The sequence below is a fragment of the Humibacter soli genome, from assembly GCF_054779035.1.
Genome location: NZ_BAAGYX010000001.1, coordinates 910,236 through 1,024,685, shown reverse-complemented (window position 1 = coordinate 1,024,685; position 114,450 = coordinate 910,236). Strand labels below are relative to the sequence as shown.

Below are 114,450 nucleotides of genomic sequence, written 5' to 3'. Positions count from 1 at the left end.
GACCGAGATCAACCGGGGCGTGAACGACGTGTTCTTCCTCGTCTGCGACGGGCTCAAGGGCCTGCCTGACGCGGTCGGGAACGTCTGGCCGCTCACTACCGTCCAGACTTGCGTCATCCATCTGCTGCGCAACACGTTCCGGCTCGCTTCGAAGCGGGATTGGGACGAGCTCAAACGCGACGTGAAACCGATCTACACCGCTGTGAACGCGACCGCCGCCCGGGCCGCGCTGGACGAGCTGGCCGAGAAGTGGGGCACCCGTTACCGGGCAATGATCGGGCTCTGGGAGAACGCCTGGGCCGAGTTCATCCCGTTCCTGGACTACGACGTCGAGATCCGCAACGTGATCTGTTCCACGAACGCGATCGAGTCCCTCAACGCCCGCTATCGGCGAGCCGTGAAAGCACGCGGACACTTCCCGACCGAGCAGGCCGCCCTGAAGTGCCTCTACCTCGTCACCCGGTCCCTAGACCCCGCCGGACGAGGCAGGGCACGATGGACCATGCGGTGGAAGCCAGCCCTCAACGCGTTCGCCGTGACCTTCGCCGACCACTGGCCGGCAGCAGAAACCTACTAACCAAAAACGCCAGAAACACCGTTACCGAGATAGTCCCGCGCCTCAGATTCGCGGGACGCCAACTCGTCGACCGTTGGGCGCTGCAGGTGGGTGGCGCCTTCGTCGTGGACACGGACGGCTTCTCCGCCAGCTCAAGCCCGCACAGGAGCCGGTAGTCGGCGGCCGCACGGAAAAGCACTAGGGGTGCGTCGAAGGTGAGATTGGGGACGGTGTACGAGCTGTCGGGAGTCCAGCACGTTTGGATACGCCAGCGGGAGTTACGCGAACGGGCTCGCCTCATTCACATGGAGGCGTCGTTGTGGTGCTTGGCCACGGCGCCTCGAATCCTCGGAAAGTCCATGGTCCTACCTATGCGCGGCCGGCGCTCCACGTCGCGCGAGTATTTACGCCCATCTCTGCGTCAGGCGATGCGGCGGCTCGCGGCGGACGGCGAAACGCCGAGGTCATGAATCGTTGTGAGGGTTCCTCACTAGTTGGCTAGGCTGGGAGAGACGAACTTCCGTTGGAAGTTCAACGGCACTTCAGGAATTCGGGAGCCGAAGTGGCCCACATGCACCGACGACATCGCACGGCCTGGATCGCGCGTGCGTGGTATATCAACGCGCGGCGTGGCGGCACGCGTTCGAGCGTCAGAGGGGTGCGCATCTCGGCGGAGGGGCCGAGTCAGTCCCGTGAACGATCCGCCGCGTGGAAAGAAGTCGTCTACCGCGGATGCAGCACAGATGCCTCGACCAGGGGATACGACCAGACATCAACTCATGCGGGCCTCGGAATGATTTCCGGGGCCTGTCGTGCATCATCCGACGAGGACTCATGTCAGGTCGCATGACCACGCCCGGTCTCACAGCGCACAAGGTGCTCGCCATCGGTGCTCTCGCCTCAGCTCTGATCCTCGTGGTTAGTGTCCAGCTTGGCAGTCAGGTTCTGGACGCGAGCGCCGCACAAGCAGCGGCTGTCGCCCACCATAAGGCGAAACTGATCCGTCAGCATCGCCTGGCTGTGGATGAGGCAATTCTGCAGTCGCACACTGCGATTACTACAGGTCGCAACCGGAGCACCGTCAGTGCGTCAGCGTTGACCGAGCCGAACTTGCTCAACATCATGAAGGCCCGTATCGCGGATGCTGAGCAGGCTGTCAGCGATGCGCCGCACGCGAAGCACTTCCGTGCCGCCATAGATCGCCTCGCTATCACCCGCGACGCGCTCATCGAGCAGGTACGCCTGGTCGATGCATCCAGGACGGCGAAGGCTAAAGCAGTCAAGGCTGCCGAAAGCATCCCCCACGTCGACTGGACCGAGAACATCTGGGCCACCGGATACGGCACCGGGGACCAGAACCTCATCGACCAATGCAACGGCATCAACGGCGGAGTGAATATCACGCCCTGGTATCTCACACCCACCATCGCCCAGGATATGAACTGCGGAGGCCACGCGTTCCCAGACGACCCGGGCGCGATCGTGCGCGTCACCGGTCCGGCGGCAGCCGGACAAGCAGGGCTCTACCAAGTACTGGGAGTGGTGACCCACCTCAACGCCCACACCCAGACGATCGCCGACGTGCCGCACGGCTACGACCTGCTCTACCAAACCTGCATCACCGGCAGCACCGACATGGCACTAGTCGCCCTCAAACGCATCAACTGAACACCCGAACCAGGACACCGCGAACCTCGCAACCAGATCGACACCACATCAAACGCCGGGCACCGCACACCACCACCGAACAAGCCGACCCCACAGTCGGACACAACACCCGAAGACCATCACCACACTCCCCGACACCGCCCGCGGACGGATCCGTCAGCGCGCAGTGAGGCTGAGCGCCGAGGTGAAGTCAGTGAGCGCGTGCGCGTCGATGAACGGTCCGAGGCGGTCCACGAGGGCTCTAACCGACGAGGCCACCGCACCGGGGTTGAGGCTGGAAGGCAGAGTTTGCGCGAGCGTCGACGGAATGGGGCGTTCCGCGTTCTCCAGACTTCACGGCACAGAACTGTGGGAACACCACACCTTCCCGTGCGACAATGAGTTGGAGATAGAGATCCCGCGCTTCAGTGAGGCCGCGGATCGCCCTTCACATGTGGCCTCGCGCTGAGTGCTTCAGCGCGTCCGCCGCGCCCAAACCGCGCATGAACGTCCACCGTCGCATCTCGGTCTTATCGGAATCCCACCGGTCGCGGTCGAGATGCTCCCTTAGCCGCCCGGTTTTGTCCAACTGTACTGTCGCTTCGCGAGGCACACCTCGGCGGCCGCCCTCCGGCATGACGACCAGCGACAGCTGCCCTCCACCGCGGTAAACGGTGATGAGATGCGTCATGTCTGCGCCGAAAGGCTCACACACACGTGCCGCGACGGGACCGAAAGCGCTCACCGCGGCCTCAATCGAATCGAGGTGCCCCACTTCGCTCACGCCCATACCTGCGTCTACGTCGTAGTGCTCGTCGCCGGCACCGCGCCCCAAGGACCCGGACAACTCCAGCCACGTCACCCAGGACGTCGCCGTGACCCAGCTTTTCAACTCGGCCACCAGCGCCCACGGCCCAGGAACATCCGATTCCCCAGGTGCGATAGCCACCGCAGCAGTATGCGCCGCCGCGAACGCATCGCCCCCTCGCGGCCCGATAGCCGGTCGTTTATCGCGCCAGAATCTGCTTCGCCACCGTCGAACGGCTCGTGCATCCGCGGAAGTCAATTGGGGATCCTCTATTGCGCTGTCAGTGCCATCCAGAACGGAGCACGGTCTGGATCCTCGACACCCTCGGTGTTTCGTCTTACATTATTACCATGGGTTTCGAGGAGACGATCAACGGAGTTCCTGTCAGAGAGGAGCAGATTAAGGCCTGGGCTTCCGAAGCCGAGGCCGGTTATGACGTGGCAGAGCTCAAGAAGCGCGGCAGGGGTCGCCCCGGCCGCGGTGCAGAGCCATCTCAGGTCGTCGCTCTTCGGCTGACGGCGGAAGAGCTTGCCGAGATTGATGCGCGCGCTGCCCTGGAAGGCAAGACGCGTTCGGACATCATCCGTGAAGCCTTGGCGGCTTCCGCCGCGTGAAGGTTCATGACTCGGCTCTGAAGCACGGCGTTTGTGCCGAGGATGCCATCCAGGCGGCGACCTGGGCGGTATGGATCGAAGACCTCGAAGACGGCGATCCGTCCCGGCAGCTGCGCCCTGGATTCGACACGCATGGTCGGCTGCTCGAGACCGTGGTGCTCACTTTCGACAGTGGCAATGAGCTCGTGATCCACGCGATGAAGGCGAGACCACAAATGCTGGACCTGCTTCCATGTGATCCATCTGGGCATCTCTGACGAAGCTGCATCAATAGAGCTCTGACGTTTCGGCGGCGTTTGGTCCTGACAGTTGCCCTCAATGTTTGAGGGCATGAGCCGTGTTGACCCTGTTGATCCTCGTGTCCGTCTCGCGATCGTTGGGTGGCCGCCGGATGCTCCTCGCGGGTCGATCACGACGTTCTGCGCCGAGCATGGGATCTCCAGGGAGACGTTCTATGCAATCCGGAAACGGGCGGCGGAGGATGGGCCGGCGGCGGCGTTGGAGCCTCGGTCGAGACGGCCGCGCAGCAGCCCGTCGCGGATCACCGGCGTCGTCGTTCAACACGCCATCGCGGTGCGAGCTGCGCGTGAGCAGTCTGGCCTCGACCACGGCCCGATCAGCGTTCACGAGAAGATGCGCTCGCTCGGGATGGACCCGGTGCCCTCGACCGCGTCCCTGCTCGCGGATCTTCCGCGAGCAGGGCGTGGCAAAGATTGAGTCGAAGAAGAAACCGAGAGCGTCCTATCGTCGGTTCGTCTATCCCGCGCCGAACGCGTGCTGGCAGCTCGACGCCACCGAGTATGTGTTGACCGGCGGCCGCAAGTGCGTGATCTTCCAACTCATCGACGACCACTCGCGCCTCGCGATCGCCTCGCACGTGTCCTGGGGTGAGACCTCCGAGGGCGCGATCGCCGTCGTCAGCAAAGGCATCGCAGCCCATGGCGTCCCGCAACGGCTGCTGTCCGACAACGGGGCAGCGTTGAACCCGTCACGGCGCGGAGTGCTGGGACAGTTGGTCGCCTATCTGCCCTCGCTCGGCGTCGAGCCGATCACCGGGAAACCCCACAAGCCGACCACGCAAGGCAAGAACGAGCGCTTCCACCAGACCCTGTTCCGCTCCCTCGACAAGCAACCACTCGCCGAGACGCTTCAGCAGCTCCAGCGCCAGGTCGACGCGTTCGACATCATCTACAACACCGAACGGCCGCACCAAGGGTTGCCCGGTCGGCTCACTCCGGCGCTGGCGTGGGCGGCGACGCCGGTGGTCGAGCCACCAAGGCCGATCCCTCAGCCGGCCGCTCCGGTTGGGGACGACGGACTACGCATGACCCGGATCCGCAGCAACGGCTCCGTCTACGCCCGCGGCACCAAGTTCCAGATCAGCCGCACCCTCGCCGGAGCGATCGCCTACCGGGTCGAGGAAGACGATCGTCTGATGATCTTCGACGCCCAGGGCACCCTGCTGGCCGAATACCCCTGGCCCCCCAGGGCACCAAATACGTCGGCAGCGGCAAACCCCGAGGACCGAAAGGACCCCGCAAAAAGCCAGGACTGTCAGAGATGTCCTGATACATCAAACGTCAGCGATGTCCTGATGCAGAAACGTCAGAGATGTCCTGATACATCACACTGGACCTGCTTCCATGAACTCCTACCTTTGCCCACATTTTGCCCACACTTGGATGAAAACCAGGGTGATCACAGTCATCGAATGTGACTCAAAATCCGCGTAATTCCGCGGATTTTGCATACTCGCCGCACCCTTCCGGGAGGTCGACTAGAGCAGGGGACTCATAATCCCTGGGTCGCGGGTTCAAGTCCCGCCCGCCCTACACTCCTTGCTAAAAAACGAGGCCAACGTCATCCCGGCGTAGCGGTGTGCGCACCAGCGCACACACCCGCCCGACCCCGAAGTCGTCGCCACTTGATGCGGATTCGCCGCCTCGCATCCCGCACAAAGTGGCGACGACTTGGCGCTCGCGCACTAGTTTGAGCGCGTGGGCCGTAGGCCGAGGATGGCGGCGAACGGCTTCACGAGCGTGATCTCGCCGAACCGGTAGTCATCGCCGCGGGTGAGCCGTTCTGCGAGGTCGGGGCGGAGCCGCCACAGGTAGGCGCGCGCCCTTTCCGCATGCGGCGAATTAGAGACGATCGCGATCGATGTCGCGTTCTCGATCAGCGGGACCGCGTTCTCGACGTTCTGCCATGTGGACATGCTCGCCCGATCGAGAAGCACGGCCCCAGCGAACCCGAGCTCGTCTCTGGCATACCGTGCCATCACCTCGGCTTCGGGCTCGATTCCCGCGACAGCTCCGCCGCAGAAGACGAGCACGCTTTCACCATGGGACGCATCAATCGAACGGACGCCTGCTCGCACCCGATAGCGGTTTATGAAGTTGGCGCGGGATCCCTTGTTCCGGTATCCGAGGACGACGACGGCTTGCCTCTCATTCAGAACTGGGGTCGTGCCGAGGCGGCGCCAGCTCGCACGCCAGTGTGTGAACTCCCCGAAAGCGAGAACCGATGCGACAACGGCTCCAATGCACAGAGCGGCATATCGGACACGCATTCGCTCACAGTAGCCAAAGACACATGCTCCTCGTTGAGGCGTGCGACTGATGGGCTCAGTGTTGGCCTAGTGTCGGGTCAGAGGATGACATGTGGAATCGGTTCCTGAAGTGTGCGGCCGTGGCAGTAGCGGTGGGCACTTTGGCCGGGTGCATCTTCCACACGAACCCGGCAGGCGTCCCTTCGGGCGAGCGGACTGGCGCAGCTCAGCAGCAGTCCGCGTCCCAGCAGGCAACGATTCGCGGGAGCATCGTGCAATACGGCGGTCCGCTGGGAGCAAACGGATCACCGCCACCACCGAGACCTGTCGCGGCCGTCGCTGTCCTCTACAACCGCGCCGATGATGCGACGGCGCCGGAAGGCGAGGCCGTCGCTCGATTCCGCACCACGGCAAGCAGTAACGGCACCTTTTCGATTCCGGTCAGCGCGGGCGACTACGTCATCGACGCCGAATCACTCGACGGCTCGCCGCTCACAGATCCGAAGCCCATCACGGTCCGCGCCGGCCAGACGCGAACGATCACCCTCTCGGTCAGCGTTCCGTAGGCCGGGCTCGGCGTGCCGCGTCGATACCCGGTGAGGGATCCCCTTGCTCTCCTCATCCAGCAGGTAGGGGGCGCCGGGATCAACAACTTGGGTGCGTCGCTACCACTGGACGCCTTCGGCACCACAGAATGAGCATTACGCGCAACGGTCACGACCGAGTCAGGTCGGTCGACTCGAAGCTCACACGGGCTTCTGGCCATACAGGCGACGATGTGCGGGTGCCCTCATCGAAAGGAAACACAATGTTCAACGACAATGGGTCATTCTTGCTCGCGCTCTTGGAGTTCTTCCTGTTCGTCGCCTGGTTCATGTGTCTGTTCTGGGTGTTCGGCGACATCTTCCGCAGCAAGGATCTCGGCGGAGTTGCGAAGACGCTCTGGGTGCTGTTCGTCATCATCGTGCCGTGGCTCGGCATCTTCGTCTACCTGATCGCACGCGGCGGCGGAATGCAAAAGCGCCAGGTGGAACAGGCCACGGCGATGCAGGCGGCACAGGCGGATTACATCAGGTCCGTCGCCACCTCCTCCGATACGTCAGCCGCTGAGCAGATCGCATCGGCGAAGTCGCTGCTGGACTCGGGCACCATCACGCAGGCCGAGTTCGATACCTTGAAAGCGAAGGCGCTCGCCTGACGCCAACCCGTCGGCAGGGAACCGTCCGAGGAGATCACGCCCACGTGGGTCGTCCCGCCTTCGCGCCGCCGCCAACTGGTTGCCGGACGATTGCGGATCTCCCGGGGACCTCAAGGAACGATGGTGGCCGCGGAGGTAGTCCGGCCGTTTTGCTCAGTGGGTGGCGCCGGATTCCCACGCGGTGACCGACACACTGGTGCCATCGGTGATGCCCGTCTGAGTGTCGAGCGTCGAGCGGATCGCGCCCGCGTAGGGAGCGACAAGCATCGAGCTCGCGCTGTCGCCCTGCTCGCCTGCTACCCATGAGAGCGTTGCCTTGGCGGTCGTTCCGGGGCTGAGTGTCACCGCGTGCGGCCCTGGATCCTGGGCGAGGTACGAGCTGCCATGGGTAACGGGCACATTCAGTTCGCCACCTTCGGATGAGGCGAACGCGACGTCGGGATAGCCCTCGACGACGCACGAGGCGGCGGACTGGTTCACCAGCACCAGTGTGATCGCGCGGTGGCTCAGTGCGCCCTCCATGCCCGACGCGCTGATGGTGGTATCCGCATCAGTACACCAGTCAGCAGCCGGTGCAACCGGAGTGGGCGCCACTCGTGACGGTGGTTGCGGGCGCGGCGTCGGGCTCGGCGTAACGGGGTGATACACGGGCGAGAGTCCCTGCGCCACGCGATCTTGGCGCGTCGACGCCGGAAGGCCGCTGACGATGACGATGGATGCGGTGGCCGCGACAAGGAGCGCCGTGACGCTCATCCACACGGCCGCTTTACGGTCCATCGGCGTGCCGAACCGAGCCAGCACGAGTGCCGGCAGCCATCCCCAGACGAGTCCGACGATCGCGCTGCCCAGGAACTCCGGCAGATGCTCGCGGAACACCCATTGCAGGCCGAGGGGCTCCTGTTCGGCCTCGGCCAGCACGGCCGCGAGATCCCACACCGCGGCTGTAACCACACCCGCGATCGCACCCACGAACCAGGCGATGATCACTCTCACGAGCCGAGTTGCGGAGCCCCAGTTGCGCATCCTGGCGGACAGAGCGTACCCGCAGACGAGCAACGCCCCGAACAATACCGCTCCGAGAATGGGCAGCAAGGCTCCCCACGGCGCTCCGCGCTGCCAGATTCCCATTGGAAGGGTCGGAACCACGACCAGGCGCATCAGCGGAGCCAGGCGAGCCGACGACAGGGCGACCGAAGCACTGCCCAGACCCAGGACGATCCAGCAAACGGCCCCGACGAGCGCGCTCCCTATGATGACGAGGCTTCCCCTGCTGCGCACCGGCCCAGGCTAGTAGGACATCATCGTGCGTACGGACAGGGACTTGTCAACGGAACGTCTTCACCGAGTCTGAAAACAGCTCGACGAGTAGCGCGATGACCCGGTGGGAAGGCCAGCCGCCGCGCCCGCTCGCGCACCCCGCCACCCCGAAGTCGTCGCCACCTGATGTGGATTCACCGTCGTGCATCCCGCACGAAGTGGCGACGACTTCGTCGGTGGGGGGTGAGCGGCGACGACGTACGGGGACGGTGGGGTGGGTGGCGGGGTCAACCCCGCGCTCAGCGCCGCACGATGACGACGTGCACCTGGTCGCCGATCTCCTTGCCGAGGGACTTCCGCACCTTGGCACTGAGCGACACCATGTGGCCGCCGCGCCCGGTGACCATGGCGCCGACGTTCTCGAGCGTCACGTCATCCACCGTCGCATCGACCCGTACGCTCCTGCCCGTGCCGAAGACCTCGGCGGAGTCAGGGATCTCGACGCAGTTCCACATGTCGCCTTTGACGTCGACGCCGATCGGGGCGTCGAACTCGATGCGATCGGCGTCTGTACTCACGAGCGCGACACTACCAACCGGTCATCCTCGAGTGTCATGAGGCGAGTCTTCTTGTGGCGGGCGCCCCTGCGGCTTGGGCGCGTGCGTGCCCCTATGAATCTCGTAGACGCGCGCCAGCCCGGGCGAGTCGGGGTCGTCGACGATCGGCTGATCCGCCATGAAGAGCCGGATCAGGTGCGATAGCTCGCCGGGGTGGCTGAAGTTGATGGCGTGCGCCGCGCCCTCGATCTGCACGACGATGATGTGGTTGTCCGTCGCCGAGGCGATCTCCTGAACACGCGCCGGTCCGGGCATCAGGGGATCCCGGTCTCCGATGACGACGAGTGTCGGGATGTTGAGCTCCAGCAGCCGCTCGAGGGACGGATAGTGCGTGAGGGCACTGAACATCCTGACGGTACTGGGTACTCCGAAGCGCACATAGTCGGGCACGGCGACCCTTGCCATGCGTGCAGGCTCGCGACGGCCATCCCGAGACAGCTGCGCCATCGCGCGGCGCAGCGGCTGGTTGTACACGCCGCCCGCAGGAGAGACGAGAACCGCCCGATCGATCCGGTCGGCGTGGTGGTGTGCGAACTCGAGGATGACCGGGCATCCCATCGAGTTGCCGACCAGCGTCGCCTTCTCGATGCCGCGGTCGTCGAGGAATCGAGCTCCCGCGTGTGCGATGTCGGGGATGTCGAGCGCATTCGGCACCTTGCCGCTTCGACCGAATCCCGGAAGGTCGGGCACGAGGGTGTGGAACTCGTCCGAAAGCCGCTCGGCCGTCGGCAGCAGATAGCGGCCCGAAAGCCCGAAACCATGGATGTGCATCATGGCGGGAGCGTCAGAAGGGTTGGGCGATTCCCGGTAGAAGACGTCGACGCCGTCGACGGTGGTCCACCGCTCAGCGAGACTCGATGCCGGACGCCTAGGGGTCCGTCTATGCGGACCGGTGTTGCTCATATCGCCGATCTTCCTCGGTCCCGGCTTTCGGTGTCAACGCGGCGCAGAGCACCTCGAACACCCTCACGGATGCCGCTGTCCGAGCACGCAGAACTCGTTGCCTTCCGGGTCGGCCATGACCACCCAGGACTGCTCGCCCTGGCCGATGTCGACCCGCTGAGCACCGAGTTCGATGAGGCGCGCGACCTCGGCCTGTTGGTCATCCGGCCTGAAGTCGAGATGCAGTCTGCTCTTGGCCTTCTTGGGCTCGTCGATGCGCACGAACTCGATCGCGGGCAGCCGATCCGGCTCCGCGCGGATCTCGTATTCGTCATCGTCGGAGTAGACGACGACCCACCCGAGCGCCTCGGCCCACCAGCGTCCCAAAGCCACCGGATCGAGCGCGTGCACGATCACCTGTTCCCATTGCAAGGCCACGGACCGATCCTAGGGAACGGAACGCAGACTGAGAGCGTCTTCACGCTGCGTGGCGAGTGCTCGGACATCCACCGATCCGCTCATGTGGGGCCGCTGTCACGTTCCTGAATAGCGCACTCAGACGGACTGAACCTCTCACTTTGCGCGAGCACAATCGGGTCCGGTCATGATGGACCAGTCTGGTTTCGCCGGGCACATGAAGTGGAGGTCATGGATGCTGCACGCGCCGTCGACCCTTCGTGTGACCCTCCGTGCCGTCGAAGCACCGTTCGATCGCCTCGGACTGGGTGACGGATGACCGCAACCCGTAGCACCGCTGTCGTGCGTAGCGTCATCACCCAGGCGACCCGCATCCCGTTCACCGTCGTCTTCCTCGTCGTCGTGTTGCTGGGAACGCTCGTGCTCAGCCGGCCGGGCGGTCTGGCCTCGTCGGTGAGGAAGGCGGTGGGCACAGGACTCGATCCGCTGGCGTTCTGGGGGCACTGGTGGAGTCCGGTGACGGCGTCGCTCACCGCCGACGGATACATCTCGCTCGTGCTCACCCTCGTTCTCGGAGGAACCGTGCTCGCCATGAGCGAGCGGCGGATGGGGACCACTCGCACCGCCATCGCCTTCGTGGCGACGACCATCGCCGCCGATGTGCTGGGAGCCACGATTCAGGCCGTCGTCGGCATCGCCGGCGGACTCTGGCCGGACGGCGTGCAGGACACTATCGTCGTCGGACCGCTCACCGGGGTCGCGGGCGCGGTGATGGCTGCAAGCGCCTTCGCGACGGCGCGCACACGCAGACGGATGCGCGTGCTCACGACCCTGGTCGCCCTCATGTTCCTGCTCTACCGCGGCGAACCCGTCGACCTGTACCGCTCGCTGGCGGTCGTCGTCGGCTACCTTCTCGGACTCGCGTTGAAGCCCGGCCCCTATCGCCCGGAATGGCGTCGCAGCTCTCATCACGAGGTGCGGGTGCTGATGGCATCGGTGGTCGCGGCGGGCGCGATCGGGCCGATCATCGCCGTGCTCTCGCGGCACCCGCACGGCCTGCTCGCGCCCATCGCGATGCTGCTCGACAACGGCGCCGCCTCCGATCCGCGCGGACTTCAGTCCTGCAGCGTCTACGTCGTGAGCAGGGCGTGCGTGCAGGGGATCACTCTGGAGCGGATCGGCTCGGTCGGACCGATCGCGCTGAGCATCCTGCCCCTTCTGATCCTTCTGGTCGTCGCGTGGGGACTGCTGCGAGGGCGTCGCTTCGCCGTCGGGCTCGGCATCGCGATGAACGCCGGCCTGGCCATCTGCTCCGCGTACTATCTGGGGTTCCTTCCGCGGTCGGGCATCGTGGGGGTCGAGCCGGTGCCCCACCAGGACTCGTGGGGCGTGATCGCGACGCTCGTGGCTGCTGTCGCGGCCCCGGCGGCAACAGCGGTGCTGCTCTTCCTGACCCGGAACAGCTTCACGGTGAGACCACGCGGCCGAGCCGTCGCGCGCTATCTCGTGATCGTCGCCGTGACGGCGTTCGCACTCACCGCGCTCTACGTCGTTCTCGGCTGGTCGCTTCGCTACACGGCGTTCGACCGGCCGGTCGGTCTCGACGGGTTGATGTTCGATGCCGTCGAGCGGTTCATCCCCGTCGAGTTCCTGCATCGGGAGATTCCGGACTTTCTTCCCACGTCTCCGGTCGGCGGCGCGCTCTACCACGGCGTCGGCCCTGTCTTCTGGGCCGTGGTGATCGCAGCCGCCATTCCGCCTCTCGTGGCACGTCCTGCCTCGAGCGCGGCGGACGCCGAGCGGGCTCGCCGCATCTTGCGCACCTACGGCGGGGACCACCTGTCGTTCATGACGACCTGGTCCGAGACCTCGTACTGGTTCGGTTCCGACGGCACGACAGGGGTGGGATATCGCGTGGTCGGCGGCGTCGCCATCACCATCGGCGCGGCATTCGGCCGAACGGATGCCATCGCAGAGGCCATGACCGGATTCGCCAGGCACTGCGACGACCACGGCTGGACGCCGGCGTTCTACAGTGTCGACGCCAAGCAGTGGGATGACCACTTCGCCGCCGACGGCTGGGATCGGCTGGTCATCGCCGAGGAGGCGGTGATCACGCCTCAGTCGTGGTCGACTGCCGGCAAGAAGTGGCAGAACGTGCGGACCGCCGTGAATCGCGCGAGCCGCGACGGACTGAGTCTCGAGTGGACCAGCTACCCGAGGCTGCCACGCGAGTCTGGAGCGCAGATCGCGGACATCTCCGAGCAGTGGGTCGCCGACAAGGAACTGCCGGAGCTGGGTTTCACACTCGGAGGGCTCGACGAGCTCCGCGATCCCGAGCTGTCACTGATGCTCGCGCGCGCGGCGGACGGCTCCATCCAAGCAGTGACGAGTTGGATGCCCGGGTATCGCGACGGCCGCATCGAGGGGTGGACCCTCGACTTCATGCGACGCCGTGTCGACGGGCCGAATGGCGTCATGGAGTTCATGATCGCGGGTACGGCAGAGCGGCTGAAGGAAGACGGCGCCGCATACATGAGCCTGTCGGCCTCACCCCTCGCACGCAGCGGTGAGGGGTCATCGGAGAACCCCATCGACACCGTGTTGCGTCTGCTCGCGACATCCCTCGAGTCCCTCTACGGGTTCCGCTCCCTGCTGTCGTTCAAACGCAAGTTCGAGCCGGAGCTGCGTCCTTTGCTTCTCGCCTATCCCGACCCGGCAGCACTGCCGACGATCGGCCTCGCGCTGCTGCGGGCGTACCTCCCCGGCCTCACGGTGCGCGGTGCGTTGGCCATGCTGCGTCGCCAGTGAGCCTCACCGTGCTGGTCATCCGATCGACCTAGAATCGAACGGAAGTTCGAACGAGGGAGAGCCGTGGCCGAGGCCGTCGTGCGCGATCGAGGTACACGGCTCGTGCGGGGAGCCGCGGACGGCGTCAGCGTCATCGCGGTCGATGCCTCAGACATGGTCGGCACGGGGTATGAGATCGACGGGGCGGCGTGGCCCGCGCACGTAGCCGAGGCCGAGGCTTCGCACCCTCGGTGGGCATGGCGGAGCAGTCGAACCTGGTATCCGCGACTTCTCGAGGCGGGAATCCGGGTCGAGCGCTGCGTCGATCTCAGCCTGTGCGGCACGATCCTGCGGAACGCGTCCGTGACGAAGGGCTCGGACCTGCACGGCGCGACGCCTGCGTGGGCGCAGGAGCTGGGCCTCGGAGCGGTCGCGGATGACGGCGCACTCTTCCGCATCGAAGATCCTGCGCCCGCCCAGCCGGTCACCGACGAGCTGACGGAGTGGACGGCCCAGCATGACGCTGTCGCGGCCATCGCAGACCCGGCTGACGCGTCGCGCATGCGCCTGTTACTCGCCGCGGAGTCGGCGGGATCGCTGGTCGCGGCCGAGATGCGCCACAGCGGACTGCCGTGGCGGGCCGACGTACATGACCGGCTGCTCGTGGACGCCCTCGGCGCCCAGGACCGCCTCGGAGGACGGCCGGCGCGCATGGAGTCCCTCGTCGCGGAGATCAGAGAGCGACTGGACGCGCCGGGACTCAACCCGGACTCGCCCGGCGAGCTGATCAAGGCCCTGCAGCGGGCCGGCGTCAACGCGACGACGACCAGGGCGTGGGAGCTGAGGGAGGTGCGGCATCCCGCCATTCCTGTCGTGCTGGAGTACAAGAAGCTGGCGCGGCTCTACACGGCGAACGGATGGTCGTGGTTGGGGTCGTGGGTGCGCGACGGCCGCTTCCGCCCCGACTACGTTCCTGGCGGCGTCGTCACCGGTCGCTGGGCGACGGACGGCGGTGGCGCGTTGCAGCTGCCGAAGCAGATCCGAGCAGCGGTCGTGGCCGACCCGGGGTGGAAGCTCGTGGTCGCCGACGCGGCCCAGCTCGAGCCGCGCATTCTCGCAGGCATGTCGCACGACGAACGGATGGCGGCGGCCGGACGAGGCCGTGATCTTTACGACGGCCTCGTCGCATCGGGTGTCGTCGATTCCCGCGCGCACGCCAAGGTGGGCATGCTCGCGGCGATGTACGGCGGCACGACGGGCGACGGCGCTCGCGTGCTGCCGAGGTTGGCGAGAGCGTATCCTCGCGCGGTCGCCTTGGTTGCCGAGGCCGCGACCGCGGGGGAGCGCGGTGAGACCGTGAGCACCTTGCTCGGACGCACGTCACCCGAGCCCTCCGCCGACTGGTTCGCCGGCCAGGCGGCGGCATCCGAGCCTTCTGCGACTCCGGAGGTCGAACGTCGCGCGCGATCGAGGGCCAGGGACTGGGGCCGCTTCACCCGCAACTTCGTCGTGCAGGGTACGGCAGCGGAGTGGGCGCTGTGCTGGATGGCCGAGCTGCGCAATCGACTCGCGACGATGTCGAGCAACCGGCCAGGCCTTGCCGCGCCACCCTTCGACCTGAGTCCGCACCTGGTCTACTTTCTGCACGACGAGGTCGTCGTTCACGCGCCAGCAGAGCTCGCAGAGGATGCCGCCCAGGCCGTCCGCGAAGCCGCTGCGGCGGCTGGGCGTCTGCTGTTCGGGTCGTTCCCCGTCGAGTTCCCGCTCAGTGTCGCGATCGTCGACAGCTACGACCGTGCGAAATGAGGCACGCGTGACGCACGCAATAATCGCGGCACGCAGTCGGTTGCATGCTTCGAGCGCCGGGCTCCCCGACAACAGCGCTTCTCGATGCGAGGATGGACCCCATGACCGATACCACCGCCACTGCCGATCCCGCCCAGGTTCTCGAGCGGTTCCACCAGCGTCGTGAGCTCTCGGTCGTGCAACCGACCGGCAGTCTTGCGCTCGTCAACACGCAGTGGATCACCGATGCGGATCCGCAGCCGGTCTGGGCAGCTGCAGGCATGTGGTCCCCGCTGCCAGCTGGTGAATCGGGGCTGAAGGTCACCGCGTCCGCTGCGGACGGCGTCGTCGTCGACGGCGTCGTGGTCGACGGTGAGGCGATCGCCAGGGGCAAGGACTCCGAGACGCCCAGCACGATCGCCTTCAGCGACACGGTGACAGGCACCGTCATCGCGAACGACGCCGGCGAATACGCGCTTCGGGTGTGGGATGCCCGGTCTGAGGGCATCCAGGAGTTCGGGTCGATCGACGCATACGGCTACAACCCGGAGTGGGTCATCCAGGCGGCATTCACGCCCGTCGAGGGCCTTTCGGTGGGCATCGAGCACCTGAAGGACGGCGGGGTGACGCGCGAGACGCCGATTCCGGGCGAGATCACGTTCGCCAAGGACGGCGTCGACTACAACCTCGCAGCCTTCAAGTCAGGAAGGGCGCTTCAGCTGGTCTTCTCGGACTCCACGAGCGGCGACGAGACGTACTCCGTCGGCCGGTTCCTGTTCGTCGCGCCGAACGCCGACGGAACCATCACTCTCGACTTCAACCAGGCGGTGCTTCCGCCGTGCGCGTTCAGCTACGCCTTCAACTGCCCGATGCCGCCGAAGCAGAACCGCTTCGCGGTGCCGATCACGGCGGGGGAGAAGAACGTACTGAAGAAGGACGGCTCGCTGCTGCACGAGGTCTAGACTCGCGCGCTCCGAACCCGCGCGGCGGTTTCAGCCGAGCGGGTCGGCAGCGGACGCACGGCGCAGCAGCTCGTCTCGCTCGCGTTCGTTCTCGCTGAGGCCTGCGGCCTCCAGGAACGCGGTTCGTGCCTCCGAAAGTCGGCCGAGCCGCTCGAGCAGGTCGCCTCGCACCGCAGGCAGCAGCGCGTAACCCTTGAGCGCCTTCGCGGCTTCGAGAGGCTCGATGGCTTCGAGCCCGGCGTCCGGCCCGTAGGCCATGCCGATCGCTACGGCGCGATTCAGCTCGACGACAGGCGAGGGCATCCGGGTCGCGAGCGCGTCGTACAGGCCGGCGATCTGCTCCCAGTCGGTGTCATCGGCGGTGGCCGCTCTGGCGTGGCACGCCACGATGGCCGCCTGCAGCGCGTAGGGCCCGCGTGCGCCGCCCAGCGCGTCAGCGCGGCGCAGAGCCGCCAGTCCGTGCGCGATGAGCAGGCGGTCCCACCTCCTGCGATCCTGTGCGGCGAGCGGTATCGCGGAACCGTCCGCCCCGCGTCGCGCCGCGAACCGTGACGCGTGCAGCTCCATGAGCGCCACGAGCGCGTGAGTCTCGGCGTGCTCTGGCACCAGCTCGGCGAGCACACGGCCGAGCCGCATCGCGTCGTCTGCGAGCGTCGGGCGCATCCACTCAGCTCCCGCCGTCGCAGCGTAGCCCTCGTTGAACACGAGGTAGACGACCTCGAGCACCGACCCGAGCCTTTGATCGAACTCACTTCTGTCGGGCACTTCGAAGGGAACCTTTGCGGCGCTGAGGGTGCGCTTCGCCCTGGTGATGCGCTGTCCGATGGTCGCTGACGGCACCAGGTAGGCGCGGGCGATCTCCTCGACAGAGAGCCCGCACAGCACGCGAAGGGCGAGTGCGACTCTGGACTGGGCGGGGAGCACGGGGTGGCAGCAGACGAACACGAGGCGCAACAGGTCGTCGTCGATGCGGGTCTCGTCGGGCTCGGGAGGCTCGTCGTCTGCACCGTCGGCCGCAGCGATCATGGCGTATTTCTCGGCCGCACGTTCCTCGCGCCGCCACGCGTCGATGGCTCGGCGCTTTCCGACTGACGTGAGCCACGCCGCCGGGTTGCGCGGAATGCCCGAGCGCGGCCACGACCGCAGAGCCTCGACGAGGGCATCCTGAGCGAGATCCTCTGCTCGCCCTAGGTCGCCGACCATCCTGGCGAGAGTCGCGATGACCTTCGCGGCCTCTAGGCGCCACACGGTCTCGATCTCCTGTCGCACTGCCGTGATCGTTGCACGGCCACCGTCGCCTACCGAAGCCTCGACGTCGTCATCCGCATCGACCGTCATGCCGTGCGGCTTTCGCCCGTCTTCTCGCGCCACTCGACTTCCTGCTGCACGTAGGTGTTGTCGGGGTCGAAGTCTCCGAGTTCGAGCACGCGGCGCACTTCGATGCGTCCGGACCCGAGGGGCACCCGTCGTGCCCACTCGATGGCCTCGTCGCGCGAGGCGACCTGCAGAATCCAGAAGCCGGAGATCAGCTCCTTGGTCTCGGCGAACGGTCCGTCCGTGACGACCGGCGGCTCGTCGGAGTACTCCACGCGCGCCCCGGTCGAGCTGGCCTCGAGCCCTTCGCCTGCCAGCAGCACGCCGGCCTTGATGAGCTGCTCGTTGAACGCGCCCATCGCGTTCAGATCGGCCGTGTCGGCGGCCGCACCGCTCTCGCTCGCAGCGGATGCCTGCAGCAGCAGCATGTACTTCATGTCGTCTCTCCCACATCGTGCCCGTCATGCGGGCTGATGCCCACACCTTCACGTCGAACGGATGTCGCCGATTCCGACACCGACGCCCGTTCCCGGTCACGATAGCGCCGGCCGAACCATCCAGGAACGAGCACGACGAACCCGGAGAGCAGGTACAGGCATCCCTGCACCTCGAGCAACGGCAGCAGACCGGTGACGGGTTGAAGCAGCCCTGCAGCCAGCAGACCGACGCCCTGGCCGACGGCGTTGACGAGTCCGAACGCGGCGAACGCGCCCCCGCGGTCGGTGACGGTGGTCTGGATCATGCTGATGTAGCCGGTGGTGAGCAGCACGCCGGGAGCGCCGACCAGGATGAACAGAATGACGTACGGCCACAGTGCCGTCGTGATGAACGGAAGGTTCCAGACCAGAAGCGACACCACGCCGAACGAGAGTGCCCCGATGATGAGCAGCCGCTTAGGCCGAGCAGTCACCGCGAGAAAGCCGAGGGCTGCACCAGCGGCGATGGAGCCGACGGCCTGGATGCCTCGCAGCAGACCGACCGCCGCATCGGACCCGTTCAGGCTGTCGGTCACGAACAGAACGAAGAGCACGAGGAACAGCCCCTGCGCCGCGCCGGCGAGCGCGACCGAAGCGAACAGCGCGCTGAGTCTGCGTTCTCGCAGGGCCGCCAGAACACCTGTGCCCCCCGGCTCCTTCGCCGGATCGGGCGTCGAGCCGAGCACGGGGGCCGTTCGCGGCGCGGTCCAGAGCAATGCCGCGGCCACCAGGAAGCTCGCGATGTCGACCGCGACGACGAGGTCGAGTCTGCCGAACGCGAGAAGCGCACCACCGAGCGGTCCGCCGACCAACCGTCCGATGTTCTGCGCGAGGCCTACCAGCGCATTGGCGCTCACCAGCCGGTCGGGTTCGACGAGCTCCGGAAGCCAGGAGTCCTTGGCGGGCTCGAAGATCGCGGCGCACGAGGCCTGGAGCACGATCACGACGTACAGGATCGGGAGATCGGCCGTCGACCGCACGAAGAACAGCGGCGCGACGGCGAGCGCCTGCACGAGGCTGATGGCGATGAGCAGCCTGCGGCGGTCGAAGCGGGCGATGAGTCGCGCCGCGAGAGGAGCCAGCGCGACGGCGGGGAGCAGCTCGAGAACGAAGGCGAGCGACGTTCCGATCGCGGACCCGGTGAGGCGGTACACGACGAGCGGAAGGGCGACGAAGAGCATCCAGTCCCCGGTGTCGGAGACCAGGCCCGCAGCGAGCACTCGGGCGAAGACGGGGGAGCGCAGCGCCGTCGTCATGATGCCCTCCCGTGGGGTCGCGGCAGCGCGAGAAGCGAGACGTCCACCGGATCCGCGTCGGCAGGGGCATCCTCACGCGTCGCGGCGATGTACGGCCGTACGATGGCGTCGATCGCCTCGACGATGGTGCGCAGCTCGGCGGGACTCACCTTGAGGCCGTAGTGCGCGTGGGCATCCGCTTCACGCCACTCGGGCGGAAGGTCCTCGTAACGGCGCAGGTACTCCCGTGCCGCCTGATAGTCGAGCTGCACCGATGCTGCGAACAGCTCGGATGCCTCGGCGATGCCAGGATCCGTGGTGAACCCGGTGATCGTGGCGCGCCAGGGACGTTCTCTTCCGTCGGACGAGGCGTCCTTCTCCACCAGCCCGAGGCCGGCGAGCACCCTGAGGTGGTAGCTGCTGTTCGACGGGGTGTCGCCGATCGCTCGTGCGCACTGCGACGCCGTCGCCGGGCCTTCGGACATCAGGTATCCGAGCAGGTCGAGTCTGACAGGATGCGCCAGCGCGGCAACCGTCGCGGGGTCGCTGAGCGTGGCGCGCCGAGCATCCATGACGACTCCAAACTCTGAAAGGCGGTTTCAGAGTACGTCGGTTCGGAGAGATCTGCAAGACTCTTTCAGAGTTTGGCCGCGACCCTCGTCTCTTCCACACCCCGCGCCGGCCTGCCGCGCTTCGGCTTCTGCGTGTCGACGGGCACGCCCTTCCTGGCCTGCTCCGCGAGGCCCGCGAGGCTTCCCTCGACGTGATCGAGCCAGCGCACCTCCGCCTCCGCCTGGAAGACGAGGCTGTCGAGCGCGAGCGCGCCGGCGATCTCGATGGCGTCCGCAGCGTCATCCGCTGCGCGTTCGGCGCGGGTGAGGTCCTGCAGCACGGCCATGGTCGCGGCGCGCTGCACCTGGATGACCCGCGCGACGTCCACCCCCGGCAGCGTGGCGGCCAACGCGAGCTTGACCACCAGCTCGTCGCGCGCGGCGCTCGGCGTCCGTTCCACGGGCGAGGACAGCCAGCTGCGAACCTCGGCCCGGCCGGACTCGGTGATCGCGTAGAAGACGTGCCCCTGGTCATCCGCACCGGCGTTCTCGACAAGGCCGTCACGCTCCAGGCGGTCGAGGGTGTTGTAGACCTGCCCGACGTTCAGGGGCCAGGTCGAGCCCGTTCTGCGGTCGAACTCGGCCCGAAGCTGGTACCCGTAGCAGGCATGCTGATCCAGGATGGCAAGCAGACTCTGTCGCACCGACATCGGCGCACCTCCGTGTGTCGTCACCGACCGGCACGCGCACCATGGAAGGACTCTCACAGATTCGCATTCCCGGAATGTAGTTACCGGGTATTGCTATACCTGGAATGCATTCGTGGTCGAGAGGTCGTTCGGCGTGTCCGGCGGCGCGCGTCACATGGTTGTCATTCCGCGTGATCACGGGGGATAATGCCTCTGTCGGCATTGAGCCGCAGAACATATCAGTCATGACGTGTCCGTCGTGTGGTCGTAGGGGAAGACGCACCACATCGAACGGAGGACACCATGGCGTCAATAAAGGCTCGAGGAGTGCTTTACGTGCACTCCTCTCCTCGCGCGCTCTGCCCCCACCTCGAATGGTCGGTCGGGCGTGCTTTGGAGCGCCCGGTCAACTTCACGTGGCAGGAGCAGCCCGTGCTTCCTGGCGCTCTGCGCACGGAGTTCTTCTGGGAGGGCGAGCGCGGGACGGCAGCGCGCGTCGCCTCCTCACTGCTTGGCTGGGAGCACCTGCGGTTCGAGGTGACGGAAGATGCCGGCCTCGGCACCGACGGCGGCCGGTGGATCCATACGCCTGCGCTGGGCATCTTCCACGCGCAGACCGACACGGCTGGTAACACCGTGATCCCCGAGGACCGGGTGCGGTACGCCATGGAACTCGCCGGCTCGAACGCACTCGAGCTTCAGCGGGAACTGCGACTCGCGCTCGGACAGGCGTGGGATGACGAGCTCGAGCCCTTCAGGCACGCGAGCGACGACGCTCCGGTCATCTGGCTGCACAAGGTCGGCTGACCCGAGGGGAGAAGGGGGACCGTACGGGCCCGCGGCGCGAATAGCGGCAGCCGGATGTCTTTCCCGGCGTTGCGAAAGCGAAGCGGGCCCGCGCGCTGGAGCTGAAAGCGAAGATCAAGGACCGGCAACCCCGTCTGGCCACCGGGTCAATCGCAACCCGCTCTACGTTTCGACGGCTCAGCCGGCGAAACATCGCGACCACCCACCCGGCCGACGGCGGCACGCCGGGCAGGGACCGGCGTGCAAAACTACACCGAACGGAAGGCGATGACGGCGTTGTGGCCGCCGAAGCCGAACGAGTTCGACACCGCGAGCTGCGGACCGTCGCCGAGCGGCTGAGGCTCGGCCGACACCGACAGCGGAATCTCCGGGTCCTGCTCCGTGATGTTGATGGTCGGCGGTGCGATGCGGTCGCGCAGTGACAGCACGGTGAAGATGGCCTCGAGTGCTCCTGTGCCACCGAGGAGGTGGCCGGTCGCTGCCTTCGTCGCCGAGGTCGGAATGCTGTCCACACGGTCTCCGAACACCGATTTCAGCGCCACGTATTCGGCGATGTCGCCGACCGGGGTGCTCGTCGCGTGCGCGTTGATGTGTGTCACCTCGTCGGGCGTGGCGCCCGCCTCCTCGAGCGCGGCGAGGAGGGCACGCCGTGCGCCCTTGCCCTCCGGGTCGTTCGCGGTGATGTGGTACGCGTCGGCGCTCACTCCGCCTCCGGCGAGCTCCGCGTAGATGCGGGCGCCGCGGGCGACTGCGTGTTCCTCGGTCTCGAGAACGAGGCTGGCGGCGCCCTCACCCATGACGAAGCCGTCGCGGTCGATGCTGTACGGACGCGAGGCGTGCTCCGGGTCGTCGTTGCGCTTCGACATGGCCTGCGCAGACGCGAAGGCCGCCATCGTGATCGGATGCACCGCCGACTCCGAGCCACCGGCGATGACGACGTCGGCGAGGCCGAGCTGCAGGTGTTCGTAGGCGTTGGCGATGGACTCCGTGCTGGAGGCGCACGCAGACGCCACCGTGCGAGCGAATGCGCGCGCACCGAGGTGCATGGAGACGGCAGCCGCAGGAGCGTTCGGCATCAGCATCGGAACCGTCAGCGGCATGACGCGGCGCGGCCCGCGCTCACGGAGCGTGTCCCAGGCATCCAGCAGCGTCCACATGCCGCCGATGCCCGTCGCGTAGTCCACACCGAGGCGGTCGGGGTCGATCTCGGGAGCGCCCGCATCCGCCCACGCCTCCATCGCCGAAACCAGCGCGAACTGCGAGACGGGGTCGAGCCGCTTCGCGACCGGTCGCTCGAGCACCTGCTCGGGGCGCACCTTCGCCTCCGCAGCGAAGGTGATCGGCAGCTGATACTGCTCGACCCATTCGTGCGTGAGGGTGTGCGTTCCGGATTCACCGGCGAGGAGTGCCTGCCAGCTCTCCGTTGCGGTGCCGCCGATGGGCGAGCTCGCACCGATGCCGGTGACGACGATCTTCTTGGGACTCATGGATACCGAACCTCAGGCGCGCTGAAGCGCAAATTCGTGGGGAAAGGGGACAGTGAGTGGAGGTCGGCGCGACCATGGCCGCGCCGACCTGCGATCAGGACTGGGCGTTGACGATGAAGTCGACGGCGTCACCGACGGTCTTGAGGTTCTTGACCTCTTCGTCGGGAATCTTGACGTCGAACTTGTCTTCGGCGTTGACGACGATGGTCATCATCGAGATCGAGTCGATGTCGAGGTCGTCGGTGAAGGACTTGTCGGCCTCGACCGTGTCGGTGGCGATGCCGGTCTCGTCGTTGATGAGCTCCGCCAGGCCGGCGAGGACTTCTTCACGGGAAAGTGCCATTCTTCGTTTCTCCTTGGGATGTCGTGTGACAGCAGAACAGTCTAGAGGCGATTGAGGGGAGAGCCTGGCGAGCTTGCTTGCCTGGCCGACCCGATTGAGTCTATGAGCGCCCTGGCGCGATATGGGTGACTGATCAGGCCTTATGTGATTGTGAGGTTCAGGGGAGGGCGACGATCTGTGCCCCGAAGACGAGGCCCGCGCCGAAGCCGATCTGAAGGGCGAGCCCGCCGCTGAGCTCGGGATGCTCCTTGAGCAGCCTGTGAGCCGCCAGCGGAATCGAGGCGGCCGACGTGTTGCCAGTGGTCTCGATGTCGCGGGCGATGACCACGCTCTCCGGCAGCTTGAGCTGCTTCGCGAGCTCGTCGACGATGCGCATGTTGGCCTGGTGCGGTACGAAGGCAGCCAGATCGTCCGCGGTGATTCCGGCGGCCTCGATCGCCTGCCTGGCGACCTTGACCATCTCCCACACCGCCCAGCGGAACACCACGGGACCGTCCTGGCGCAGGGTCGGCCATGCTGCCTCTCCGTCTCGGAACTCGACCAGCGTGTGGTCCATGCCGACGGTCTCGGCCTTGCTGCCATCCGATCCCCAGACGGTCGGGCCGATTCCAGGCTCGTCACTCGGGCCGATCACTGCGGCGCCTGCCCCGTCGCCCAGCAGGAACGAGATGGATCGGTCACCGGGGTCGACGACGTCGGAGAGCTTCTCGGCTCCGACGACGACGGCGTAGTGCGCGACACCGGCACGGATGAGCGCGTCGGCCTGTGCGATCGCGTAGGTATACCCGGCGCAGGCGGCGTTCAGGTCGTACGCAGCTGCGGGGTTCGCGCCGATGCGATCGGCGACCACGGCCGACATCGACGGCGTCTGACGCACGTTGCTGATCGTGGCGATCATGACGAGGTCGATCTGCTCGGGGTCGATGCCGGAGGCCTCGACCGCTTCGCGCGCGGCATCCGTCGCAAGGTCGAGAGCGAGCACGTCGTGCGGCGCCCGCTTGCGAGTGATGATGCCGGTGCGCTGGCGGATCCACTCGTCGGACGAGTTGATCGGGCCGATCAGGTCGTCGTTGGGAACGTCGAGGCTTCCGCGGGCCGCGCCGAGCGCGAGGATGCGCGTGTACTGCGGACCCGTTGTCTGATTGAGGCGGGGTGCTGTCATGGACTCAGGCTTCGCTTTCTGCGTGCGAGCTCGTCAACAGCTCGACTGCGGCCGGGAGGTCGTCGGGGGTCTTGATCGCCACGGTCGGCACGCCCTTGAGCCCGCGCTTGGCGAGGCCGGCCAGTGCGCCGGCCGGCGTCAGTTCGATCAGCCCGGTGACGCCCGCCTGCTCGAAGGATGCCATGCAGAGGTCCCATCGCACCGGCGAGGCGACCTGCCCGACCAAGAACTCGATGAACCGAGCGCCCGAGTCGACCGTGGATCCGTCACGGTTGGTCCAGATCGTGAGCGACGGGTCGGCGACGGGGATGTCGGCAACCGCTTCGGTCAGAGCCTCGCGAGCCGGCTGCATGTAGTGGGTGTGGAACGCGCCGGCCACCTGCAGCGGAACGACCCTGGTGCCGCGAAGCGGCTCTTCGGAGAGTCGAGCGAGGGCATCCAGCGCGCCGCCGACCACGAGCTGCCCGCCACCGTTGTAGTTGGCGGGTTCGAGACTGAGGCTTTCGGTGTGGGCGACGACCGCGTCCTGGTCGCCGCCGAGCACGGCGGTCATGCCGGTCGGAGTCACCGCGGCGGCCTCGGCCATCAGCAGCGCCCGCGAGCGCACGAGGCGCAGAGCGTCGTCATCGGTCAGGATGCCCGACCCTGCCGCGGCTGCCGCTTCACCGACCGAGTGGCCGGCGATGCCGCCGATGGTCGCCTCTGGCGCCGCGGCGCGCAGCGCACGCAGTGCGAGCAGGCTCGCCGCGACGATGAGCGGTTGAGCAAGGCTCGTGTCCCTGATCGTCTCGGCGTCGGATTTCGTGCCGTGCTCGATCAGGTCGACGCCGGAGACCTCCGAGTACCGCGAGACGAGCTCACGGGTTTCGTCGTCGACGAGCCACGGGGTCAGGAAGCCTGGGGTCTGGGAACCCTGTCCAGGGCATACGACGACGATCACCGTTCTAGTCTGCCAATCGCCCGAAGGCGTCCCGTGTCGATCATCAATGAACTCCCGCCGGATCGTTTGTCGGTGTTGTACAGCTTTCGGCCCATCAGTGGCGCCGTGAGGGTGCATCCGGCTCGTTGATGGAGCCGACGATGAGCGCAGCCTGCAGGATGAGCGCCTCGCGCGCACCCGTCGCGTCCCATCCGATCACATCGGTGACCCGCTTGAGCCGGTACCGCACGGTGTTCGGATGCACAAACAGCTCCCGCGCCGTCGCCTCGAGCGACCTTCCGTTGTCGAGGTAGCTCCACAGCGTGTTGAGCAGTTCCGGGGAGTGCGTGTGCAACGGGCGGTAGATGCGGCCGACCAGCGTGCTCCTGGCGAGCGGGTCGCCCGCGAAGGCGCGCTCGGGCAGAAGGTCGTCCGCATGCACGGGCCGCGGGCAGTTTCGCCAGGCCTTCGCCACGGCGAAGCCGGCGAGGGCCGCCCGTGCGCTCTTGGAGGCGTCGACCAGCCCCGGTACCTCGTGGCCGAGCACGAGGTGTCCTGCACCGAAGCCCGATTCGAGCTGCCCAGCGATCTCCATGAAGCTGAAGGAGTTGGACGGGCCGACCTCGTCCGGTTCGGAGGCTCGCGGCTGCGCACGGCCGATCACCAGCACGAGACGGGATCCCTGTACTCCGATGAGCACGTCCGCCGTCATGTGCCTGGCGATGCGGCGGAGCTGATCGACGTCGAGCTGCTTTGGCGCGGTGCCGACCAGCACGCTGACCTCGCCGTGCCCGTGCCAACCGAGCGCTGCGATGCGGCTGGGGAGCTCGTCGTCGTACTCGCCGGTCAGGATCGAGTCGACGACGAGTGCTTCGAGGCGGGCATCCCACAGCCCACGGGCCTCCGCGGCGCGTGCATAGACGTCGGCAGCCCCGAACGCGATCTCCCGGGAGTAGAGAAGGATGGCCTCTTGGAGCTCCTCGTTGCCCGCGGTTCGCACGCGGTCCTCGACCACCTCGACGGTCACACGGATGAGCTGCAGCGTCTGCTGCAACGACACCGACCTCAACAGTTCGCGAGGCGCTGCGCCGAACACGTCGGCGGCGATCCACGGTGTCGATCGCGGGTCGTCGAACCACGAGATGAACGACGTGATGCCTGCCTGGGCGACGAGTCCGACAGCGGACCGTCGCCCGGCGGGCATCTCGCGATACCAGGGCAGGGTGTCTTCGAGCCGCTTCAGGGTCGCGGTCGCGAGTTCACCCGAGATCTTCCTCAGCCAGGCGAGTGTCTCTTCCTTGGTCTTCGGTTTCGACACTGCGGTCTAGCTCTCGCCGCCTGCGACCCCCGTGGTGCCGGCGGTCACGTCGTGGAGCCTGTATCGCTCGATCGCCTGAGCCGGCGCCGAGGCGTCGACCTGGCCTCGTGCAGCGAGCAGCTCGAGCGTGCGCACCACCATCGACGGGCCGTCGATCTTGAAGTAGCGGCGAGCGGCTGCGCGCGTGTCGGAGAACCCGAAGTCGTCGGCGCCCAGCGTGGCGAACTCGCCGGGGACGTAGGCACGGATCTGGTCGGGCACCGAGTGCGCGTAGTCGGTCGTCGCGATGAACGGGCCCTCCGCACCGGCGAGCTTCGACGTCAGGTACGGCGTGCGGCGCTCATCCTGCGGGTTGAGGAAGTTGTGCTCGTCGGCGGCAAGACCGTCTCGACGCAGCTCTGACCAGCTGGTCACGCTCCACACGTCGGCCTTCACACCCCAGTCGTTCGCGAGGAGCTCCTGCGCCTCGAGCGCCCACGGCACGGCGACACCGGACGCCATCAGCTGCGCGCGAGGACCATCACCCTCGGCAGTGCGCAGCTTGTAGATGCCGTGGAGCAGGCCGTCGACATCGAGGTTCTCTGGCTCGACCGGCTGCACCATCGGCTCGTTGTACACCGTGAGGTAGTACATGACGTTCGGCTCGGGATGGGTGCCGCCGTACATCCGGTCGAGGCCGGCGCGCACGATGTGCCCGATCTCGTAGCCGTATGCCGGGTCGTAGCTGACGACGGCGGGGTTGGTGGCCGCCAGCATGGGGGAGTGGCCGTCGGCGTGCTGCAGGCCCTCACCCGTGAGCGTGGTGCGGCCGGCGGTCGCGCCGATGATGAAGCCGCGCGCCATCTGGTCGCCTGCTGCCCACATCGCGTCGCCCGTGCGCTGGAACCCGAACATCGAGTAGAAGACGTAGATCGGGATGAGCGGTTCGCCGTGCGTCGCGTACGAGGTTCCCACGTTGGTGAAGGCCGCCATCGCACCGGCCTCGTTGATGCCGACATGGATGATCTGCCCCTGCGGGCTCTCCTTGTACGAGAGGAGCAGCTCACGGTCGACCGAGGTGTAGTGCTGGCCGTTCGGGTTGTAGATCTTCGCGTTCGGGAAGAACGCGTCGATGCCGAACGTGCGGGCCTCGTCGGGGATGATCGGCACGATGCGGTGCCCGAAGTCCTTCGCGCGCAGCAGGTCCTTCAGCAGACGCACGAACGCCATGGTCGTGGCGACCTCCTGCGTGCCGGAGCCCTTCTTCGCGATCGCGTATGCGGAGTCATCCGGCAGCGGGATCTGCGTGTACTTCGAACGACGCTCGGGAATGAAGCCACCGAGCGCCCGACGACGCTCCAGCAGGTACTGGATGGCCTCGTCGTTCTCACCGGGGTGGTAGTACGGAGGCAGGTACGGGTTCTCGGCCAGTTGGTCGTCCGTGATCGGGATGTGCATCGAGTCGCGGAACTTCTTGAGGTCGTCCAGCGTCATCTTCTTCATCTGGTGCGTGGCGTTGCGGCCCTCGAAGTGCGGGCCGAGGCCGTAGCCCTTGATGGTCTTCGCGATGATGACCGTCGGCTGACCCTTGTGCTCGAGGGCCGCCTTGAACGCCGCGTACACCTTGCGGTAGTCGTGACCGCCGCGCTTGAGGTTCCAGATCTGCTCGTCCGAGTAGTCCTTGACGAGCTCGAGTGACCGCGGGTCCTTGCCGAAGAAGTGCTCGCGCACGTAGGCACCGTTCTCGGCCTTGTATGTCTGGTAGTCGCCGTCCGGCGTCGTGTTCATGACGTTGAGCAGGGCACCCTCGGTGTCGCGGGCGAGCAGGTCATCCCACTCACGTCCCCAGATCACCTTGATGACGTTCCAGCCGGCGCCGCGGAAGAAGCTCTCGAGCTCCTGGATGATCTTTCCGTTGCCGCGCACCGGGCCGTCGAGTCGCTGCAGGTTGGCGTTGATGACGAACGTGAGGTTGTCGAGGCCCTCGTTCGCCGCAACCTGGAGCTGGCCTCGGCTCTCGACCTCGTCCATCTCGCCGTCGCCGAGGAACGCCCAGACGTGCTGGTCGGAGGCATCCTTGATGCCGCGGTTGGTCAGGTACTTGTTGAGCTGCGCCTGATAGATCGCGTTGATCGGGCCGAGACCCATCGACACGGTCGGGAACTGCCAGAACTCGGGCATGAGGCGCGGGTGCGGGTACGACGAGAGGCCGTTCGGCGCGTGCGACTTCTCCTGGCGGAACCCGTCGAGCTGGTCGGCGCTGAGCCTGCCTTCGAGGAAGGCCCTTGCGTAGGGGCCGGGAGATGCGTGGCCCTGGATGAAGATCTGGTCGCCACCGCCGACGTGGTCGGGGCCGCGGAAGAAGTGGTTGAAGCCGACCTCGTAGAGCGCGGCGCTCGACGCGTACGTCGAGATGTGCCCGCCGACAGCGATGCCGGGGCGCTGAGCGCGGTGCACGAGGATCGCGGCGTTCCAGCGGATCCAGGCCCGGTAACGGCGCTCGATGTCTTCATCGCCGGGGAACTCCGGCTCGTTCTCGGGGGCGATGGTGTTGATGTAGTCCGTGGTGGGCACCATCGGAACACCGAGGTGGAGCTCCTTCGACCGCTTCAGCAGGCTGAGGATGATCTCCCTGGCGCGCTCATGGCCTTCGGCCGCGACGAGTGCATCGAGTGATTCCTGCCATTCGGCGGTCTCGTCCGGGTCCGAGTCGATGTAGTTCACCGAATACGGGTCCTGGTCGTTGACAGTCACCGCGACCTCTTTCTTTGTGTGGGATCGATCGTGGGCAGCGACCAACCCTGTCGGGTTGCGACAGGCGGCGCGCCGTAGGCCAGCCTAGCGCGCGGAGTTCCGGCGCGTGGTCCGCGGTCTATGCTGTCGTACCGTGCGCGCCCGCGAGACCGACGCGCCCGAGGCATGCGGTGTTTTCCACCGCGCGGAAGGAGAGACGGTGGCTCTGGAGAACGACACCCAGGCTCCCGATTTCGAGCTGCTCAACCAGTTCGGCGAAGTGGTGCGGTTGAGCGACTTTCGGGGAACCAGCGCCGTCGCTCTGGTGTTCTTCCCGCTCGCGTTCTCGGGAACGTGCACGGGGGAGCTGTGCGAGCTTCGCGACAACCTCGAGCTGTTCCGCGCGGACGGCGTCGAGCTGGTCGGCATTTCGGTGGACTCGAAATTCGCCCTTCGTGCGTGGGCGGAGCAGGAGGGGTATCAGTTCAACCTGCTCAGCGACTTCTGGCCGCACGGCGACACCGCGAAGCAGTACGGCGTCTTCCTCGAAGACAAAGGCTTCGCCAATCGCGCGACCTTCCTGATCGACTCCAACGGCATCATCCGCGAGAGCTTCATCACCGCACCGGGCGAGGCCCGTTCGCTCGAGGCCTACCGCATCGCCCTCGAGGACCTCAAAGCGGCGTAGGCCGACTTTCTCCTCGTAGACTTCTCTGAGCGCGCCTTTAGCTCAGCTGGTAGAGCGCCACGTTTACACCGTGGATGTCGTCGGTTCGATCCCGGCAGGGCGCACCCCTACACATGACGGATCCCGGCTTTACGGCGCCGTGTACCAGTTGCGCTCCCACTGGTGGCGGCGCAGGATGTCGAGCTCGTCCGCACTCAGCGGTTCGCGATCGCCGGTGGCGACGTTCCGCTCGACGTTGCGTACGGTGCGCATTCCGGCGATCACGGTGGACACGGCGGGGTTGGCGAGCACGAACCGCAGCGCACGATCGGGCAGTTCGTCGAGCGGGATGCCCAGGTCGGCGGTCAATGCCGTGACGTGCTCTTCGAGCTCGGACTTCCTCTCTCCGCCGAAGTAGCGGGCGCGGAAGTCGCCAGCCTCGAAACGGGTATCTGACGTGATGCGTCCGGTCAGGCCGCCCTCGTCGAGCGCCACTCGCACGATCACGCCTACCCCGTTGTCCAGGCACGCGGGCAGGAGCTCTTCAGCCGGCAGCTGGTGGAAGACGTTGTAGATCACCTGCACCGTGTCGACAGCACCGCTGCGCACGAGGGCAAGGCCCTGCTCGGGCTGGTAGTCGTTGATGGAGACGCCGAAGAAGCGGATCTTGCCCTCGGCCTTCAGCGACTCGATGGTCTCGAGCCAGTCACCGTGACCGACCCACTCGTCGCTCCAGACGTGGAACTGCAGAACGTCGAAGGCGTCGAGCCCGCTCTGGCGGAGGCTCTCCTCGACGCTGGCGCGGATGTGTCGCCCCGGGAAGGCATCCTCGACGGGCACGCCGGGCTGAGCCGGCCAGTGCCCGTCCATCGGCGGCACCTTGGTGGCTACCACGAGTCCTTCGTCGGCGTGCCCGCGCGCGACACGGCCGACGAGCTGCTCGCTGCGTCCGTAGCCACGTGCTGTGTCGATGAACGTGCCGCCGAGCTCGATGTAGCGCTCGAGGGCGCGCAACGACTCGTCGTCTTCGGCCCCTACCCATCCGCCGGATGACCCGCCGATGCCCCACGCGCCGTAGCCGACACTCGCTACGTCCAGATCCGTGCGCCCAAGCTTCCGATACCGCATCGCATCAGGCTACAAGCAGCGCGCCTACGGCGTGCCAGAGGGCCTCCCCACCAGGCCGTAGAGCTGCTCGCCGGCCGACGTCCAGACCGGCTCGATCGTGACGGTCTCTCCTTCCTGCGGCGCGGCGAGGATCATGTCGTGCCCGAGGTAGATCGCCACGTGCGGGAAGCTTCCGTCGCCGCTCGACCAGAAGATCAGGTCGCCGCGCTCGCGGTCGCTGTACGGCAACAGGCGGCCCTCCTGCTTCATGGTCTCCACCTGGGAGATCACGGCGTGCTGACCGATGTCGATGCCGGCGGCTCGGTAGGCCATCATCGTGAGGCCCGAGCAGTCCCACGTCGTCGGCCCGGCGCCACCGAAGACATAGGGCTCGCCCAGCTGAGCCTCGGCGAATGCGATCATCGCGTTCACCTGCGACGTGTTCGGCGCGAAACCGCCCCCGCCGTTGTCCGGGCCGGGGTCGAACGAGGTACCGAAGTCGCCGCCGGAGAAGAGGTCGTTGCCCGAGGAGAGGTCGATGCTGCTCGATGCGTCGGTCATCGCCTGGGTCGCGGAGTCGAGGGTCGCCTGCGCCGCATCGACGAGGGCCTGTGCGGCATCCATTGCTGCACTCTTCTGGTCGAGCGGAATGGCTTCCAGCGCTGCGTGGGCCTTCGCGGCGGCGGCCTTTGCGGATGATGCCTGCTTCGCGGTTGACATGGCGCGCGCTGCGAGCTTGTTCAACGAACCGTTCATGCTGCCGAGCTGGTTCGCAGCCGTGAGGCGTTGCAGGAGGTCGTCGGAGGGGCCTCCGCTCAGCACCGCACCGAGAGTCGTCGACGCCTCGTCGGAATGGGTCTGGTGCATGGCAACCATGAACTTCGCGGCCGCCGCCTTTGCAGCCGTGCTGGCCGACGCCGCGATCTTCGCCGAGGTGGTGTCGAGCGACTTCGCGCTCTCATACGCCGTGTGGGCCGCGTCGTAGTCGTCTGTCGCCGTGTCGAGGAGCGCCTGTGCGGAATCCAGTGCGGCCTGAGCCTTGTCGACAGCGTCCTGCAGCTTCGTCAGAGTCGCCTCGCTGACACTGCTGCCCGCTCCGTCGCCCGGGTCGCCGGGAGTTCCGCTGATGATCGGGGAGGGCACGGATGGCGGCGCCGTGGTCGCGCGATCCGTCGGGGTGGAAGAGGGCGTGGGCGAGCCCGTCGGCTTCGGCGTGCCCTTGCCTGGCGGGGGAGTCGCAGGCGGGGTCGTTGGAGGCGTCGACGGCCGGGTCGAAGTGTCGGTGGGAGTCGGAGTCGGGGTGGGCACCGCGGTGTCGGTGGGATCCGGTGCGGGCGTCGGGGTCGGCGTGCCCTGATCGTCGCCCGACGTGGACGTGGGGGTCGGCGTGGCGGACGTGCAGGCATCCGTGCAGTCGTCGACAGGAGACGCGGCGATACCGACGAATCCTGTCGCCATCAGCACGGCGCAGATCGCCGCAACGTCGCGCATCCGTCTGCGCCGTGGAGCGCACTGATCCGATGTACCCTCAGCCGGCCTGGCGCCAGATGTCTTCGTGCGTTCCATGTCCTACCGTGACGGTCGCGAACAGCCCCTCGTCGAGTCTTGCACCCGTGCACCGCACCGACAACCGATGCGGAGTGAACTCTCTGGTCGAACTGCACGCTGAGGCGACGAACCGAACCTCGGCGGATGGGATAATGGAGCCATGGTTGAAACGATCCTGTGGAGCATCATCGGCGTCGTCGGCATCGTCGGTGCGATTCTCGGGCTTGCTGCGGCGTTCCAGATGGGCCGCGCTCCCTACCGCTCCAAGTGATCTGACATGCGTGATCGCCGGCTGGCGTGATCGCGCATCAGCGTCGCACGTAGCTGAGAAAGCGATAGCGATCTCCCGATCCGGAGGTCAGCCAGCCGTCCGCGGGCTCCCGTGACGCGACGGTCCAGCGGTGGTCGACCGCCGGCGCGAAGGCATCTCCTTCGACATCCACATCGATCTCCGTGACCTCGAGCGTGTCGGCGGCGGCCATCGCCACGGCATAGATCTCGGCTCCGCCGATGACCCAGGCCGTCTGGTTCTGCTGCAGACCTTCTGCGAGAGCGAATGCGTCGTCGAGTGACGCCGCTCTGGTCGCGCCGTCCGCGTGCCAGGTCGCATCCCTGGTCACCACGATGTTCCGCCTACCAGGAAGCGGCCGGAATCGAGGCGGCAGCGAATCCCAGGTCCTGCGACCCATGATGACCGCTCCACCCGCGGTCAGCTCACGGAATCGCCGCGAGTCCTCCGGCACGTGCCACGGGATGCCTCCATCGGCCCCGATCACACCGCCACGGGCCTGCGCCCAGATCAGACCGACCCTCATACCGCCACGGCGGCACGGATGGCCGGGTGGTGCTGGTAGCCGACGACCTCGAAGTCCTCGAACTCGTAGTCGAAGATGCTGTCCGGATGCCTTGTGATGGCGAGTCGAGGAGCCGGGTACGGCGCGCGGGTCAGCTGCTCGGTGACCTGCGCGACGTGGTTGTCGTAGATGTGGCAGTCGCCGCCGGTCCAGACGAAGTCGCCGACGTCGAGGCCGACCTGGTCGGCGACAAGGTGCGTGAGCAGCGCGTAGCTCGCGATGTTGAACGGCACGCCGAGAAAGAGGTCGGCGCTGCGCTGATACAGCTGACACGAGAGCTTGCCGTCCGCGACGTAGAACTGGAACAACGCGTGGCACGGCGCGAGCGCCATGTCGGGGATCTCGCCGACATTCCAGGCCGACACGATCATGCGGCGCGAGTCGGGGTCGGTGCGCAGCGTCTGAAGCACCGAAGAGATCTGGTCGAGGTGGCGGCCGTCCGGTGTCGGCCACGAGCGCCACTGCACACCGTAGACGGGGCCGAGGTCGCCGTCCTCGTCGGCCCACTCGTCCCAGATGGTGACGCCGTGCTCCTGCAACCAGCGCACGTTGGAGTCTCCGCGCAGGAACCAGAGCAGCTCGTACGCCACCGACCTGAAGTGAACCCGCTTGGTCGTGACGAGCGGGAAGCCCTCCGCAAGATCGAAACGCAGCTGCCTGCCGAACACGCTGCGAGTGCCCGTTCCGGTGCGATCTGACTTGGGTGTTCCGTTCGCCAGCACATCGCGAAGGAGGTCTTCGTACGGGGTCGCGATCGGCGCATCCATGACTCCCGATGGTACGTGTTCGGCACCGCCGAAGTGGATGCCCCGCCGCACGAACACGCGCCTGCTCGGTGTGGAGAACTGCTCAGTGGCGGGGCCTGTCGCTAGGCTCCCGCTATGGGGAATGACCCGGGGGAGTCAGCCCCTGGGAAGGGCGACGACGCCGAGGCGTCCGAACCCGCACGCAGGAGGACCACCTACCGACCGCCGCAGGGCGGTGGGGCGGAGCGGCCTGCGCCTTCCGAGCCGACGCCGACGCCGACGCCTAAGTCTTCCGAGCCATCGCCTGTGCATGACGACGACGAGCTGGCGAAGGCCCTCGAAGACGAGGTGACACTGCTGACGGCGTCGTTGCCGATCATCCGACCGGAGTCGCTGTTCACCCAGATCGCGCCGCAGCCTGAGCCTTTCGTGCCGAGGACGGAGGCCGAGAAGGAGATCTCGGAGCAGGCTCAGAAGGGCGACACGCTCGCCGCGATCGAACACCTCGAAGCGCTGCTGGCCGCACGTCGCCCCGGAGATGCGCCGCCTGCCATCGCCGAGGCCGTGACGCCAGCCGAGCCCGCGGCCGGCGAACCGGCTGAGGCGACTGAACCTGCAGCGGTGATAGAGCCGGCACAGCCCGTCGGATCGGCGGCATTCCCCGGACCGCGCCCCGAGATTCCCGAGCCGGGCAGTCCCGACCTGGACTCCGACGTCGGCGACGACGCCGATGACGTCTCGAGCGACGACATGGGCCTCACGCCCATCTCGAGCCCCCGCGTGCGCGCTGGGGAGGGCGTGCTCACCGTGGGCGCGCCGACGCCTCTCCCGATCTTCTCGATCGAACAGGCGGGCGGGGAGCCGACCCCGCGGGAGTACCGGGTCGGACGCGCCAGCAGGCTGTTCTGGCTGTGGTTCGCCGCCGGGGCATCCGCGCTCGTGCTCGGCGTGGGTGCCGCGTTGGTCGCGGTGGGTCTGAACCTCGTTCAGGTGCTGATCGCCGCCCTCCTCGGAGTCGCTCTCTCGTTCATCCCACTCGGCTTGAGTGCGCTCACCGGCGTGTGGAGCGGCCAGCCGACGGTCATCGTGTCGCGCGCGACCTTCGGCGTCGTCGGCAACGTGATCCCGGCGATCCTGATCCTCGTGGTGCGACTGTTCTGGGGCGCCGCCCTGCTGTGGCTGCTGGCCGTCGCCGTCGCGGACTGCGCCGTGGAGGCCGGATGGGCGTCGGACAGGACGCTCGTGCTCTGGTCCTCCTTTGCGGTGGCGGCGGTCGTGAGCGTCGTCGTCGCCATTTTCGGATACGCGCTCGTCGCAGTCATCCAACTCATCGCCACCATCGCGACGGCCGTGCTCGCTGTGGCGATCATCGTCGTGGCGTGGCCGAGATCCGGATGGGACCGACTCGCCTCTGCGCCGTACGGCGAGTGGATACTCGTCGTCGAGGGCGCGGTGCTCGTCTTCAGCATTCTCGGCCTCGCGTGGGCGAGCGCCGGGGGAGACCTCGCGCGGTATCAACGCGCGGGGTCGAGCGGAACGGCCGCCGCGCTGTGGAGTGGATTCGGTGCGTCCCTGCCGATGCTCGTGCTCGTGGTCTTCGGCGCCATCGTCACGCTGACGGGCTCCGTTTCTGCGAGCGGATTCGCGCTCGACCCCGTGCGTGCGCTCGTCACCAACACCCCGAGCTGGTTCGCGATCCCGCTCGTCGCCGCCATCGCGATCGGCTTGATGTCGGCGCTGATCGTGAGCCTGTACTCCGGCGGCTTCGCGGTGCAGGCCATCGGCGTGCGGCTGCCACGGTGGTCGTCGGTGCTGGTGCTCGGAGTGCTCATCGCGGCGGGTACGGCCTGGCTGCTCGCTGCGGTGCCAGGCGTCAGCACGCTCGTTCTGGCGTATCCGACGACGCTGGCGGTTCCTGTTGCGGCGTGGACCGGCATCTTCCTCGGCGACTTCCTGCTGCGTCGTAGACGCATCGCGACGGATTCGCTGCTGCACCGCGGCGGCGTCTACCCCGACTGGCGCTTGGCGAACGTGATCGGCCTCGTCGTGATCACTGCGATCGGCCTCGGGTTCATGCGGGCGGACGCCGTCGGGTTGCGATGGGAGGGCTACTTCTTCCGCGCGCTCGACGTCGACGCGCACGGAGCCCTTGCGGCATCGGATCTGGGCGTCCTCATCGCGTTGTTCCTCGGTCTGGTGCTCGCCCTGGTGTCCGGCAGGCGAGCCGTGCGGCTCCAGGAGAACGCCAGTCGGTGACATCCGCGCAGGCACCTGGTACCGATGCCCGCAAGCACCGGTGACATTGGGGCGCTCTCACGCCTCGCCGTAGGCTCGGGGTATGCCGACAACGATCGCAGAGCTGCTCCGGGTCGTCGAGACCCTCTGGCCCGTCGCAGGAGCGGAGCCGTGGGATGCGCCGGGACTCGTCACCGGCGGCAGACAGTCGGCAGTGACCCGTGTGCTTCTCGCAGTCGATCCGGTCGCCGAGACCGTCGCCGAGGCCGTCGACGGCGGCTTCGATGTGCTCATCGCCCACCACCCTCTGCTGCTTCGGGGTGTCTCGAGCGTCGCTGAAGACCGCTACAAGGGCGCCCTCGTGTCGCAGCTGATCCGCGGCGACTGCAGCCTTCTGACCGCGCACACGAACGCCGACGTCGTCCCGGACGGGGTGTCCGACGTGCTGGCGACGCGTCTCGGCCTCGTCGACGTGCGGCCCCTCGTTCCCGGCGCCGATCCGACCTCCGGCATCGGACGGGTCGGGAGGATGCCCGAGCCGACGACGCTCGGACACCTCGCTCGCGCCCTCGCCGACATCGTCCCGGCGACGGCCACCGGCATCAGGGTCGCGGGCGACTACGCCAGGCCCGTCAGCACGGTCTCGCTCTGCGGCGGAGCCGGCGACGCCTACCTGGCCGAGCCGGGCGTGCTGGGTTCGGATGTGTACATCACGTCCGATCTGAGGCACCACCCGGCATCCGAGGCGCTCGAGCAGGCGCGCGTCTCCGGCGGACCTGCGCTGATCGACGTCTCCCACTGGGCGGCGGAGTGGGTCTGGCTGGACACCGCGGCCGAGCAGTTGGCTCGCGCGCTCCCCGACGTGCTGTTCGAGGTCAGCGAGCTGCGCACGGATCCGTGGGATTTCGTGATCATGCAATGACACCGCGCCACTTGCCGGTGCAATACCGTAGATCAGATCGAAGAGACCTCCGGCGAGTGCCGGGTCGGAGAAGAGTGCCGTGAAAGCCGATCCCCGCGACCAGCTCGAACTGCTGCGCCTGCAGGAGCTCGACACCGCGATAGCGCAGGCGACGGGTTCCATCGCGAACCCGCCGCAGGCCAAGGCGCTGGCCGACCTCGCGCCGATCGTGGCGGAGGTTCGCAGCAGGCGCCTCGGATTCTCGGGCGAGTTGGACGACGCACGCACCGAGCTCACGCGCATGGAGTCGGACGTCGCTGTAGTCGAGGCCCGCATGGCCCGCGACTCGGAGCGCGTGCAGCAGACGGCATCGGTGAAGGATGTCGCAGCACTCGAAGCCGAGCTCGGAGCCCTGCGCAAGCGTCGCAGCGACCTCGAGGACATCGAGCTGGCGATCATGGAGCGCATCGAGGGTCTCGAGGCCACCATCGCAGGGATCGATGCGGAGGGCGCTGACGCCGAGGCGAAGGTGGCAGAGCTGGAGGCGGCGCGAGCCGAAGCGATCAGCGGCTTCGAACGCGCCCGCACACAGGCCAACGCGGATCGCACGGCTGTCGCCGCGACCCTGCCGGAGGATCTCGTCGTTCTTTATCAGAAGCAGCACGACCGGTACGGCGTAGGTGCCGCACGGCTGGTGGGCGGCGTGTCGCTCGGCTCGAACATGAAGCTCTCGCCGTCGGACCTCGCCGTCGTACACGCCGCGGCGGTAGACGAGGTCGTGCTCTGCCCGGACAGCGGCGCCATCCTGATCCGCGACGAGAACTCCTGACCCGATCCCCGGCCAGCCCGCTCCCGCCCCGCACCTCGCTCCGTCACGTCCGCGAAACTGCACGCCCCGGCCAAGACCGCGGCCTACACCCACCGCGTTGGCGTGGGGGCGCAGTCCCGCGGGAATGGGTCGAGGGAATGGGGCTCGGCTAGGCTGGACGGCGGAACGGGTCGGCAAGACGGTCGCGTCGGCATCCTCGCCTTAGGTCGGGGAGCCGCCGAGGAACGTCCGGGCTCCACAGAGCAGGGCGGTGGGCAACACCCACCCGGGGCAACCCGCGAGACAGTGCCACAGAAAACAGACCGCCCCCGCGTCAGCGGAGGTAAGGGTGAAACGGCGGTGTAAGAGACCACCAGCGACCGGGGTGACCCGGCCGGCTAGGCAAACCTCGCTCGGAGCAAGGTCAGACAGGAAACCATGAGGCTGCTCGTCTCGTTTCCGGGTAGACCGCTAGAGGGTCACGGCAACGTGCCCCCGAGATAGATGGCCGTCCAGGGCGCGCGGTGTGCAGACACCACGCGCCCGAACAGAACCCGGCGTATCAGCCGGCCCGTTCCCACATCGCCTGCCGAGAAGTACTTCGGCCGGCGGAAGTCGCGCGGGTGCTCATCCCTCGGTCGGATGCCGATCAGTCGACGGAAGGACGCGGCGCCCCTCGGCGCCTCGGTAGCGTCGGTGCAATGCAGAGCAGTCGGGCCAGGCGCGCATTCCCACTCCGTGACTATCGCTCGAGCATCCTGGTCGCCGCGTTGAGCTCGGCATTCGGAACGGCTCTTCTCTCCTGCACGAGCGTGCTCGGCGCCTACATCGGCGCCTCGAGCATGGGCCGTCACAGCTCAGTCCAGGTCGACCTCGTGATCGTCGCCGCCGTCTTCTTCGTCATCGCCGTGTACGTCGGGAGCATCGTGACGACGAACACGTTCGCCACGATCGTCGCCGGACGCACACGCACCATCGCCTTGCTGCGGCTGATCGGTTCCAGCGCTCAGGCGCAACGACGAGCGGTCGCACGCGAAGGGTTGATCGTCGGCATCGTCGGCGCACTGATCGGGGCGGTCATCGCGATCGGTCTTGCGCTGCTGACCGTCTCGGTGCTCACCAGCGGCGGTGTGCTGCCCGGTGCGGCTTATCCGGTGCTGACACCGTCGCTCATCGCGCCGCCCACGATCGTCGTCGTGACGACCTGGCTCTCCTCCTGGGTCGGGAGCCGACGAGTTCTGTCGGTGACACCGATCCACGCTCTCGGCGCTGCAGAAGAACGTCCTCTCGAGCGCATCCGAAGCCGTGGTCGCGCGGCAATCGCTGCGGCGTTGACGCTGAGCGGGGCGACGCTGCTTGCCCTTGGCCTAGCGGCGGGGCTCGGCATGTTCGCACGATCGAGCATCGGGGTGTTGGCGATGTCGTCGCACTATGCCCTTCTGGCCGGCCTGCTCGGCGGCGTGCTCTCCTTCACCGGCATCATTCTGGCTGCTCCGCAGTTCATGCCGTTCATCCTTCGAACCGTGGGTCGGCTTCTCGGTCGAGGCGCCGCCGGTCGTCTCGCCGCCGCGAACGCCGAGCGCAATCCCGAACGCAGTTCCCGTACGGCGATCGGCCTCGTGATCGGCGTGACGTTGATCACCATGTTCGTGGTCGCCGCGTCCACGTGGATCGAGATGATCAGCTCCGCAGCCGCGAAGGAGCCCGGCGAGTACGCCGGTGCCGCGAACATCCTCACCATCACGATGAGCGTATTCAGCGGCCTCGTCGGATTCTCCGCAGTGATCGCCGCTGTCGGCGTCGTCAACTCGTTGTCGTTGAGCGTTCTCCAGCGCACCCGCGAACTCGGGCTGCTCAGAGCCCTCGGTTTCAGCCGTCAGCAGGTGCGTCAGATGATCCTGGCCGAGAGCGTCCAACTCACCGTCTCTGCGGTGCTCACCGGACTGATTCTGGGCACCGCATACGGGTGGATCGGAGCCCAAACACTGCTCGGCAGCATTCCAGCGGGAGGTCTGCTGCCACCCGCCATGCCCTGGCAGTTCATCCTGCTCATCGCAGGGCTTGCCTCGGCGTTGGCTCTCATCGCCTCGGTGGCTCCGACGCGACGGGCGACACAGGTCTCCCCGGTGACGGCCCTCGCCGTCGAGTAGAAGGTGTGGTGCTCCCGCGACTCAGCCGCGATCGGCCCTCGGATCGTTCGACGCGAGCGCGGCCGCGCCGAGGATGCCGGCATTGTTGCGGAACTTCGCAGGCACGGCCTTGGTCTTCAGGTCGAGAAGGTCGGCGAACTCGTCCCAGTTCTTCGAGACTCCTCCGCCGATGACGAGCAGGTCAGGGGAGAACAGGAACTCGAGCCAGCCGTAGTAGCGGTTGAGACGCTTCGCCCACTGCTTCCAGTCGAGGTCTTCGCGCTCCTTCGCCGAGTACGCGGCTCGGCTCTCCGCGTCGTGCCCGTCGATCTCCAGGTGCCCGAGCTCGGCGTTCGGCACGAGAACGCCGTTGTAGATCAGAGCGGAACCGATGCCGGTTCCGAGCGTCGTGAGCAGCACGAGGCCGTCCACTCCCTTGGCTGCGCCGAACGTCGTCTCGGCGTACCCTGCGGCATCTGCGTCGTTGACGAAGTGGATGTCTCGCTCGAGCGCCTTCTCGAACTTCTTCTCCGCCTCGAGCCCGATCCACTTCTTCGAGACGTTCGCCGCGGACAGCGTGCGTCCGCCCTTCACGATCGCGGGGAAGCACACCCCGACAGGGTCCTTGCGGTCGCTGCCCGTGAGGGTGTCGAGCACCTCTCGTGCGACCTCGACGACGTCATCCGGCTCGCCGCCCTTGGGGGTGGGGAGCTTGACACGATCGCTGAGAAGCTCACCCGTCTCGAGGTCGACGACACCCCCCTTGATCCCCGTTCCGCCGATGTCGATCCCGATAGCCGTCGTGGAGGTCATGAGCAGAATCTACCCGGCCGGAGGAGGCGATGTGGCGAGGTCGGCCGATGTGGCGCCGCTACGGAAGCGTCAGAACCTCGGCGCCGTGCTCCGTCACGACGAGCGTGTGCTCGAACTGGGCGGTGATCGACTTGTCCCGGGTGGTGACAGTCCAGTCATCCGGCCACATGTCCCACTCCGTCGTGCCGAGGGTCAGCATCGGCTCGATCGTGAAGACCATGCCGGGCACCATCTCGTCGTCGTAGGCAGGGGCGGAGTCGTAGTGCGGGATGATCAGGCCGGAGTGGAACGACCGGCCGACGCCGTGGCCCGTGAAGTCGCGCACTACGCCATAGCCGAACCGCTTGGCGTACGACTCGATGGCGCGGCCGATCACGTTCACCTGTCTGCCGGGGGCGACCGCCTTGATGCCGCGGTTCAGCGCCTCGCGGGTGCGTTCCACCAGGAGCGTCACGTCTTCGGACGCCTCACCGACGATGAACGTCTGGTTGCTGTCGCCGTGGTAGCCGTTCTTGAACGCGGTGATGTCGATGTTCACGATGTCGCCGGACTCGAGCACGGTGTCGTCGGGGATGCCGTGGCAGATCACCTCGTTCACCGAGGTGCAGCTCGACTTCGGGTACCCGCGGTAGCCCAGCGTCGACGGATAGGCGTCGTTCGCGACCATGAAGTCGTGCGCGATGACGTCCAGCTCCTCGGTCGTGACGCCCGGAGCGACGTGCTCACCGACGAGCGCGATCGCCTGAGCTGCGATGCGCCCCGACTCCCTGATCAGTTCGATCTCGTCCGCCGTGTAGACGTCGCCGCGCTCGTCACGCGCGGGTCCCGGCTTGCCGACGTATTCCGGACGCGGAATGGACGCGGGTACCGCACGATGAGCAGAGACGCGGCCGGGGATCAGGTGGCCGGATGAGTCCTTGGGCATAGGATCAACCTTATGGTCAGGGCGTACGAAAACGACATCGAGCACAAGTACTGGTACAACCTGAAGACCGGCGCAGTGGAGCAGGGCTTCAAGTCGCCCGCCCCTGACAGGGTCGGACCTTTCGACACGCACGAAGAGGCGGAGCACGCGCTCGAGAAGCTGCGCGAGAACAGCGCTCGATGGGCCGAGGAAGACGCCAACGACTGACGCGTTGCCCTGACTCTCGGCAGCGTTGCGTAGCTCTCGGTAGCTCTGTCTCGCGCTAGTTCTGCTCAGGCTCAGTAGCTGTGCTCCGGTCCGGGGTACTCGCCCTGGGCGACGTCGTCCTTGTAGCGCTTCGCGGCGTCTGACAGGACGCCCTTGAGGTCGGCGTACTGCCGCACGAAGCGGGGGACCCGACCGGTTGTGAATCCGGCCCAGTCCGTCCACACCAGGAGCTGTCCGTCGACGTGCGGGCCCGCACCGACACCGATGGTGGGGATGCCCAACTCTTCGGTCACTCGTGCGGCGGCATCCGCCGGCACCATCTCCAGCACGACCGCGAACGCGCCGGCCTCCTCCACCGCGTGGGCGTCGGCGAGCAGCTGCTCGATGCCCTCGTCGCCCCTGCCCTGGATGATGTGGCCGCCGAGCTTGTGCTCGCTCTGCGGGGTGTATCCGATGTGCGCCATCACGGGAATGCCCGCATCGACGATGCGGCGGATCTGCTTCGCGCTGCGCTGACCGCCTTCGAGCTTGACCGCGTGGGCTCCGGTCTCCTTCATGAAGCGGATGGCGGTGTGGAGCGCATCCTGCACGTCGGTCTCGTACGATCCGAACGGCATGTCGGCCACGACGAAGGCGCGCGTCACGGCGTGTGCGACGGCTCGCGTCAGGGGAATCAGGTCGTCGACGCTGACCGGCAGCGTCGTCTCATAGCCGAACACGTTGTTGCCCGCCGAGTCGCCGACCAACAGGAAGTCGATGCCGGCCGCGTCGAAGATCTGGGCGCTCAGCATGTCGTAGCTCGTGAGGCCGGTGATCTTGATGCCGTTCGCCTTGGCGTTCTGGAAGTGCCTCGTTCGAACACGCCTGGGGCCTTCGGGCGAGCCGCCGTAGGGACGTTCTTCGGCGGGACTCGATGGTGCGGATGCTGCCTGATCAGCCATGGCCGTCAGTCTAGCCAGGCGGATGCCGGGCGGCTCGGCGCGTACGGGGGCACACTTAGCAGGCGAAGCGGCTGCAGCCGGTAACCTGAGATCCACGACGGAAGGTGGCAGATGGACAAGCAGCGTGACTTCGTTCTGCGCACGATCGAGGAGCGCGGCGTCAAGTTCGTTCGACTGTGGTTCACCGACGTCGTCGGCACGCTGAAGTCCGTCGCCATCGCGCCGGCCGAGGTCGAAGGCGCGTTCACCGAGGGCCTCGGATTCGACGGATCGGCGATCGAGGGACTGACCCGCACGTTCGAGTCCGATCTGCTTGCTCATCCCGATCCGACGACCTTCCAGATTCTGCCCTGGCGCGGCGAGATCGACCCGACAGCGCGCATGTTCTGCGACATCACCACGCCTGACGGGGAGCCGGCGGTCGCCGACCCTCGCAACGTGCTGAAGCGCACGCTGGAGAAGGCTGCCGACCGCGGGTTCACCTTCTACACGCACCCCGAGATCGAGTTCTACCTGCTGAAGTCGTCGCAGTTCGGGGAGTCCGGCCCGGTACCCGTCGACTCGGCCGGGTACTTCGACAACGTGCCAGGTGGTACGGCGCACGACTTCCGTCGCCGCTCGGTGCGGATGCTCGAAGACCTCGGCATCTCCGTCGAGTTCAGCCACCACGAGGCGGGCCCCGGCCAGAACGAGATCGATCTGCGGTACGCCGATGCGCTGACCACCGCCGACAACATCATGACCTTCCGCACCGTCGTGAAGGAGGTCGCGATCGAGCAGGGCGTGTACGCAACGTTCATGCCGAAGCCGATGACCGGGCATCCCGGAAGCGGTATGCACACGCACCTCTCGCTGTTCGAGGGGGACTCCAACGCGTTCTTCGAAGCGGGCGCCGAGTACCAGCTCTCGAAGGTCGCGCGGCAGTTCATCGCCGGTCTGCTGCACCATGCGCCGGAAATCACCGCCGTGACCAACCAGTTCGTGAACTCCTACAAGCGTCTGTGGGGAGGGGACGAGGCCCCGAGCTACGTGTGCTGGGGTCACAACAACCGGTCGGCGCTGGTGCGCGTTCCGCTCTACAAGCCGAGCAAGGGCCAGAGCGCTCGTGTGGAGTATCGCGGAATCGACTCTGCGGCCAACCCCTACCTCGCCTACTCGCTCCTGCTCGCGGCAGGCCTCAAGGGCATCGAAGAGGAGTACGAGCTACCGGCCGAGGCCGAGGACGACGTCTGGGCGCTGAGCGACGCCGAGCGTCGCGCCCTCGGCTTCAAGCCCCTCCCGTGGAGCCTCGAGCAGGCCGTGCAGCGCATGGAGGAGTCCGAGCTCGTCGCCGAGACGTTGGGGGAGCAGGTCTTCAACTATGTGCTCGCCAACAAGCAGCGCGAGTTCCGTGAGTACCGGGCTCAGGTGACGCCGTACGAGCTGCGCACCAACCTCGAGATCCTCTGACCGCGCCTTCCCACATCGATGGCCAGCGGATGCCCCCGATCACTCTGACCACGCTGGCGCGAGCCGGCTTCGTCGGGCTGAGCGAGGCGCGCGCAAACCTCGACGAGCTCTCCGAGGCGGGCGGTCCGACCCAGGATGACGCGCTCGGTTTGTTCGCGGGCGTCGCCGATCCGGATGCCGCACTGGAGCGTCTCCTGGTGCTCGTGCGCAGGAGACCGGAGGAGTGCGCCCGCACGCTGACCGACCGGGAAGCGCTCGCGCGGCTGCTGCTGGTGCTCGGGGCATCCAGCGGACTCGCGGACTTCCTCGTCAGGGTGCCGGACGCACTTGACGTGTTCGACAGCCCGGCGACCTCGTTGCCTACCGAGGACGAGCTGCGGAGAGATCTGATCGCCTCCGTCACGGGACCGGACGCCGAAACGGAGGGCGAGAACGCCTGGACCGCGCTCAGGGTGGCATACCGCACCCGCTTAACGCGGATCGCGGCGTACGACCTGCAGCAGGCGGATCCGGTCGACGGACTCGACGACGTGGCGCGCACGCTCGCGGCCTTGGCCGGCGCGGCGCTCGACGCTTCGCTGGCCGCGGCGCGGAACCTGGCGTCGGGAAAGGGCCCAGGCATGTTCGCGCCAGCCGACGTCGCCGCGACCAAGCTCGCCGTGATCGGCATGGGCAAGACGGGCGCGAAGGAGCTGAACTACCTCAGCGACGTCGACGTCATCTACGTCGTCGAGGGAGACGATGAGGCCGGCGTCTCCACGGGCCGCGCCGTCGACGTCGGAACGCGACTCGCCACGCTGACCATGCGCGGCATCGACTCGATCGCCGTCGAGCCCCCTCTCTGGGAGGTGGACGCCAACCTGCGGCCGGAGGGCAAGGACGGCGCTCTCGTACGCACGCTCGAGTCGCACATCGCCTACTACGACCGATGGGCGAAGGGCTGGGAGTTTCAGGCCCTGCTCAAGGCGCGTCCGATCGCGGGAGATCCCGACCTCGGCCGCCGCTACGCAGAGGCGGTCGCACCCTACGTATGGCGGAGCGCGTCGGGGGACAGCTTCGTGGAGTCCGTGCAGCGCATGCGCGAGCGGGTGACCGACAACATCCCGCCCGACGAGGTGGATCGCCAGCTCAAGCTCGGGCCGGGTGGGCTGCGCGACATCGAGTTCACGGTTCAGCTCCTGCAGCTCGTCCACGGCCACACGGATGAGACGGTGCGGGTCGCCGGCACACTCCCGGCGCTCGATGCGCTCGCGGCCGGCGGCTACATCGGACGAGCAGAGTCGGCCGAGTTCGCACGCGACTACCGCACCCTGCGCCTTCTCGAGCACAGGATCCAGCTCTCCGAGCTGAGGCGCACCCACCTGATGCCGCGCGAGGAGCACAGGCTGCGCACCCTCGCCAGGGCGACAGGCCTCGCCGGCAGCGCGCGGGAGCTGACGGATGTCTGGACCGGCGTGAAACGTCGCGTGCGCGGCCTCCACGAGCGCTTGTTCTACCGACCGCTGCTCTCCGCGGTCGCTGCTCTTCCCGACGAGGAGAGCACGCTGACGGGGGAACAAGCGGAGGCACGACTCGCCGCAATCGGATTCGTGGACCCGCACGGCGCGCTGATGCACATCGCCGCGCTCACCGCAGGCGTGTCGAGACGTGCGGCCATCCAACGCACGCTGCTGCCCGTGATGCTGCAGTGGTTCGCCGACGGCGCCGACCCCGACTACGGGCTGCTCACCTTTCGGCGGCTCAGCGAAGACCTCGGCGGCACGCACTGGTTCCTGCGGATGCTCCGCGACTCGTCCGGCGCAGCCGAGAGACTCACCCGCGTGCTCTCCGGATCCCGCTTCGCCGGAGAGCTGCTGGGGCTGATCCCGGAGAGCGTCGCGTGGCTCGACGATGACGCCGACCTGCGCCCGCGCGAACGCTCGGCACTGGATGACGAAGTCGACGCCATCCTCGACCGGCACGAGACCCCGGATGCCGCCGCAAGGGCGATCCGAGCGGTGAGGAGGCGCGAGGTGCTGCGTCTGGCCTTCGCGGGCATCCTCGGAATCGGCACCGTCGAGGACCTCGCACGCGGACTGACCGACATCACGGAGGCGACGATCGCGGGCATCCTCGCAGCGATCAGACAGCGGCAGGAGCCCTTCTTCGAGTTCGCGGTCATCGCGATGGGCCGCTTCGGCGGACGCGAGCTCGGCTTCGGCTCGGACGCCGACGTCATCTACGTGTTCCGCGCTGACGAAGGCAAGGCCGACGCAGCCCACCGTGCGGCTCTCGCTCTGATCTCCGAGCTGAACAGGCTCACCGACGACCCGCGGCTTCCGCTCGAGCTCGACATGGACCTGCGGCCGGAGGGCAAGAACGGGCCGCCAGCGCGGTCCCTCGACTCCTATCGTGCGTACTACCGGCGCTGGTCCCTGACCTGGGAGGCTCAAGCCCTCCTGCGGGCGAGAGGCTGCGCGGGTGACACGGCGCTGCTCGCGGACTTCGAGGAGCTCGCCGACACCGTGCGCTACCCGAGCTCGATCAGCGAGCGCGAGGTGCGCGAGGTCAAGCGCATCAAGGCAAGGGTGGAGAACGAGCGTCTTCCGCAGGGTGCCGATCCTTCGCGGCACCTGAAGCTCGGCAGGGGCTCGCTGAGCGACGTCGAGTGGCTCGTGCAGCTGCAGCAGCTCCAGCATGCGGCGAAGTCGCCCGCGCTGCGCACCACCTCCACGCTGCACGCTCTCGACGCCTGCGTCGAGCTCGACCTGATCGAGGAGTCGGATGCCGAACGGCTGCGCGATGCCTGGATCCTTGCGTCGCGCGCCCGGAGTGCCGTCACCCTCTGGACGAACAAGACATCGGATCTGCTCCCTGCGGAGCGACGTGCCCTCGAAGGCGTCGCTCGGCTTCTCGGCATGCCGCACGGCTCGGCAAGCCGTCTCGAGGAGGAGTACCTCGCCGTGACGCGTCGTGCCCGCGCTGTCTTCGAGCGCAACTTCTACGACGCCTGAGCCGCGCACATCCCGTTCGCCCTTCCGACGACGAAGCGGGCCGTCCCGGTGTGGGACGACCCGCTCGGTCGTTGACGCGGTGAGGAACTACACCCCGTAGTACAGCTCGAACTCGAAGGGGTGCGGACGCTGCGCGAGGGGCTTGATCTCCTTCTCGCGCTTGTAGTCGATCCACGTCTCGATGAGCTCGGGGGTGAACACGCCACCCGCGGTGAGGAAGTCGTGGTCGGCCTCGAGGGCGTCGAGCACGGCATCCAGAGTGCCAGGAACCTGCGGAATCGACTTGGCCTCCTCGGGCGGAAGCTCGTAGAGGTCCTTGTCGACCGGCTCGTGCGGCTCGATGCGGTTGCGGATGCCGTCGATACCGGCCATCAGCTGCGCAGCGAAGGCGAGATACGGGTTGCCGGAGGCATCGGGAGCGCGGAACTCGATGCGCTTGGCCTTCGGGTTGGTGCCCGTGATCGGGATGCGGATGGCTGCCGAGCGGTTACCGGCCGAGTAGACCAGGTTGACCGGCGCCTCGAAGCCCGGAACGAGACGGTGGTACGAGTTCACCGTCGGGTTCGTGAAGGCGAGAACACTCGCGGCGTGCTTGAGCAGACCGCCGATGTACCAGCGCGCGACGTCGGAGAGTCCGCCGTAGCCCGCCTCGTCGTAGAACAACGGCTTGCCCTCGTTCCACAGCGACTGGTGCGTGTGCATACCGGAACCGTTGTCGCCGAACAGAGGCTTCGGCATGAACGTCGCCGTCTTGCCCCACTGCTCAGCGGTGTTCTTCACGATGTACTTGAACTTCAGGATGTCGTCTGCCGCGTGCACCATCGTGTCGAAGCGGTAGTTGATCTCCTGCTGACCGCCCGTGCCGACCTCGTGGTGGGCGCGCTCGAGCTCGAGGCCCGCGTCGATCAGCTTGAGGGAGATGTCGTCGCGCAGGTCGGCGGTCTTGTCGACGGGGGAGACCGGGAAGTAGCCGCCCTTGTACGGGGTCTTGTTGCCCAGGTTGCCGCCGTCCTCGGCGCGTCCGGTGTTCCACGCGGCCTCCTCGGAGTCCACGATGTGGAAGGCGGCGTTCTGCTTCACCTCGTAGCGCACGTCGTCGAAGATGTAGAACTCGGCCTCGGGGGCGAAGAACGCGGTGTCGGCGATACCGGTCGACGCGAGGTATTTCTCGGCCTTCTTCGCGACCTGGCGCGGGTCCTTGCCGTACACCTCGCCGTTGCGCGGGTTGAAGATGTCGAAGACCATCACCAGCGTGCGCTCGACGCGGAACGGGTCGATGTACGCGGTGGAGACGTCGGGGATGAGCTGCATGTCGGACTCGTGGATCGACGCGAAACCACGGATCGACGAGCCGTCGAACAGCTGTCCGACCGAGAAGAACTCCTCATCGACGGTGGACGCGGGGATGTTGAAGTGCTGCTGCACACCGGGAAGATCGGTGAAGCGGATGTCGAGGAACTTGACATCCGTGTCCTTGATGAACGCGAGCACCTCGGAAGAATCACGAAACATGTGGGCTCTCCAAGCTGATGACGATGGTCGGAAGGTCGGTTGCGAAGGCAGCCGGTGTCCGGTGAGGTCAGGCTAGGGGTGCGCGGTTTCCCGGCCGTATCGCAATTGTTTCCAGCATGTTACGCCGAGGGTGGACGCAGGGCGGATCGATAGACTCTGGCGGTGCCAACGCCCCCCACCGAACCGCGTCGCTTCGGCGACCTCGCACCCAGCAAATACCCGGGAGAACGACTCGGACTCCCCGAGTCCGGGCCGCGATCGGTTGGGCGGCCAGGGCGACGCATCCTCGGACTCATCATCGACTGGGCGATCGCGTCCTTGTTGTCGTTCGCGTTCTTCCACTACGACGGCTTCGCGACGCTCGCGATCTTCGCGGTTCTGCAGTACATCTTCATCCCGACGATCGGCGGCAGCATCGGTCATCGCATCGTCGGTCTGCGACTCGTCGCGCTGAACGGCCAGTGGGTCGGGCTGTGGCGACCGCTCGTGCGCACCGTGCTGCTGTGCATCGTGGTTCCCGCGCTCGTGTGGGATTCCGATCAGCGGGGATTCCACGACAAGGTAGCGGGAACCATCCTGATCCGGAACTGAAGTCGTTTTGCGCGCCGGTCCCTGCGTCGTTTTGCGCGCCGGTCCCCGCCCGGCGCGCCGCGGTTGGCCTAGCGCGCCGTGACGACCGGCGGCGGCGTAGCCCCCGCCTATGCAGAGCGGGTCACGTTGTCGACGCGTGCGCCGATCCCCGCCCGGCGCACCGCGGTTGGCTTAGCGCGCCGTGACGACCGGCGGCGGCATAGCCCCCGCCTATGCAGAGCGGGTCACGTTGTCGACGCGTGCGCCGGTCCCTGCCCGGCGCAGTAAGTTATCGCGCGCGCTGCGGGCGGACCTTGAGCGGGTCGACGCCCTTCGGGATCGGCATCTGCGTGCCGAGCGAGGTCAGGCGGTTGTCGACGGCCAGAACCTCGGGCTTGGTCAGGGCGACCTTGATCTTCGCCATGCGTCCGGCGAGCTTGTGCAGCGGAACGGCGTCCTTGTCGGGCCCGACGTTGAAGACGTTGATCGGAACGTTGGGAACGATGCGTGCGACCTTGCGCCGCTCATCCTCGACCATCTTGCGGGTGCGGGACTCCGGTCCCTCGCCGATCAGCACGATGCCGCCCCTGCCGACAGCACGGTAGACGGCGTCGCGAGTTCGGCCGTTCACGGCGACGGGCATCTCGCTGCCTCGCCACGAGCGCTTCAACGAGCTGCGTAGCACGGCGCCGACCGCACCCGGCTGTCCTTCGATCTGCGAGTAGGCGGCACGCTCGGCCCTGCGACCGAGCACGATGATGGCGCCGAGAGCGCCGAGCAGAAAGCCGGCGACGACCCACAGCACGATGCTGAAGACGTTGCCACCACCGAGGGTGAACGCGACCACGAGCCCGAGCACGACGCCGAGAAGCAGTGTCCCCAGCATGTACCACTGCGCGCGGGAGTCGTAGCGGCGGGTCATCTGGAAGACCTGCCACATCTGCTTGATGCGGCCGGGTTCCTTCGCCGCTGCGGTGTCCTTACGTGCCATGGTCACCAGAATACCGGCTCGGAGCGGCCCGGCACGCTGGGGGAAGGCGCGCCGGGCCGCAGCTGTCAGACCGCTTGCGCGAAGCCGAGCGAGGCGTCGGCGAGCGCGCTGAAGCGGACAGGGATCTCGCGGCCCTTCGCGGCCATCGACTGCGCCCACAGGCGACCGGCGCGATACGACGAACGCACGAGCGGCCCGGCGAGAACTCCAAGGAATCCGATCGCCTCGGCCTCGGACTTCAGCTCGACGAACTCCTCGGGGCGCACCCAGCGCGCGACCGGCAGATGACGCGGACTGGGCCGCAGGTACTGCGTGATCGTCAGGATGTCGGTGCCCGCGTCGTGCAGATGCCTGAGCGCCTCGGTGACCTCCTCCCGCTCCTCACCCATGCCGAGGATCAGGTTGGACTTCGTGATCATGCCGGCGTTGCGGGCCTGCGTGATGACATCCAGCGATCGCTCGTAGCTGAAGGCTGGACGGATGCGCTTGAACAACCTCGGCACGGTCTCGACGTTGTGAGCGAAGACCTCCGGATCGGCGTCGAACACCCGCTGCAGGTGCTCTGGTCGGCCCGAGAAGTCGGGCACCAGGATCTCGACACCCGTGCCGGGTGCCTGCAGATGGATCTGCCGGATCGTCTCGGCGTACAGCCACGATCCCTCGTCGACCAGGTCGTCGCGGGCGACTCCTGTGACCGTCGCGTAGCGCAGTCCCATGCGGGCGACGCTCTCACCGACCCTGCGGGGCTCGTCGGCGTCGAATGCGGCCGGCTTGCCGGTGTCGATCTGGCAGAAGTCGCACCTCCGGGTGCACTGGCTGCCGCCGATGAGGAAGGTCGCCTCGCGATCCTCCCAGCACTCGTAGATGTTCGGGCATCCCGCCTCTTGACACACCGTGTGCAGCTCTTCGGTCTTCACCAGCTGCTGCAGCTGTGTGTACTCGGGCCCCATCCGTGCTCGGGTCTTGATCCACTCCGGCTTGCGTTCGATGGGCGTCTGGGCGTTGCGGGCCTCGAGGCGCAGCATCCTGCGCCCCTCGGGTGCGGCGGTCATGCCGCGACGCCGATCACGGACTCGAAGTGCTGCTGCACCAGGAGAGCAGCATCCTGCGGCGTCACCAGGCGACCCACCTCGCGCGAGATGGTCGTGACGCCGGCGTCCCTGATGCCACACGCCACGATGCGTTCGTATGGCGCGAGGTCGTTCGAGCAATTGAGCGCGAAGCCGTGCATGGTGACCCCCGAGGCGACGCGGATGCCGATGGCGGCGATCTTCGCGTCTGGGCCGTCGGTCGAGACCCAGACCCCGCTGCGGCCATCCACTCGGTGCCCATCGACGCCGAGCTCCGCGAGCACGTCGATGAGCATGCCCTCGAGGCGGCGTACATAGCCCACCACATCGATGGGTTCCGCGAGGCGCAGGATCGGGTAGCCGACCAGCTGACCTGGGCCGTGCCAGGTGATCTTGCCGCCCCTGTCGACGTCGATCACCGGAGTGCCGTCTGTCGGACGTTCATCGGGCTCCGTGCGCTTGCCCGCCGTGAAGACGGACTCGTGCTCGAGCAGAAGGACAGTGTCAGGCGCCCGCCCGTCGACAACAGCCGCGTGCACGGCACGCTGCTGTTCGAGGGCGTCGAGATACGGCACGGAGTTGGCGCTTAGCCCCGTGACGACGTAGTCGATCACGTTCTGCAGTCTACGGCCTCTCCTCCCCACGCCCGTCGTGCGGCGGGAGTCGAACAGTTCGCACGATCGCCCCTCGGCGCCCGGTGCGAGTCGAGAACCATGGCAGTATGACCGCACGCGCCTCTCTGACCGCCGAACACTCCGCGCCCGATGCCGAGCCTGCCTCGACGGTGTGGCAGAGCCTGGCGGGCTATCGCCTGCTGCGCACCATCGGCAGGGGCACTCGCGGGGTGGTCTACCTGGCGTCCGACGGTGCGGACGAGGTCGCGGTGAAGGCTGTCAACGACGCAGTGGGTGACGACTCGTTCGTCGCAGAGACGGAGTGCCTGGCATCCGTGTCGTCACCGCACGTCGTGCGGCTTCTCGATGTGAGCGTGGTCGCGGATCGGCCGCGCTGCCTGGTCATGGAGCGGCTCAGAGGACCGACCCTCGCGAGCCTGGTGGGCGATCGCGGCCCGTTGGAGGCGGGGGAGGCCGTCACCCTGGTCGTGTCGGTCCTGCGCGGCGTGCGCGCGCTGCACTCCGCGGGCTGGAGTCACGGAGCGCTCTCGCTGTCGACGGTGCGGCTCGATGCGGCCGGCCGACCCGTGCTTGTCGGGTTCGGCCGGTCGGAGCGTTCGACCCCGGCGCGACAGCTGAGCGATTGGGTGTGCGCGGCAGATGTCGCAGACGCCGTATTCGACAGGGTCGACGTGACCGATCGCGAACGCATCTCGCGGTGCCGTGAGGCAGTGCGAGCTATCGCTTCAGCGGGCAGCGACGAGCCGTCGGCCGTCGGCCGAGCCCAACGGGTGCTCTTCGCGCTCGGCCCGGCATCACCTGTCGGCACATCACAAGCCACGGTGATCTCCTCGGCCTCCGCCGAGAGATTGCGACCTGCGTCGATCCATACCGAAACAGACGACGACGGTGTCGGCGTGGATTCGGATGGCCGCGATTCGTCTCCCAAGCGGGAGCGAAACCAGAGGAGACGAGCCGCGACGGGCCTGGCTGCGGCGGCACTGTCGCTCATGGAACACGGCGTCGGCGTGACGATCGGAACTCGTGTTCGCTCGGTCGCACGCACCCGGCGCCGGGCCCTGGTGGTCGCAGCGGGTGCGGCGGCAGCAGTGACGGTGGGAGCGTTGCTCGTTCTCCCGCCGGGGAACTCACCCGGGCATGCAGAGCCGGGCGCGTCGCAGGAACCCGGGCATCGTTCGGCCGAGTCCGGGCCGCGGCCATCAGCGTCTCCGAAGCCGGTCTCGTCCGATGCCATGCGAATATCCGGCGACGACCCCGTCACGGCGGCGGCATCGCTTCTCAGCGTGCGGAGCGGATGTCTCGAGCGCGCCGACGCCGAGGGGCTCACCGAGGTCGAGCAGGAAGGCTCACCGATCCTGGCAGCCGACACGGCTCTCGTGGCCGCCGGTGCGCGTACGGCGCCTGCTCCTTCGGAGTCGCAGCTCTCCCTCACCGAGTCCCTGGGAGATGCCGCCGTGATCGCGATCGCTGGTGGAGAGGGCACAGAGACGAAACCGGCGTCGGCCCTGTTGATCAGGACCGACGCCGGTTGGCGTCTACGTGCTCTGTTCGAGAACTGAGCGTCGTATGTCGCTCTTCGGGTCAGATACCCAGGTCGGACTCGAACGCGGCCTCTTCGAGGCGGTTCTTCACCGCGACGAGGAAGCGTGCGGCATCCGCACCGTCGACGATGCGGTGGTCGTACGAGAGCGCGAGGTAGACGGTCGAACGCACGGCGATGGCGTCGCCACCGTCCGTCTGCACGACGACGGGCTTCTTCGACACGATTCCGGTGCCGAGGATGGCGACCTGCGGCAGGAACACCAGCGGAGTGTCGAACAGCGCGCCACGGGAACCTGTGTTGGTGACCGTGAAGGTGCCGCCCGCGAGCTCGTCCGGCTTCAGCTTGTTGTCGCGCGTACGCTGTGCGAGATCGGCGATCTGCTGCGACAACTGCGCGATGTTCAGCGTGCTGGCCTCACGAACGACCGGCGTGAGCAGGCCACGCTCGGTGTCGACGGCGATCGAGATGTTCTCGTGATCCGGGTAGACGATGTTCTCACCGTCGACCGTTGCGTTGATCACCGGGTAGGCCTTCAGCGCCTCGGCGGCAGCCAGCGTGAAGAACGGCAGGAAGGACAGCTTCGTTCCGGTTGCCTTCTCGAAGTCGCCCTTGACGCGCGTGCGGAGCGCTGCCACCTTCGTCACGTCCACCTCGACGACGGTGGTGAGCTGTGCCGAGTTCTGCATCGAGACCACGGCGCGATCGGCGACGACCTTGCGCAGGCGCGACATCGGCTGCACAGTGCCGCGGAGCGGCGAGGTCTCGAGCTTCGTGCTCGCGGGCGCGGTAGGGGCGGCCGCCGCAACAGCGGCGCCGGTTCCCGCGCTCAGCACGTCTTCCTTGCGGATGCGCCCGCCGACGCCCGTGCCGGTCACGGTGTTCAGGTCGACACCTTGCTCGTTCGCGAGCTTGCGCACGATCGGGGTGACGTAACCGCCGCCCGCGTGCGAGCCGGAGACAGTGGGCTCTGGTGCGGTCGGCGCAACGGGAGCGGCAGCGGGGGCTGCCGGTGCGGGTGCTGCAGCAGCCGGAGCCGCAGGGGCGGCAGGAACCGACGGTGCAGCAGGTGCCGGCTGGGCGACGGGTGCGGCAGGCGCGGGGGCCTGTGCAGGAGCTTCGGCGACCGGAGCGGGCTGCACGGGCTGCGGAGCCGGCTGCTCCTGGGGAGCAGGTGCGGGCTGTGCCGGAGCCTCCTGAACAGGAGCAGGCTGAGCCGGTGCGGCCTCCGCGGGAGCGGCAGGGGCGGGTGCTTCCTGCGCAGGCGCCGCCTCGGGAGCCGGGGCGGCCTCCGCGGGCGCGGCGGGAGCTGCGTCCTGAGCACCCGAACCGTCACCGATGGTGACGAGCGCGGTTCCCACCTCGACGGTCTCGTCTTCCTGAACGAGAATCTGCTCGATAATGCCCGCGACGGGCGAGGGGATCTCGGTGTCCACCTTGTCTGTGGACACCTCGAGCAGAGGCTCATCGACCTCGACGCGATCGCCGACGTTCTTCAGCCAGCGGGTTACCGTGCCTTCCGTGACACTCTCGCCGAGTGCCGGGAGGCTGACGGATTCGCTCATGACCATGTCTCCTTCAAGAATGTGATTCGTTACGAAAGCTTATTGCAGCAGCCTGTTCGCGCTCGTCGATCAGAGCGTGTGGAGCGGCTTGCCTGCGAGATAGAGGAACGCTTCGCCGAGCGACTCGTTCTGGGTCGGGTGCGCGTGGATGAACGGCGCGATGTCTTCTGGGTACGCCTCCCAGTTCACTGCGAGCTGCGCCTCGCCGATGAGCTCGCCGACGCGGTCGCCGATCATGTGCACACCGACGATGGGCCCGTCGTTGACCCGCACGACCTTCACAGAACCGGTGGTGCCCAGGATCTCGCTCTTGCCGTTTCCGGCGAGGCTGTAGTCGTACGCCGTGACGTTCTCTGCACCGTACTGCGCCTGCGCCCGTCCCTGGCTGAGGCCGATCGAAGCGACCTCCGGCTCGCAGTAGGTGACCTTCGGGATGTTCACGTCCTCGACCACGATCGGGTTCATGCCCGCGATCTCCTCGGCCACGAAGACGCCCTGCTGGAAACCGCGGTGTGCGAGCTGCAGGCCGGGAACGATGTCGCCGACGGCGTAGACGCCGGGCACACTGGTCTCAAGTCGGTCATTGGTGATCACGAAGCCGCGGTCGATGGTGACGCCGGCCTCCTCGTATCCGAGCCCGGCTGTTACGGGTCCGCGTCCGACGGCCACCAGCAGAAGCTCCGCCTCGACGGTGTCGCCGTTCTCGAGCGTCACGACGACGCCCTCGTCGTTCTGCGTCACGCTCTGGAACCTCAGACCGAGACGGAAGTCGATGCCGCGGCGACGGAATGCCCGCTCGAGCGACTTGCTGATCGACTCGTCCTCGTTCGGTACGAGGTGGGGGAGCGCCTCGATGATGGTCACCTCGGAGCCGAAGGACTTCCACACGCTGGCGAATTCGACGCCGATCACGCCGCCGCCGAGCACGGCGACCTTCTTGGGCACGAAGTCGAGCTCGAGCGCCTGCTCACTCGTGATCACGCGGCCGCCGATCTCGAGGCCGGGAAGCGACCGGGAGTATGAGCCCGTCGCGAGGATCACGTTCTTGCCGACGTAGTCGTCGTCCCCGACGCGCACCGTGGTGGGAGAGACCAGCCGCCCCTCGCCTTCGACCGTCGTGATGCCGCGGGCCTTCACCAGGCCCTGGAGACCCTTGTACTTCTTCGCGACGACACCCTCGCGGAACGCGGTGACCGCGGCGATGTCGATGCCCTCGAACGTCGTGGTGACGCCGAACTTCGCCGACTCACGAGAGGAGTCCGCGATCTCGGCTGAGTGCAGCAGAGCCTTGGTCGGTATGCAACCGCGGTGGAGGCAGGTGCCTCCGACCTTGTCCTTCTCGATCATCGCGACGGAGAAGCCGAGCTGGCTCGCGCGCAATGCCGCCGCGTAACCCCCGCTACCCCCGCCGAGAACAACAACGTCGAAGTTCTGCTCAGACACCCATTCGCTCCTCGGGTCGGGATGTGGAACGTCACCGCCGGAGCGCATGTTTGTCACTGCAGGCGGCCGTCCTCAGGCAGGCGGTTCCTGCCCATACGACCTTACTACTGCGCTCGGAACTGCTCGGTCATCCCGATGAGCGTGCGCACAAGCACGCCGGTCGCTCCCTTGCCCGCGTATCCGTACGGCGCGCCGAAGTTCTGCGCAGAGCCGGCGACGTCGAGATGCGCCCACGGAATCGTCTGCGCGCCCGGCTCATCGGAGACCTTGCCGATGAAGTCCCGGAGGAACACGCCGGCGAGCAGCATGCCACCTGCCGTGTTGCCGGGGTTCGCGTTCGCAATGTCGGCGACCTCGGTCTTCAGCGTCGCGCGCAGCTCGCCGGGGAGGGGCATCGGCCAGAGCAGCTCGCCCGCGTCATCCGCCGCGTCCCTCAGACGCTCGACCAGAGCGTCGTCGCCCATCACGGCGGAGTACCTCGTGCCGAGCGCGACCATTTCCGCCCCGGTGAGGGTCGCGAGGTCGACGATGGCATCCGGATGCTCCTCCGCGGCTGCCCGCAGCCCGTCGGCGAGCACCAGGCGGCCTTCCGCATCGGTGTTGAGAACCTCGACGGTCGTTCCGCCGCGGATCGTCAGCACATCGTTGGGACGGATCGCCGAGCCGGAGGGCAGGTTCTCCGCGATGCACAGCCAGCCAGTGACTCTCACCGGGAGAGCGAGGCGCGCGGCCGCGATGACGACCGCGAGCACCGACGCTGCCCCTGCCATGTCGTACTTCATGCCCACCATCGGCACCGGCGGCTTGAGCGAGAGCCCGCCTGAGTCGAACGTGATGCCCTTGCCCACCAGCGCGACGTGTCCCTTCGCGTTCGCCGGTGCGTAGTCCACCCGCACGAGGCGCGGCGGTCGCACAGACCCGCTGCCCACGCCGAGGATGCCGCCGAATCCTCCTTCGGCGAGCTCCCGTTCATCCCAGATCTTCACATCGACCGGCAGGTCCGCCGCGGCCTCGACAGCAGACCTGGCGAGGTCGGCTGGGCCCTGGTGCGACGGGGGAGTGTTCGCGAGGTCGCGGCTGAGCCGGACCGCGTCGGCGACGACCGACGCCCGCTCGACGAGCGCCTCCGAGCCATCGGACGACCCGATGACCACGACCTCCGACACGGGCGACGAGTCGCTTCCGTGCTGCGGGCGGCCGATGAAGGAGTAGCCACCGAGCGCCGCACCCTCCAGAAGTGCGGTCAACTCCGCGTCATCCGCGACACCGACGTCGATGATCAGCCTCGTGTCGCCGACGGCGGCACGCGACGCGACCCCCGCAGCCGCCCTCAGCGCCGCAGCGTTCCGCACGCCGCCGATGCCCGAGAGGATGACGGGTGCGTCGTCCAGCACCCCACCGGGCAGCCGAACCGCCTGGTCGGCCGCTCCCGTGACCTTGAGTTCGGCGAGGAGCGCGCGATCGACCTCGCGACCGAGCACGACGGGTCCGTCTGATCCCGACGCCACGAAGAGTGCGAGCCGGTCACCCGGAGTGGAGGAAGGACGAACGGGTGCGAGCGCGAGGGAAGGTACGGGCATGCCAAGAATCGTACGTGCCTCGACGGTGTTCGCTGTGGGCATGACCGGGCCTCCCGGGCGGCCGGGGCAGCCTGGCTAGCATTGAACTCATGCAGGACCCGCGCGACCTCTACGACGTCCGGACAGCACTGGAGACGGTGCCGACCGGGCTGTATCTCGTGGCCGGTCTGACCGGATTCGCCGACGCAGGCAATGCCGTCTCGCAACTCAGCACTTATCTCACCGAGCGCCTCGACGCAGAGGAAATCGTGCGATTCGATGCGGATGCGTTGCTCGACTACCGCGCGCGACGCCCGATCATCACGTTCGATCAAGACCACATCAGCGACTACCAGCCGTCGCAGTTGAGCCTGTACCTGGTGCGCGACGAGGTCGGCCAGCAGTTCCTTCTGCTCACCGGCTACGAGCCCGACTTCCAGTGGGAGCGATTCAGCACCGCTGTTCTCGACCTGGTCTCACTGCTGAAGGTGCGCTCCACCATCTGGGTGCACGCCATCCCGATGCCGGTTCCGCACACACGGCCGATCGGGGTCACCGTCAGCGGCAACCGAGAGGGACTCGCCGAGTCGATGTCGGTATGGCGGCCGACGACGCAGGCACCCGCGACGGCGATGCACCTCATCGAGTACCGCCTGCAGGAGGTCGGTGCATCGACGGTGGGATTCGTTCTGCTCGTTCCGCACTATCTCGGGGACACCGAGTACCCGGCGGCGGCGGTCGCGGCTATCGAGAACATCAGCTCGGTCACGGGACTGATCTTCCCTACCGACAAGCTGCGGGAGGAAGACCGGGAGTTCATCGCCAACATCGACGAACAGGTCTCGAACAACCCGGAGCTCGAGCGCCTCGTCGGCGCTCTCGAGCAGCGTCATGACACCTACATGCAGGACAGCCCGCTGAAGTCGCCGCTGACCCATGGAGACGGCGGCCTGCCTTCCGCGGACGAGATCGCGGCCGAGCTGGAGAACTTCCTCGCGTATCGCCGCAAGGGCGACGACGACCAACAGAGTCACTGAGCCCGAGCGACCGGGCTCTCGATCGCCCCGTAGCGTAGGAGCGTGAACTCCGTACGCGCCTGGCTGGTCTTCGCGGTCGGCGTGTTCGGCTATCTCGTCGCGGTGATGCAACGCACCACCATCGGCGTCGCCGGCGTGTCGGCGACGGAGCGCTTCCACTCGAACGCCTCGCTGCTCTCGACCCTCGCTGTGCTGCAGCTTGTGGTGTACGCCGCCATGCAAATCCCGGTGGGCGTGCTGATCGATCGCATCGGACCGCGCATCCTCATGATCACGGGCACGGCGTTGATGGCGGCAGGACAGTTGGTCGTCGCGTTCTCCGACCTGCTCGGGGTCGCGGTCGCGGGTCGGGTGCTCGTCGGGGCAGGGGACGCGATGATCTTCACCTGCCTCATCAGGCTGGTGAACTCATGGTTCAGCGGAAGGATCGTGCCTCAGCTCTCCCAATGGGTCGGCAACATCGGCCAGCTCGGACAGGTGCTTTCGGCCGTGCCGTTCGCCTTCCTCCTGCACGAATCCGGCTGGACGGTCGCGTTCGCATCGGCGGCGGGAGTCGCGCTTGCGGCATGTGCAGGCATCATCGCCGTCGTACACAACAGTCCGGCGGGCGCCGAGGGGGAAAGACGCCACGCATCGTGGCCTCAGTCGCTGCGTCAACTGGGGGTCAGCATCGCCCGGCCCGGCACGCAGCTCGGGTTCTGGTCCCATTTCGTCACTCAGTCCTCGGGAACCGTGTTCGCCCTGATGTGGGGCTTCCCCTTCATGGTGTTCGCACTCGGCTACACGCCGGCCGAAGCCTCGTGGATGCTCACGATCATCGTCGGGGCCGCACTGGTCATCGGACCCGTGTTGGGCATCCTGACGGCACGTTTCCCTCTGCGGAGGAGCAACATCGTGCTGACGATCGTCGCGGCGATGGCCGTCGTCTGGGGCCTTCTGCTGCTCTGGCCCGGTACTCCGCCTGTCTGGCTCGTCGTTCTGCTGCTGGTCGTGATCGGCGCCGGGGGACCGGGGTCGCTCATCGGGTTCGACTTCGCGCGCACGACGAACCCCCTTCACGCGCTGGGCTCGGCGAACGGGTTCGTGAACGTCGGCGGATTCGCCGCGAGCTTCGTCATGATCTATCTGATCGGCGTGCTCCTCGACTGGCGCAGTCATCTCGCTTCGACCGGGCTTTACACCCTCGACGGATTCAAGATCGCATTCGCCATCCAGTACGTCATCGTCGGCATCGGCGTGCTCTTCCTGTTGTCGGCCCGTCGCCGAACACGTAAGCGTCTTCTCGACGACGAGGGAATAGAAGTGGGGCCTTTGTGGGTTGCATTGGTTGCACGGTGGAATCGGGGCCGCAGCTGAGAAGTGACACTGAGCGGAGTGATACGAAGGCGGCGATGCGCGATCGGCGCCCGGGCCGTGTAATAATCGATGACTGGACCCGTTCATCTCCGTACCTGCACGGCGTGTTCGTTCGGCCTCTCGAGGCCGGGTGGAAACGCAGTTCACAGCGCCGGACTTGACATGGGTCCTCATAGTGTCCGAAAGCGACCCGAACCCTCGTCATCTGTACCGTTGCGCGTGCTCATGACGCGAGGGCTGGAAGGTGAACTCCATGGCAACCAAAGCGGCTGAAGCCCGAAGCACCGTAGAGGAGCCCACGACGACCGTGGACAAGAAGTCCGCGACCCCGCGAAGCAGCGCGTCGAAGGCGACCGCTGCCAAGGCGAAGACTGCGAGCAAGGCGCCGGCGAAGACCGCGACGAGGGCGACGAGCAAGGCGTCCCCTTCGAAGGCGGCCACCAAGGCGTCGCCGTCGAAGGCGTCCAAGGCAGAAGACGACGACATCGACGACGAGCCGGAAGACCTCGAGACCGAAGAGCTCGACGACGCCGCCGTCGAGGTGGTTGAAGAGGTCGCGGCGGGAGCCGATGACGCGAAGGCGTCGACCGACTCCGACGCGGATGACTCGGAGTCCGATGCGGCGAAGGCCGAGGTGCTCCCGACAGGAGCCATCGTGCTGCGCGCGGCCGACGAGGAAGACGATGTGCCGGTCTATTCGGCGCAGATCACCGGTGCGACCGCCGACCCGGTGAAGGACTACCTGAAGCAGATCGGAAAGGTCGCGCTGCTGAACGCGGCCGAAGAGGTCGAGCTGGCGATGCGGATCGAGGCGGGCCTGTTCGCCGAAGAGAAGCTCGGCGCGATGACCGACCAGGAGAAGAGGTCGCAGCTGGGCCGCGACCTCGGATGGGTCGCTCGCGACGGCCAGCGTGCGAAGAGCCACCTTCTCGGTGCGAACCTGCGCCTCGTGGTGTCGCTTGCGAAGCGCTACACGGGTCGCGGCATGCAGTTCCTCGACCTGATCCAGGAGGGAAACCTCGGCCTGATCCGTGCCGTCGAGAAGTTCGACTACACGAAGGGCTTCAAGTTCTCCACGTATGCGACGTGGTGGATCCGTCAGGCGATCACGCGCGCCATGGCCGACCAGGCCCGTACCATCCGCATCCCGGTGCACATGGTCGAGGTCATCAACAAGCTCGCCAGGGTGCAGCGACAGATGCTGCAGGACCTCGGTCGCGAGCCCACGCCAGAGGAGCTCTCGAAGGAACTCGACATGACCCCTGAGAAGGTCATCGAGGTGCAGAAGTACGGCCGTGAGCCGATCTCGCTGCACACCCCTCTCGGCGAGGACGGCGACAGCGAGTTCGGTGACCTGATCGAAGACACCGAGGCTGTCGTGCCTGCGGACGCTGTCGGTTTCACGATGCTGCAGAAGCAGCTCGAGAGCCTGCTCGACTCGCTCTCGGAGCGCGAGGCGGGGGTCATCCGCATGCGCTTCGGGCTCGGTGACGGCATGCCCAAGACACTCGACCAGATCGGCGACACGTTCGGGGTGACGCGCGAGCGCATCCGTCAGATCGAGTCGAAGACGATGGCCAAGCTGCGGCACCCGTCCCGTTCGCAGTCGCTGCGGGACTACCTTGAGTGAGACGGCGCGGCCGAGCGCGAATGCCGGCAAGGAGCTGACCATCGCCGTCGACGGCATCGAGTATCAGCGCATCCCGATCAAGACGCCGCTGGTGGTCACGGGCGACGACCTCGTCGCCGTGGTGACCGCCGCAGCGCGTCCCGAGTTGAAGAGCGGCGACGTGCTGTTCGTGACCGAGAAGATCGTCGGTATCACTCAGGGACGCTCGTATCCGATCGACGACATCGAGCCGCGCAAGCTCGCGGTCACGCTGTCGCGCTACGTGCAGAAGACACCGCACGGCATCGGCCTCGGCATGCCCGAGACGATGGAGATGGCGCTGCGCGAGTGCGGGACCCCGAGGATCCTGCTCGCCGCTGCCGTCGCCGCCGTGACGAAGAAGCTGGGCCGCAAGGGCGACTTCTACCGCATCGCGGGTCCGAAGGCGCGCGGCATCGACGGGCCGACGGAGGGCACCATCCCTCCGTATGATTCGCAGGTCGTTCTGGCTCCCGCGCAGCCGAAAAAGGTGGCGGCGGAGCTCAGTGCCGCGCTGGGAGGAGCGGATGTCGCCATCGTCGACATCAACGACCTCGGCGGCAACATCCTTGGCTCGACGCTCGGCTCGAAGCGCGACGCGGAACTCGTGCGCATCCTGGGCGACAACCCGCTCGGGCAGGGCACGCAGAGCACGCCGATGGGGATCGTGCGGGCAAGCTGACGAATGCGCAGACGGATCACGCTCTCGCGCGCGACCCTGCACGACGCCCTTGACTCCGTCGTGTCGGAGCGCGGCTCGCGCGACGTGCTGCTCGACCTTCGTGCCGACGCATACGGACACGGAGCCGACGAGATCGTAGGGATGGCCGGCGAGCACGGCATCGAGCGGTTCATCCGTTCCGACGCAGACGCTCGAACCGGACTTCCCGACGACGTGATCGCGGAGGCCGTGTATGGCACTGCGCCGGGCACTGTCCCCGTCATGACGGTCACGGGCGAGGTCGTCGCATGCAAGCGGGTGCCTGCAGGGAGCGCGGTCTCCTACGGCTACACCTACCGGGTCGCCTCGGACTCGAATCTGGCTTTGGTGGGCCTGGGCTACGCCGACGGCGTTCCCCGGGCGGGGTCGAACAAGGCGCACGTTCTGCTCCGCGGCGGCCGGCGCGTGCTGGCCGGGCGTGTGGCGATGGACCAGTTCATGGTCGATCTCGGCGATGACTTGGCTCGGCCCGGTGACGACGTCGTCCTGTGGGGAGCGCCGGATGGTGCGCCGACGCCACTCGAATGGGCTGATGCATCGGGCTTCGGTCCGCTGGAGCTGACGACACGATTGGGCGTCCGGTTCGAGCGCGTCTGGACGGCATCGTGAGCGCCGTCGCCACCATCGATCTCGACGTGTTCCGGTCGAACCTACGTCTTCTAGGGCGTCTCGCGGCGCCGACCCCCGTCATGGCGATGCTGAAAGCGGATGCCTATGGGCACGGCATGATGCAGCTCGCCGGCCCCGCATTGGAGGCAGGCGCTACCTGGCTGGGCGTGCTCGAGATCTCCGCGGGTCTCCGGCTGCGCGACGCGGGCATCGAGGCTCCACTGTTCGCCTGGCTGCACGGTTCTGGGGCTGACTTCGCCGAGGCGGCCCGCCGCCGGATCGACGTGGGCATCTCCACGGTCGACGAGCTGCTCGCGGCGGTCGCCTCACGACCGCGGTCACCGCTTCAGGTGCATCTGAAGATCGACACCGGGCTGCACCGCAACGGCGCCACCGAAACCGAATGGCCTGCTCTGCTGGACTCCGCGCTGGCTGCGGAACGGGATGGCGCCGTGCACATTCGCGCGATCTGGTCGCACCTCGCCGATGCATCGGTCGCCGACGACGAGCAGGCTCTCGTGCGCTTCCACGAGGCCATCGCTGTTGCGGCATCGCGGGGCATCCATCCTGAGCTCATCCATCTTGCTGCGAGCTCAGCCGGCATCAGGATGCCCGCCGCCCGCTTCGACATCGTGCGGTTCGGCATCGCCGCCTACGGGGTGTCGCCGTTCGACGACCGCAGCCCTGAGGACATCGGCGTCGTCCCGCCGATGACGCTGTCGACCGTCGTGACGAGCACAGACGGTTCCACAGCGAGGATCGCCGCCGGCTGGGGCGACGGCCTGCCGTCGAAGGCGGTGACACGGGCATCCGTGTTGGTGCGTGGGCGCAGGCGTCGTCTGCGAGAGATCGGTGTCGACGGCAGCGTCATCGACGACGCGCACGACGTGCGAATCGGCGATCCGGTCATCCTCTTCGGCCCCGGGTTCCAGGGAGAACCGACGCCCACCGACTGGGCCGGCTGGGCGGACACGATCGGCGACGAGATTCTGACGGGCATCCCCGCCCGCGTCCCGCGCCGGTACGTGGAGACGGCTGCCGGATAGACCCCCGATAGAATGAACGCTGGCCCGCCGCGATCCGGCCATCGGCCGAAATCCCTGCCATTCAAGGAAGGCGCATACGTGGATCTCACTGTTTTCTCCGAACTGGAATCAGAGGTCAGGAGCTACATCCGGTCGTTCCCGGTGATCTTCGACCGAGCGCGTGGCTCGCTGATCTGGGACGAAGACGGCAATGAGTACATCGACTTCTTCTGCGGCGCCGGCGCGCTGAACTACGGGCACAACAACCCGCTCATCAAGGAACAGGTCATCGAGTACCTCGCCGCCGACCACATCCAGCACTCGCTCGACATGGCGACGGGTGCCAAGAAGCGCTTCCTCGAGTCGTTCCGCGACGTCATCCTTCAGCCGCGACAGCTGCCGTACCGTCTCCACTTCACCGGGCCGACCGGAACCAACGCCGTCGAGGCCGCGCTCAAGCTCGCACGACAGGTGACCGGACGCAGCTCCGTCGTCGCGTTCACCCACGGATTCCACGGAGTCTCGCTCGGTGCACTCGCCGCGACCGCCAATGACAAGTTCAGGGCAGCCGCGGGAGTGTCCCTCGGCGATGTGACGTTCCACCCGTATGACGGATACTTCGACGGCACGACGGACACGGTCGCTCAGCTTCGCACCCTGCTCGAGGACCCGGGAAGCGGACTCGACTTCCCGGCGGCGGTCATCGTCGAGACCGTGCAGGGCGAGGGCGGCGTCAACGTCGCGCGCATCGAGTGGCTCCAGTCGTTGGCCGCGCTGTGCGCCGAGAAGAGCATCCTGCTCATCGTCGACGAGATCCAGATCGGCATCGGGCGAAGCGGCGACTTCTTCAGCTTCGAGGCCGCAGGCATCGTTCCCGACATCGTGACCCTCTCGAAGTCCCTGTCCGGCTACGGGTTCCCGATGTCGCTCGTGCTTCTGAAGCCCGAGCTGGATGTCTGGAAGCCGGGCGTGCACAGCGGAACCTTCCGTGGCAACAACGTCGCGTTCGTGGGTGCTGCCGCCGCTATCGAGACGTTCTGGGGCGACCCGGAGTTCTCGCCGGCCATCCACCGTCGCGCGGCCTTCGCTGCGAGCCGCCTCGAAGCCATCGTCGCGAAGCACCCCGACCACCTCACCACGAGGGGGCGAGGTCTGCTCCGCGGTCTGGTCGGCAAGCCGGGCTCCGGCATCGCACAGGCGGTGTCACGCGAAGCGTTCGCGAATGGCCTGATCGTCGAGACCTCCGGGCCACGCAACGAGGTGCTGAAGCTCATGCCCGCCCTCGTCGACGACGACCAGAACACGCTGAGCAGGGGGCTCGACATCATCGACGCCGCGGTCGACGCGACGATCGCGAAGCTCACCTGATGGCCCGCAAGAGCCTCAGCCTGCGGTCACGGCTGGACTACTTCGGTGAGCGCTTCCGAGCCCTCGACCTGCCCAGCGTCTGGCGTAGAGCGAAAGAGGTCGGCAAGCAGCACCACAAGTGGGCGCCCGCCGTCTTCACCGACATGCTCTGGTACGCCGGCTTCCGCGACACGGGCTTCCAGGATTACGTCGACTGGGACTTCGCCATCCTCACCCGCGCCGAGCGCGCGACCTACATGACGAACGCGATCTCGAACCACCTCGCGCTTCGCTACGACGCCGCGGCCTTCCGCGAGAGGTTCGAGAACAAGATCGAGTTCAATCGCGTCTTCGACAATTACCTCGGTCGAGAGTGGTTCGAGGTGGAGCCGACGACGGTCGACGAGCTCCGCGAGTTCGTGACCCGCAAGGGCGTCGTCATCGGCAAGGTGCCTGTCAGCAACTCGGGCTACGGCGTCTCTCGCTACGAGGCCGCCGAGATCGAGGACTGGGCCGCGTTCCGCGCCGAGCTCCTCGGGAAGGGGCAGACGTTGCTCGAGGAGTACATCGTGCAGCATCCTGCCCTCGTCGAGGTCAGCCCCGACATCGTCAACACGACACGTGTCACGACGTTCCGGGATGACGCAGGTGCGGTTCACCTGCTCTCGTTCGCCCAGAAGTTCGGTGTTGGCAAGGGCGCGAGCGACCAGCAGGCGTTCGGCGGATTCTTCACGCTGCTCGACGAGAGCGGACACTCCAAGGGGCCGGGCTACGGTTCCCACCAGCACATCTACGCCGATCATCCAGGCACCGGAAAGTCGATCGTCGACTTCACGCTGCCGATGACCGACGCCGTTCTCGCGCTCGCTACGGAGGTGAGCGGCGTCGTCCCGGAGATCCGCTACATCGGATGGGACGTCGTCGTCACGCCCAACGGCCCGATCATCGTCGAGGGCAACTGGATGCCTGGCGCGTACGAGAACAAGCCGAGTGCGACCGGCATCCGTACGGGGTCACTGCCGCACTTCCGCGAGCTGATGGACTTCTGAGCCGAGGCTTCTGAAACGACGCGGGTCAACGCTCGAAGCGATCCCGGGCGTCGGCAGACTTGGGCGTGAACAGGTTGACGAGGTTGCCGTCGGGGTCACGGAGCAGCAGCGAGCGATTTCCCCATGGCATGTCGGTCGGCTCGTTGATGAACGTCTCGATCGTGCTGCTGAGCGCCTGATAGGTGAAGTCGACGTCCTCGACGAGGAAGTCGAACGCGACCGTGCGATTCGCCCCCGCCTCTGCCGTTCCCTCGCCGAGGAGTTGCACGGTCTTCGTGCTTGCGATCGCCAGTGTTCCCGAGGCGGTGCGCAGCTCGGCGAACAGCGGATGCGGGCGGGTCGTCCTCAGCCCGGTGATGCGTTCGTAGAACTCGACCAGAGCGTCGACGTCGTTCGTGAAGATCCGGGTTGCAGCGAATTCCATAAGCATCTCCTGTCTGTGGATGACGGCGCTGTGCCGCCTTCATCACGGTACGAGAGATACTGGACAGATTCTGTCCAGTAATCGTCGATACTAGGGAGATGGGTGGAACGACATCGCGCGTGCTGCGGCTGCTCGAACTGCTCGAGTCCGCCGGTTCGCGCACGCTGAGGGAGCTCTCCGATGACCTCGATGTCGACGAACGCACGGTGCGGCGCTACATCGACCAGCTGCGCGAGCTGGAGATACCGGTCGAGTCGCTTCGCGGTCGATACGGGGGATACCGCCTGGCGGCGGGCTTCCGCATGCCGCCATTGATGCTCAGCAGCGATGAAGCACTCGCCGTCGTGCTCGGCCTGCTCCGCGCCCACTCATCGCCTGGTGCGCATCCGACGGCGGTGCAGACCGCCATGTCGAAGGTGCGACGCGCGCTGCCTGCCGAGACGGCTCGCAAGCTCGACACTTTGCTGCACGCGACGGCGTTCGATGAGGGAGACCCAGGAGCGATCCCGGACGCCGACGTTCTGCTGACGGTGGCCGACGCGGTGGCACACCATCACCCGCTTGCCGTCCGCTACGGCTCGCAGCACGGTGTCGCGACGCCCAGGACGCTTCATCCGAAAGACCTCATCTCGTCTGCGGGCCGGTGGTACCTGACGGCCGACGACATCGACGCCGAGGCCGAGCGCACCTTCCGGGTGGACCGCATCCGCAGTGCGAGGCGGCTGCCGGGCGTGCTCGCCCCCGTCGCCAGATCGGGTGCGGCAGAGACCGTGCGGGCGCTGGTCGACGGCTTCGCCCGGTCGGAGCGCGTCTGGAGAGTCGTGCTTCGCGCGCAGATCGACGAAGCCGCTCTTCGCGCCCGGCTTCCCGCGAGCGTCGCCGTGATCGAGCCGTTTGCGATCCCCGGAGCAGAGCAGCAGTGGCATCGCGTGGAGATCCACGCCGATCGCCTCGACTGGCTGCCGTCCGTCATCGTCTCGCTCGGGTGTCCTGTGCTGGTGGACGGCCCCGCTGAACTCAGGACGCTCCTCTCCGATGTCGCCGCGCGCCTGAGTGTCGCGGCATCCATCGGCGAAAGCTGACGGGCACAGAGAACCGACAGACACACAAAAGGGCGGCAACACGGAACTCCGTGCGGCCGCCCTTCTTGAGGTGACGGATCAGGCGCGCTGATCTTCGAGCAGTCGCGCCGTCTCGTCGTGCCAGCTGGTCGCGATGCTGGAGAGCTTCTCGTGGTGCTTCTTCGCGTGGTGTGCGCAGAACAGCAGCTCGCTGTCGTTCACGGTCACACGCACATAGGCCTGTGCGCCACAGGCGTCGCAGCGGTCCGCCGCAGTCAGCGACGGGCCGGTGGGGAGCTCTTCGGCACCGGGGGTGGCGACGTGGCTTGCGTAATTCGACATGCTGAGCTCCTTTCTGATGACCCGAACCCGTGGCTCGTTGTTGTCCTCAATACAAGCACGTCGGCCCCGTGAGCATGCTTCATTCGACGCGCAGTTCGCTGTCCGCGTAGGGCGATCGACCCCAGACATCCACCGAAGGGTGTCGGTGCGCGGAGGGCCCCCGCACGCCGGATAGTCTGAAAGACGCCCGATTCCCGGCGGCCGCCGTTTCCACCAGACCACGGCATCGCGAGGGATGACCGGCAGAACGACGACTGGAGACACGCGTGGCGACGAACGACTACTCCGCCAGACACCTTTCGGTGCTCGAGGGGCTCGAGGCCGTGCGAAAGCGCCCCGGCATGTACATCGGCTCGACCGACGCGCGGGGCCTGATGCACTGCCTGTGGGAGATCATCGACAACTCCGTCGACGAGGCGCTTGCCGGATTCGGCACGGCGATCGACGTGATGCTGCACCCCGACGAGAGCATCGAGGTGCGCGACAGGGCCCGAGGCATCCCCGTCGACATCGAGCCCAAGACGGGACTCACCGGTGTCGAGGTCGTCTTCACCAAGCTCCACGCAGGCGGCAAGTTCGGCTCAGGCTCGTACTCGTCGTCCGGCGGTCTGCACGGCGTGGGGGCATCCGTCGTCAATGCGCTCTCGGAGCGTCTCGACGTCGAGGTCGACCGCGACGGCAAGACCTGGGCCATGTCGTTTCACCGCGGAGAGCCGGGCGTCTTCGACGACTCCGGCGTGCCGAGTCCGGACTCGCCGTTCCGGCCGTTCGAGTCGGGCAGCGAACTGCGGGTCGTCGGCAAGGTCGCGAAGGGTGTCACGGGAACACGCATCCGCTACTGGGCCGACAAGCAGATCTTCGGCAAGAACGTCGAGTTCAGCGCCGACGATCTGATCGGGCGGGCCCGTCAGACGGCGTTCTTGGTTCCCGGTCTCACGATCGCGCTGACGGATGCCCGCGGCGACGCGGCAGAGCGCACCGACTTCGTCTACGAGGGCGGAATCAGCGAGTTCGCCGACTACCTCGCCCCCGATACGGCGATCACCGAGACCTGGCGTCTCGGCGGTACTGGCGCGTTCGTCGAGACGGTTCCCGTGCTGAACGACTCCGGTGCGATGGTCCCGACCGAGGTGAACCGCGAGTGCGAGGTGGATGTCGCACTTCGCTGGGGCACCGGTTACGACACCGTGCTCAGAAGCTTCGTCAACATCATCGCAACACCCAAGGGCGGAAGTCACCAGGCGGGCTTCGACCAGGGCGTGATGAAGTTCTTCCGCCAGCAGGTGGAGCAGAACGCGCGCCGCCTGAAGGTGACCGCCAACGAGAAGCTGGAGAAGGACGACATCCTTGCCGGCCTCACCGGCGTTCTCACCGTGAGGCTGCCAGAGCCGCAGTTCGAGGGCCAGACCAAGGAGGTGCTCGGCACCCCCGCGGTGCGCGCCATCGTGTCCAAGGTGGTCGCCGATGGCCTCGCCGCTCGCTTCGCTTCGACCAAGCGTGACGACAAGGCGCAGTCCTCGCTGCTGCTCGACAAGGTCGTCTCCGAGATGAAGTCGCGTATCTCGGCCCGAGCCCACAAAGAGACGCAGCGTCGCAAGAACGCGCTGGAGACATCCTCGCTGCCGCCCAAGCTGGTGGACTGCCGTTCGACCGACGTCGCTCACAGCGAGCTGTTCATCGTGGAGGGCGACTCGGCGCTCGGCACCGCGCGCCGAGCGCGCGACAGCGAGCACCAGGCGCTTCTGCCGATCCGCGGCAAGATCCTCAACGTGCAGAAGGCATCGATCTCCGACATGCTCTCCAACGCTGAGTGCGCCTCGATCATCCAGGTGATCGGCGCGGGCTCGGGGCGCACGTTCGACCTCGACTCCGCCCGCTACGGCAAGGTCATCATCATGAGCGACGCGGATGTCGACGGTGCCCACATCCGCACGCTGCTGCTCACGCTGTTCTTCCGATACATGCGGCCGATGATCGAGGCGGGCAGGGTCTTCGCCGCTGTGCCACCGCTGCACAGGGTGATCGCGATCAATCCAGGCTCCAAGCCCAACGAGACGATCTACACCTACTCCGACCAGGAGCTGCATGCCGTTCTCGGCAACCTCAAGAAGGCCGGAAGGCGTTGGCAGGAACCGCCGCAGCGCTACAAGGGCCTTGGCGAGATGGATGCCGACCAGCTCGCGACCACGACGATGGACCGCGCCCACCGGCTGCTTCGCAGGGTGCGCGTTGACGACGCCGAGCGCGCCGCCGAGGTTTTCGAGGTGCTGATGGGCAACGACGTGGCCCCGCGCAAGGAGTTCATCATCTCCGGCAGCGACCAGCTGAGCCGCGACCGCATCGACGCCTGACGGCGCGACGCGTCTCTCCGTGGGTTGAGGAGCCCGCCGCAGGCGCGCGTCTCCCCGTGGGTTGAGGAGCCCGCCGCAGGCGCGCGTCTCCCCGTGGGTTGAGGAGCCCGCCGCAGGCGCGCGTCTCGAAACCCGACCCACGGGGCCGACCGGTTTCGAGACGCGCCCGCTTCGCGGGTGCTCCTCAACCCACGGTGGGACGGGCCCGCGGGAACGCTCTCAGCCGACCTGACGCCCGATCGCCGCGATGACACCGTCGAGCGGCTGACCGGAAGCGTCGCGCTTCGCTCCGGGCTCGGGCAGCGCACGCACTGCACCGTCAGACCCCACGGCGAGAGCGGGGGAGACGCCCACCCAGGCGAGCGACAAATCGTCCTCGCCCTTCAGGAAGCGCTGAGCACGCACGCCGCCGGTCGCGCGACCCTTCGGCGGGAACTCGTCGAAGGTCGACACCTTGCCCGATCCCGGGTTGGTCCCTGCCAGCGTGTTCTCGCTCGTCGCGACGGTGACGACGACGGTGTCATCCGCCGATCCGCTCGACACGGCCCCGAAGAACAGTGCGGTCGCACCGGCGGAAAGCTTGATGCCGGCCATGCCGCCCGCGCCCCTGCCTTGCGGGCGCACGGATGACGCGGCGAAGCGCAGAAGCTGGGCATCCGTCGTCACGAGGACCAGCTCGTCGTCGTCGGACGCCTCGCATGCCCCAACAACGGCGTCTCCGGGCTTCAGGGCGATGACCTCGAACTCCGGGCGGTTCGCCCAGTCTCCCGGCGTCACGCGCTTCACGACGCCCTGCGCCGTGCCGAGGGTGAGCGGAACGGACGAATCCGAGGTGACGAGTGCGAGCACCCGCTCCGACTTGTCGGTCAGCCCGATGTAGTCAGACGACCGAACCCCGGCCGCTGGCTGCACCGCGTTCGCTGGGACCGCCGGCAGATCCACAGGGGTGAACCGCACGAGGCGCCCATGACTGGTCACAGCGCCCAGTTCTGTGCGGCTCGTGGTGGCGACGGACGACGCGATGGCGTCGTGTTTGCTCCGGCGCGCGGGGGGAGTGATACGAGGAGCGATGCCCTCCGCGTCAGGCTCCAGGTCGACTCGCACCAGCCGTCCGGTCGCGGACAGGAAAACGCGGCACGGCACGTCGGCCATCTCGAGCGCCTGCTGCGCGGCCTTGCTGCCCGTCGTGGCACGGGACGGCTTCGCTGATGTGAGCAGAGTGCGTCTCGGCGTGCCGAATCGTTCGGCGACGTCATCGAGCTCCTGGGAGACGACGCCCTTGATGCGCTCGTCGCTCGCGAGGATCTCCTCGAGCTCCGCGATCTCGGCCATCAACGTGTCGCGCTCGGCCTCGAGCTCGATGCGCGAGAACTTCGTCAGGCGACGAAGGCGAAGCTCGAGGATGTACTCGGACTGCACCTGACTGAGGTCGAAGACCTGCATCAGGCGGGAACGCGCCTGATCGCTGTCATCGCTGGTGCGGATGACCTGGATGACCTCGTCGATGTCGAGGATCGCGATCAGGAGGCCCTCCACCAGGTGGAGACGCTCGCGACGACGCGCGAGACGGTACCTGGAGCGCCGGGTGACGACGCTGATGCGGTGCTCGAGGTACACCGACAGCAGCTCGCGCAGCCCGAGGGTCCGCGGGTTGCCGTCGACCAGAGCGACGTTGTTGATGGCGAAGCCGTCTTCGAGGGGTGTGTACCGGTAGAGCTGCTCGAGAACGGCCTGCGGGCTGAACCCGGTCTTGATGCCGATCACCAGGTGAAGGCCGCGACTGCGGTCGCTCAGATCGGTGACGTCGGAGATGCCGGCCAGCTTCTTCGCGTTGACGCCGTCCTTGATCTTCTCGATCACCTTCTCCGGACCGACGAGGTAGGGGAGCTCGCTGACCACGAGGCCCGTCTTGCGGGCCGTGATCGGCTCGACCGTGACCTTCGCGCGCGTTCGGAACGTTCCTCGGCCCGTTGCGTAGGCATCCTTCACTCCGTCGAGGCCGACGATGATGCCGCCGCCCGGCAGATCAGGTCCCGGCACGAACTCCATCAACTCGTCGAGAGACGCCTCTGGATGATCCAGCAGGTGCCGAGCAGCCCCGACGACCTCGACCAGGTTGTGCGGCGCCATGTTCGTCGCCATGCCGACGGCGATACCGCTCGCACCGTTCACGAGGAGGTTGGGGATGGCGGAGGGCAGTACATCCGGCTGCATCAGCTGGTTGTCGTAGTTGGGGACGAAGTCGACCTCGTCCTCGTCGATGCCCTCCGTCATCGTCAGCGCGGCTGCGGCGAGCCGCACCTCGGTGTACCGCGCGGCGGCCGGACCATCGTCGAGTGAGCCGAAGTTGCCGTGCCCGTCGATCAGGGGGAGGCGCAGCGTGAAGTCCTGCGCCATGCGCACGAGAGCGTCGTAGATCGCTGAATCGCCGTGCGGGTGGAGCTTGCCCATCACCTCACCCGTGACGCGCGCCGACTTCACGTGGGCGCGATCCGGGCGAAGGCCCATCTCGCTCATCTGGTAGAGGATGCGGCGCTGAACCGGCTTGAGGCCGTCCCTGGCGTCGGGCAGGGCCCGTGAGTAGATGACCGAGTAGGCGTATTCGAGGTAGGAGCTCTGCATCTCGGCCGAGACGTCGATGTCTTCGATCCGCTCCGGCGCCGGTTCGGCTGCAGGGGTGTTGCGTGCTCTGCGGTTGTCTGCTGGGCTCATTCGTGCATTCTCGAGAAGGCCATCTCGCGTGGTCTGCCACGCTCCCCGCACGCCGAATCCGACACACTGCGGTGTGTCAGACTGGCCGGGTGGGGACAATGCTACCGGCCGGATTCTCGACGGCGACGAGCCTGGCCGACGTTCTCACGAGTTGCCTCGCCACGGTCACAGGAGCCCGCGGAGCCATCCAGCTTCCGCCCGTCTCGCGGACCGTCGTCGTTGTGGTCGACGGCCTCGGAGCCCACGCGCTGCGAGCACGTGCGGGCCATGCGAGATTCCTCGCCCCGCGGCTCACGAAGGCCACGACCATCACCAGCGGTTCGCCGACCACGACGGCCGCCGCCATCACCACACTGTGCACGGGGCGGATGCCCGGCGAACACGGCATCGTCGGCTATCGCGCCCTCGACCCGCGGACCGGTCGGGTGTTCAACCACCTCAGCGGCTGGAACGGAGACCCTGACCCGGCGACCTGGCAACGGTGCGAGACGGTCTTCACCCAGGCGCGCGAGCAGGATGTCACGCCGAGCGTCATCGGCCCTGAGCGCTACCGCTCGTCATCCTTCACCGCAGCGGCACTGCGCGGAGCCGACTACGTCGGCGCCGACAGCATGCAGCGACGTGTCGAGCTGGTGCGCGAACTCTTCGACCGCGGCGGCCGGCAACTGGCCTATCTCTACGTTCCCGAGCTCGACGTGGCCGCCCATGCCCGCGGCTCGGAATCGGATGCCTGGCTCGTCGCACTCGAGCAACTCGACTCCGTCATGACATCCCTCGCTCGCTCCCTGCGGTCCGGCGAAGGGGCGTTCGTGACGGCAGACCACGGCATCCTCGACATTCCCGCGACGTCGCACGTCGTGTACGACTCGGTTCCTGAGCTCACGGCGGGTGTCGAACGCGTCGGAGGCGAGCCGCGCATGCTCCAGCTCTACTTCGGCAAGGGCGCGACGGCGGAGCAGGCCGACGCGCTTGCCATGGCCTGGCAGGAGGCAGAGGGCCACCGCGCGTGGGTGGCCACGCGCGCCGAGGCGATCGATGCCGGGTGGTTCGGTCCGACGGTCGACGCGGCTGTGGCGCCGCGCATCGGTGACGTGCTCGTCGCGGCCAGGGCGAAGATCGCCTATTACGACTCCACGCCAGAGGGCGTCAGGGGACGCACCATGGTCGGGCAGCACGGATCCTTCACGCCGGAAGAGCAGAAGGTGCCGCTGATCGGACTCGGCGACTTCGAGCGCTGACCCCTCGGTGGCCCTCCGGGCCGGCGCTCAGGCCAGGTCGTCGTCCGTGCGGGCGCCGAAGACGATCTCATCCCAGCTCGGCATCGATCGCCGACCGCGCTTAGCGCCACGAACCGGGCCCGTCGTGGTGCTTGTCTCTGCGGGTGCAGCCTGCTGCGGCGCTGCAGGAGCGTCGGTCATCCCGGTTGCGTCGGGTCCGTCGAAGGTATCGAGAGGGATGTCGACGGCCTGGGGTGCCGAGTCCCTCAGCCCTGCGGCCTCTCGCTCGCCGCGGCGCTTCCGCAAGGCCTCGAGAAGGTCGGCCGTCTGATGAACGTCCCGAGGCTCCTCGTCGTCGGCACGCTTGATGGCCTGAACGGCGATGGAGTTGTTCGCCGTCTGCGGTCCGCGGGCCGCCGGCGACTCCGCCCTGGCAGCAGACGGAGTGTCGTCGAACGTGAATGCTCCGCTGTCGAAGCGCGACTCGTCGGGAACGGCGACCACTGGGGCGACGGCTCGCAGACGCGGGATCAACCCGGTCTGCAGCTCACCCTGCTGCGAGAGGGTGTGAGCATCGGCGTTCGACGGTGCGAGGGCGAGCTTGCGAGGCTCGAAGCTCCACCGGGCGTCGTGGTCGACCTCGTCGGACGCGAAGGTCAGCTTGACGACCCAGCCGCCCTCCGGCTCCTTCCAGCTGGTCCAGCGCTCGCTGTTCGCTCCGAGCGCAGAGAGCCGCTCCCTGATGACAGAGCCGAAGGTGTCGCCGTCGCTCAGCGGGTCGATGTCCGCTCCTGTGCGCACGGGAACCGAGAGGGCCGAGGCGACGATGTGTTCGCGCTCGGCGATGATCGGGCCCTCGAAACGCTCGACGTAGCCGATCGCCGCGCCCGTCAGCTCCGCGACCTCGTCGGCCGAGAGCCCTGAGCGGATGTGCGCCTGAATCTCACGTGGGGAGACCTTCGGTCCATTCACAGGTTCGGGCTTGAGCTGACGCAGTCTCGACTGAAGCATCTCGTCGATGGCGATGCGGAATCGCTCACCACTGTCGTTGACGGCGAGCAAGGCGCCGCTCTCGACGCCGATGACCTTCAAATCCTGCATGCGAAACGCCTCTTTCGACCTGGTTGCGTTCGTCGACAACCCTGCCATGGGAGAGGGCGAAACCCCGGGAATAAGCGGGGCGTGCCGGAAGTTGATCGGTTGCGCAACCCCATTGGGGGAAAGAGGCACCGTGGCGTGTTTGCTATTCCAGGGTGCTTGTTGCAAACTATGGCCGCCGATTTCTTCGGCAGCAGCTAGATGAGAAGTGGATGGGCATGGCAACCGATTACGACGCTCCCCGCAAGACCGACGACGACTCGGAGTCGATCGAGGCGCTGAAGGAGCGGGTTCCGGACAAGATGTCCGGGGTCGTTGACGTCGACGATGCCGACAACCCCGGTGGATTCGAGCTGCCCGGCGCCGACCTCTCCGACCTCGATCTCGACGTTGTCGTTCTGCCTCCGCAGGCCGACGAGTTCACGTGCGTGAGCTGCTTCCTCGTGAAGCACCGCTCTCAGATCGATCACGAGACCAAGCTCGGGCCGATCTGCGTGGAGTGCGCGGCCTGACGAACGATCAGGAAAGTGGAGCCGGCGGCAGATTGTCGCCGGCTCTGTCGTTAACGGCCCTGGCGAACTCCGTTGGGTGCCGCGTAGAGAGCAACCAGTAGGGCGCGGGGTCGTTCTCGTCGAGGATCGGGATGCGCACCACACCGGTCGCCCAGCCTCTGATCAACAACCACGCCCGAGCGTCCAGCAGCCGACCTCGCTGGAGGCTCGCCTCGCTGCCCTCGAACGCCTGGGCAACGCCGAGGTAGTGCCGTTCGATCTGCGCCTTTCCGGCGTGCAACTCGTCGTCGGTGAGCTCGATCGTCGGGGAACCGATGACCAGTCCGAGCACGCAGGCCGCGTACAGCACTATCGCGCAGATGATGCCGACTGTCATGTTGATCGGCGCGAAAACGATGATGCTTGCGGGGATAACGAGCGCTGTCGCAACGAACAGCCAGGGGGCGGCCCACAGCCGCTCTCGGTACACGGTCATGGGTCTATTCGACCAGAGTTCTGCACTACCCTCGACACGTGACCGAATCCGTCGACGTGCTGACCACGGCGCTGGAGCCTCCTCGATACGCCCACGACGACGACGCGGGGGCCGATCTGTGCTCCAACGAAGCCGTCACGCTCGCCCCCGGTGAGCGGGTGACGATCGGCACCGGCGTCGCGATCGCCCTGCCTGTCGGGTACGCGGCCTTCGTCGTTCCGCGCAGCGGTCTCGCCGCGCGCCACGGCATCACGATCGTGAACTCGCCTGGCACCGTCGATGCCGGCTACCGCGGAGAGATCCGCGTGACGCTGCTCAACACCGACTCGACGACACCGTATGCGGTCGCGGTCGGCGACAGGATCGCGCAGCTCATCGTGATGCCCGTGACAAGAGCTGCCTTCCTTCCGGTAGAGAACCTCCCGGAGAGCGAACGCGGTGCAGCCGGATTCGGATCGACGGGATACACCGCACTGCAGTCAGGAGAACACGCGTGAGCGACATAGGCGACACCGGCCAGGAGGAATGGGAGAAGTCCGCACCGGAGAACCGAGAGGTCGACGGACCTTTCGACGACAGCGAAGCGAACCCGGTGCGCCCCTACATCGACCTGGGCGGTGTGAAAGTGCTGCCGCGCGACGGTCTTCAACTTCGCCTCGAGGTAGAGGAGGAGACCGGTAGGGTCGTCGCCGTCGGCCTCGATCTTGCGGGGTCGACCCTGCAGGTGCAGCCCTTCGCCGCTCCTCGCACCAGCGGCCTCTGGCATGAGATCCGCGCGCAGATCGCGGACCAGATCCAGCACCAGGGTGGCCGCACGAGCGAACGCGACGGCGTCTTCGGTCCCGAGCTGGTCGCGGAGATCCCGATCGCCCAGCCCGGTGTGCCCGGGGAGACCCGCATCGCACGGTTCATCGGTGTCGACGGCCCGCGGTGGTTCCTGCGCGGAGTGATCGCCGGCGATGCCGCCATCGACCCGGCCGCCGCCGAGGAGATCGACGACCTGTTCCGCAGCGTCGTCGTGGTGCGCGGCAACCAGCCGATGCCGCCGCGCGACCTCATTCCGCTCCGCATGCCGGCGACGCCGAACGACGCGTGATACCAGAGAACGACGTGACAGCCGAGAGCAACGTGGCAGCCGAGAACGACGACCGAACCCCGGATGACGCGGAGGCGAATCCGCTGGCATCGTCGATCGCGCGAGCGGCGAGCCAATCCGGTCTCGGCGCCCTCTCCGGATCCGACGCGCCGACCGGCAGAGCTCTCTTCGCCGCCATGGGCGGCATTCGCGGGCTCTGCGAGACGATCCTGCCCGGGCTGCTCTTCCTCATCCCCTTCACCATCCTCACGAGCATCCAGCAGCCATGGGCACAGCAGGCTTCAATGCCCGTCTCGCTCGGGGCATCCGTTGCCGTCGCGCTCGTCTTCACTCTGATCAGGGTGTTCACGAAGACGCAGGCGACACAGGCGGTCGCAGGACTGATCGGTGTCGCCGCCTCGGCCATCCTGGCGCTGCTGACCGGAAACGCCGCGAACAACTTCGTACTCGGGTTCCTGATCGACGCCGCCTACGGCCTCGCAGTGCTCATCTCGATGCTGGTGCGCTGGCCGCTGCTCGGACTCGTCATCGGCTATCTGATGGGCGATGGCGTCGCGTGGCGGCAGAGCAAGAGCAAGTACCGGGTGATGCAGATGCTGACCGCGTGCTGGCTCGCCCTCTTCGTCGCGCGTCTTGCTGTGCAGCTTCCCCTCTATTTCGCCGGTCTCACGGTCGCACTGGGCTTCGTGAAGCTCGCGATGGGCCTCCCGCTCTACGCGACGCTGGTGCTGATCTCGTGGCTCGTCACCCGGGCCGTCTACCCGCCGAAGAAGGCCGCCGAGTCTTCGGATGACTGAGCGATCGGCGTCAAGCCACCGCGTCGGCGGTGCTAAAGTTATCTCGACGTCAAGATAAATCGAAAGTGCCACGAAGGAGAGGGCAGCGTGTCCGCTGACAGGGTTTCAACAGTGAACAGCTTCGGAGCACGAGACACCATCGCGGTGGGCTCGACCGACTACGAGATCTTCAGGATCGACTCGGTACCCGGCTACGAGAAGCTCCCGTTCAGCCTCAAGGTGCTGCTCGAGAATCTGCTTCGCACCGAGGACGGCGCGAACGTCACGAAGGAGCAGATCACCGCTCTCAGTCAGTGGCAGCCGACGGCGGAGCCCGACACGGAGATCCAGTTCTCGCCCGCCCGCGTCGTCATGCAGGACTTCACCGGCGTACCCTGCATCGTCGATCTTGCGACGATGCGCGAGGCCGTGAGCGCCCTCGGCGGCGATCCGGAGAAGATCAACCCGCTCGCTCCCGCCGAGCTGGTCATCGACCACTCCGTCATCGCCGACGTCTTCGGCACGCTCGGCTCGTTCGAGCGCAACGTCGAGCTGGAGTACGAGCGCAACGGCGAGCGATACCAGTTCCTGCGCTGGGGCCAGACGGCGTTCGACGACTTCAAGGTGGTTCCGCCCGGCACGGGAATCGTGCACCAGGTGAACATCGAACACCTCGCGCGCGTCACGTTCACCCGTGAGGTGAACGGCGTGCTGCAGGCCTACCCGGACACGCTGGTCGGAACCGACTCGCACACGACGATGGTCAACGGCCTCGGCGTGCTCGGCTGGGGCGTCGGAGGCATCGAGGCGGAGGCCGCGATGCTCGGGCAGCCGGTGTCGATGCTCATTCCGAAGGTCGTCGGCTTCAAGCTCTCCGGATCCATCCCGGCGGGCGTGACCGCGACCGACGTCGTGCTCACCATCACCCAGATGCTGCGCAAGCACGGCGTGGTCGGCAAGTTCGTCGAGTTCTACGGCGAAGGCGTGGCCCAGGTTCCGCTGGCGAACCGCGCCACCATCGGCAACATGAGCCCTGAGTTCGGCTCGACGGCGGCGATCTTCCCGATCGACGACGTCACGCTCGAGTACCTGCGGCTCACCGGCCGCTCGGACGACCAGGTTCGCCTCGTCGAGGAGTACTCGAAGGCGCAGCACCTCTGGCACGAGCCGTCGAACGAGCCGGTTTTCAGCGAGTACCTGGAGCTCGACCTCGGCACCGTCGTGCCGTCGATCGCCGGACCGCGTCGCCCGCAGGACCGCATCGAGCTGAGTCAGTCGAAGGAGCAGTTCAACACCGATCTGCACGACTACGCCCAGATCGACCACGACATCGTCGACCTGACCATCGCGGAATCGTTCCCGGCATCAGACCCTGGGGAGCTCTCGCCGGCGGACGAGCACAGCGAGCACGCGCACCACCACCAGAGCCACGCGCCGCACACCGCGTCGCGCCCGACGCCTGTGCAGTACAACGGCGACAAGTTCGTCATCGACCACGGAGCCGTGGCGATCGCCGCGATCACCTCGTGCACGAACACCTCCAACCCCGAGGTGATGCTGGCTGCCGGGCTGCTCGCGCGCAACGCCTCGCAGAAGGGCCTCAAGGCGAAGCCGTGGGTCAAGACCACGCTGGCGCCCGGGTCGAAGGTCGTCACCGAGTACTACGAGAAGGCCGGCCTGACCGGGTACCTCGAAGACCTCGGCTTCTACCTGGTCGGGTACGGCTGCACGACCTGCATCGGCAACTCCGGACCGCTTCCCGACGAGATCTCGGCCGCCGTCAACGAGAGCGATCTCGCCGTGACGGCGGTGCTCTCCGGAAACCGCAACTTCGAGGGTCGCATCAACCCCGACGTGAAGATGAACTACCTCGCCAGCCCCCCGCTGGTGATCGCCTACGCCCTCGCCGGGTCGATGAACTTCGACTTCGAGACCGACGCGCTCGGAACCGACACGAACGGCGACGACGTCTTCCTCAAGGACATCTGGCCCGATGCCGCCGAGGTGCAGAAGACGATCGACGAGTCGATCGACCAGGACATGTTCACCAAGGAGTACGCGAGCGTCTTCGACGGCGACGAGCGCTGGCGTTCGCTTCCAACGCCGACCGGGTCGACCTTCGAGTGGACCGACGCCTCGACCTACGTGCGCAAGCCCCCGTACTTCGACGGGATGACCCTGGAGACGACTCCCGTCGTCGACATCGCAGGCGCACGCGTGCTCGCCAAGCTGGGCGACTCCGTCACGACCGACCACATCAGCCCTGCCGGCTCGATCAAGGTCGACAGCCCTGCCGGGCAGTACCTCACCGAGCACGGAGTCGACCGCAAGGACTTCAACTCCTACGGCTCGCGTCGTGGCAACCACGAGGTGATGATCCGCGGCACGTTCGCGAACATCCGTCTGAAGAACCAGCTGCTCGACGGTGTCGAGGGCGGCTACACCCGCGACTTCACTCAGGCGGATGGCCCGCAGTCGTTCATCTACGACGCATCGCAGAACTACCAGGAGCAGGGCACCCCGCTGGTGATCTTCGCCGGCAAGGAGTACGGATCGGGCTCGTCCCGCGACTGGGCCGCCAAGGGCACGTCGCTGCTCGGAGTTCGCGCGGTCATCGCCGAGAGCTTCGAGCGCATCCACCGCTCCAACCTGATCGGCATGGGCGTCGTCCCGTTGCAGTTCCCGGCCGGCGAGTCGGCGGCGAGCCTAGGCCTCGACGGCACCGAGGTCGTGTCCATCAGCGGACTGACCGCCCTGAACGAAGGCAGCACCCCGAAGACGGTGCACGTCACGGCGACGCCGAGCGAGCACTCGGAGGCCGGAAGGCAGCCGATCGAGTTCGACGCGGTCGTACGCATCGACACGCCCGGTGAGGCCGACTACTACCGCAACGGCGGCATCCTGCAGTACGTGCTCAGGAGCCTGGTCGCCTAGCGATCACGAGCGCCAGACGGGGCCGGGAACGCGAGTCGTTCCCGGCCCCGTCGTTCGATCCGCATGATATGTGCCGATCGTTCGGCGGCGCCCGGTGTCGGTCAGGGTGGTTTGCGTAGACTCGGTCAGGAGCGAAAGGCGGCGGTATGACCCTTCTCGAGACGATCAGAGGCCCTCGGGACCTCGATGCTCTCTCGGGGGAACAGCTCGTGCAGCTCGCGGGAGAGGTGCGTGAGTACCTCGTCGCGAACGTCGCCAAGACGGGCGGGCATCTCGGCCCGAACCTCGGCGTCGTCGAGTTGACGATCGCGCTGCACAAGGTGTTCGACTCCCCGCACGACGCCATGGTGTTCGACACCGGCCACCAGGCCTATGTGCACAAGTTGCTCACGGGCAGGCAAGACTTCAGCACACTGCGCAAGACCGACGGGCTCGCCGGGTATCCGCAGCGTTCGGAGTCCATCCACGACATCGTCGAGTCGTCGCACGCCTCCAGCTCGCTCTCCTGGGCAGACGGCATCTCGCGTGCCTTCACGATGACCGGTCAAGGCGATCGCTACGTGATCGCCGTCGTCGGCGACGGCGCCCTCACCGGCGGCATGACCTGGGAGGCGCTGAACAACATCAGCGACGACAACGACCGTCGCCTCATCATCGTGGTCAACGACAACGGCCGCTCCTACGCGCCGACGATCGGCGGCATGGCCCGCTTCCTCAACGGGGTGCGCACCCGCCGCGGCTACAAGAGCCTCTACCTGACCAGCCAGGCAGCCTTCGACAAGCTCGGGTCGCCTGGTCGTGCCGTGTATCGCGGCATGCGCGGCGGAGTTCACGGCTTCCTCTCGCGTTTCAGCAACAACGAGGCGCTCTATTCCAACCTCGACATCAAGTACATCGGGCCCGTGCAGGGTCACGACATCGACGCCCTCGTCGTTGCGCTCGAGCAGGCGAAGGCGTACGACGCACCGGTGATCGTGCACGCCATCACCGAGAAGGGCCGCGGCTACGAACCCGCCCTGCGCGACGTCGCCGACCAGTTCCACAGCGTGAACCCGATCGACCCCGAGACGGGCGAGCCCATCGAGCAGGCGACCGGCACGTCGTGGCCGTCCGTCTTCGCCGACGAGATCGTGCGTCTGGCCGAGAAAGATGACCGGCTCGTCGGCATCACGGCGGCGATGCTGCGTCCCGTGGGGCTCCATCTCTTCGCCGAGCGTTTCCCCGGGCGGGTACACGACGTGGGGATCGCGGAGCAGCACGCCGCGACGAGCGCGGGCGGCATGGCGTTCGGCGGGCTTCACCCTGTCGTTGCGCTTTACGCCACGTTCATGAACCGAGCCTTCGACCAGGTGCTGATGGACGTCGGCCTGCACCGCGCGGGCGTCACGTTCGTGCTGAGCAGCGCAGGGGTCACCGGGCCGGACGGCCCGAGCCACCACGGCATGTGGGACCTCGCGACGCTGCAGGTCGTGCCGGGCATCCGCATCGCCGCTCCGCGAGACGCCGACCGTCTCAGGGAGGAGCTCGGCGAGGCCGTGACGGTGCAGGACGGCCCGACCGTCGTTCGCTACCCGAAGGGCATCGTGCCCGCACCGATCGAAGCGCTCCGACGCACCGCAGACGGTGTCGACGTGCTGCGTGAAGACGGCGGCAAAGATGTGCTGCTCGTCACCGTCGGATGCATGGCGACGACCGGTCTCGAGGTGGCAGAGCGGCTCGCCGCCCAGGGCATCGACTCCACGGTGATCGACCCGCGGTGGGTCGTGCCGGTTCCGCAAAGCGTCGTCGAACTGTCATCCCAGCACCGCATCGTCGTCTGCATCGAGGACGGTATCCGGGTGGGCGGCATCGGCACGCGCATCCGTCAGGATCTTCGCGAGGCCGGCGTCGACACCGCCGTCACCGAGGTCGGGCTCCCCGACGAGTTCCTCGCGCACGGCTCACGTGCCGACATCATGGAGCGCACCGGCATGACGCCGAGGCAGATCGCCCAGGACGTGACCGCGATGGTGCTGGGCTCCAAGCTGCCGCACGCGCGAGGCGTTGCCGGCGACACGGGAGCCCAGCCCATCGTGGTCCACGTCAACAAGGACTGACGACCGGGGCCGGCAGCGACTACGCGCCCACCCCGCGGATGACCGGGTGGTGGAACGTGTCGCCGAAGACCCGCTCGCTGGCGCCGACGCGATCCAGGTAGGGCGTGATGCCGCCCATCTGGAACGGGAAGCCCGCGCCGAGCACCATGCAGAGGTCGATGTCCTCTGGCGCCGCCACGACGTGGTCGTCCACGAGCATGCGGTGCACCTCGTCTGCCAGGCCGTCCTGCAGCCTCGTGAGGATCTCCTCCTCAGTGAGCGGCGCCTTGTTCTCGACCGTGATGAGCTTGAGCGCACCCTTGTCGAATCCCTTGACGTTGCCCTTGCCGTCCTTCTCCAGCAGCTTGCCGTAGTCCGCGAGCCTGTGCAGGTTCTCGCTGCGGTAGAAGCGGTCGGGGAACGCCTCGTGGTGGGTGTCGAGCACGTGCGCGCCCACCCTCAGCCCGACGAGGTCGAGCAGGACCGATGGCGCCATCGGGAGTCCGAGGGGCGCGATCGCCCTGTCGACGACCTCGAACGGCGTGCCGTGATCGACCGCGTACATCGCCTCGCCGAGCAGCTTGGCGAGCACTCTGTTGACCACGAAACCGGGCGTGTCGGCAGTGATGACGGCGTTCTTGCGCAGAGTGGCGGCAGTCACCATCGCGGTGGACAGCGTTGCGTCATCCGTCTGCGGCGCCTTCACGACCTCGATCAGCGGCATCACGGCGACCGGGGTGAAGAAGTGGAAGCCGACGAGCCGCTCCGGATGCTCCAGCTTGGCGCCGATCTTCTCGACGGACAGACTCGAGGTGTTGGTGGCGAGCACAGCCTCGGGAGTCACGATCTTCTCGATCTCGGCGAAGACATCCTGCTTCACGCCGAGCTCCTCGAACACCGCCTCGATCACCCAGTCGCAGTCCGCGAACTCGGTCTTGTCCGTCGTGCCGCGGACGAGAGCCCGCAGTCTGTTCGCTTCGTCGGAACCGATGCGGCCCTTCTCGAGCAAGGTGCCGATCTCGGCGGTGATGGACGCGACGCCTTTGTCGACGCGCTCCTGATCGATGTCGGTGATGACGACCGGAACCTGAAGGCGGCGAAGGAAGAGCAGGGCGAACTGGCTGGCCATGTAACCGGCACCCAGCACGCCGACCTTCGTGACCTTCTTCGCGAGCTCCTTGGCCGGAGCGCCGGCGGGCCGCTTGGCGCGCTTCTGCACCAGGTTGAAGGCATAGATGGATGCCTGGAGCTGGTCTCCTGCGATGAGATCGGCGAGGGCGTCATCCTCGAGAGCGAAGCACGCCTCCTTGTCGCCGCTCTTCGCCGCCTTGAGCAGGTCGAGCGCCTTGTAGGGGGAGAGCGGAACAGTGCCGAGTCGCGAGGACACCGTGTCGCGGGCGATCTTGATCGCGATGTCCCACTTCGCGAGCCGCTCGATCTTGCCCGGCGTGTTCTTCCGCTCCACCTTCTCGGTGCCGCTCAGAACGCCGTCGACGAACCTGATCGAGTCCTCGAGGAAGTTCACGGGCGAGAAGATGCGGTCGGCGATACCCAGGTCGAACGCATCCTTGGCCTTCAGCATGCGGTTCTGCTTGAGCGGGTTCTCGATGACGACCTTGAGGGCGTTCTCGATGCCGATGAGGTTCGGGAGCAGGAAGGTTCCGCCCCAGCCGGGGATCAGACCGAGGAAGACCTCGGGAAGAGCGATGCCCGCCGCCGACGAGTCGATCGTGCGGTAGTCGGCGTTCAGAGGCAGCTCGAGACCGCCACCGAGCGCGAGGCCGTTGATGAAGACGAAGCTGGGGACGCCGAACTTCGCCTGCTTGCTGAGCACGAAGTGCCCGAGCTGCGCGAGCTTCTTGGCGATGTCCCTGCTCGGCACCTCGGCGACCTTCGAGAGGTCGGCGCCTGCCGCGAGGATGAACGGCTTTCCGGTGGTGGCGACGGCGTGGATCTCACCCTTCGCCGCGCGCTCGGCGAGCTGGTCGAAGGTCCTTCCCAGCTCGAGAAGGCCGACAGGGCCGAACGTGTTCGGCCTTGTGTGGTCGCGGCCGTTGTCCAGCGTGACGAGCGCGAGCACCTTGCCTGAGGCGAGGGGTACGTCGCGCACGAAGCTGTGCGTGACGACCTCGTCGTCGGCGAAGGCGAGCAGGTCTGAGAAGTCGATCGTCGAATAGTCGGTCACGCTCGTGCTCACTTTCCGTACTTCTTGTTGTGCGGGTTCTCCCAGATGACCGAGCCGCCCTGGCCGAGTCCGACGCACATCGCGGTGAGCCCGTATCGCACCTCGGGGTGCTGCTCGAACTGCCTGGCGAGCTGGATCATGAGGCGAACGCCGCTGGCCGCGAGCGGGTGGCCGATGGCGATGGCGCCACCCCACGGATTGACGCGAGGATCGTCATCCTCGATGCCGAAGTGGTCGAGGAAGCTCAGCACCTGCACAGCGAACGCTTCGTTCAGCTCGAACAGGCCGATGTCGTCGATCGACAGGCCGGAGTTCCTCAGCGCGCGCTCCGTCGAGGGGATCGGACCGATGCCCATCACCTCGGGCTCGACGCCAGCGAATCCGAAGCCCACCATGCGCATCTTCGGCGACAGGCCGAGCTCCTCGGCCGCACGCGACGAGGTGAGCAGAGACGCCGTTGCGCCGTCGGTCAGGGGGGACGAGTTGCCCGCCGTGACGCGACCGTGCGGGCGGAACGGCGTCTTCAGACCGGCCAGGCCCTCCATGGTCGTCTCCGGGCGCATGCCCTGGTCTTCCGTCGCAAGGCCCCAGCCCTCCTCGGTGCGGTACGAGACAGGAACGAGATCCGGCTGGATGTCGCCCGACGCGTACGCGGCAGCGACCTTCTGCTGGCTGCGCATGCCGAACCGGTCGGCCCGCTCCTTCGTGAGGTTCGGGAACCTGTCGTGCAGGCGCTCCGCCGTGTTGCCCATGTTGAGCGCCGCGGGGTCGACGAGCTTCTCGGAGAGGAAGCGCGGGTTGGGGTCGACGCCCTGGCCCATCGGGTGGTGTCCCATGTGCTCGACGCCGCCCGCGATGACGACGTCGTACTGCCCGAAGGCGATGCCGGAGCCCGTGGTGGTCACGGCCGTCATCGCGCCCGCACACATCCTGTCGATGGCGAAGCCCGGCACCGTGGTGGGGAGCCCGGCGAGGATGGCGGCGCTACGGCCGAGGGTCAGCCCCTGGTCACCCTGCTGCGTTGTCGCGGCGATGGCGACGTCATCCACACGATCCTTCGGCAGTCCCGGATTGCGCTCCAGAAGACCGACGATGGCCTTCACCGCCAGGTCGTCCGCTCGCGTATTCCAGTACACGCCTTTGTCGCCCGCACGTCCGAACGGGGTTCGCACCCCGTCGACGAACAGAACGTCAGCTCTCTCGGCCACTTCGCCTCCCATGATCGGCTCTGCTGACGATCCTAGAAACCGTGCCGCGACCGGGAGAATCGATTGGGCGATCCTACGAAGGCGCTTGTTCCGCCTCGGCGGGGTATTGGTCGGCTTCGACAAACGCCGCCGCGATGATCGGCGCCGCAGCGGCGATCTGCCACGGGCGGGCTTCGGCGTCACGCATCGCCGCGCCGATGGAATCCACGTCGATGTGCTCCGGCGGGGCCCACGCGAGTCGTCGCAGCGTCTCGGGGGAGAGCAGGTTCTCCACCGGCAGATTCAGCTCCTCCGCTGCCTCCAGAAGCGCCGTGCGTGCCGCCTTCAGTCGCAGGCTCGCTTCCGGGTTGCGGTCCGCCCAGGCGCGAGGAGGCGGGATGCTCTCGCCCGACGCGCGGAGAACGGGCAGGTCTTGCGTCGTTCTGCCGAGGGTGACGGCATCCCACCACCTGTCGATCTCGGTACGACTGGCCCTGCCCGTGAACTCGCGCAGAGCGGAGAGGTCGCGCTTGGTGGCGGGCATCGCGCGTGCGACCGCCGTGATGGAGGCATCGGGCAGAAGACGTCCGGCCGCGATGTCCTTCTCCCTAGCCAGAGCGTCCCGCGCGAACCAGAGCTCGCGTGCAACTGCGAGATTGCGAAGGCCCCTGATCGAATGGACGCCTGAGAGTCGACGCCACGGCTCGGCCCTGACGGCCCTTGGAGCCCGCGCGAGCTCGTAGGCGAACTCCTGGTCGGCGATCTCGACCTTGCTGTTCTCGGCCAGAAGCTTCTGTTCGGCCTCCATGAGGTCGACCAGAAGTTCGACATCCAGCGCCGCGTACGTCAGCCACGGCTGGGGGAGCGGCCTCGTCGACCAGTCGGCCGCGGAGTGCTCCTTGGCGAGGTGGATGCCGAGCAGCTCCTCGACGATCGTGCCGAGTCCCACCCGGGGAAAGCCGAGCAGACGTGCGCCGAGCTCGGTGTCGAAGACCGTCACGGGGTCGAGCCCCACCTCACGGAGGCACGCGAGGTCTTGGCTGGCGGCGTGCAGGATCCAGGGGACCGGACCAACGGCATCCTGCAGCTCGGTGAAATCCCCGACAGCCGGAGGGTCGAACAGGAAGACGCCGGCGTCGCGTCGGAACATCTGAATGAGGTAGGCACGCTGCGAGTAGCGGAATCCGGAGGCGCGTTCGGCGTCGACGGCGACGGGGCCCGTCCCGGAGCGCAGCGCGTCGACGGCCTCTCTGTACTTCGACGGCGAGTCGACGACGTCGTAGTCAGTCACGCGAGGCTCTCCGATGGGCGAGGAGACGTACTCCGTCCGGCAAGGGAGGGATTCCGGCGAGCATGCAGAGCAGATCTTCCCACGCCTCGACGTGTGCACCGAGGTCGATCCCGTGCGGCGTCCACGAGGCGCGCAGCTCGATCTGAGCACCGTCGCCCTGTCTGGCGAGCTCGCCGAAGCCTGTGGAGATGATCTTCGTCGCCGTGCCGGACGCCGACGAGTAGTCGGCGCCACGCTCGTCGAGCGCGTCGACGAGCCACGACCAGGTCACGTCCGCGAGGAACGGATCGAGCCCGATGTCGGTCTCCAAGGGCGCCTGGGCGAAGCAGACGATGCGGAACCGTCCACCCCATTCGACGGGCTCCGACGGGTCGTAGAGCAGGACGAACCTTCCTGTTCCGAGTTCGGAGTCTCCGCTGTGCTTGGCGGGCGTGATGTCGGCGGCGAGTGCGACCGCGAAGGGCGCCAGTCCGGTCGGAGCCGGGATCTCGTCCACCGTCAACTCCTGGCGGGATTCCGCCGAACGCACCGCGGCCGCCGCGACGGCGAACTCCGCGGGAACTCCGGGGGTCGCTGGAGAGGGAGACACAAACGCAGACTAGAGTTTCGGCTCGGGAGTTGACGTCAGGCACGCCGGATGCGCAAGGTGCCTCACGCGATGAGGGGAGTTCTCGTGGGTCGTCGGCTGGGCAGGGTTCTGGTGCCGTTCGCCATTCTGATCGCGATCGGAGCGGCGGTGGCCGCCGCGTACGGTGTCGCAGCAACGCTCGTGGCCAGGACCGTCGTGACACCGGCTCGGCGACGCAAGCAGGATGTCGAGATCCGGGCCGTCTCGCCGGACCTCACCGCTGTGACGCTCACCGGCACCGCCGACACGCTCACCGTGCCCGGCCATTACGGGCTCTGGTTCTCCTCCGACCGCGGATACGCGCGGCTCGGGGAGGTCATCGGGCTGGATCCGGACGGGGCGGTCATCCGTGCCGTCGAATCCGTGGAGTGGGGTGACCTCGCCTCTGCCCGTCGGGGGCGTCTCACCGGGTGGATCTACACCGCGCCGGAGGAGCTCGGCCTGCCCGTGGAGAGCGTCGACATCCCGGTCGACGGCGGTACGGCCCCTGCCTGGTTGTTCCCGGCGCAGGAGGAGACCCAGCGCTGGGCCATCCACGTTCACGGTCGCGGAGCGCGACGCCAGGAGGCACTGCGGGGCATCCCGGTGTTCCGCGAGAAGGGCTACACGAGCCTCGTCGTCAGCTATCGCAACGACGGCGACGCTCCGGACAGCGGTGACGGGCGATACGGCCTCGGGGCAACGGAGTGGGGTGACGTCGACGCCGCCATCGCCTTCGCTCTCGACCGCGGCGCCCGCGACATCGTCCTGTTCGGCTGGTCCATGGGCGGTGCCATCGTGCTGCAGACCGCGATTCGCTCGCCTCGCGCCGACAGCGTGCGCGGCATCGTGCTCGACTCGCCGGTGATCGACTGGGTGGAGACGCTCGAGTTCCAGGCGGACGGCATGAAGCTTCCCAGGCCGGTGACGAAGGGAGCCCTGGTACTGCTCGACGCGACGTGGGCGTCGGGCGTGGTCGGCCAGGACGCGCCGATCGGGCTAGGCGCCCTCGACTTCACCGTGCGCTCGCACGAGCTGAGCACGCCCGTGCTGCTCATGCACAGCGACGACGACGGCTACGTGCCGGCGGGAGGGTCGCACCGCCTTGCCGACCAACGACCGGACATCGTCACCTTCGTCCCCTTCGCCGAAGCCAGGCACACCAAGCTGTGGAACTACGACCGGGAACGCTGGACCAAGGCCATAGCCGACTGGCTCGATGCTCTCCCGCTGGTCGAGTAGCGGCCGCTTCGCGGCCGCTACTCGACCAGCGGAGAACGCTTGAGCGTGACCTGGTGCTTGGTGCGGCCGAGCAATGCGGTCATCCCACGCACGCGCAACGGTGAGACCGCCTGGGCCAGTCCCAGCTCCTGCGGGTAGTCGTCGGGAACCGCGAGCACCTCGTCCGCAGTGAGCCCTGCGAGTCCTTGAGCGAGGATCGACGCGAACCCACGAGTTGTCGGCGACTCGCGAGGGGCTGTTGCGTGCAGGTGCACGATGTCGTCGTCATCCACCTCGACGAAGATGAAGACGGGGGACTGGCACTCGATCACCCGCTCGAACAGGTCAGGGTGGTCACGGTAGCGCTCCGGCAATTCGGGGAGCTCGTTCGAGAACTCGAGCAGAAGCTGCAGACGGTCGGGGACCTCGAGGGCGAGAAAGTCGTCCTTGATCTCCCGAAGAGTCGTGGGAAGAGCGGTCGTCGTCATGAGACGGCCATTTTCTCACGTAGGCCCCGACGAGGTGCTGAAGGCGCCTGCCAGCAGCGGCTGTGCTCAGGCCGATGGGACGTCGCCGCGGTCTGAGCCCGTGATGATCGGCACCCGTACGGCGCTGCCCCACTCGGTCCACGAGCCGTCGTAGTTGCGCACGTTCTCGAACCCCAGCAGGTGGGTGAGCACGAACCAGGTGTGGCTCGAGCGCTCACCGATGCGGCAGTAGGCGATCACGTCGTCGCCTTCCTGCAGCCCGGCCTCGCCCTTGTAGATGCCGTCGAGGTCGCTGCGCGACTTGAAGGTGGCGTCCGGCGCCGCGGCGCGCGCCCATGGCACGGAGGCCGCCGACGGGATGTGGCCTGCACGCAGCGCGCTCTCCGTCGGGTACCCGGGGATCTCGGTGCGCTCACCGCTGTACTCCTCTGGGGAGCGCACATCGATGAGAGGTCCGTTGCCGAGATGGGCGAGCACGTCGTCCTTGAAGGCGCGGATGGTGCTGTCGTCCCGTTCCACCACCGGGTACTCGGCGGGCTCGGGGGTCGATGCGGCGGTGACGAGCTCGCGGCCCTCTGCGATCCACTTATCGCGACCGCCATCAAGCAGCCGGACATCCTCGTGGCCGAAGAGGGTGAAGATCCACAGGGCGTATGCGGCCCACCAGTTGTTCTTGTCGCCGTAGATGACGACCGTGGTGTCGCGCGAGATGCCCTTGCGCCCGAGAAGCTCGGCGAAGCGCTCACCGGAGACGAAGTCGCGCTGAACGGGGTCGTTCAGGTCGGTGTGCCAGTCGATCTTGACCGAGGTGGGAATGTGGCCGGTCTCATAGAGCAGCACGTCTTCGTCCGATTCCACGACCGCCAGGCTTGCGTCTCCGAGGTGTTCGGCGAGCCACTCCGTGCTCACCAGGCGCTCGGGATGTGCGTACTCGGCGAACTTCGCAGAATCGTCGAATCCCACGGTCATGATCTCCTCCTCCTGGCGCCGGTCCTTCTCGAACCGAGGCCTTGGTGTACGGGCGTTAGGCTTGGTGCTCGTCCCTCAAGCGAACTTACGCACCCCCGTTGTCGAGCGTAGGGGCACGGTAAGACTTCGACACAAAGGAACAGATGTCAGAGCACACGCTTCCCGACGCCTCTCACCTCGTCGACGTGGTGCCGACGATCACCGGTCGGGAGATCGCGGGGGAGCTCGTTCCTCCGCCCCAGTTCCACAGTGCCACGTTCGACTCGTACCGGCCGGACAAGGACTTCCCCTCGCAGGCGGAGGCGGTGCGCACCCTTCTGTCGTTCGCGAAGAGCTGGGAGCCGCCGCAGCCCGGCGGGTTCTTCGGCTGGGGGCGCAAGAAGACCGTCGAGCACAAGCCGGGTGTCTACCTGGACGGCGGATTCGGAGTCGGTAAGACCCACCTTCTCGCCGCGCTCTGGCACGCGGCACCGGGACCTAAGTACTTCGGCACCTTCATCGAGTACACGGCGCTGGTCGGTGCACTCGGATTCCAGCCGACGATCGAGCTGCTGCGCGGCTCCACATTGATCTGCATCGATGAGTTCGAGCTCGACGACCCCGGCGACACCATGATGATGACGCGCCTCCTCGGAGCGCTCGTCGCCACCGGCACGCGCATCGCGGCCACCTCGAACACGCCGCCGCAGGCGCTCGGCGAGGGACGCTTCGCCGCCTCGGACTTCATGCGGGAGATCCAGTCCCTCTCGTCGCACTTCGAGACCGTGCGCATCGATGGGCTCGACTATCGCCGTCGTGACGTATCCGGCGAGGCCACGACCGTCGACGCGTCGACGTTCGACAGCGTCGTCGAGGCGATGAGCGCTCGGGGCGAGCACGTGACGGCTGACAGATTCCGCGACGTGATCGCCCATCTCGCCACGGTGCATCCTTCGAAGTACATCAAACTGATCGCGAACGTCGATGTGGTCGCGCTGGCGGATGTCGAGCAATTGCACGACCAGATGGAGGCGCTGCGATTCGTGGCCTTCGTCGACCGCGTGTACGACGCCGAGATCCCCGTCGTCGCGACGGGCACTCCGCTGAACGACGTGTTCGACGCCGAGATGCTCCAGGGCGGCTACCGCAAGAAGTACCTGCGTGCGGTCTCGCGGCTCATCGCGCTGACCTCCGGCGAGCTCCCTCCGCACGACTGAGTCGTCTACCCACGGCGGTACGAGGCAACCTCACGCCCCGCTGAAACACGATGTTTACACAGCGACGGCGGCTGTAACGCGCTCGCAACAACTTCGGCCTCTCCTACGAAATCTGCTCGAAGCAGACTGACGGCACCTCACCCGAACAACCGGCGAACCCGACCGGCACGGTGATGGCGAGACGCAGTATTCCTCGAGAGGGAGAGACCTCATGTTGTTGCACACGGCGGCCGCCTATAACGCGGAAAATAGCGTGAACTCGCTCTGGCTTCTCGTCGCAGCTGCCCTAGTGCTGCTGATGACGCCGGGTGTCGCGTTCTTCTACGGCGGCATGGTGAAGGCCAAGAGCGTCATCAGCATGATGATGATGAGCGTCGGCGCGATCGCTATCGTCGCCGTTCTGTGGGTGCTGTACGGCTACGGGCTCTCGTTCGGCAAGCCGCTGATCCCCGGCTGGCTCGGCACGCCCGACTGGGGGCTCTCCAGCCTCCTCGGCTCGAACGGCATCACACCCGACCTGAACGGCCTGGCCTTCGCAGGCTTCCAGGCGACCTTCGCGATCATCACGGTCGCTCTGATCTCCGGCGCGATCGCCGACCGCGCCCGATTCGGCACGTGGATGGTCTTCGCAGGCATCTGGGTCACCGTCGTCTACTTCCCGGTCGCGTACTGGGTGTTCAACCTCGGAAACGGCTGGATCGTCAACACGCTGCACGTCAACGACTTCGCGGGCGGTACGGCGGTGCACATCAATGCCGGCGCTGCCGGCCTTGCTCTCGCTCTCGTGCTCGGCAAGCGCGTCGGGTTCCAGAAGGGCATGAACAAGCCGCACAACGTGCCTCTGACGCTGCTGGGGGCTGCTCTGCTGTGGTTCGGGTGGTTCGGCTTCAACGCCGGCTCCGAAGCTGCCGTCGACGGCGTTGCCGGCCTCGCCTGGATCAACACCCTCGCCGCACCCGCGGCCGCAACCATCGGCTGGCTCGTGGTCGAGCGGATCAAGGATGGCAAGCCGACCTCGATCGGAGCCGCATCGGGTGCCGTCGCCGGCCTCGTCGCCATCACCCCCGCCTGCAACATCCTGACGCCGGGCTGGGCGATCGTGCTCGGCCTCATCACGGGTGCCATCTGCGCCGTCGCCATCGACATGAAGTTCAAGCTCGGCTTCGACGACTCGCTCGACGTGGTCGGCATCCACCTCACCGGCGGCCTGATCGGAACCCTCTACATCGGGATCTTCGGATTCACCCAGGTCAACGGAAAGTTCACCAGCCTTCTCTACGGCGGCAGCTTCCAGCAGCTCGGTGCGCAGGCCATCGGCGCCTTCTCGGTGATGATCTACTCGTTCGTGCTCGCGTACGCCATCGGCTGGGTTCTGCAGAAGACCATGGGCTTCCGCATCAAGACCGAGGACGAGATCGCCGGAGTCGACACCATCGTTCACGGCGAGGAGGGCTACGCGCTCGAAGACGCCTGATCACAGCAGAATGCCCTGCGCGTCATCCACTCAGGGATGGCTCGCGGGGCCTTCTGCTGTGCGGGCGCGGATATCGTTGGCGGGTGGCACCTGGCATCCTGTCGTCGATCGCTCGCCTCCTCGGTTCCCGCAGAACGCCGCCGGCACCGGTAGGGGAGGAGGGCTCGCCCGGACGGTACGGGCCGGCCGCGACCATCGAGATCGACCCGCCTCGCAAGGCCGCGCTCCGGATCACCTACGCGCCCGCCCGAGACTCTCTTCCGGATGCGGGAGAGATCGTGTGGACGTGGGTGCCCTACGCCGAACGCGACGGTCGCGGCAAGGACCGTCCCGTGCTCGTGATCGGGCGGAAAGACACCGACACGGTGTACGCCGTGAAGCTGACGAGCAAGGCGCACGACGGCCGCCGCGACTTTCTGCCGATCGGATCCGGTCCGTGGGACGCTCAGGGACGGCCATCCTGGATCGACATCGACCAGTTCTACCTCGTGCACAACAAGGGGATGCGCCGCGAGGCGACAGCGCTCGACCTCGACCGGTTCACCCGCATCGCCGCCGAGTTGCACCGACGGTACGGATGGGCGGTCGGCAACTGAGTCGCCCGAGCAAGACCGTTCCCTGAGAATTCGGTGGGCGATACCGGACTCGAACCGATGACCTCTTCCGTGTGAAGGAAGCGCGCTACCAACTGCGCCAATCGCCCGTTGCGGCATCCGATCTCTCGGTGCTGCGGCTACCGATACTAGCCGACCTTCAGGGCCGGACGCACATCGGGCTCGGGCGCGGGCGCGTCGTGGGTCACGATAGACGCCGGAGTTCGACACGCAGGGCACTCAGTTTGAACATCGGCCGGATGATCGGCTACAGTTTCAAGGCACGCAGAAATGCGAAGCGAAATGCGGATGTGGCGCAGCTGGTAGCGCATCACCTTGCCAAGGTGAGGGTCGCGAGTTCGAATCTCGTCATCCGCTCGAGTGTGAGTCGGCGGTAACGTCGATGAATGGATGTGGGACCTCCAGACTCGAACCCACACACGGTGGCGTGGCCGAGAGGCGAGGCAGCGGCCTGCAAAGCCGTATACACGGGTTCGAATCCCGTCGCCACCTCCACACTCGAACTCGGCAGAAACACGACAACGCCTTGACAGGCGCGATTGGCGCAGCGGTAGCGCGCTTCCCTGACACGGAAGAGGTCACTGGTTCGATCCCAGTATCGCGCACAGAGAGAAACCCCCGGGCACCCCGGGGGTTTCTTGTTTCTCAGGTCCTGAAAGTCGTGGGCAGTCGCGCCACGTACCCTTCAGTGGTGTCGCACACGTCTCCCGTCCACTCGCATTCGCACGTGCCAGCCGCATTCTCGGACCCGGTCGGGCAGCCTCCGCGCACCGCGACCGGTCCGCGCCGCACGGTGCTCGTCGTGCTCGGGGTGCTCGGGGTACTGACGATCGTCGGTCTCGTGCTGCTGTGGCCGAACTACACGAGCGTTCAGAAGGCCTCGTCGCACGCGCACTACGCGGCTCAGGGCACCACCTTCGTCAACGCGTCGGTCGAGGCCATCCAGAGCAACTGCCCAGGATTCACGAGTCCGACCACCTCCAGCGCCACCGGTCCAGGCGACTCCCGGGCATGTCAGCTCGCGAAGGTGAAGGTCCTGTCCGGGAGCTCGAAGGGCATCCAGATCACCCTGCCCGTGCTCTGGCCGTACTCCAAGGGCGACCTGAGCGTCGGCGACCAGGTGCAGTTGATGCAGTCCCATACCGGGAGCGCCGAGGCAGCGCAGTCTGACGCCCAGAATGGAACGATCGGTGCCGGAAACGGTTCCTCGTTCACCGTCGCCGGGATCGTGCGCAATCAACCCATTCTCTGGTGGGTGCTGGCTTTCGTGGTCGTCGTGGCCGCAGTCGGCGCGCTGCGCGGCATCCTGTCCCTCGTCGCGCTGGCATTCGCGGGCGCAACATTCGTGTTCTTCACTCTTCCGGCCCTCATCTCCGGATCGTCGGGGCTCGCGGTCGGGATCGTCAGTGCAGCGGCGATCATGTTCGTGGTGATCTACCTGGCGCACGGGTTGTCGATCCGCTCGAGCGTCGCCCTGCTCGGAACCCTCACAGGCGTCGCGCTCACCGCCGGCATCAGTCAATGGATGCTCGCCACCACCCACCTGACGGGCGTGCCGGATGACACGACAGGCAACATCTCGGTCATCACGACAGCAATCGACTTCCGGGGGCTCCTCAGCTGCGCGATCATCATCGCCGGTCTCGGCGCCCTCAACGACATCACGATCACTCAGACCTCGGCCGTGTGGGAGCTGCGCACAGCAGCACCCACGATGTCCCGCGGCGAACTGTTCACGGCGGCGATGCGCATCGGACGCGACCACATCGCCTCCACGATCTACACCATCGTCTTCGCCTACGCAGGCACCGCCCTGGCAGTGCTGGTCACGATCTACCTCTACAACCGCCCCGTCGGACTTCTGCTCTCCGGCGATGACATCGCGACCGAGGTCGTTCGAACGCTGTGCAGCAGCATCGGGCTCATCCTCGCCATGCCCGCCACCACGGCGCTGGCGGTCTTCATGCTGCCTGCCCAACGCCGTCGCCGGGTTCGCGATGTTTCGCCAGCACCGCAGGATCAGGACGCTGGGGCTCCGCGCGTCGATATCGTGACCGTTCCGCACGTGGGCCTCTACGACGCGTAAGGAGCGGTGAGGCTGCGGCGAGATCGTCGGATGATCGGCTCGGCGTTCACTCGGAACCCCCATACCGATCGATGATCGAATTCTCAGCACGCTCGGTCTCCAGCCCAGCGGGGCGAGACCTCCTCCGTCGTACCGTGAAAGTGCGACCGGAGAGGGACAGTACATGGACACGCTGCTCAACACGCAGATCATCGGCGGCCCCGTGCCGTGGGTGCTCACCGCGTTGTCCGCGGCCCTCGGGCTCGTCCTCGTGATTCGACGGGTCAGCCCGCGCTGGCTCATCCTCGCCTCGTCGGGAGTGCTCGCGGGCGCCATCCTGAGCCTCGTGTTCGTCTGGATCGCCGACGCCACCGCGATGTTCGAGATCCCTCTGCCCGTGAAGGCCGCCGTCTGGGCGGTCATCACGTTCGCGGCGATCGGCCTCGCCGTCGTCAGCCTCTGGAAGGCGCGATGGTGGCAGCGCGTCGTCGCCGGGGCCGCCATCGCGGTCTTCGCCGTCACCGGAATCGTCCACGTCAACGTGGCATTCGACCTCGATCCGACGATCGGAGACCTCGTCGGCGTGGTGGTGCGGCATCCGATAGCACTCCCGAATCCGGTCGCGGCCGCAGCGTCGGGCGCCAAGCCCCTCGCGGCGACCTGGGTAGCGCCGCGCGGTATGCCCGCCGAGGGGAAGACCGGCACCGTCACGATCCCTGCGACGGTCTCGAAGTTCGATGCGCGAGACGCCGGCCTCTACCTGCCGCCTGCCGCCCTGGTGAAGAACGCACCGGCACTGCCTCTTGTGATCATGATGATGGGCTACCCGGGGACCCCTGATGCCGCGCCTATCTCGAGCGTCATGAACGCCTTCGCCGCGAAGCACCACGGCCTCGCACCGATAGTGGTCGTCGCCGACCAGATCGGCTACGGCTCCGATCCAGGATGCGCGGACTCGAGCACCCTCGGGCACGCGGCGACCTACATCAAGACGGACGTGCTCGACTGGGCGAGGACCCATCTGCGCATCATCCAGAACCCCAAGGAATGGGTGATCGCCGGTTACTCCAACGGCGCCACGTGCGCCGTCAAGTTCGCGGCCCAGGAGCCCGACATGTTCCGGAACGTGCTCGCGGTCTCGCCTGAGCTGTTCCCTGGTACGCACTACTCGCAGACGGTGCTGTCGAACGTGTACAACGGCAACGTCACAGCATGGAACGCCGACAAGCCCCCGGTCATCCTCGCCGACCACACCGGCTCGCCGTTCTATCACGGCATCCACGCGGTCTTCACTACCGGAGCACTCGACCTGGCGTTCGGGCCGCAAACGAGGCAGCTCGCCGCCGACGCCCGTGCCGCCGGGATGGGCGTGAGCGTCCTCACTCTTCCGGGCGTGGCCCACGTCGGCGCGAACCTGACCGCCGGGCTGACAGCGGGCGTCGCGAAGCTGGGGCCCGTGCTCGGGCTGTCGAGCGCGTGCACGACGTGCACGCTGGCTGCCGGATGACCCGCATCCGCTGACCAGGGCACCGTCCACGAGCCGCTCGTGGCGCGCACTAAAGTTGATAGGCATCCCCTATCTCTTCGATCCAGGAGTGGACCAGTGCCGGACGGTTTCGAGCTGTTTCCCGACCGTTCCGTTGTCGCCATGCGCGTCAACGGCGAACTGAAGGACCTCGCGACCACGGTCACGACGGACGACGACGTGATCCCGGTGACGATCGAGTCGCCGGACGGGCTGAACATCCTGCGCCACTCCACCGCGCACGTTCTCGCGCAGGCGGTGCAGTCGATCAACCCTGAGGCGAAACTCGGCATCGGGCCGCCCATCACCGACGGCTTCTACTACGACTTCGACGTCGTCGAGTCGTTCACCCCCGACGACCTCAAGGCGCTCGAGAAGGCCATGGACCGCATCGTCCGCCAGGGTCAGCGCTTCGTGCGTCGGGTCGTCACCGACGAGGAGGCCAGAGCTGAACTGGCCGACGAGCCCTACAAGCTCGAGCTCATCGGGCTGAAGGGCGGCTCGGCATCGGCGAACTCCCTTGGCCAGGACAACGAGAACGTCGAGGTCGGCGGCGGAGAGCTGACCATCTACGACAACGTGAACCCGAAGACCGGCGAGGTGCTGTGGAAAGACCTCTGCCGCGGCCCGCACCTGCCGAACACGCGACTCATCGGCAACGGATTCGCCCTCACCCGGGTTGCCGCCGCTTACTGGCGGGGGAGCGAGAAGAACCCGCAGCTGCAGCGCGTCTACGGCACAGCATGGCCGTCGAAGGATGAACTGCGCGGGTACCAGGAGCGCCTTGCGGAGGCCGCGCGTCGCGATCACCGCAAGCTCGGCAAGGACCTCGACCTGTTCTCGTTCCCCGACGAGATCGGCTCCGGGCTGTCGGTGTGGCACCCGAGGGGCGGCATCGTGCGCGGCGAGATGGAGCAGCACGCGCGACGGAGGCACCTCGAGAACGGCTACACCTACGTGTACACGCCGCACATCACCAAGCGCGATCTGTTCGTCACCTCGAACCACCTCGTGACGTACGCCGATGGCATCTGGCCGCCGATCCGCATGGACGAAGAGCGCGACGCCGATGGCAACATCACCAAGCAGGGTGTCGACTACTACCTCAAGCCGATGAACTGCCCGATGCACATCCTCATCTACAAGGAGCGCGGGCGCAGCTATCGAGACCTGCCGATGCGCCTCGCGGAGAACGGAACCGTCTACCGCAACGAGCTGTCCGGAGCGCTGCACGGGCTCACGCGCGTTCGCGGCTTCACGCAGGATGACGCGCACCTGTTCGTCGCGCGTGACCAGCTCGAAACCGAGGCGACCAAGGTGCTCGAGTTCGTGCTGTCGCTGCTGAAGGACTTCGGACTCACCGAGTTCAAGCTCGAGCTCTCGATGCGCGACGACGAGAAGTCCAAATGGATCGGCGACGAAGCGCACTGGGCCGAGGCGACGGATGCCCTGCGTCGGGTCGCGCTCGCATCTGGACTCGAACTCACAGAGGAGCCGGGCGAGGCCGCGTTCTACGGGCCGAAGATCGATCTCAAGACCACCGACGCGATCGGTCGGAGCTGGCAGCTGTCGACCGTGCAGGTCGACTTCAACCTGCCAGAGCGCTTCGAGCTCGAGTACACGGCGTCCGACGGTTCGAAGCAGCGCCCGATCATGATCCACCGGGCGCTGTTCGGGTCGATCGAGCGCTTCTTCGCCATCCTGCTCGAGCACTATGCGGGAGCGTTCCCCGTGTGGCTCGCTCCCGTTCAGGTCATGGGCATCCCCGTCGCCGACGAGTACGCGCCGTACCTCGACGAGGTGGCCAGACGTCTTCGCGAGCAGGGCGTGCGCGTCGAAGTGGATCACTCGGACGATCGCATGCAGAAGAAGATCCGCAACGCGACGACGCAGAAGGTGCCGTTCCAGCTCATCGCGGGGGAGCAGGACCGCGCGGCCGGAACCGTGAGCTTCCGGTTCAGGGATGGCACGCAGCTGAACGGCGTGCCGATCGCCGACGCCATCGAGCGCATCCTCACGTCCATCAAGGAGCACGAGCAGATCGTCACCGCATGGACGGAGTGAGCGTCGAGGATGCGGCCCACCTCGCGGGAGTGCCCGACGAGTTCCAGCGTCTGTGGACGCCGCACCGCATGGTGTACATCCAGCAGGGGCAGCAGCGGCCGCACGCCGACGACTGCCCGTTCTGCATCGCCCCGACGCTGTCGGACGAAGAAGCACTCATCGTGCACCGCGGCGAACACGCCTACGCGCTGCTGAACCTCTTCCCGTACAACAGCGGGCACCTGCTGGTGTGTCCGTACCGCCACGTCTCGCTGTACGACGAGGCCACGCCGGAGGAGACCGACGAGATCGCGACGATCACGCAGACGGCGATGCGGGTCATCCGCACGGTCTCGCGCAACGACGGGTTCAACATCGGCATGAACCAGGGAGAGATCGCGGGCGCGGGAATCGCGTCGCACCTGCATCAGCACGTCGTGCCACGCTGGCAGGCCGACGCCAACTTCCTGCCGATCATCGCAAAGACGAAGGCGCTCCCTCAGCTGCTCGGAGAGGTGCGTCAGGCGATCGCCGACGCCTGGCCCGCCTGACGGCGTCAGCGCACTCGGCGAGGGGTGAACTGCATGCGGGGGTGGGCATACGACTCCTGCGACTCGATGAGACGCAACTCGCGTGCGCCGGCCCTGTGGGTGTTCTCGAGCAGGTCGAACACGCTCGACGCCGTGCGCGCCAGAGCGTCCTCCGCGGAGCCTGTAGAGCGATAGTGAGCGGTGAAGAGCGCAGCGGTGACGTCGCCTGAGCCGTTCGCCTTCATCGGCAGCAGGGGAGTCTGCACGACCCACGCGCCCTCGTCATCCACGGCGAGCATCTCGACGGTGTCGGACTCCCGATCCGGCCGCTCGACGCTCGTGACCAGCACCGTGCGTGGGCCGGACTCTCTGATGAGATCGACGGACGCCAGGGTCGTCTCGAGCGAGTCCGGCTCCGTGTCGGTGAGATAGCCCAGCTCGAACTGGTTCGGCGTGATGATGTCGGCCGCGGGAACCACGCGATCTCGCAGCAATACGGGGATGGCCGGCGCGACGAAGCATCCGGACTTCGCATTCCCCATCACGGGGTCGCAGGAGTACACGGCCGCTGGGTTGGCACGCTTGATGCGCGCGACGGCGTCGAGGATGACGTCGCCTATGCCCTCGCCGCCCTGATAGCCCGAGAGAACGACATCGATCTCGGGGAAGACCCCCCGCTCCTCGATGCCCGTGATCACGTCGGCGACGTCCGAAGCGTCGATCAGCGGTCCACGCCAGGCGCCGTATCCCGTGTGGTTGGAGAAGTTCACGGTGTACACGGGCAGCACCTCGACGCCGATGCGCTGCAGGGGGAACACCGCGGCGGAGTTCCCGACGTGTCCGTATGCCACGGCCGACTGGATGGAGAGGATGATCACCGGTCGATCATGCCATGACGGATGATCGTCATCCGGCAGCGCCGACCAGGCCGTTCTCGTACGCGAAGACCACGACCTGCACCCTGCTGCGCAGGCCGAGCTTCTGAAGCACAGCCCTCACGTGCGTCTTCACCGTCGTCTCGCCGAGGTAGGTCGCCGTCGCGATCTCGGAGTTCGACAGCCCTTTCGCCATCAGAAGGAACACTTCCTTCTCGCGCTCGCTCAGCGGCGCGATCGCGTCCTCACGAGCCGCCGCTTCCGTCGTCGGAACCCACGCGCCGATCGGCTCTCCGGGCGGCAGTTCCTGCCCCGCGTGCACCGCACGGATGGTCCCCATCACCTCACCTGGGGTCGCGTCCTTGGTGAGGAACCCGGCAGCCCCCGCTCGCAGCGCGAGATACACGGCCTCATCGCGGCGGATGGTGGTCAGCATGACCACGGCCGGAGCGTGCGCCTCTCGCGCCACGATGGACTCCGTCGCACGGATGCCGCCGCCACCCGGCATACGGATGTCCATCAGCACGACATCCGGATCGAGCTCCGCCACCAGGCGCACAGCGTCGTCGCCGTCCACAGCGACCCCGACGCAGCAGATGTCCGGCTGCGCATCCAGTTGCATTCCGAGACCAGAGGCGAACAGGGGCTGGTCGTCCGCGATCAGCACCCGGATCTTCGCGCTCACGCCTCGACCTCCGTTCGCGCCGGCTCCACTGGGCCGGTCGGGATGAAGGCGGTGACCAGGAAGACTCCGTCGTCTGCGTGGCCTGCGGTGAGCCATCCGCCGGCGAGACGCGCGCGCTCTCGCATGCCGGCGATGCCTGCTCCGCCCGCCAGAGCTTCGCTACCGGCAGTTCCTCGTGAGGCGATCAAGAGAGCGAGCCCGTCGCCGCGCCAGTCGGCCGTGATCGTGACCTCCGCGTCGGGTCCACCGTGCTTCAGGGCGTTGGTGAGGCTTTCCTGCACGATGCGGAAGTATGCGGTTCGCCGTGGGGTCGGCAGCTCGCGCTCATCGCCGAGCACGCGATAGTCGACGTGCATGCCGAGGCCGCTCATCCTGTCGACCAACTCCGTCAGATCGGTCGCCACGGGACCGTCTGCACCTGTGTCGGCCGCGGGATCGTGAATGCGCTCGACAAGCGATCTGCACTCCACGAGTGCCGAGCGGGAGACGTCGGCGATCACGCGCAGAGACTGCGCAGCACGCTCGGGATCGGCGGACGCCACTGCCACGCCGCCTTCAGCCTGCGCAACCACCACCGCGAGCGAATGCGCCAGCGTGTCGTGCACCTCCCGCGCGATCGCGCTGCGCTGCTGCTCGAGTCGCAGCTCGACATCCGTGCGCCGCCACTGCGTCCGCATCAACGCCCCCGCGCGCTCGATACCCGTGAGACTGATCGCGATGCCGGCTCCCCACGCGACGGCGAACGCCAGCACCCCGACGATGACGAGGAAGGAGACGTACCACGCCAGCACACCGAGGACCCTGGGGTCGGCCCAGTACAGCTCCGAATTTCGGAAGACGGTGCTGGAGCCGATCCACGACACCCACCCGGAGGACGGGTTGAAGAGCGCGCCGACAGACGGCCATGTGCTCCAGAGGTAGTGCGGGAACACCATGTCGACGGCGGCCAGCACGGTCGCCGTCACGCCGGCCGCCAGCACGACCCACCATCGGGTAAGAGCACGCTGGACGCCCGCGAAGAACCCCACGATGGCGAACGCCTCGTACATCGGCCACGTGGTCGACTCCGCGGGCCAGATCACGCCGATCAGCTGCGCGAGCGGCACCAGAACCATCAGGCCGAGGCCGAAGTAGGGCCGCCAGCCGGAGACCCCGATCGCGACGGCCAACAGCGCGAAGACGACGAGCTTGCCTCCGACCGGGTACCTGCCCGACTCGGCGACGATCCACAGCAGAAGGTAGAGCGCACCGACGACGGGTGCTGCGATGAGTGCGAACAGTCGGATGGCGCCCGAGGTTTCCGTTCTCGGCCCAACGGCGAGGGTTGCTGCTGTCATGCGGTCAACCTACGGGAGCAGGGGGATGCTGCCGACCGAAATCATCCGCAGGGATGAGCATTCGCAAAGGCTCGGCGCCGACCAGCGGCAGGGGGCGGCCGCGGGGCACCGGTGGTGCGATCGCCCCCGTACGCAACGCCTAGAATCAGGGATCATGACCGAGACCAACACGACCCAGCAGGTCGGCTCCGATCGCGTCAAGCGCGGTCTCGCCGAGATGCTCAAGGGCGGCGTCATCATGGACGTCGTCACCCCCGAGCAGGCCAGGATCGCCGAAGACGCCGGCGCCGTCGCCGTGATGGCGCTCGAGCGCGTTCCGGCCGACATCCGTGCGCAGGGCGGCGTTGCCAGGATGAGCGACCCCGACCTCATCGAGGCCATCATCGCCGAGGTCTCCATTCCGGTCATGGCGAAGGCCCGCATCGGTCACTTCGTCGAGGCGCAGGTGCTCCAGGCACTCGACGTGGACTACATCGACGAGTCCGAGGTGCTCTCGCCTGCCGACTACACGAACCACATCGACAAGTGGCAGTTCACCGTTCCCTTCGTGTGCGGTGCCACCAACCTCGGCGAGGCACTCCGTCGCATCAGCGAGGGTGCCGCGATGATCCGCTCCAAGGGCGAGGCCGGCACCGGCGACGTCTCAGAGGCGACCAAGCACATCCGCAAGATCACGGGCGAGATCAATGCGCTCAAGTCGATGACCAAGGATGAGCTCTACGTTGCGGCGAAGGAGCTTCAGGCGCCGTACGACCTGGTCGAAGAGGTCGCCTCGACCGGCAAGCTCCCCGTCGTGCTGTTCACCGCGGGTGGAGTCGCGACGCCCGCCGACGCTGCGATGATGATGCAGCTCGGCGCAGACGGCGTGTTCGTCGGCTCCGGCATCTTCAAGTCGGGCAGCCCAGAGCGCCGCGCCGCCGCGATCGTCAAGGCCACCACATTCTTCGACGACCCGTCGGTGATCGCCGAGGTGTCGCGCGGTCTGGGCGAGGCGATGGTCGGCATCAACGTCGGCGACCTGCCTGCACCGCACCGACTGGCCGAGCGCGGCTGGTGACAGCGGAGCATCCCAAGGTCGGCGTCCTCGCCCTCCAGGGCGATGTGCGGGAGCACGCGCGGGTTCTGACGTCGCTGGGTGCTGAGGTGGTGCTGGTGCGCAGGGTGCGAGAGCTCGACGAGGTCGAAGGGCTCGTCATCCCCGGCGGCGAATCGAGCGTGATGGACAAGCTCGCGCGATCGTTCGGGCTGTTCGAGCCGCTGCGCGACCGCATTCGTTCCGGGATGCCCGTGTACGGCACCTGCGCGGGTCTGATCATGCTCGCCGATCGCCTCGAGGATGACAGCCCTGGGCAACAGACGCTGGGTGGGCTCGATGTCACGGTGCGACGCAACGCGTTCGGATCCCAGGTGGACTCGTTCGAGACGGACCTGGACATCCCCGGCATCACCGACGAGCCGGTGCACGCGGTATTCATCCGTGCGCCCATCGTCGAATCGGTCGGCAGCGGCGCGACAGCGCTCGCGTCACTCGGCGAGGGCCGCATCGTCGCCGTCGAGCAGGGCAATCTGCTCGGCACGTCGTTCCATCCCGAGGTCACCGGCAACACGAGGTTCCACGAAAATTTCCTGAGGCGGGTGGACGCGGCCGCCGGCCGCGATCGCCTCAGCCCGGCTGCCCGACGACGGGAGCGTTGAGCGGCAGCGTCGCGCGGAAGCAGGTTCCCTCGCCCTCTCTGCTCTCGACGCCGAGGCGCCCGCCGTGCGCGGTGACGATGGCCTTCGAGATCGTGAGCCCGAGGCCGACGCCGGGGATCGCGTTCCTCGTGGCGCTGGACGCCCTGAAGAATCGCGAGAACAGCCGGTCCAGCTCGGCCGCGGGAATGCCGATGCCGGAGTCCTCCACCTCGATCACGACATCGTCAGGGCCGCCGAACAGCCGTACCGTCACCCGGCCGCCTCGCGGCGTGAACTTCAAGGCGTTGGAGATCAGGTTGTCGCACACCTGACCGAGTCGTGTCGCATCCCCACGCATTTCGCCGACGTCGTCCAGTCGAGCATCGAGTGTCACCCCAACGGCCGCGGCGGCCGGACGAGCAGACTCGACGGCCGCGTCGACCACGTCCCTCAGTCGCACCTCGCCCATCTCCAGCGGAAACCTGCCGGATTCCACCTGCGCGGTGAAGAGCAGATCGCCGACGAGTCGCAGCAGCCGGTGCGCGTTCCGTTCCGCGACCTCCAGGTAGTGCAGTTGCTCGTCGCCGAGCGGATTCTCCTCGTCATCGCGCAACAGCTCCAGGTACCCGAGAATCGACGACAGCGGGGTTCGGAGCTCGTGCGAGATCAGCCCGACGAACTCGTCCTTGAGGCGAGCGGCCTCAGCGGCGCGGGTGGTATCGCTTGCGACGAAGAGGTAGCCGATCACGCTGCCGCTCTCGTTGAGACGAGGGGTGACGGTCACCTCGGCCGGGAAGCTCGTGCCGTCGGCCCTGACGTAGGTCCAGTCGGACCGCTCTGCCACACCGTCGCTCGCTGCGAAGACCAGCGCCCGCCAACCCCTGGCACGCACGGCCATGTCGATGTCGAGCTCATCCGCCCGCGAGTCCAGCTCTTCGCCCAGATAGAACTCGGTGACGGGCAGGCTGCCCTCCGTCTCCTGCGCGCTGCGGCCCAGCATCCTGGCAGCCCCCGGATTCCAGGCGTCGATCAGGCCGTCGACGTTCGTTCCGATCACCGCTTGCTCCGTCACCGCGGCCCATACCCCGCGGAACATCCGGTCGGCCTCTCTATATGCAGCTCTGCTCGCCTCCAGCTCTGCTGCGCGTGCAGTCTCCTCCTCGAGCATCCGCTGCCGCTCCGCCGCCATGTCGGCGAGCCTGGTCACCTGCACACGACTCTGCCTGGCCAGCTCGTTGATGATCGCTGCCGCGAAGGCGTAGACCGCCGGCGCGAAGACGGCACGGATGGCTTCGACGCCGGAGGCGGGAACGGGAGCACCGAGCAGATACGGCATGAAAAGGGCGACCGACGCGCCCGCGGCCGCCACAAGGATGTAGCCCCTGCCGCGCTCTGCCGCGACCCAGACGACGGGCAGGATGATGATCGCGGCGAAGATCGACGTGCTGCCGCCCGTCGCGGCACGGAAGATGCCGAGAGCGACGAAATCGATCAGCGGTACGACGACGGCCATGGACGCGCCGCGCGCACTGCGGCCCAGCACCCATGCAAGGAGGGTCGCCACAGCCACGAGCGCGACGCTCACGACGCCGAGCACGACGTTGCTGAACCGCAGATGCGGCACCGTGATCGCGATGAGAGTCGCTACGGCGACCATCAGGGTCGTCGGGAACTGCTTGAGCAGGGGAGAGGGATTGTCGACGCTCATCCACGAGAAGAGCGTCCGCTTCCTCTCACCCCCTGTCACGACGCCGCCAGACGGGGCAGGGACCTGGCAAGGACATCCAGCAGCTGTTCTCTGGTGAACGGCTTCGGAAGGCTCAATACCCGCTCCGGGAACCGCGTCTGGTCGAGAACCGACACCACGACGACCGCGCAGTCGGGGGCGATCAGCCGGGCGCGCCGCACCAGCTCCCACCCGTCGATGCCGGGCAGCAGAAGATCGACGAAGACGAGATCGGGAGCGTCGCCTTCGAGCAGCTCGATGGCGGCCTCGGCCGATTCAGCGGACGACACGGTGCATCCCGCCCGACTGACGAGGGTGCGCAGCAACGCACGCTGATCCTCGTCGTCTTCGACGATCAGAACCTTCGCCTTCGCGAGCGGAACGGCGCCGTTCACGAGAAGAACACCTGGCGCACCACGACGATGGCCACCACGATCGCGAGAGCGATAGCCGCCTTGTAGATCAGCCGGAACTCCCACCTCCTGTCCGCCTCGAGATCATCCAGAAGGAAGCGCTCAGTCGCCTGCCGATCCGTATCGTCCGTCATGCGATCCTCCCTGTCTTCACCGTCTTGTCCCATCTCGCCTCGGCGTGCGCGAGCTCCTTGAAGTAGGAGTCGAAGGTGATCGCGCACAACAGCGATCCGTATCCGACGAGATACACCAGTGTCGGTGTGAGCACGCGTCCGACGCCGGTCCGCTCGACGACGCGTGCCAGCCACGCCCCGCCCATCGACAGCGGAATCCATACGTACGCGGCGAAGGTGACCCAGAAGAGATCGCCGGCGGTCGGAGAGGCTCCGAAGAGCGCTGGGATGTCGTGCTCGACGAGTCGCGGGAACAGAGCCGTCAGCATGACCACCATCGAAATGATCCCGGGGAAGGTCACGAGCTCGCGCCACGACCGCAGACTGAGCCTTGCATCGAGCTGGGCGCCGAGCGCGAGCGTGAAGACGAATGTCAGCGCCGTCGCGATCCACAGCGTCCGGAAGACGGCCGTCGCGATCCCCGAGTGCAGAAAGAGCAGTCCGACAAGCCCGATCGACGACAGCACCATTCCGACCGGGAGAAGCCAGAGACTGAACCAGACAAGTCCGAAGGCCAATGAACCGAGGGATGACGACCGCCATGGACGGAACCAGATCCCGGCATATCGGGACGTCACCGACACGTTGCCGCGAGCCCAGCGCAGTCGCTGCTTCCAGAGGGCCTCCACCGTGCTCGGCTCCTCTGCGAGCACGATCGCGTGCGGCTCGAAGACGACCCGCCTGCCCCGCAACTGCGTCTCGAACGTGGTGATGGTGTCCTCAGCGAGCGTCGACGTGTCAACCCGGCCACCGAGCGCCTCGAGGTTGGTCCTGGTGTGCAGCTGAGCTCCGCCTGCGAGGCAGGCCTGTGCGCCGAGGACATTCTGTGCACGACGTGCAGCGGGCTGAGACAGCACGTACTCCATGCCGATGAAGCGCGTCAGGTAGTTCTTGTCCCTGCTGCCCTCCCTGATGTACGCAGAGACCGCACCGACGTGGGGATCCTTGAGGTGCCTGGTCATCTTGTGCAGTGAGTCGGCCTGGTAGATGACGTCGGCGTCCATGATCAGGAGCGCCTCCATCCAGTCGTCAGCGAGGGCGTGTGCGATGCCGTGGTTCAGCGTGTGCGCCTTGCCCTGGCCGCCCACCTCTCTGCGCAGGTGACGAACGCTGCCCGGGTACTGCAACTCCTTGGTGCGAACAACCTCCGGCGTGTCATCCGTGCTCGCGTCGTCGACGACGAGGATGCGAAGGCGATCGGCCGGGTAGTCGAGCGCCATCAGCCGATCGATCGAGGCACCGATCACGGCACCCTCGTTCCAGGCAGGAATCACGACCGCGACCCTCGGCAGGTAGGGAGCGGCAGAGGCGTAGTGGTTCACGAACGCGTGGAACGGGATGGCGAGGAACGACACCGCCGCCGCGAGCACGGGCACAGCGCCTGTCGCGCAGAACACCAGCAGAAGGATCACGAGCACCGTCTGGAGCACGGTCATCAGGCTCTCCGTCACGGGATGCCCGCCTCGCTGAGGATACGCGCCGCACGCGAGTACCGTCCGACGTCTGAGGCCACGTGGCTGTCGGTCGACGCAACGATCATGGCTCCGGCTTTCGCGGCAGCCCGGACGGCTCTCTGGCCTGGGCACGCCCACTTCTCGTTCACCTCGACCAGCGTGCCGGTCTCGGCGGCCGTCCTCCCCCATCGCGCCAGTTGCTCGTCTGTCAGCAGCTTTTCGTCGAGGCCGACCTTCGGCAAGATCGAGAACGGGTGCGCGAGCTGGGCACGGTCGGTGGCCAGCATGGCGGCGACGAGCCCCTCTACCACCATCTCGACGGCGTCGTGCGGAGTGAGTCCGCCCGAGTCGATGAGCTCCCTCGTCTCAGAAGGCGTCAATGCTCCGTCCTCTCCCGGAAACTGATGATCGGCGATCAATACCGCGTCGACGCCGCCTGGTCCCACCACCAGGTCTCGGGGAACGTCGAGCCTGCCGGAGGTGTCCAGCAGCTTCGTCTCGACCGCGCACGACACCGTCAGTCCGTCAGCCACGGGAAGTGCGCGAACCGCAGCCACGAATTCGGGGACCCACGTCGTCGTCGTTCGAACATGGTCGGCGAAGCGCACGGTGCGAAGTCCGATCGCCTCGGCCGCTGCGAGGTTCTCACGCAGGGTGCTCCGCGCATCATCCGAGTACGTGGAGTGCACGTGGTGGTCGCCGGCCAGAACCGATGCCTCGCTCATGACGTTCACTCGTCCTCGTGCGCGGCGTACGGGGACGACAGCACGTCCGCAGGATCGAGGAAAACATCCTCGAGGTAGCGCACGTTCGCTATCTCGATGAAGTCGAGGCGACGGGGGATCGAGATGCCCAGGGCGAGGTCGAGTGCGAAGGACGGCATGTCGACGCCCGCTGCGATCGTCAGCGGAAGAGCACCGGGAAACCGCGGATTGATCTCGAGCAGAGCCGGGACACCCGCAGAATCCCTGCGCAGCTGCACGTTGGCCACGCCGGTCAGTCCGATCGCCTTCGCGGCGGCTGCCGCGGCGGACTCCAGCCCCTCGTCGCGGATCGTGCGGCCGGCAATCGACACTCCAGAATCGACCCGAGCGCGAGTCCGTGGCACGGCAGCGGCGACGTTGCCCTCTCCGTCGACGAGAACGTCGACGGAGTACTCCTCGCCGGGGAGAAACTCCTGAACGATGAGCGACTCGTCGACGCCGAGAGCATCGAGGGCCTGCCGGTCCGCCACCACGCGAACGCCCCGGGATCCAGCCCCGCGTCGCGGCTTGACGATCACCGGGAATTCCCACTCCACATCATGAGCCGTGGCGTCGAGCACCCTTGTCGCAGGGACCCGGAGCGACGAGGCGCACGCGCACACCAGCAGCCACTTGTCGAGCGCCGTCTCGAGGCACACGGTGCTCGGCGCTGCGAGGACGGCGCCGAGCTCGTCACGGCGACGAGCCAGCTCGGGGAGCTCGACGTCAACCGTCGAGATCAGCACGTCGATCTCGTCTTCGGCACAGATCCGCGCAACATCCGAGACGAAGTCTGCCGAGGCTCCGGGCAGCAGGAGCCGTCGGCGCGCCGCATCCACCAGGTAGAGACCGCTCGCCCAACCGTCCATGTCGCCTGCGTAGACCTGTGCGTCGGATCGGCGCAGAAGAGACCGGATGACGGCGACCCCCGCAGGGCCGCCAGCGCCTGTCACCAGTACCCTGGTCGGGTTCGTCCGTGTCATGACGTCCTCTTCATCCGTGACCGAATCGCGCTGTCTGCGCCACGCCGTCCGCCGAACGTGAGGGCGGCATCGTCCCTGACCACCTCGAGCGGCTCGCAATTCAGGCTGCCGGCCGTGAAACGGGACCAGTAGCGTGCCGTGGCGAGGACGAAGTCCGGCTCGAGATAGCTGCGGATGCTCGCCTGCGAGCGGAAGCATCTCAGCAGCTCGAGCTTCGTGTCCGTATAGCCGTCGATCGAGACGAACCTGGTCGGACGGAAGTCGACCGTCGACGACGGACTCTGAAAACAGGCGACCATATCGATTCCCCGCGCTGCGACGACGACGGCGTCGTGCACGGCGCGGTGATCCTGATGCCTGTCGTGCTCGCTGTGGGTGTACACGATCGAGGGGCTCACCTCCTTGATCACCCGCTCCACGATGGCGATGGTCGGTCCGTTGCCCGCGATCTCGGTATCGGTGAGGTCTTCAAGGAACAGTCGAGCGCCCAACAGGTCGGCAGCGTCCAGAGACTCGTGCTGGCGGTCGTCGGGAGCACCGCCCTGCCCACCGCGCGACATGGTGAGGATAACGACGCTGTCGCCGGCGTCGCGGTGGGCGGCAAGAGTTCCGCCCACACCGATCTCGACATCGTCGGGATGGGCGCCCACCGCGAGCACGCAGACTCCGCGCCGCGCCGCGACACGCTCGCGGCGCTGCGCGGCCAGCCGTGCGACGGTGGCGATGAGTTCCGCCGAGGAGATCGGTTTCGTCAGGAACTCATCGGCCTGTCGCCGAAGCGCCTCCACCGCATAGTCGACGGAGACGTGAGCCGTCATGATGACGACGGCCAGATCCGGGTCGTCCTCCTTGAGCCTGCTGATCAGCTCGAGCCCGGACATACCGGGCATCTCGATGTCTGCAACGACCACATCCGGGGCGAACTTCGCCACCGTCTCCGCCACCAGGAACGGATCGTGGACGGCCAGCGTCTCGCATCCCCCTCTTTTCCGGAGCACCGTCGTCGTATACGACGCGACGTCCGGATCGTCATCGACGACAAGAACCCGCACTGCCTCTTCGCTCATGGGCGCCTTTCCCCCCGACGTCGTCGCTCAGCGACGACGTGACTTCCCGATAAGTCGTCGCATCGTGCCCCCCGCTGCGACGACTCCAAGCGTTGCAGCAGCACGGCGCCATCGCCAGCCCTTCGCATAGTGTGTCTCGCCACGCGCGGTCAGAGACCATGCCTCGAGAGCTTGTTCTAGAATGGTGCGGATCTTTCACCAAGCAGGGAGCACTGTGTCCGGGCATTCCAAGTGGGCGACGACCAAGCACAAGAAAGCGGTCATCGACCAGCGGCGCGCGAAGTCGTTCGCGAAGCTGATCAAGAACATCGAGGTCGCCGCCAAGATCGGCGGTGCCGACCTCTCGGGCAATCCGACGCTCGTCGACGCCGTGCAGAAGGCCAAGAAGACGTCGGTGCCCAACGACAACATCGATCGGGCCATCAAGCGTGGCGCCGGACTCACGGGCGAGTCCGTCGACTACACGACGATCATGTACGAGGGCTACGGACCGAACGGCATCGCGCTGCTCATCGAGTGCCTCACCGACAACAAGAACCGCGCAGCGGCCGACGTTCGCACCGCGATGACCCGCAACGGCGGCACGATGGCCGACCCCGGTTCGGTCTCGTACAACTTCCATCGCAAGGGGGTCATCGTCGTTCCTGCTGAAGGGACCACCGAGGATGACGTGCTGGTGGCCGTGCTCGACGCGGGCGCCGAAGAGGTGACGCAGCAGGGCGACACCTTCGAGGTGCTCACCGAGGCGAGCGACCTGGTCGCCACCCGCACGGCGCTGCAGGACTCCGGCATCGACTACGACTCCGCCGACGTCGAGTTCGTTGCGCAGGTGAAGGTCGAGGCCGACGCCGAGACCGCACGCAAGGTGTTCCGCCTGATCGACGCGCTCGAAGACTCTGACGACGTGCAGAACGTCTACACCAGCATCGACCTCACCCCAGAGGTGCAGGCCGAGCTCGAGGACGACGAGTAGGCCATCCGCCGTGCGGGTGCTCGGGATCGACCCCGGACTGACCCGCTGCGGCGTGGGCGTCGTCGACGTCGCGCCGGACAGGAGGGCGACGCTGGTGGCCGTGACGGTCATCCGCACGACTCCTGACACGGCTTTGGAACGTCGCCTGCTCGCCGTCGGCGACGCGATCGCGGAGCTGATGGACGAGCACAAACCCGACGCGGTGGCCATCGAGCGTGTCTTCGCGCAGCACAACGTGCGCACGGTCATGGGGGTCGCGCAGATCAGCGGCGTTGCGCTGCACGCCGCGGCCAGCAGACGCCTCCCGGTCGGCCTGCACACTCCGAGCGAGGTCAAGGCATCCATCACCGGATACGGCACAGCTCAGAAACGCCAGGTGCAGAACATGGTGGCGAAGGTGCTCGGGCTGACCGAGATCCCGAAACCGGCCGACGCGGCGGATGCACTTGCGATCGCCATCTGTCACGCCTGGAACGTGCCGCTTGCGACGGCCGATTCCGCCGGATCCTCACTCACCCCGGCTCAGCAGGCGTGGCGCGCCGCGGAGAAGGCAACGAGAGGGTCGGTGGCTCCCCATATCGCGCCTGGCGGCCCTCACGGGCTCAATCGGCTCGGCCGTTGAGTGCGAGCCCTCAACAGCTCTCGCCTCAATCGCCCATATCGCGCCTGGCGGCCCTCACGGGCTCAATCGGCTCGGCCGTTGAGTGCGAGCCCTCAACAGCTCTCGCCTCAATCGCCCATATCGCGCCTGGCGGCCCTCACGGGCTCAATCGGCTCGGCCGTTG

General features: G+C 67.0%; 105 protein-coding genes, 6 tRNA genes and 1 other RNA gene (1 of these 112 cut by a window edge). 59 read left to right on the top strand and 53 right to left on the bottom strand.

Annotated elements, in window-relative coordinates; all coding sequences use genetic code 11:
* Together ACYVDN_RS04785 and ACYVDN_RS04780 are read left to right on the top strand one after the other, a co-directional pair.
* Nucleotides 1-577, top strand: the 3' portion of a protein-coding gene (locus tag ACYVDN_RS04785) for an IS256 family transposase (RefSeq protein WP_460568962.1). It extends 710 nt beyond the left edge of the window; only the last 577 of its 1,287 coding nucleotides appear in the window; the start codon falls outside the window, past its left edge; the stop codon is at nt 575-577.
* Nucleotides 578-1,402: 825 nt separating this feature from the next.
* Nucleotides 1,403-2,224 carry a hypothetical protein gene (locus tag ACYVDN_RS04780; RefSeq protein ID WP_460568960.1) on the top strand — a complete coding sequence of 274 codons (822 nt, stop codon included), beginning with the start codon at nt 1,403-1,405 and terminating at the stop codon, nt 2,222-2,224.
* A gap of 427 nt (nt 2,225-2,651) precedes the next feature.
* Here ACYVDN_RS04780 and ACYVDN_RS04775 read toward each other — a convergent pair whose 3' ends face one another.
* A complete protein-coding gene (locus ACYVDN_RS04775; RefSeq protein WP_460568958.1) occupies nt 2,652-3,152 on the bottom strand; it encodes a hypothetical protein in 501 nt (166 codons plus the stop codon).
* Nucleotides 3,153-3,361: 209 nt separating this feature from the next.
* Between ACYVDN_RS04775 and ACYVDN_RS04770 the strand changes: the two genes are divergently transcribed.
* From ACYVDN_RS04770 to ACYVDN_RS04750, 5 genes are all read left to right on the top strand, one after another.
* Nucleotides 3,362-3,625: a ribbon-helix-helix protein, CopG family gene (locus tag ACYVDN_RS04770; protein ID WP_460568956.1), complete on the top strand. Its 264-nt coding sequence runs from the start codon at nt 3,362-3,364 to the stop codon at nt 3,623-3,625.
* Nucleotides 3,622-3,882, top strand: coding sequence for a toxin (locus tag ACYVDN_RS04765; RefSeq protein ID WP_460568954.1), 261 nt, complete (start codon nt 3,622-3,624; stop codon nt 3,880-3,882). The genes ACYVDN_RS04770 and ACYVDN_RS04765 overlap by 4 nt, the downstream gene beginning before the upstream one ends.
* Before the next feature lie 61 nt (nt 3,883-3,943).
* On the top strand, nt 3,944-4,342 hold the full coding sequence (locus tag ACYVDN_RS04760; RefSeq protein WP_460568952.1) for a helix-turn-helix domain-containing protein: 399 nt from the start codon (nt 3,944-3,946) through the stop codon (nt 4,340-4,342).
* A complete protein-coding gene (locus ACYVDN_RS04755) occupies nt 4,329-5,342 on the top strand; it encodes an integrase core domain-containing protein (RefSeq protein WP_460568950.1) in 1,014 nt (337 codons plus the stop codon). Before ACYVDN_RS04760 ends, ACYVDN_RS04755 begins: the two co-directional genes overlap by 14 nt.
* Nucleotides 5,343-5,392: 50 nt before the next feature.
* A tRNA-Met gene (locus ACYVDN_RS04750) sits at nt 5,393-5,457 on the top strand.
* Between the two features lie 152 nt (nt 5,458-5,609).
* On the opposite strand, the gene ACYVDN_RS04745 is transcribed toward ACYVDN_RS04750, so the two are convergent.
* Nucleotides 5,610-6,194, bottom strand: a complete 585-nt coding sequence (locus ACYVDN_RS04745; protein WP_460568948.1) for a YdcF family protein — start codon at nt 6,192-6,194, stop codon at nt 5,610-5,612.
* 119 nt (nt 6,195-6,313) lie between these two features.
* Between ACYVDN_RS04745 and ACYVDN_RS04740 the strand changes: the two genes are divergently transcribed.
* Nucleotides 6,314-6,739 carry a hypothetical protein gene (locus ACYVDN_RS04740; protein ID WP_460568946.1) on the top strand — a complete coding sequence of 142 codons (426 nt, stop codon included), beginning with the start codon at nt 6,314-6,316 and terminating at the stop codon, nt 6,737-6,739.
* A 242-nt stretch (nt 6,740-6,981) separates the two neighbouring features.
* Nucleotides 6,982-7,371 carry an SHOCT domain-containing protein gene (locus ACYVDN_RS04735; RefSeq protein WP_460568944.1) on the top strand — a complete coding sequence of 130 codons (390 nt, stop codon included), beginning with the start codon at nt 6,982-6,984 and terminating at the stop codon, nt 7,369-7,371.
* Nucleotides 7,372-7,524: 153 nt separating this feature from the next.
* On the opposite strand, the gene ACYVDN_RS04730 is transcribed toward ACYVDN_RS04735, so the two are convergent.
* The 4 genes from ACYVDN_RS04730 to ACYVDN_RS04715 form a co-directional block, all read right to left on the bottom strand.
* The gene (locus ACYVDN_RS04730; RefSeq protein ID WP_460568942.1) at nt 7,525-8,649 is read right to left on the bottom strand and encodes a DUF4232 domain-containing protein; all 1,125 of its coding nucleotides are present in this window, start codon (nt 8,647-8,649) and stop codon (nt 7,525-7,527) included.
* A gap of 278 nt (nt 8,650-8,927) precedes the next feature.
* Nucleotides 8,928-9,206: a DUF1905 domain-containing protein gene (locus tag ACYVDN_RS04725; RefSeq protein ID WP_460568940.1), complete on the bottom strand. Its 279-nt coding sequence runs from the start codon at nt 9,204-9,206 to the stop codon at nt 8,928-8,930.
* A gap of 21 nt (nt 9,207-9,227) precedes the next feature.
* Nucleotides 9,228-10,148 (bottom strand): alpha/beta fold hydrolase, encoded by a 921-nt coding sequence (locus ACYVDN_RS04720; RefSeq protein ID WP_460568938.1) that lies wholly within the window; start codon nt 10,146-10,148, stop codon nt 9,228-9,230.
* 63 nt (nt 10,149-10,211) lie between these two features.
* On the bottom strand, nt 10,212-10,565 hold the full coding sequence (locus ACYVDN_RS04715; protein WP_460568936.1) for a VOC family protein: 354 nt from the start codon (nt 10,563-10,565) through the stop codon (nt 10,212-10,214).
* A 294-nt stretch (nt 10,566-10,859) separates the two neighbouring features.
* Between ACYVDN_RS04715 and ACYVDN_RS04710 the strand changes: the two genes are divergently transcribed.
* The 3 genes from ACYVDN_RS04710 to ACYVDN_RS04700 all read left to right on the top strand — a co-directional run bounded on the left by ACYVDN_RS04710 (nt 10,860) and on the right by ACYVDN_RS04700 (nt 16,081).
* Nucleotides 10,860-13,355 (top strand): bifunctional lysylphosphatidylglycerol flippase/synthetase MprF, encoded by a 2,496-nt coding sequence (locus ACYVDN_RS04710; protein WP_460568934.1) that lies wholly within the window; start codon nt 10,860-10,862, stop codon nt 13,353-13,355.
* Between the two features lie 63 nt (nt 13,356-13,418).
* Complete coding sequence (locus ACYVDN_RS04705; protein WP_460568933.1) at nt 13,419-15,140, top strand: bifunctional 3'-5' exonuclease/DNA polymerase; 1,722 nt, start codon at nt 13,419-13,421, stop codon at nt 15,138-15,140.
* A 101-nt stretch (nt 15,141-15,241) separates the two neighbouring features.
* Entirely contained in the window at nt 15,242-16,081 is an 840-nt protein-coding gene (locus ACYVDN_RS04700) for a DUF1684 domain-containing protein (RefSeq protein ID WP_460568931.1), read from the top strand.
* 30 nt (nt 16,082-16,111) lie between these two features.
* Here ACYVDN_RS04700 and ACYVDN_RS04695 read toward each other — a convergent pair whose 3' ends face one another.
* From ACYVDN_RS04695 to ACYVDN_RS04675, 5 genes are all read right to left on the bottom strand, one after another.
* Complete coding sequence (locus ACYVDN_RS04695) at nt 16,112-17,419, bottom strand: RNA polymerase sigma factor (RefSeq protein ID WP_460568929.1); 1,308 nt, start codon at nt 17,417-17,419, stop codon at nt 16,112-16,114.
* A complete protein-coding gene (locus ACYVDN_RS04690) occupies nt 17,416-17,832 on the bottom strand; it encodes a YciI family protein (protein WP_460568927.1) in 417 nt (138 codons plus the stop codon). Before ACYVDN_RS04690 ends, ACYVDN_RS04695 begins: the two co-directional genes overlap by 4 nt.
* Entirely contained in the window at nt 17,829-19,127 is a 1,299-nt protein-coding gene (locus tag ACYVDN_RS04685) for an MFS transporter (protein WP_460568925.1), read from the bottom strand. The genes ACYVDN_RS04690 and ACYVDN_RS04685 overlap by 4 nt, the downstream gene beginning before the upstream one ends.
* A complete protein-coding gene (locus ACYVDN_RS04680) occupies nt 19,124-19,678 on the bottom strand; it encodes an ArsR/SmtB family transcription factor (protein ID WP_460568923.1) in 555 nt (184 codons plus the stop codon). The genes ACYVDN_RS04685 and ACYVDN_RS04680 overlap by 4 nt, the downstream gene beginning before the upstream one ends.
* A 65-nt stretch (nt 19,679-19,743) precedes the next feature.
* Entirely contained in the window at nt 19,744-20,367 is a 624-nt protein-coding gene (locus ACYVDN_RS04675) for a PadR family transcriptional regulator (protein WP_460568921.1), read from the bottom strand.
* A 282-nt stretch (nt 20,368-20,649) separates the two neighbouring features.
* On the opposite strand from ACYVDN_RS04675, the gene ACYVDN_RS04670 reads away from it, so the two are divergent.
* Entirely contained in the window at nt 20,650-21,153 is a 504-nt protein-coding gene (locus tag ACYVDN_RS04670; protein WP_460568919.1) for a DUF3145 domain-containing protein, read from the top strand.
* Between the two features lie 248 nt (nt 21,154-21,401).
* Here the strand turns inward: ACYVDN_RS04670 and ACYVDN_RS04665 are convergent, their stop codons facing one another.
* The 6 genes from ACYVDN_RS04665 to aceE all read right to left on the bottom strand — a co-directional run bounded on the left by ACYVDN_RS04665 (nt 21,402) and on the right by aceE (nt 29,115).
* Nucleotides 21,402-22,640: a beta-ketoacyl-[acyl-carrier-protein] synthase family protein gene (locus ACYVDN_RS04665; protein WP_460568917.1), complete on the bottom strand. Its 1,239-nt coding sequence runs from the start codon at nt 22,638-22,640 to the stop codon at nt 21,402-21,404.
* A 94-nt stretch (nt 22,641-22,734) separates the two neighbouring features.
* Nucleotides 22,735-22,983 carry an acyl carrier protein gene (locus ACYVDN_RS04660; RefSeq protein ID WP_460568915.1) on the bottom strand — a complete coding sequence of 83 codons (249 nt, stop codon included), beginning with the start codon at nt 22,981-22,983 and terminating at the stop codon, nt 22,735-22,737.
* 157 nt (nt 22,984-23,140) lie between these two features.
* A complete protein-coding gene (locus ACYVDN_RS04655; RefSeq protein ID WP_460568913.1) occupies nt 23,141-24,145 on the bottom strand; it encodes a beta-ketoacyl-ACP synthase III in 1,005 nt (334 codons plus the stop codon).
* A 4-nt stretch (nt 24,146-24,149) separates the two neighbouring features.
* Nucleotides 24,150-25,085 carry an ACP S-malonyltransferase gene (locus tag ACYVDN_RS04650; RefSeq protein ID WP_460568911.1) on the bottom strand — a complete coding sequence of 312 codons (936 nt, stop codon included), beginning with the start codon at nt 25,083-25,085 and terminating at the stop codon, nt 24,150-24,152.
* 94 nt (nt 25,086-25,179) lie between these two features.
* The gene (locus ACYVDN_RS04645; protein ID WP_460568909.1) at nt 25,180-26,382 is read right to left on the bottom strand and encodes a PucR family transcriptional regulator; all 1,203 of its coding nucleotides are present in this window, start codon (nt 26,380-26,382) and stop codon (nt 25,180-25,182) included.
* A 6-nt stretch (nt 26,383-26,388) separates the two neighbouring features.
* A complete protein-coding gene (gene aceE, locus ACYVDN_RS04640) occupies nt 26,389-29,115 on the bottom strand; it encodes a pyruvate dehydrogenase (acetyl-transferring), homodimeric type (protein ID WP_460568907.1) in 2,727 nt (908 codons plus the stop codon).
* A 199-nt stretch (nt 29,116-29,314) separates the two neighbouring features.
* Here aceE and ACYVDN_RS04635 point away from each other — a divergent pair, with 199 nt between their 5' ends.
* A complete protein-coding gene (locus ACYVDN_RS04635) occupies nt 29,315-29,782 on the top strand; it encodes a peroxiredoxin (protein WP_460568905.1) in 468 nt (155 codons plus the stop codon).
* A 31-nt stretch (nt 29,783-29,813) separates the two neighbouring features.
* Nucleotides 29,814-29,886, top strand: a tRNA-Val gene (locus ACYVDN_RS04630).
* A 25-nt stretch (nt 29,887-29,911) separates the two neighbouring features.
* Here the strand turns inward: ACYVDN_RS04630 and ACYVDN_RS04625 are convergent.
* Nucleotides 29,912-30,889 (bottom strand): aldo/keto reductase, encoded by a 978-nt coding sequence (locus ACYVDN_RS04625; protein ID WP_460568903.1) that lies wholly within the window; start codon nt 30,887-30,889, stop codon nt 29,912-29,914.
* A 24-nt stretch (nt 30,890-30,913) separates the two neighbouring features.
* Nucleotides 30,914-32,011 (bottom strand): C40 family peptidase, encoded by a 1,098-nt coding sequence (locus ACYVDN_RS04620; RefSeq protein WP_460568901.1) that lies wholly within the window; start codon nt 32,009-32,011, stop codon nt 30,914-30,916.
* Between ACYVDN_RS04620 and ACYVDN_RS04615 the strand changes: the two genes are divergently transcribed.
* A complete protein-coding gene (locus tag ACYVDN_RS04615) occupies nt 31,995-32,225 on the top strand; it encodes a hypothetical protein (RefSeq protein WP_460568899.1) in 231 nt (76 codons plus the stop codon). The two genes, ACYVDN_RS04620 and ACYVDN_RS04615, sit on opposite strands and share 17 nt — an antisense overlap.
* A 12-nt stretch (nt 32,226-32,237) precedes the next feature.
* On the top strand, nt 32,238-32,384 hold the full coding sequence (locus ACYVDN_RS04610) for a hypothetical protein (RefSeq protein ID WP_460568897.1): 147 nt from the start codon (nt 32,238-32,240) through the stop codon (nt 32,382-32,384).
* Between the two features lie 340 nt (nt 32,385-32,724).
* On the opposite strand, the gene ACYVDN_RS04605 is transcribed toward ACYVDN_RS04610, so the two are convergent.
* Both ACYVDN_RS04605 and ACYVDN_RS04600 read right to left on the bottom strand, forming a co-directional pair.
* Complete coding sequence (locus tag ACYVDN_RS04605; protein ID WP_460568895.1) at nt 32,725-33,231, bottom strand: dihydrofolate reductase; 507 nt, start codon at nt 33,229-33,231, stop codon at nt 32,725-32,727.
* Nucleotides 33,228-34,037, bottom strand: a complete 810-nt coding sequence (locus ACYVDN_RS04600) for a thymidylate synthase (protein ID WP_460568893.1) — start codon at nt 34,035-34,037, stop codon at nt 33,228-33,230. Before ACYVDN_RS04600 ends, ACYVDN_RS04605 begins: the two co-directional genes overlap by 4 nt.
* 285 nt (nt 34,038-34,322) lie before the next feature.
* On the opposite strand from ACYVDN_RS04600, the gene ACYVDN_RS04595 reads away from it, so the two are divergent.
* The 5 genes from ACYVDN_RS04595 (at nt 34,323) to ACYVDN_RS04575 (ending at nt 40,110) form a co-directional block, all read left to right on the top strand.
* Nucleotides 34,323-36,272, top strand: a complete 1,950-nt coding sequence (locus ACYVDN_RS04595) for a purine-cytosine permease family protein (RefSeq protein WP_460568891.1) — start codon at nt 34,323-34,325, stop codon at nt 36,270-36,272.
* 82 nt (nt 36,273-36,354) lie between these two features.
* Nucleotides 36,355-37,173, top strand: coding sequence for a Nif3-like dinuclear metal center hexameric protein (locus ACYVDN_RS04590; RefSeq protein WP_460568889.1), 819 nt, complete (start codon nt 36,355-36,357; stop codon nt 37,171-37,173).
* 79 nt (nt 37,174-37,252) lie between these two features.
* Complete coding sequence (locus ACYVDN_RS04585) at nt 37,253-37,981, top strand: zinc ribbon domain-containing protein (protein ID WP_460568887.1); 729 nt, start codon at nt 37,253-37,255, stop codon at nt 37,979-37,981.
* A gap of 166 nt (nt 37,982-38,147) precedes the next feature.
* Nucleotides 38,148-38,538: RNase P RNA component class A (gene rnpB, locus ACYVDN_RS04580), an RNA gene on the top strand.
* 123 nt (nt 38,539-38,661) lie between these two features.
* Nucleotides 38,662-40,110 carry an ABC transporter permease gene (locus ACYVDN_RS04575; RefSeq protein WP_460568885.1) on the top strand — a complete coding sequence of 483 codons (1,449 nt, stop codon included), beginning with the start codon at nt 38,662-38,664 and terminating at the stop codon, nt 40,108-40,110.
* A 21-nt stretch (nt 40,111-40,131) separates the two neighbouring features.
* Here the strand turns inward: ACYVDN_RS04575 and ppgK are convergent, their stop codons facing one another.
* On the bottom strand, nt 40,132-40,902 hold the full coding sequence (ppgK, locus tag ACYVDN_RS04570; protein WP_460568883.1) for a polyphosphate--glucose phosphotransferase: 771 nt from the start codon (nt 40,900-40,902) through the stop codon (nt 40,132-40,134).
* Nucleotides 40,903-40,960: 58 nt separating this feature from the next.
* Nucleotides 40,961-41,827, bottom strand: coding sequence for a type I methionyl aminopeptidase (gene map / locus ACYVDN_RS04565; RefSeq protein ID WP_460568881.1), 867 nt, complete (start codon nt 41,825-41,827; stop codon nt 40,961-40,963).
* A 12-nt stretch (nt 41,828-41,839) separates the two neighbouring features.
* Between map and ACYVDN_RS04560 the strand changes: the two genes are divergently transcribed.
* Nucleotides 41,840-42,034 (top strand): SPOR domain-containing protein, encoded by a 195-nt coding sequence (locus ACYVDN_RS04560; protein WP_460568879.1) that lies wholly within the window; start codon nt 41,840-41,842, stop codon nt 42,032-42,034.
* Between the two features lie 71 nt (nt 42,035-42,105).
* Here ACYVDN_RS04560 and panB read toward each other — a convergent pair whose 3' ends face one another.
* Nucleotides 42,106-42,975 (bottom strand): 3-methyl-2-oxobutanoate hydroxymethyltransferase, encoded by an 870-nt coding sequence (gene panB, locus ACYVDN_RS04555; protein WP_460568877.1) that lies wholly within the window; start codon nt 42,973-42,975, stop codon nt 42,106-42,108.
* Between the two features lie 111 nt (nt 42,976-43,086).
* Here panB and glnA (ACYVDN_RS04550) point away from each other — a divergent pair, with 111 nt between their 5' ends.
* Both glnA (ACYVDN_RS04550) and ACYVDN_RS04545 read left to right on the top strand, forming a co-directional pair.
* Nucleotides 43,087-44,424 (top strand): glutamine synthetase family protein, encoded by a 1,338-nt coding sequence (gene glnA / locus ACYVDN_RS04550; protein ID WP_460568875.1) that lies wholly within the window; start codon nt 43,087-43,089, stop codon nt 44,422-44,424.
* A gap of 29 nt (nt 44,425-44,453) precedes the next feature.
* Nucleotides 44,454-47,417 carry a bifunctional glutamine-synthetase adenylyltransferase/deadenyltransferase gene (locus ACYVDN_RS04545; RefSeq protein WP_460568873.1) on the top strand — a complete coding sequence of 988 codons (2,964 nt, stop codon included), beginning with the start codon at nt 44,454-44,456 and terminating at the stop codon, nt 47,415-47,417.
* 87 nt (nt 47,418-47,504) lie between these two features.
* Here ACYVDN_RS04545 and glnA (ACYVDN_RS04540) read toward each other — a convergent pair whose 3' ends face one another.
* A complete protein-coding gene (gene glnA / locus ACYVDN_RS04540; RefSeq protein ID WP_460568871.1) occupies nt 47,505-48,929 on the bottom strand; it encodes a type I glutamate--ammonia ligase in 1,425 nt (474 codons plus the stop codon).
* Between the two features lie 162 nt (nt 48,930-49,091).
* Between glnA (ACYVDN_RS04540) and ACYVDN_RS04535 the strand changes: the two genes are divergently transcribed.
* On the top strand, nt 49,092-49,520 hold the full coding sequence (locus ACYVDN_RS04535; protein ID WP_460568869.1) for an RDD family protein: 429 nt from the start codon (nt 49,092-49,094) through the stop codon (nt 49,518-49,520).
* 268 nt (nt 49,521-49,788) lie between these two features.
* Here ACYVDN_RS04535 and ACYVDN_RS04530 read toward each other — a convergent pair whose 3' ends face one another.
* The 3 genes from ACYVDN_RS04530 to lipB form a co-directional block, all read right to left on the bottom strand.
* The gene (locus tag ACYVDN_RS04530; protein ID WP_460568867.1) at nt 49,789-50,490 is read right to left on the bottom strand and encodes a DUF4191 domain-containing protein; all 702 of its coding nucleotides are present in this window, start codon (nt 50,488-50,490) and stop codon (nt 49,789-49,791) included.
* Nucleotides 50,491-50,555: 65 nt separating this feature from the next.
* A complete protein-coding gene (gene lipA / locus ACYVDN_RS04525) occupies nt 50,556-51,542 on the bottom strand; it encodes a lipoyl synthase (RefSeq protein WP_460568865.1) in 987 nt (328 codons plus the stop codon).
* Nucleotides 51,539-52,174 carry a lipoate--protein ligase family protein gene (gene lipB / locus ACYVDN_RS04520; protein ID WP_460568863.1) on the bottom strand — a complete coding sequence of 212 codons (636 nt, stop codon included), beginning with the start codon at nt 52,172-52,174 and terminating at the stop codon, nt 51,539-51,541. Before lipB ends, lipA begins: the two co-directional genes overlap by 4 nt.
* A 107-nt stretch (nt 52,175-52,281) precedes the next feature.
* On the opposite strand from lipB, the gene ACYVDN_RS04515 reads away from it, so the two are divergent.
* Nucleotides 52,282-53,754 (top strand): protein kinase family protein, encoded by a 1,473-nt coding sequence (locus tag ACYVDN_RS04515; RefSeq protein WP_460568861.1) that lies wholly within the window; start codon nt 52,282-52,284, stop codon nt 53,752-53,754.
* 22 nt (nt 53,755-53,776) lie between these two features.
* Here ACYVDN_RS04515 and sucB read toward each other — a convergent pair whose 3' ends face one another.
* From sucB to ACYVDN_RS04500, 3 genes are all read right to left on the bottom strand, one after another.
* Complete coding sequence (sucB, locus tag ACYVDN_RS04510; RefSeq protein WP_460568859.1) at nt 53,777-55,300, bottom strand: 2-oxoglutarate dehydrogenase, E2 component, dihydrolipoamide succinyltransferase; 1,524 nt, start codon at nt 55,298-55,300, stop codon at nt 53,777-53,779.
* 69 nt (nt 55,301-55,369) lie between these two features.
* A complete protein-coding gene (lpdA, locus tag ACYVDN_RS04505; RefSeq protein ID WP_460568857.1) occupies nt 55,370-56,743 on the bottom strand; it encodes a dihydrolipoyl dehydrogenase in 1,374 nt (457 codons plus the stop codon).
* 104 nt (nt 56,744-56,847) lie between these two features.
* A complete protein-coding gene (locus tag ACYVDN_RS04500; protein ID WP_460568855.1) occupies nt 56,848-58,323 on the bottom strand; it encodes a leucyl aminopeptidase family protein in 1,476 nt (491 codons plus the stop codon).
* A gap of 89 nt (nt 58,324-58,412) precedes the next feature.
* On the opposite strand from ACYVDN_RS04500, the gene ACYVDN_RS04495 reads away from it, so the two are divergent.
* From ACYVDN_RS04495 to ACYVDN_RS04460, 8 genes are all read left to right on the top strand, one after another.
* On the top strand, nt 58,413-59,339 hold the full coding sequence (locus tag ACYVDN_RS04495; protein WP_460568853.1) for a proteasome assembly chaperone family protein: 927 nt from the start codon (nt 58,413-58,415) through the stop codon (nt 59,337-59,339).
* A gap of 42 nt (nt 59,340-59,381) precedes the next feature.
* Complete coding sequence (locus ACYVDN_RS04490; RefSeq protein ID WP_460568851.1) at nt 59,382-60,695, top strand: MFS transporter; 1,314 nt, start codon at nt 59,382-59,384, stop codon at nt 60,693-60,695.
* A gap of 253 nt (nt 60,696-60,948) precedes the next feature.
* Nucleotides 60,949-62,325, top strand: a complete 1,377-nt coding sequence (locus ACYVDN_RS04485; RefSeq protein WP_460568849.1) for an RNA polymerase sigma factor — start codon at nt 60,949-60,951, stop codon at nt 62,323-62,325.
* Nucleotides 62,318-63,025 (top strand): coenzyme F420-0:L-glutamate ligase, encoded by a 708-nt coding sequence (locus ACYVDN_RS04480; protein ID WP_460568847.1) that lies wholly within the window; start codon nt 62,318-62,320, stop codon nt 63,023-63,025. Before ACYVDN_RS04485 ends, ACYVDN_RS04480 begins: the two co-directional genes overlap by 8 nt.
* A 3-nt stretch (nt 63,026-63,028) precedes the next feature.
* Nucleotides 63,029-63,673, top strand: a complete 645-nt coding sequence (locus tag ACYVDN_RS04475; protein WP_460568845.1) for an alanine racemase — start codon at nt 63,029-63,031, stop codon at nt 63,671-63,673.
* Complete coding sequence (locus ACYVDN_RS04470; RefSeq protein ID WP_460568843.1) at nt 63,670-64,719, top strand: alanine racemase; 1,050 nt, start codon at nt 63,670-63,672, stop codon at nt 64,717-64,719. The genes ACYVDN_RS04475 and ACYVDN_RS04470 overlap by 4 nt, the downstream gene beginning before the upstream one ends.
* A gap of 78 nt (nt 64,720-64,797) precedes the next feature.
* Complete coding sequence (ectB, locus tag ACYVDN_RS04465) at nt 64,798-66,066, top strand: aspartate aminotransferase family protein (protein ID WP_460568841.1); 1,269 nt, start codon at nt 64,798-64,800, stop codon at nt 66,064-66,066.
* Nucleotides 66,066-67,094: an ATP-grasp domain-containing protein gene (locus tag ACYVDN_RS04460; RefSeq protein WP_460568839.1), complete on the top strand. Its 1,029-nt coding sequence runs from the start codon at nt 66,066-66,068 to the stop codon at nt 67,092-67,094. The genes ectB and ACYVDN_RS04460 overlap by 1 nt, the downstream gene beginning before the upstream one ends.
* A 25-nt stretch (nt 67,095-67,119) precedes the next feature.
* Here the strand turns inward: ACYVDN_RS04460 and ACYVDN_RS04455 are convergent, their stop codons facing one another.
* Entirely contained in the window at nt 67,120-67,518 is a 399-nt protein-coding gene (locus ACYVDN_RS04455; protein WP_460568837.1) for a VOC family protein, read from the bottom strand.
* Nucleotides 67,519-67,616: 98 nt separating this feature from the next.
* On the opposite strand from ACYVDN_RS04455, the gene ACYVDN_RS04450 reads away from it, so the two are divergent.
* Nucleotides 67,617-68,600: a helix-turn-helix transcriptional regulator gene (locus tag ACYVDN_RS04450; RefSeq protein ID WP_460568835.1), complete on the top strand. Its 984-nt coding sequence runs from the start codon at nt 67,617-67,619 to the stop codon at nt 68,598-68,600.
* 78 nt (nt 68,601-68,678) lie between these two features.
* Here the strand turns inward: ACYVDN_RS04450 and ACYVDN_RS04445 are convergent, their stop codons facing one another.
* Nucleotides 68,679-68,921, bottom strand: a complete 243-nt coding sequence (locus ACYVDN_RS04445) for a DUF7455 domain-containing protein (RefSeq protein ID WP_460568833.1) — start codon at nt 68,919-68,921, stop codon at nt 68,679-68,681.
* Between the two features lie 266 nt (nt 68,922-69,187).
* Here ACYVDN_RS04445 and ACYVDN_RS04440 point away from each other — a divergent pair, with 266 nt between their 5' ends.
* A complete protein-coding gene (locus ACYVDN_RS04440; protein ID WP_460568831.1) occupies nt 69,188-71,272 on the top strand; it encodes a DNA gyrase/topoisomerase IV subunit B in 2,085 nt (694 codons plus the stop codon).
* Between the two features lie 219 nt (nt 71,273-71,491).
* Here ACYVDN_RS04440 and ACYVDN_RS04435 read toward each other — a convergent pair whose 3' ends face one another.
* Nucleotides 71,492-73,984, bottom strand: a complete 2,493-nt coding sequence (locus ACYVDN_RS04435; RefSeq protein WP_460568829.1) for a DNA gyrase/topoisomerase IV subunit A — start codon at nt 73,982-73,984, stop codon at nt 71,492-71,494.
* Between the two features lie 98 nt (nt 73,985-74,082).
* Here ACYVDN_RS04435 and ACYVDN_RS04430 point away from each other — a divergent pair, with 98 nt between their 5' ends.
* Nucleotides 74,083-75,222 (top strand): alkaline phosphatase family protein, encoded by a 1,140-nt coding sequence (locus ACYVDN_RS04430; RefSeq protein ID WP_460572244.1) that lies wholly within the window; start codon nt 74,083-74,085, stop codon nt 75,220-75,222.
* Nucleotides 75,223-75,249: 27 nt separating this feature from the next.
* Here the strand turns inward: ACYVDN_RS04430 and sepH are convergent, their stop codons facing one another.
* Nucleotides 75,250-76,302, bottom strand: coding sequence for a septation protein SepH (gene sepH, locus ACYVDN_RS04425; RefSeq protein WP_460568827.1), 1,053 nt, complete (start codon nt 76,300-76,302; stop codon nt 75,250-75,252).
* A 215-nt stretch (nt 76,303-76,517) separates the two neighbouring features.
* Between sepH and ACYVDN_RS04420 the strand changes: the two genes are divergently transcribed.
* On the top strand, nt 76,518-76,811 hold the full coding sequence (locus ACYVDN_RS04420) for a DUF4193 domain-containing protein (protein WP_170023872.1): 294 nt from the start codon (nt 76,518-76,520) through the stop codon (nt 76,809-76,811).
* Between the two features lie 7 nt (nt 76,812-76,818).
* Here the strand turns inward: ACYVDN_RS04420 and ACYVDN_RS04415 are convergent, their stop codons facing one another.
* Complete coding sequence (locus tag ACYVDN_RS04415; protein ID WP_460568825.1) at nt 76,819-77,286, bottom strand: DUF3093 domain-containing protein; 468 nt, start codon at nt 77,284-77,286, stop codon at nt 76,819-76,821.
* Between the two features lie 38 nt (nt 77,287-77,324).
* On the opposite strand from ACYVDN_RS04415, the gene dut reads away from it, so the two are divergent.
* The 5 genes from dut (at nt 77,325) to dxs (ending at nt 84,188) form a co-directional block, all read left to right on the top strand.
* Nucleotides 77,325-77,783 carry a dUTP diphosphatase gene (gene dut, locus ACYVDN_RS04410; protein WP_460568823.1) on the top strand — a complete coding sequence of 153 codons (459 nt, stop codon included), beginning with the start codon at nt 77,325-77,327 and terminating at the stop codon, nt 77,781-77,783.
* The gene (locus tag ACYVDN_RS04405) at nt 77,780-78,382 is read left to right on the top strand and encodes a DUF3710 domain-containing protein (RefSeq protein ID WP_460568821.1); all 603 of its coding nucleotides are present in this window, start codon (nt 77,780-77,782) and stop codon (nt 78,380-78,382) included. The genes dut and ACYVDN_RS04405 overlap by 4 nt, the downstream gene beginning before the upstream one ends.
* Before the next feature lie 14 nt (nt 78,383-78,396).
* The gene (locus ACYVDN_RS04400; RefSeq protein WP_460568819.1) at nt 78,397-79,179 is read left to right on the top strand and encodes a DUF3159 domain-containing protein; all 783 of its coding nucleotides are present in this window, start codon (nt 78,397-78,399) and stop codon (nt 79,177-79,179) included.
* 87 nt (nt 79,180-79,266) lie between these two features.
* A complete protein-coding gene (gene acnA / locus ACYVDN_RS04395) occupies nt 79,267-82,092 on the top strand; it encodes an aconitate hydratase (protein ID WP_460568817.1) in 2,826 nt (941 codons plus the stop codon).
* 146 nt (nt 82,093-82,238) lie between these two features.
* Nucleotides 82,239-84,188: a 1-deoxy-D-xylulose-5-phosphate synthase gene (gene dxs / locus ACYVDN_RS04390; RefSeq protein WP_460568815.1), complete on the top strand. Its 1,950-nt coding sequence runs from the start codon at nt 82,239-82,241 to the stop codon at nt 84,186-84,188.
* A 19-nt stretch (nt 84,189-84,207) separates the two neighbouring features.
* Here the strand turns inward: dxs and ACYVDN_RS04385 are convergent, their stop codons facing one another.
* The 4 genes from ACYVDN_RS04385 to ACYVDN_RS04370 form a co-directional block, all read right to left on the bottom strand.
* Entirely contained in the window at nt 84,208-86,352 is a 2,145-nt protein-coding gene (locus tag ACYVDN_RS04385) for a 3-hydroxyacyl-CoA dehydrogenase NAD-binding domain-containing protein (RefSeq protein ID WP_460572242.1), read from the bottom strand.
* 8 nt (nt 86,353-86,360) lie between these two features.
* Nucleotides 86,361-87,560 carry a thiolase family protein gene (locus ACYVDN_RS04380; protein ID WP_460568813.1) on the bottom strand — a complete coding sequence of 400 codons (1,200 nt, stop codon included), beginning with the start codon at nt 87,558-87,560 and terminating at the stop codon, nt 86,361-86,363.
* A gap of 73 nt (nt 87,561-87,633) precedes the next feature.
* Nucleotides 87,634-88,830 carry a ribonuclease D gene (locus tag ACYVDN_RS04375; RefSeq protein WP_460568811.1) on the bottom strand — a complete coding sequence of 399 codons (1,197 nt, stop codon included), beginning with the start codon at nt 88,828-88,830 and terminating at the stop codon, nt 87,634-87,636.
* Entirely contained in the window at nt 88,823-89,419 is a 597-nt protein-coding gene (locus tag ACYVDN_RS04370) for a DUF3000 domain-containing protein (protein WP_460568809.1), read from the bottom strand. Before ACYVDN_RS04370 ends, ACYVDN_RS04375 begins: the two co-directional genes overlap by 8 nt.
* A 69-nt stretch (nt 89,420-89,488) precedes the next feature.
* On the opposite strand from ACYVDN_RS04370, the gene ACYVDN_RS04365 reads away from it, so the two are divergent.
* Nucleotides 89,489-90,679, top strand: coding sequence for an alpha/beta hydrolase family protein (locus ACYVDN_RS04365; RefSeq protein WP_460568807.1), 1,191 nt, complete (start codon nt 89,489-89,491; stop codon nt 90,677-90,679).
* A 17-nt stretch (nt 90,680-90,696) separates the two neighbouring features.
* Here the strand turns inward: ACYVDN_RS04365 and ACYVDN_RS04360 are convergent, their stop codons facing one another.
* Nucleotides 90,697-91,146: a SufE family protein gene (locus ACYVDN_RS04360; protein WP_460568805.1), complete on the bottom strand. Its 450-nt coding sequence runs from the start codon at nt 91,144-91,146 to the stop codon at nt 90,697-90,699.
* Nucleotides 91,147-91,212: 66 nt separating this feature from the next.
* Nucleotides 91,213-92,115 (bottom strand): sulfurtransferase, encoded by a 903-nt coding sequence (locus tag ACYVDN_RS04355; protein ID WP_460568803.1) that lies wholly within the window; start codon nt 92,113-92,115, stop codon nt 91,213-91,215.
* Between the two features lie 143 nt (nt 92,116-92,258).
* On the opposite strand from ACYVDN_RS04355, the gene zapE reads away from it, so the two are divergent.
* From zapE to ACYVDN_RS04340, 3 genes are all read left to right on the top strand, one after another.
* Nucleotides 92,259-93,311 carry a cell division protein ZapE gene (zapE, locus tag ACYVDN_RS04350; protein WP_460568801.1) on the top strand — a complete coding sequence of 351 codons (1,053 nt, stop codon included), beginning with the start codon at nt 92,259-92,261 and terminating at the stop codon, nt 93,309-93,311.
* Between the two features lie 211 nt (nt 93,312-93,522).
* A complete protein-coding gene (locus ACYVDN_RS04345; RefSeq protein WP_460568798.1) occupies nt 93,523-94,785 on the top strand; it encodes an ammonium transporter in 1,263 nt (420 codons plus the stop codon).
* A gap of 83 nt (nt 94,786-94,868) precedes the next feature.
* Nucleotides 94,869-95,381 (top strand): type II toxin-antitoxin system PemK/MazF family toxin, encoded by a 513-nt coding sequence (locus ACYVDN_RS04340; protein WP_460568796.1) that lies wholly within the window; start codon nt 94,869-94,871, stop codon nt 95,379-95,381.
* 34 nt (nt 95,382-95,415) lie between these two features.
* Here ACYVDN_RS04340 and ACYVDN_RS04335 read toward each other — a convergent pair.
* Nucleotides 95,416-95,488: transfer RNA gene (locus tag ACYVDN_RS04335), tRNA-Val, on the bottom strand.
* A 195-nt stretch (nt 95,489-95,683) separates the two neighbouring features.
* Between ACYVDN_RS04335 and ACYVDN_RS04330 the strand changes: the two genes are divergently transcribed.
* From ACYVDN_RS04330 to ACYVDN_RS04300, 7 genes are all read left to right on the top strand, one after another.
* Nucleotides 95,684-95,756 (top strand) — tRNA-Gly (locus ACYVDN_RS04330).
* Between the two features lie 64 nt (nt 95,757-95,820).
* Nucleotides 95,821-95,894, top strand: a tRNA-Cys gene (locus tag ACYVDN_RS04325).
* A gap of 38 nt (nt 95,895-95,932) precedes the next feature.
* Nucleotides 95,933-96,004: transfer RNA gene (locus ACYVDN_RS04320), tRNA-Val, on the top strand.
* A gap of 122 nt (nt 96,005-96,126) precedes the next feature.
* A complete protein-coding gene (locus tag ACYVDN_RS04315) occupies nt 96,127-97,485 on the top strand; it encodes a YibE/F family protein (protein WP_460568794.1) in 1,359 nt (452 codons plus the stop codon).
* A 163-nt stretch (nt 97,486-97,648) separates the two neighbouring features.
* Nucleotides 97,649-98,971: an alpha/beta hydrolase gene (locus ACYVDN_RS04310; RefSeq protein WP_460568792.1), complete on the top strand. Its 1,323-nt coding sequence runs from the start codon at nt 97,649-97,651 to the stop codon at nt 98,969-98,971.
* A gap of 141 nt (nt 98,972-99,112) precedes the next feature.
* The gene (gene thrS / locus ACYVDN_RS04305; RefSeq protein ID WP_460572240.1) at nt 99,113-101,053 is read left to right on the top strand and encodes a threonine--tRNA ligase; all 1,941 of its coding nucleotides are present in this window, start codon (nt 99,113-99,115) and stop codon (nt 101,051-101,053) included.
* The gene (locus ACYVDN_RS04300; protein ID WP_460568790.1) at nt 101,041-101,583 is read left to right on the top strand and encodes an HIT family protein; all 543 of its coding nucleotides are present in this window, start codon (nt 101,041-101,043) and stop codon (nt 101,581-101,583) included. The genes thrS and ACYVDN_RS04300 overlap by 13 nt, the downstream gene beginning before the upstream one ends.
* A gap of 5 nt (nt 101,584-101,588) precedes the next feature.
* On the opposite strand, the gene pdxY is transcribed toward ACYVDN_RS04300, so the two are convergent.
* From pdxY to ACYVDN_RS04285, 3 genes are read right to left on the bottom strand one after another with little or no spacing between them, the layout of a single operon-like run.
* Nucleotides 101,589-102,440, bottom strand: coding sequence for a pyridoxal kinase PdxY (pdxY, locus tag ACYVDN_RS04295; protein WP_460568788.1), 852 nt, complete (start codon nt 102,438-102,440; stop codon nt 101,589-101,591).
* A gap of 28 nt (nt 102,441-102,468) precedes the next feature.
* Nucleotides 102,469-103,122 (bottom strand): transcriptional regulator, encoded by a 654-nt coding sequence (locus tag ACYVDN_RS04290; RefSeq protein WP_460568786.1) that lies wholly within the window; start codon nt 103,120-103,122, stop codon nt 102,469-102,471.
* Nucleotides 103,119-104,459 carry a sensor histidine kinase gene (locus ACYVDN_RS04285; RefSeq protein WP_460568784.1) on the bottom strand — a complete coding sequence of 447 codons (1,341 nt, stop codon included), beginning with the start codon at nt 104,457-104,459 and terminating at the stop codon, nt 103,119-103,121. Before ACYVDN_RS04285 ends, ACYVDN_RS04290 begins: the two co-directional genes overlap by 4 nt.
* A gap of 154 nt (nt 104,460-104,613) precedes the next feature.
* On the opposite strand from ACYVDN_RS04285, the gene pdxS reads away from it, so the two are divergent.
* Both pdxS and pdxT read left to right on the top strand, forming a co-directional pair.
* Entirely contained in the window at nt 104,614-105,516 is a 903-nt protein-coding gene (gene pdxS / locus ACYVDN_RS04280; RefSeq protein WP_460568782.1) for a pyridoxal 5'-phosphate synthase lyase subunit PdxS, read from the top strand.
* Nucleotides 105,510-106,154, top strand: a complete 645-nt coding sequence (gene pdxT / locus ACYVDN_RS04275) for a pyridoxal 5'-phosphate synthase glutaminase subunit PdxT (RefSeq protein WP_460572238.1) — start codon at nt 105,510-105,512, stop codon at nt 106,152-106,154. The genes pdxS and pdxT overlap by 7 nt, the downstream gene beginning before the upstream one ends.
* On the opposite strand, the gene ACYVDN_RS04270 is transcribed toward pdxT, so the two are convergent.
* Genes ACYVDN_RS04270 through ACYVDN_RS04240 form a run of 7 tightly spaced genes read right to left on the bottom strand, consistent with a single transcriptional unit; the run spans nt 106,123 to nt 112,692 of the window.
* Complete coding sequence (locus ACYVDN_RS04270) at nt 106,123-107,841, bottom strand: sensor histidine kinase (protein ID WP_460568780.1); 1,719 nt, start codon at nt 107,839-107,841, stop codon at nt 106,123-106,125. The two genes, pdxT and ACYVDN_RS04270, sit on opposite strands and share 32 nt — an antisense overlap.
* Before the next feature lie 35 nt (nt 107,842-107,876).
* Nucleotides 107,877-108,254: a response regulator gene (locus ACYVDN_RS04265; RefSeq protein WP_460568778.1), complete on the bottom strand. Its 378-nt coding sequence runs from the start codon at nt 108,252-108,254 to the stop codon at nt 107,877-107,879.
* Nucleotides 108,251-108,406, bottom strand: coding sequence for a hypothetical protein (locus tag ACYVDN_RS04260; RefSeq protein ID WP_460568776.1), 156 nt, complete (start codon nt 108,404-108,406; stop codon nt 108,251-108,253). The genes ACYVDN_RS04265 and ACYVDN_RS04260 overlap by 4 nt, the downstream gene beginning before the upstream one ends.
* The gene (locus ACYVDN_RS04255) at nt 108,403-109,881 is read right to left on the bottom strand and encodes a glycosyltransferase family 2 protein (protein WP_460568774.1); all 1,479 of its coding nucleotides are present in this window, start codon (nt 109,879-109,881) and stop codon (nt 108,403-108,405) included. Before ACYVDN_RS04255 ends, ACYVDN_RS04260 begins: the two co-directional genes overlap by 4 nt.
* 11 nt (nt 109,882-109,892) lie before the next feature.
* Nucleotides 109,893-110,624, bottom strand: coding sequence for a PHP domain-containing protein (locus ACYVDN_RS04250; RefSeq protein ID WP_460568772.1), 732 nt, complete (start codon nt 110,622-110,624; stop codon nt 109,893-109,895).
* Between the two features lie 5 nt (nt 110,625-110,629).
* Nucleotides 110,630-111,625: an ATP-grasp domain-containing protein gene (locus tag ACYVDN_RS04245; RefSeq protein WP_460568770.1), complete on the bottom strand. Its 996-nt coding sequence runs from the start codon at nt 111,623-111,625 to the stop codon at nt 110,630-110,632.
* Entirely contained in the window at nt 111,622-112,692 is a 1,071-nt protein-coding gene (locus ACYVDN_RS04240) for a PIG-L deacetylase family protein (RefSeq protein ID WP_460568768.1), read from the bottom strand. Before ACYVDN_RS04240 ends, ACYVDN_RS04245 begins: the two co-directional genes overlap by 4 nt.
* A 214-nt stretch (nt 112,693-112,906) precedes the next feature.
* Between ACYVDN_RS04240 and ACYVDN_RS04235 the strand changes: the two genes are divergently transcribed.
* Nucleotides 112,907-113,665, top strand: coding sequence for a YebC/PmpR family DNA-binding transcriptional regulator (locus ACYVDN_RS04235; protein ID WP_460568766.1), 759 nt, complete (start codon nt 112,907-112,909; stop codon nt 113,663-113,665).
* Between the two features lie 10 nt (nt 113,666-113,675).
* The gene (gene ruvC, locus ACYVDN_RS04230) at nt 113,676-114,287 is read left to right on the top strand and encodes a crossover junction endodeoxyribonuclease RuvC (RefSeq protein WP_460568764.1); all 612 of its coding nucleotides are present in this window, start codon (nt 113,676-113,678) and stop codon (nt 114,285-114,287) included.
* Nucleotides 114,288-114,450: the final 163 nt, after the last annotated feature.

Bases quoted from the DNA above. Each gene is read 5' to 3' on its own strand.
- lipA (WP_460568865.1), bottom strand. From the start codon at position 51,542: ATGACCGCCGCACCCGAGGGGCGCAGGATGCTGCGCCTCGAGGCCCGC.
- ACYVDN_RS04780 (WP_460568960.1), top strand. From the start codon at position 1,403: ATGACCACGCCCGGTCTCACAGCGCACAAGGTGCTCGCCATCGGTGCT.
- ACYVDN_RS04485 (WP_460568849.1), top strand. From the start codon at position 60,949: ATGGCAACCAAAGCGGCTGAAGCCCGAAGCACCGTAGAGGAGCCCACG.
- ACYVDN_RS04430 (WP_460572244.1), top strand. From the start codon at position 74,083: ATGCTACCGGCCGGATTCTCGACGGCGACGAGCCTGGCCGACGTTCTC.
- ACYVDN_RS04685 (WP_460568925.1), bottom strand. From the start codon at position 19,127: ATGACGACGGCGCTGCGCTCCCCCGTCTTCGCCCGAGTGCTCGCTGCG.
- ACYVDN_RS04495 (WP_460568853.1), top strand. From the start codon at position 58,413: ATGCAGGACCCGCGCGACCTCTACGACGTCCGGACAGCACTGGAGACG.
- ACYVDN_RS04680 (WP_460568923.1), bottom strand. From the start codon at position 19,678: ATGGATGCTCGGCGCGCCACGCTCAGCGACCCCGCGACGGTTGCCGCG.
- ACYVDN_RS04770 (WP_460568956.1), top strand. From the start codon at position 3,362: ATGGGTTTCGAGGAGACGATCAACGGAGTTCCTGTCAGAGAGGAGCAG.
- ACYVDN_RS04285 (WP_460568784.1), bottom strand. From the start codon at position 104,459: ATGACAGCAGCAACCCTCGCCGTTGGGCCGAGAACGGAAACCTCGGGC.
- ACYVDN_RS04530 (WP_460568867.1), bottom strand. From the start codon at position 50,490: ATGGCACGTAAGGACACCGCAGCGGCGAAGGAACCCGGCCGCATCAAG.
- ACYVDN_RS04760 (WP_460568952.1), top strand. From the start codon at position 3,944: ATGTTTGAGGGCATGAGCCGTGTTGACCCTGTTGATCCTCGTGTCCGT.
- ACYVDN_RS04545 (WP_460568873.1), top strand. From the start codon at position 44,454: ATGCCCCCGATCACTCTGACCACGCTGGCGCGAGCCGGCTTCGTCGGG.
- ACYVDN_RS04460 (WP_460568839.1), top strand. From the start codon at position 66,066: ATGGCCCGCAAGAGCCTCAGCCTGCGGTCACGGCTGGACTACTTCGGT.
- ACYVDN_RS04575 (WP_460568885.1), top strand. From the start codon at position 38,662: ATGCAGAGCAGTCGGGCCAGGCGCGCATTCCCACTCCGTGACTATCGC.
- zapE (WP_460568801.1), top strand. From the start codon at position 92,259: ATGTCAGAGCACACGCTTCCCGACGCCTCTCACCTCGTCGACGTGGTG.
- ACYVDN_RS04435 (WP_460568829.1), bottom strand. From the start codon at position 73,984: ATGAGCCCAGCAGACAACCGCAGAGCACGCAACACCCCTGCAGCCGAA.
- ACYVDN_RS04590 (WP_460568889.1), top strand. From the start codon at position 36,355: ATGCCGACAACGATCGCAGAGCTGCTCCGGGTCGTCGAGACCCTCTGG.
- ACYVDN_RS04515 (WP_460568861.1), top strand. From the start codon at position 52,282: ATGACCGCACGCGCCTCTCTGACCGCCGAACACTCCGCGCCCGATGCC.
- ACYVDN_RS04660 (WP_460568915.1), bottom strand. From the start codon at position 22,983: ATGGCACTTTCCCGTGAAGAAGTCCTCGCCGGCCTGGCGGAGCTCATC.
- ACYVDN_RS04665 (WP_460568917.1), bottom strand. From the start codon at position 22,640: ATGAGTCCCAAGAAGATCGTCGTCACCGGCATCGGTGCGAGCTCGCCC.
- map (WP_460568881.1), bottom strand. From the start codon at position 41,827: ATGCCCAAGGACTCATCCGGCCACCTGATCCCCGGCCGCGTCTCTGCT.
- ACYVDN_RS04255 (WP_460568774.1), bottom strand. From the start codon at position 109,881: ATGACCGTGCTCCAGACGGTGCTCGTGATCCTTCTGCTGGTGTTCTGC.
- glnA (WP_460568871.1), bottom strand. From the start codon at position 48,929: ATGTTTCGTGATTCTTCCGAGGTGCTCGCGTTCATCAAGGACACGGAT.
- ACYVDN_RS04735 (WP_460568944.1), top strand. From the start codon at position 6,982: ATGTTCAACGACAATGGGTCATTCTTGCTCGCGCTCTTGGAGTTCTTC.
- sucB (WP_460568859.1), bottom strand. From the start codon at position 55,300: ATGAGCGAATCCGTCAGCCTCCCGGCACTCGGCGAGAGTGTCACGGAA.
- ACYVDN_RS04420 (WP_170023872.1), top strand. From the start codon at position 76,518: ATGGCAACCGATTACGACGCTCCCCGCAAGACCGACGACGACTCGGAG.
- ACYVDN_RS04745 (WP_460568948.1), bottom strand. From the start codon at position 6,194: ATGCGTGTCCGATATGCCGCTCTGTGCATTGGAGCCGTTGTCGCATCG.
- ppgK (WP_460568883.1), bottom strand. From the start codon at position 40,902: ATGACCTCCACGACGGCTATCGGGATCGACATCGGCGGAACGGGGATC.
- ACYVDN_RS04675 (WP_460568921.1), bottom strand. From the start codon at position 20,367: ATGTCGGTGCGACAGAGTCTGCTTGCCATCCTGGATCAGCATGCCTGC.
- ACYVDN_RS04240 (WP_460568768.1), bottom strand. From the start codon at position 112,692: ATGAGCGAAGAGGCAGTGCGGGTTCTTGTCGTCGATGACGATCCGGAC.
- ACYVDN_RS04415 (WP_460568825.1), bottom strand. From the start codon at position 77,286: ATGACCGTGTACCGAGAGCGGCTGTGGGCCGCCCCCTGGCTGTTCGTT.
- ACYVDN_RS04670 (WP_460568919.1), top strand. From the start codon at position 20,650: ATGGCGTCAATAAAGGCTCGAGGAGTGCTTTACGTGCACTCCTCTCCT.
- ACYVDN_RS04475 (WP_460568845.1), top strand. From the start codon at position 63,029: ATGCGCAGACGGATCACGCTCTCGCGCGCGACCCTGCACGACGCCCTT.
- ACYVDN_RS04455 (WP_460568837.1), bottom strand. From the start codon at position 67,518: ATGGAATTCGCTGCAACCCGGATCTTCACGAACGACGTCGACGCTCTG.
- ACYVDN_RS04345 (WP_460568798.1), top strand. From the start codon at position 93,523: ATGTTGTTGCACACGGCGGCCGCCTATAACGCGGAAAATAGCGTGAAC.
- ACYVDN_RS04710 (WP_460568934.1), top strand. From the start codon at position 10,860: ATGACCGCAACCCGTAGCACCGCTGTCGTGCGTAGCGTCATCACCCAG.
- ACYVDN_RS04605 (WP_460568895.1), bottom strand. From the start codon at position 33,231: ATGAGGGTCGGTCTGATCTGGGCGCAGGCCCGTGGCGGTGTGATCGGG.
- dxs (WP_460568815.1), top strand. From the start codon at position 82,239: ATGACCCTTCTCGAGACGATCAGAGGCCCTCGGGACCTCGATGCTCTC.
- ACYVDN_RS04310 (WP_460568792.1), top strand. From the start codon at position 97,649: ATGGACACGCTGCTCAACACGCAGATCATCGGCGGCCCCGTGCCGTGG.
- ACYVDN_RS04355 (WP_460568803.1), bottom strand. From the start codon at position 92,115: ATGACCGTGGGATTCGACGATTCTGCGAAGTTCGCCGAGTACGCACAT.
- ACYVDN_RS04560 (WP_460568879.1), top strand. From the start codon at position 41,840: ATGGTCAGGGCGTACGAAAACGACATCGAGCACAAGTACTGGTACAAC.
- ACYVDN_RS04690 (WP_460568927.1), bottom strand. From the start codon at position 17,832: ATGAAGTACATGCTGCTGCTGCAGGCATCCGCTGCGAGCGAGAGCGGT.
- ACYVDN_RS04270 (WP_460568780.1), bottom strand. From the start codon at position 107,841: ATGAGCGTCGACAATCCCTCTCCCCTGCTCAAGCAGTTCCCGACGACC.
- ACYVDN_RS04500 (WP_460568855.1), bottom strand. From the start codon at position 58,323: ATGCCCGTACCTTCCCTCGCGCTCGCACCCGTTCGTCCTTCCTCCACT.
- ACYVDN_RS04445 (WP_460568833.1), bottom strand. From the start codon at position 68,921: ATGTCGAATTACGCAAGCCACGTCGCCACCCCCGGTGCCGAAGAGCTC.
- thrS (WP_460572240.1), top strand. From the start codon at position 99,113: ATGCGCGTCAACGGCGAACTGAAGGACCTCGCGACCACGGTCACGACG.
- panB (WP_460568877.1), bottom strand. From the start codon at position 42,975: ATGGCTGATCAGGCAGCATCCGCACCATCGAGTCCCGCCGAAGAACGT.
- ACYVDN_RS04360 (WP_460568805.1), bottom strand. From the start codon at position 91,146: ATGACGACGACCGCTCTTCCCACGACTCTTCGGGAGATCAAGGACGAC.
- ACYVDN_RS04600 (WP_460568893.1), bottom strand. From the start codon at position 34,037: ATGGATGCGCCGATCGCGACCCCGTACGAAGACCTCCTTCGCGATGTG.
- ACYVDN_RS04300 (WP_460568790.1), top strand. From the start codon at position 101,041: ATGGACGGAGTGAGCGTCGAGGATGCGGCCCACCTCGCGGGAGTGCCC.
- ACYVDN_RS04625 (WP_460568903.1), bottom strand. From the start codon at position 30,889: ATGCGGTATCGGAAGCTTGGGCGCACGGATCTGGACGTAGCGAGTGTC.
- pdxS (WP_460568782.1), top strand. From the start codon at position 104,614: ATGACCGAGACCAACACGACCCAGCAGGTCGGCTCCGATCGCGTCAAG.
- ACYVDN_RS04260 (WP_460568776.1), bottom strand. From the start codon at position 108,406: ATGACGGACGATACGGATCGGCAGGCGACTGAGCGCTTCCTTCTGGAT.
- sepH (WP_460568827.1), bottom strand. From the start codon at position 76,302: ATGCAGGATTTGAAGGTCATCGGCGTCGAGAGCGGCGCCTTGCTCGCC.
- ACYVDN_RS04365 (WP_460568807.1), top strand. From the start codon at position 89,489: ATGAGGGGAGTTCTCGTGGGTCGTCGGCTGGGCAGGGTTCTGGTGCCG.
- ACYVDN_RS04695 (WP_460568929.1), bottom strand. From the start codon at position 17,419: ATGACGGTCGATGCGGATGACGACGTCGAGGCTTCGGTAGGCGACGGT.
- ACYVDN_RS04245 (WP_460568770.1), bottom strand. From the start codon at position 111,625: ATGACACGGACGAACCCGACCAGGGTACTGGTGACAGGCGCTGGCGGC.
- ACYVDN_RS04615 (WP_460568899.1), top strand. From the start codon at position 31,995: ATGATCGGGGAGGGCACGGATGGCGGCGCCGTGGTCGCGCGATCCGTC.
- ACYVDN_RS04250 (WP_460568772.1), bottom strand. From the start codon at position 110,624: ATGAGCGAGGCATCGGTTCTGGCCGGCGACCACCACGTGCACTCCACG.
- ACYVDN_RS04450 (WP_460568835.1), top strand. From the start codon at position 67,617: ATGGGTGGAACGACATCGCGCGTGCTGCGGCTGCTCGAACTGCTCGAG.
- ACYVDN_RS04655 (WP_460568913.1), bottom strand. From the start codon at position 24,145: ATGACAGCACCCCGCCTCAATCAGACAACGGGTCCGCAGTACACGCGC.
- ACYVDN_RS04700 (WP_460568931.1), top strand. From the start codon at position 15,242: ATGACCGATACCACCGCCACTGCCGATCCCGCCCAGGTTCTCGAGCGG.
- ACYVDN_RS04720 (WP_460568938.1), bottom strand. From the start codon at position 10,148: ATGAGCAACACCGGTCCGCATAGACGGACCCCTAGGCGTCCGGCATCG.
- glnA (WP_460568875.1), top strand. From the start codon at position 43,087: ATGGACAAGCAGCGTGACTTCGTTCTGCGCACGATCGAGGAGCGCGGC.